Annotated in this window: 113 protein-coding genes, 1 tRNA gene, 1 pseudogene and 1 riboswitch (1 of these 116 only partly in view); of the genes and pseudogenes, 71 read left to right on the forward strand and 44 right to left on the reverse strand. The window is 71.2% G+C overall.

The window, feature by feature from the left end; all coding sequences use genetic code 11:
* Positions 1-54: 54 nt before the first annotated feature.
* Both ACIQGQ_RS12850 and ACIQGQ_RS12855 read left to right on the forward strand, forming a co-directional pair.
* A complete protein-coding gene (locus tag ACIQGQ_RS12850; RefSeq protein WP_402394305.1) occupies positions 55-1,245 on the forward strand; it encodes a cytochrome P450 in 1,191 nt (396 codons plus the stop codon).
* A 5-nt stretch (positions 1,246-1,250) separates the two neighbouring features.
* Positions 1,251-1,469, forward strand: a complete 219-nt coding sequence (locus ACIQGQ_RS12855) for a ferredoxin (RefSeq protein WP_402394307.1) — start codon at positions 1,251-1,253, stop codon at positions 1,467-1,469.
* A 249-nt stretch (positions 1,470-1,718) separates the two neighbouring features.
* Here ACIQGQ_RS12855 and ACIQGQ_RS12860 read toward each other — a convergent pair whose 3' ends face one another.
* The gene (locus ACIQGQ_RS12860; RefSeq protein ID WP_402394310.1) at positions 1,719-3,986 is read right to left on the reverse strand and encodes an ABC transporter permease; all 2,268 of its coding nucleotides are present in this window, start codon (positions 3,984-3,986) and stop codon (positions 1,719-1,721) included.
* Complete coding sequence (locus ACIQGQ_RS12865; RefSeq protein ID WP_402394312.1) at positions 3,983-4,708, reverse strand: ABC transporter ATP-binding protein; 726 nt, start codon at positions 4,706-4,708, stop codon at positions 3,983-3,985. Before ACIQGQ_RS12865 ends, ACIQGQ_RS12860 begins: the two co-directional genes overlap by 4 nt.
* A 309-nt stretch (positions 4,709-5,017) precedes the next feature.
* On the opposite strand from ACIQGQ_RS12865, the gene ACIQGQ_RS12870 reads away from it, so the two are divergent.
* Complete coding sequence (locus ACIQGQ_RS12870) at positions 5,018-5,476, forward strand: MarR family winged helix-turn-helix transcriptional regulator (RefSeq protein ID WP_402394315.1); 459 nt, start codon at positions 5,018-5,020, stop codon at positions 5,474-5,476.
* Positions 5,477-5,623: 147 nt separating this feature from the next.
* Positions 5,624-6,865 (forward strand): esterase/lipase family protein, encoded by a 1,242-nt coding sequence (locus ACIQGQ_RS12875; protein WP_402394317.1) that lies wholly within the window; start codon positions 5,624-5,626, stop codon positions 6,863-6,865.
* Positions 6,866-6,985: 120 nt separating this feature from the next.
* Here ACIQGQ_RS12875 and groL read toward each other — a convergent pair whose 3' ends face one another.
* The 4 genes from groL to thrC form a co-directional block, all read right to left on the reverse strand.
* Positions 6,986-8,608, reverse strand: a complete 1,623-nt coding sequence (gene groL / locus ACIQGQ_RS12880; RefSeq protein WP_352280049.1) for a chaperonin GroEL — start codon at positions 8,606-8,608, stop codon at positions 6,986-6,988.
* 374 nt (positions 8,609-8,982) lie between these two features.
* Entirely contained in the window at positions 8,983-9,189 is a 207-nt protein-coding gene (locus tag ACIQGQ_RS12885; RefSeq protein WP_003967346.1) for a cold-shock protein, read from the reverse strand.
* Between the two features lie 472 nt (positions 9,190-9,661).
* On the reverse strand, positions 9,662-9,940 hold the full coding sequence (locus ACIQGQ_RS12890; RefSeq protein WP_402394321.1) for a ubiquitin-like small modifier protein 1: 279 nt from the start codon (positions 9,938-9,940) through the stop codon (positions 9,662-9,664).
* 30 nt (positions 9,941-9,970) lie between these two features.
* Positions 9,971-11,293 (reverse strand): threonine synthase, encoded by a 1,323-nt coding sequence (gene thrC, locus ACIQGQ_RS12895; RefSeq protein ID WP_402394324.1) that lies wholly within the window; start codon positions 11,291-11,293, stop codon positions 9,971-9,973.
* Between the two features lie 17 nt (positions 11,294-11,310).
* A riboswitch (SAM riboswitch) is annotated at positions 11,311-11,437 on the reverse strand.
* 154 nt (positions 11,438-11,591) lie between these two features.
* Between thrC and ACIQGQ_RS12900 the strand changes: the two genes are divergently transcribed.
* Together ACIQGQ_RS12900 and ACIQGQ_RS12905 are read left to right on the forward strand one after the other, a co-directional pair.
* Complete coding sequence (locus ACIQGQ_RS12900) at positions 11,592-12,548, forward strand: glucosyl-3-phosphoglycerate synthase (RefSeq protein ID WP_366298378.1); 957 nt, start codon at positions 11,592-11,594, stop codon at positions 12,546-12,548.
* 44 nt (positions 12,549-12,592) lie between these two features.
* A complete protein-coding gene (locus ACIQGQ_RS12905; RefSeq protein ID WP_402394327.1) occupies positions 12,593-14,026 on the forward strand; it encodes a trehalose-6-phosphate synthase in 1,434 nt (477 codons plus the stop codon).
* Here the strand turns inward: ACIQGQ_RS12905 and otsB are convergent.
* From otsB to ACIQGQ_RS12920, 3 genes are all read right to left on the reverse strand, one after another.
* Entirely contained in the window at positions 14,023-14,955 is a 933-nt protein-coding gene (otsB, locus tag ACIQGQ_RS12910) for a trehalose-phosphatase (RefSeq protein ID WP_402394329.1), read from the reverse strand. The two genes, ACIQGQ_RS12905 and otsB, sit on opposite strands and share 4 nt — an antisense overlap.
* A 185-nt stretch (positions 14,956-15,140) precedes the next feature.
* A complete protein-coding gene (locus ACIQGQ_RS12915) occupies positions 15,141-15,401 on the reverse strand; it encodes a DUF3263 domain-containing protein (RefSeq protein ID WP_402394332.1) in 261 nt (86 codons plus the stop codon).
* A gap of 51 nt (positions 15,402-15,452) precedes the next feature.
* On the reverse strand, positions 15,453-16,673 hold the full coding sequence (locus ACIQGQ_RS12920; RefSeq protein ID WP_402394827.1) for an extracellular solute-binding protein: 1,221 nt from the start codon (positions 16,671-16,673) through the stop codon (positions 15,453-15,455).
* Between the two features lie 306 nt (positions 16,674-16,979).
* Here ACIQGQ_RS12920 and ACIQGQ_RS12925 point away from each other — a divergent pair, with 306 nt between their 5' ends.
* The 4 genes from ACIQGQ_RS12925 (at position 16,980) to ACIQGQ_RS12940 (ending at position 21,106) form a co-directional block, all read left to right on the forward strand.
* The gene (locus tag ACIQGQ_RS12925; RefSeq protein ID WP_402394335.1) at positions 16,980-17,912 is read left to right on the forward strand and encodes an ROK family protein; all 933 of its coding nucleotides are present in this window, start codon (positions 16,980-16,982) and stop codon (positions 17,910-17,912) included.
* Positions 17,912-19,066, forward strand: coding sequence for an N-acetylglucosamine-6-phosphate deacetylase (gene nagA / locus ACIQGQ_RS12930; RefSeq protein WP_402394338.1), 1,155 nt, complete (start codon positions 17,912-17,914; stop codon positions 19,064-19,066). Before ACIQGQ_RS12925 ends, nagA begins: the two co-directional genes overlap by 1 nt.
* 182 nt (positions 19,067-19,248) lie before the next feature.
* Complete coding sequence (locus ACIQGQ_RS12935; protein WP_402394341.1) at positions 19,249-20,193, forward strand: 1-phosphofructokinase family hexose kinase; 945 nt, start codon at positions 19,249-19,251, stop codon at positions 20,191-20,193.
* A 61-nt stretch (positions 20,194-20,254) separates the two neighbouring features.
* Positions 20,255-21,106 (forward strand): ketose-bisphosphate aldolase, encoded by an 852-nt coding sequence (locus ACIQGQ_RS12940; RefSeq protein WP_402394342.1) that lies wholly within the window; start codon positions 20,255-20,257, stop codon positions 21,104-21,106.
* 80 nt (positions 21,107-21,186) lie between these two features.
* Here the strand turns inward: ACIQGQ_RS12940 and ACIQGQ_RS12945 are convergent, their stop codons facing one another.
* Together ACIQGQ_RS12945 and cdgB are read right to left on the reverse strand one after the other, a co-directional pair.
* Positions 21,187-22,116 (reverse strand): carbohydrate-binding protein, encoded by a 930-nt coding sequence (locus tag ACIQGQ_RS12945; protein ID WP_402394345.1) that lies wholly within the window; start codon positions 22,114-22,116, stop codon positions 21,187-21,189.
* 164 nt (positions 22,117-22,280) lie between these two features.
* Positions 22,281-23,906: a diguanylate cyclase CdgB gene (gene cdgB, locus ACIQGQ_RS12950; protein WP_402394348.1), complete on the reverse strand. Its 1,626-nt coding sequence runs from the start codon at positions 23,904-23,906 to the stop codon at positions 22,281-22,283.
* A 425-nt stretch (positions 23,907-24,331) separates the two neighbouring features.
* On the opposite strand from cdgB, the gene ACIQGQ_RS12955 reads away from it, so the two are divergent.
* On the forward strand, positions 24,332-24,841 hold the full coding sequence (locus ACIQGQ_RS12955; protein WP_402394350.1) for a flavin reductase family protein: 510 nt from the start codon (positions 24,332-24,334) through the stop codon (positions 24,839-24,841).
* 59 nt (positions 24,842-24,900) lie between these two features.
* Here ACIQGQ_RS12955 and arfB read toward each other — a convergent pair whose 3' ends face one another.
* The gene (arfB, locus tag ACIQGQ_RS12960) at positions 24,901-25,335 is read right to left on the reverse strand and encodes an alternative ribosome rescue aminoacyl-tRNA hydrolase ArfB (RefSeq protein WP_402394353.1); all 435 of its coding nucleotides are present in this window, start codon (positions 25,333-25,335) and stop codon (positions 24,901-24,903) included.
* A gap of 181 nt (positions 25,336-25,516) precedes the next feature.
* Between arfB and ACIQGQ_RS12965 the strand changes: the two genes are divergently transcribed.
* Both ACIQGQ_RS12965 and ACIQGQ_RS12970 read left to right on the forward strand, forming a co-directional pair.
* Positions 25,517-26,092: a TerD family protein gene (locus ACIQGQ_RS12965; RefSeq protein WP_352280034.1), complete on the forward strand. Its 576-nt coding sequence runs from the start codon at positions 25,517-25,519 to the stop codon at positions 26,090-26,092.
* 363 nt (positions 26,093-26,455) lie between these two features.
* Complete coding sequence (locus ACIQGQ_RS12970; protein ID WP_402394356.1) at positions 26,456-28,036, forward strand: M4 family metallopeptidase; 1,581 nt, start codon at positions 26,456-26,458, stop codon at positions 28,034-28,036.
* Positions 28,037-28,072: 36 nt separating this feature from the next.
* Here ACIQGQ_RS12970 and ACIQGQ_RS12975 read toward each other — a convergent pair whose 3' ends face one another.
* The 4 genes from ACIQGQ_RS12975 to ACIQGQ_RS12990 form a co-directional block, all read right to left on the reverse strand.
* A complete protein-coding gene (locus ACIQGQ_RS12975) occupies positions 28,073-29,485 on the reverse strand; it encodes a M1 family metallopeptidase (RefSeq protein WP_402394358.1) in 1,413 nt (470 codons plus the stop codon).
* A 64-nt stretch (positions 29,486-29,549) separates the two neighbouring features.
* Positions 29,550-30,683, reverse strand: a complete 1,134-nt coding sequence (locus ACIQGQ_RS12980) for a hypothetical protein (RefSeq protein WP_402394361.1) — start codon at positions 30,681-30,683, stop codon at positions 29,550-29,552.
* Positions 30,680-31,276, reverse strand: coding sequence for an ankyrin repeat domain-containing protein (locus ACIQGQ_RS12985; protein WP_402394363.1), 597 nt, complete (start codon positions 31,274-31,276; stop codon positions 30,680-30,682). Before ACIQGQ_RS12985 ends, ACIQGQ_RS12980 begins: the two co-directional genes overlap by 4 nt.
* 54 nt (positions 31,277-31,330) lie before the next feature.
* The gene (locus ACIQGQ_RS12990) at positions 31,331-31,879 is read right to left on the reverse strand and encodes a heme-binding protein (RefSeq protein WP_402394830.1); all 549 of its coding nucleotides are present in this window, start codon (positions 31,877-31,879) and stop codon (positions 31,331-31,333) included.
* A 163-nt stretch (positions 31,880-32,042) separates the two neighbouring features.
* Here ACIQGQ_RS12990 and ACIQGQ_RS12995 point away from each other — a divergent pair, with 163 nt between their 5' ends.
* Together ACIQGQ_RS12995 and ACIQGQ_RS13000 are read left to right on the forward strand one after the other, a co-directional pair.
* A complete protein-coding gene (locus ACIQGQ_RS12995) occupies positions 32,043-33,485 on the forward strand; it encodes a sensor histidine kinase (RefSeq protein WP_402394366.1) in 1,443 nt (480 codons plus the stop codon).
* A complete protein-coding gene (locus ACIQGQ_RS13000; protein WP_352280027.1) occupies positions 33,482-34,111 on the forward strand; it encodes a response regulator transcription factor in 630 nt (209 codons plus the stop codon). Before ACIQGQ_RS12995 ends, ACIQGQ_RS13000 begins: the two co-directional genes overlap by 4 nt.
* A gap of 9 nt (positions 34,112-34,120) precedes the next feature.
* Here the strand turns inward: ACIQGQ_RS13000 and ACIQGQ_RS13005 are convergent, their stop codons facing one another.
* Positions 34,121-35,029, reverse strand: coding sequence for a hypothetical protein (locus ACIQGQ_RS13005; RefSeq protein WP_402394370.1), 909 nt, complete (start codon positions 35,027-35,029; stop codon positions 34,121-34,123).
* 117 nt (positions 35,030-35,146) lie between these two features.
* On the opposite strand from ACIQGQ_RS13005, the gene ACIQGQ_RS13010 reads away from it, so the two are divergent.
* Positions 35,147-35,644 (forward strand): hypothetical protein, encoded by a 498-nt coding sequence (locus tag ACIQGQ_RS13010; protein WP_402394373.1) that lies wholly within the window; start codon positions 35,147-35,149, stop codon positions 35,642-35,644.
* 11 nt (positions 35,645-35,655) lie between these two features.
* Here the strand turns inward: ACIQGQ_RS13010 and ACIQGQ_RS13015 are convergent, their stop codons facing one another.
* The gene (locus ACIQGQ_RS13015) at positions 35,656-36,339 is read right to left on the reverse strand and encodes a pentapeptide repeat-containing protein (RefSeq protein ID WP_402394376.1); all 684 of its coding nucleotides are present in this window, start codon (positions 36,337-36,339) and stop codon (positions 35,656-35,658) included.
* Positions 36,340-36,378: 39 nt separating this feature from the next.
* Entirely contained in the window at positions 36,379-36,852 is a 474-nt protein-coding gene (locus ACIQGQ_RS13020; protein WP_402394378.1) for a GNAT family N-acetyltransferase, read from the reverse strand.
* Positions 36,853-36,951: 99 nt separating this feature from the next.
* On the opposite strand from ACIQGQ_RS13020, the gene ACIQGQ_RS13025 reads away from it, so the two are divergent.
* On the forward strand, positions 36,952-37,626 hold the full coding sequence (locus tag ACIQGQ_RS13025) for a rhomboid-like protein (RefSeq protein ID WP_402394381.1): 675 nt from the start codon (positions 36,952-36,954) through the stop codon (positions 37,624-37,626).
* Positions 37,627-37,677: 51 nt separating this feature from the next.
* The gene (locus ACIQGQ_RS13030; protein WP_402394384.1) at positions 37,678-39,078 is read left to right on the forward strand and encodes an NAD(P)/FAD-dependent oxidoreductase; all 1,401 of its coding nucleotides are present in this window, start codon (positions 37,678-37,680) and stop codon (positions 39,076-39,078) included.
* A gap of 57 nt (positions 39,079-39,135) precedes the next feature.
* On the opposite strand, the gene ACIQGQ_RS13035 is transcribed toward ACIQGQ_RS13030, so the two are convergent.
* Positions 39,136-41,727: a hypothetical protein gene (locus ACIQGQ_RS13035; protein WP_402394387.1), complete on the reverse strand. Its 2,592-nt coding sequence runs from the start codon at positions 41,725-41,727 to the stop codon at positions 39,136-39,138.
* 214 nt (positions 41,728-41,941) lie between these two features.
* A complete protein-coding gene (locus tag ACIQGQ_RS13040; protein ID WP_402394389.1) occupies positions 41,942-42,370 on the reverse strand; it encodes a hypothetical protein in 429 nt (142 codons plus the stop codon).
* 268 nt (positions 42,371-42,638) lie between these two features.
* On the opposite strand from ACIQGQ_RS13040, the gene ACIQGQ_RS13045 reads away from it, so the two are divergent.
* Both ACIQGQ_RS13045 and ACIQGQ_RS13050 read left to right on the forward strand, forming a co-directional pair.
* A complete protein-coding gene (locus ACIQGQ_RS13045; protein WP_402394392.1) occupies positions 42,639-44,270 on the forward strand; it encodes a 5-guanidino-2-oxopentanoate decarboxylase in 1,632 nt (543 codons plus the stop codon).
* Positions 44,267-45,460: a Glu/Leu/Phe/Val dehydrogenase dimerization domain-containing protein gene (locus tag ACIQGQ_RS13050; protein ID WP_402394394.1), complete on the forward strand. Its 1,194-nt coding sequence runs from the start codon at positions 44,267-44,269 to the stop codon at positions 45,458-45,460. Before ACIQGQ_RS13045 ends, ACIQGQ_RS13050 begins: the two co-directional genes overlap by 4 nt.
* Before the next feature lie 49 nt (positions 45,461-45,509).
* On the opposite strand, the gene ACIQGQ_RS13055 is transcribed toward ACIQGQ_RS13050, so the two are convergent.
* Complete coding sequence (locus ACIQGQ_RS13055) at positions 45,510-46,292, reverse strand: MerR family transcriptional regulator (protein ID WP_402394397.1); 783 nt, start codon at positions 46,290-46,292, stop codon at positions 45,510-45,512.
* A gap of 107 nt (positions 46,293-46,399) precedes the next feature.
* Positions 46,400-47,557 (reverse strand): serine hydrolase domain-containing protein, encoded by a 1,158-nt coding sequence (locus tag ACIQGQ_RS13060; protein WP_402394400.1) that lies wholly within the window; start codon positions 47,555-47,557, stop codon positions 46,400-46,402.
* Positions 47,558-47,736: 179 nt separating this feature from the next.
* Here ACIQGQ_RS13060 and ACIQGQ_RS13065 point away from each other — a divergent pair, with 179 nt between their 5' ends.
* Positions 47,737-48,333 (forward strand): hypothetical protein, encoded by a 597-nt coding sequence (locus ACIQGQ_RS13065; RefSeq protein ID WP_402394402.1) that lies wholly within the window; start codon positions 47,737-47,739, stop codon positions 48,331-48,333.
* A gap of 116 nt (positions 48,334-48,449) precedes the next feature.
* On the opposite strand, the gene ACIQGQ_RS13070 is transcribed toward ACIQGQ_RS13065, so the two are convergent.
* Entirely contained in the window at positions 48,450-49,238 is a 789-nt protein-coding gene (locus ACIQGQ_RS13070; protein WP_402394404.1) for a class I SAM-dependent methyltransferase, read from the reverse strand.
* 388 nt (positions 49,239-49,626) lie between these two features.
* Here ACIQGQ_RS13070 and ACIQGQ_RS13075 point away from each other — a divergent pair, with 388 nt between their 5' ends.
* A complete protein-coding gene (locus tag ACIQGQ_RS13075) occupies positions 49,627-51,795 on the forward strand; it encodes a DUF4157 domain-containing protein (RefSeq protein WP_402394406.1) in 2,169 nt (722 codons plus the stop codon).
* A gap of 45 nt (positions 51,796-51,840) precedes the next feature.
* Here the strand turns inward: ACIQGQ_RS13075 and ACIQGQ_RS13080 are convergent, their stop codons facing one another.
* The 3 genes from ACIQGQ_RS13080 to ACIQGQ_RS13090 form a co-directional block, all read right to left on the reverse strand.
* Positions 51,841-52,938, reverse strand: coding sequence for a serine hydrolase domain-containing protein (locus ACIQGQ_RS13080; protein ID WP_402394833.1), 1,098 nt, complete (start codon positions 52,936-52,938; stop codon positions 51,841-51,843).
* A 223-nt stretch (positions 52,939-53,161) separates the two neighbouring features.
* On the reverse strand, positions 53,162-54,337 hold the full coding sequence (locus ACIQGQ_RS13085; protein WP_402394408.1) for a serine hydrolase domain-containing protein: 1,176 nt from the start codon (positions 54,335-54,337) through the stop codon (positions 53,162-53,164).
* A 30-nt stretch (positions 54,338-54,367) separates the two neighbouring features.
* Positions 54,368-56,587 carry an MMPL family transporter gene (locus ACIQGQ_RS13090; protein WP_402394410.1) on the reverse strand — a complete coding sequence of 740 codons (2,220 nt, stop codon included), beginning with the start codon at positions 56,585-56,587 and terminating at the stop codon, positions 54,368-54,370.
* A 271-nt stretch (positions 56,588-56,858) separates the two neighbouring features.
* Here ACIQGQ_RS13090 and ACIQGQ_RS13095 point away from each other — a divergent pair, with 271 nt between their 5' ends.
* The 3 genes from ACIQGQ_RS13095 to ACIQGQ_RS13105 all read left to right on the forward strand — a co-directional run bounded on the left by ACIQGQ_RS13095 (position 56,859) and on the right by ACIQGQ_RS13105 (position 59,432).
* A complete protein-coding gene (locus tag ACIQGQ_RS13095; protein WP_402394413.1) occupies positions 56,859-58,049 on the forward strand; it encodes a sensor histidine kinase in 1,191 nt (396 codons plus the stop codon).
* On the forward strand, positions 58,046-58,738 hold the full coding sequence (locus ACIQGQ_RS13100; protein WP_402394416.1) for a response regulator: 693 nt from the start codon (positions 58,046-58,048) through the stop codon (positions 58,736-58,738). Before ACIQGQ_RS13095 ends, ACIQGQ_RS13100 begins: the two co-directional genes overlap by 4 nt.
* A 352-nt stretch (positions 58,739-59,090) precedes the next feature.
* Positions 59,091-59,432, forward strand: a complete 342-nt coding sequence (locus tag ACIQGQ_RS13105; RefSeq protein WP_402394419.1) for a hypothetical protein — start codon at positions 59,091-59,093, stop codon at positions 59,430-59,432.
* Positions 59,433-59,476: 44 nt separating this feature from the next.
* Here ACIQGQ_RS13105 and ACIQGQ_RS13110 read toward each other — a convergent pair whose 3' ends face one another.
* On the reverse strand, positions 59,477-59,959 hold the full coding sequence (locus ACIQGQ_RS13110; protein WP_402394421.1) for a MarR family winged helix-turn-helix transcriptional regulator: 483 nt from the start codon (positions 59,957-59,959) through the stop codon (positions 59,477-59,479).
* Between the two features lie 198 nt (positions 59,960-60,157).
* Between ACIQGQ_RS13110 and ACIQGQ_RS13115 the strand changes: the two genes are divergently transcribed.
* Genes ACIQGQ_RS13115 through ACIQGQ_RS13125 form a run of 3 tightly spaced genes read left to right on the forward strand, consistent with a single transcriptional unit; the run spans position 60,158 to position 62,799 of the window.
* A complete protein-coding gene (locus tag ACIQGQ_RS13115; RefSeq protein WP_402394424.1) occupies positions 60,158-61,381 on the forward strand; it encodes a cytochrome P450 in 1,224 nt (407 codons plus the stop codon).
* A gap of 12 nt (positions 61,382-61,393) precedes the next feature.
* Complete coding sequence (locus ACIQGQ_RS13120) at positions 61,394-61,591, forward strand: ferredoxin (RefSeq protein ID WP_352280003.1); 198 nt, start codon at positions 61,394-61,396, stop codon at positions 61,589-61,591.
* Positions 61,588-62,799, forward strand: coding sequence for an NAD(P)/FAD-dependent oxidoreductase (locus tag ACIQGQ_RS13125; protein WP_402394426.1), 1,212 nt, complete (start codon positions 61,588-61,590; stop codon positions 62,797-62,799). The genes ACIQGQ_RS13120 and ACIQGQ_RS13125 overlap by 4 nt, the downstream gene beginning before the upstream one ends.
* Before the next feature lie 447 nt (positions 62,800-63,246).
* On the opposite strand, the gene ACIQGQ_RS13130 is transcribed toward ACIQGQ_RS13125, so the two are convergent.
* A complete protein-coding gene (locus ACIQGQ_RS13130; protein ID WP_385203691.1) occupies positions 63,247-63,447 on the reverse strand; it encodes a hypothetical protein in 201 nt (66 codons plus the stop codon).
* Between the two features lie 104 nt (positions 63,448-63,551).
* Positions 63,552-63,980 (reverse strand): hypothetical protein, encoded by a 429-nt coding sequence (locus tag ACIQGQ_RS13135; protein WP_402394430.1) that lies wholly within the window; start codon positions 63,978-63,980, stop codon positions 63,552-63,554.
* Between the two features lie 119 nt (positions 63,981-64,099).
* Between ACIQGQ_RS13135 and ACIQGQ_RS13140 the strand changes: the two genes are divergently transcribed.
* The 6 genes from ACIQGQ_RS13140 to ACIQGQ_RS13165 all read left to right on the forward strand — a co-directional run bounded on the left by ACIQGQ_RS13140 (position 64,100) and on the right by ACIQGQ_RS13165 (position 67,796).
* On the forward strand, positions 64,100-64,456 hold the full coding sequence (locus ACIQGQ_RS13140) for a hypothetical protein (RefSeq protein ID WP_402394432.1): 357 nt from the start codon (positions 64,100-64,102) through the stop codon (positions 64,454-64,456).
* 209 nt (positions 64,457-64,665) lie between these two features.
* On the forward strand, positions 64,666-65,481 hold the full coding sequence (locus ACIQGQ_RS13145; RefSeq protein ID WP_402394434.1) for a hypothetical protein: 816 nt from the start codon (positions 64,666-64,668) through the stop codon (positions 65,479-65,481).
* A complete protein-coding gene (locus tag ACIQGQ_RS13150; RefSeq protein ID WP_402394437.1) occupies positions 65,478-66,296 on the forward strand; it encodes a hypothetical protein in 819 nt (272 codons plus the stop codon). Before ACIQGQ_RS13145 ends, ACIQGQ_RS13150 begins: the two co-directional genes overlap by 4 nt.
* On the forward strand, positions 66,293-66,535 hold the full coding sequence (locus ACIQGQ_RS13155; RefSeq protein WP_402394439.1) for a hypothetical protein: 243 nt from the start codon (positions 66,293-66,295) through the stop codon (positions 66,533-66,535). The genes ACIQGQ_RS13150 and ACIQGQ_RS13155 overlap by 4 nt, the downstream gene beginning before the upstream one ends.
* Positions 66,532-67,017 carry a hypothetical protein gene (locus ACIQGQ_RS13160; protein WP_402394442.1) on the forward strand — a complete coding sequence of 162 codons (486 nt, stop codon included), beginning with the start codon at positions 66,532-66,534 and terminating at the stop codon, positions 67,015-67,017. The genes ACIQGQ_RS13155 and ACIQGQ_RS13160 overlap by 4 nt, the downstream gene beginning before the upstream one ends.
* Before the next feature lie 17 nt (positions 67,018-67,034).
* Positions 67,035-67,796: a hypothetical protein gene (locus ACIQGQ_RS13165; RefSeq protein ID WP_402394444.1), complete on the forward strand. Its 762-nt coding sequence runs from the start codon at positions 67,035-67,037 to the stop codon at positions 67,794-67,796.
* Between the two features lie 747 nt (positions 67,797-68,543).
* Here ACIQGQ_RS13165 and ACIQGQ_RS13170 read toward each other — a convergent pair.
* Positions 68,544-69,128: a hypothetical protein gene (locus tag ACIQGQ_RS13170; RefSeq protein ID WP_402394446.1), complete on the reverse strand. Its 585-nt coding sequence runs from the start codon at positions 69,126-69,128 to the stop codon at positions 68,544-68,546.
* Positions 69,129-69,164: 36 nt separating this feature from the next.
* On the opposite strand from ACIQGQ_RS13170, the gene ACIQGQ_RS13175 reads away from it, so the two are divergent.
* From ACIQGQ_RS13175 to ACIQGQ_RS13190, 4 genes are all read left to right on the forward strand, one after another.
* Positions 69,165-69,581 carry a helix-turn-helix domain-containing protein gene (locus ACIQGQ_RS13175; RefSeq protein ID WP_402394448.1) on the forward strand — a complete coding sequence of 139 codons (417 nt, stop codon included), beginning with the start codon at positions 69,165-69,167 and terminating at the stop codon, positions 69,579-69,581.
* On the forward strand, positions 69,581-70,813 hold the full coding sequence (locus ACIQGQ_RS13180; RefSeq protein WP_402394835.1) for a PBSX family phage terminase large subunit: 1,233 nt from the start codon (positions 69,581-69,583) through the stop codon (positions 70,811-70,813). The genes ACIQGQ_RS13175 and ACIQGQ_RS13180 overlap by 1 nt, the downstream gene beginning before the upstream one ends.
* Positions 70,814-70,878: 65 nt before the next feature.
* Positions 70,879-71,316 carry an HNH endonuclease signature motif containing protein gene (locus ACIQGQ_RS13185; protein ID WP_402394451.1) on the forward strand — a complete coding sequence of 146 codons (438 nt, stop codon included), beginning with the start codon at positions 70,879-70,881 and terminating at the stop codon, positions 71,314-71,316.
* Entirely contained in the window at positions 71,300-72,781 is a 1,482-nt protein-coding gene (locus ACIQGQ_RS13190) for a phage portal protein (RefSeq protein ID WP_402394454.1), read from the forward strand. The genes ACIQGQ_RS13185 and ACIQGQ_RS13190 overlap by 17 nt, the downstream gene beginning before the upstream one ends.
* Here the strand turns inward: ACIQGQ_RS13190 and ACIQGQ_RS13195 are convergent.
* Positions 72,778-72,927: a hypothetical protein gene (locus ACIQGQ_RS13195; protein ID WP_385203654.1), complete on the reverse strand. Its 150-nt coding sequence runs from the start codon at positions 72,925-72,927 to the stop codon at positions 72,778-72,780. The genes ACIQGQ_RS13190 and ACIQGQ_RS13195 overlap by 4 nt on opposite strands.
* A gap of 210 nt (positions 72,928-73,137) precedes the next feature.
* Here ACIQGQ_RS13195 and ACIQGQ_RS13200 point away from each other — a divergent pair, with 210 nt between their 5' ends.
* From ACIQGQ_RS13200 to ACIQGQ_RS13240, 9 genes are all read left to right on the forward strand, one after another.
* On the forward strand, positions 73,138-75,393 hold the full coding sequence (locus ACIQGQ_RS13200; RefSeq protein WP_402394458.1) for a phage minor capsid protein: 2,256 nt from the start codon (positions 73,138-73,140) through the stop codon (positions 75,391-75,393).
* Between the two features lie 266 nt (positions 75,394-75,659).
* Positions 75,660-75,863: a hypothetical protein gene (locus tag ACIQGQ_RS13205; RefSeq protein ID WP_385203648.1), complete on the forward strand. Its 204-nt coding sequence runs from the start codon at positions 75,660-75,662 to the stop codon at positions 75,861-75,863.
* 41 nt (positions 75,864-75,904) lie between these two features.
* Positions 75,905-76,078, forward strand: coding sequence for an Rmf/CrpP fold protein (locus ACIQGQ_RS13210; protein WP_402394462.1), 174 nt, complete (start codon positions 75,905-75,907; stop codon positions 76,076-76,078).
* 85 nt (positions 76,079-76,163) lie between these two features.
* Positions 76,164-76,847, forward strand: coding sequence for a hypothetical protein (locus ACIQGQ_RS13215; protein ID WP_385203643.1), 684 nt, complete (start codon positions 76,164-76,166; stop codon positions 76,845-76,847).
* A gap of 19 nt (positions 76,848-76,866) precedes the next feature.
* Positions 76,867-77,874 carry a major capsid protein gene (locus ACIQGQ_RS13220; protein WP_402394465.1) on the forward strand — a complete coding sequence of 336 codons (1,008 nt, stop codon included), beginning with the start codon at positions 76,867-76,869 and terminating at the stop codon, positions 77,872-77,874.
* Positions 77,874-78,122 carry a hypothetical protein gene (locus tag ACIQGQ_RS13225; RefSeq protein WP_402394468.1) on the forward strand — a complete coding sequence of 83 codons (249 nt, stop codon included), beginning with the start codon at positions 77,874-77,876 and terminating at the stop codon, positions 78,120-78,122. Before ACIQGQ_RS13220 ends, ACIQGQ_RS13225 begins: the two co-directional genes overlap by 1 nt.
* A 2-nt stretch (positions 78,123-78,124) precedes the next feature.
* Positions 78,125-78,523: a hypothetical protein gene (locus ACIQGQ_RS13230; protein ID WP_385203635.1), complete on the forward strand. Its 399-nt coding sequence runs from the start codon at positions 78,125-78,127 to the stop codon at positions 78,521-78,523.
* Positions 78,517-78,837 carry a hypothetical protein gene (locus tag ACIQGQ_RS13235; protein ID WP_402394471.1) on the forward strand — a complete coding sequence of 107 codons (321 nt, stop codon included), beginning with the start codon at positions 78,517-78,519 and terminating at the stop codon, positions 78,835-78,837. Before ACIQGQ_RS13230 ends, ACIQGQ_RS13235 begins: the two co-directional genes overlap by 7 nt.
* Positions 78,834-79,181 carry a hypothetical protein gene (locus ACIQGQ_RS13240; RefSeq protein WP_402394473.1) on the forward strand — a complete coding sequence of 116 codons (348 nt, stop codon included), beginning with the start codon at positions 78,834-78,836 and terminating at the stop codon, positions 79,179-79,181. The genes ACIQGQ_RS13235 and ACIQGQ_RS13240 overlap by 4 nt, the downstream gene beginning before the upstream one ends.
* Here the strand turns inward: ACIQGQ_RS13240 and ACIQGQ_RS13245 are convergent.
* Together ACIQGQ_RS13245 and ACIQGQ_RS13250 are read right to left on the reverse strand one after the other, a co-directional pair.
* On the reverse strand, positions 79,178-79,531 hold the full coding sequence (locus tag ACIQGQ_RS13245) for a hypothetical protein (protein ID WP_402394858.1): 354 nt from the start codon (positions 79,529-79,531) through the stop codon (positions 79,178-79,180). The two genes, ACIQGQ_RS13240 and ACIQGQ_RS13245, sit on opposite strands and share 4 nt — an antisense overlap.
* 24 nt (positions 79,532-79,555) lie before the next feature.
* Positions 79,556-79,750 (reverse strand): annotated as a pseudogene (locus ACIQGQ_RS13250) (HNH endonuclease); the annotation flags it as partial.
* 36 nt (positions 79,751-79,786) lie between these two features.
* On the opposite strand from ACIQGQ_RS13250, the gene ACIQGQ_RS13255 reads away from it, so the two are divergent.
* From ACIQGQ_RS13255 to ACIQGQ_RS13300, 10 genes are all read left to right on the forward strand, one after another.
* On the forward strand, positions 79,787-80,218 hold the full coding sequence (locus ACIQGQ_RS13255) for a minor capsid protein (protein ID WP_385203626.1): 432 nt from the start codon (positions 79,787-79,789) through the stop codon (positions 80,216-80,218).
* An 11-nt stretch (positions 80,219-80,229) separates the two neighbouring features.
* Entirely contained in the window at positions 80,230-80,769 is a 540-nt protein-coding gene (locus ACIQGQ_RS13260; RefSeq protein ID WP_385203623.1) for a phage tail tube protein, read from the forward strand.
* Complete coding sequence (locus ACIQGQ_RS13265) at positions 80,769-81,257, forward strand: hypothetical protein (protein ID WP_385203620.1); 489 nt, start codon at positions 80,769-80,771, stop codon at positions 81,255-81,257. The genes ACIQGQ_RS13260 and ACIQGQ_RS13265 overlap by 1 nt, the downstream gene beginning before the upstream one ends.
* Before the next feature lie 224 nt (positions 81,258-81,481).
* Positions 81,482-83,893, forward strand: a complete 2,412-nt coding sequence (locus tag ACIQGQ_RS13270; protein ID WP_385203617.1) for a phage tail tape measure protein — start codon at positions 81,482-81,484, stop codon at positions 83,891-83,893.
* A 3-nt stretch (positions 83,894-83,896) separates the two neighbouring features.
* Entirely contained in the window at positions 83,897-84,802 is a 906-nt protein-coding gene (locus tag ACIQGQ_RS13275; RefSeq protein ID WP_402394478.1) for a phage distal tail protein, read from the forward strand.
* 12 nt (positions 84,803-84,814) lie between these two features.
* Entirely contained in the window at positions 84,815-85,798 is a 984-nt protein-coding gene (locus tag ACIQGQ_RS13280) for a hypothetical protein (RefSeq protein WP_402394481.1), read from the forward strand.
* Positions 85,799-85,807: 9 nt separating this feature from the next.
* Positions 85,808-86,914 (forward strand): hypothetical protein, encoded by a 1,107-nt coding sequence (locus ACIQGQ_RS13285; RefSeq protein ID WP_402394484.1) that lies wholly within the window; start codon positions 85,808-85,810, stop codon positions 86,912-86,914.
* Positions 86,914-87,771 (forward strand): hypothetical protein, encoded by an 858-nt coding sequence (locus ACIQGQ_RS13290; protein ID WP_402394487.1) that lies wholly within the window; start codon positions 86,914-86,916, stop codon positions 87,769-87,771. The genes ACIQGQ_RS13285 and ACIQGQ_RS13290 overlap by 1 nt, the downstream gene beginning before the upstream one ends.
* Before the next feature lie 34 nt (positions 87,772-87,805).
* Positions 87,806-89,587 carry a hypothetical protein gene (locus ACIQGQ_RS13295; RefSeq protein ID WP_402394490.1) on the forward strand — a complete coding sequence of 594 codons (1,782 nt, stop codon included), beginning with the start codon at positions 87,806-87,808 and terminating at the stop codon, positions 89,585-89,587.
* Between the two features lie 69 nt (positions 89,588-89,656).
* On the forward strand, positions 89,657-90,448 hold the full coding sequence (locus ACIQGQ_RS13300) for a peptidoglycan-binding protein (RefSeq protein WP_402394493.1): 792 nt from the start codon (positions 89,657-89,659) through the stop codon (positions 90,446-90,448).
* Positions 90,449-90,626: 178 nt separating this feature from the next.
* On the opposite strand, the gene ACIQGQ_RS13305 is transcribed toward ACIQGQ_RS13300, so the two are convergent.
* Positions 90,627-91,073, reverse strand: coding sequence for a hypothetical protein (locus ACIQGQ_RS13305; protein ID WP_402394496.1), 447 nt, complete (start codon positions 91,071-91,073; stop codon positions 90,627-90,629).
* 100 nt (positions 91,074-91,173) lie between these two features.
* On the opposite strand from ACIQGQ_RS13305, the gene ACIQGQ_RS13310 reads away from it, so the two are divergent.
* Together ACIQGQ_RS13310 and ACIQGQ_RS13315 are read left to right on the forward strand one after the other, a co-directional pair.
* Positions 91,174-91,431: a hypothetical protein gene (locus ACIQGQ_RS13310; protein ID WP_402394499.1), complete on the forward strand. Its 258-nt coding sequence runs from the start codon at positions 91,174-91,176 to the stop codon at positions 91,429-91,431.
* Positions 91,428-91,682 (forward strand): hypothetical protein, encoded by a 255-nt coding sequence (locus tag ACIQGQ_RS13315; RefSeq protein ID WP_402394502.1) that lies wholly within the window; start codon positions 91,428-91,430, stop codon positions 91,680-91,682. The genes ACIQGQ_RS13310 and ACIQGQ_RS13315 overlap by 4 nt, the downstream gene beginning before the upstream one ends.
* A 64-nt stretch (positions 91,683-91,746) precedes the next feature.
* On the opposite strand, the gene ACIQGQ_RS13320 is transcribed toward ACIQGQ_RS13315, so the two are convergent.
* Entirely contained in the window at positions 91,747-93,099 is a 1,353-nt protein-coding gene (locus ACIQGQ_RS13320) for a transcriptional regulator (RefSeq protein WP_385203589.1), read from the reverse strand.
* 252 nt (positions 93,100-93,351) lie between these two features.
* Between ACIQGQ_RS13320 and ACIQGQ_RS13325 the strand changes: the two genes are divergently transcribed.
* The 6 genes from ACIQGQ_RS13325 to tgmC are packed head-to-tail and all read left to right on the forward strand — an operon-like array spanning position 93,352 to position 97,103.
* Complete coding sequence (locus ACIQGQ_RS13325; RefSeq protein ID WP_402394838.1) at positions 93,352-93,858, forward strand: ATP-binding protein; 507 nt, start codon at positions 93,352-93,354, stop codon at positions 93,856-93,858.
* Positions 93,761-94,282: a hypothetical protein gene (locus ACIQGQ_RS13330; protein ID WP_385203586.1), complete on the forward strand. Its 522-nt coding sequence runs from the start codon at positions 93,761-93,763 to the stop codon at positions 94,280-94,282. Before ACIQGQ_RS13325 ends, ACIQGQ_RS13330 begins: the two co-directional genes overlap by 98 nt.
* Positions 94,279-94,659 (forward strand): hypothetical protein, encoded by a 381-nt coding sequence (locus ACIQGQ_RS13335; protein WP_402394506.1) that lies wholly within the window; start codon positions 94,279-94,281, stop codon positions 94,657-94,659. Before ACIQGQ_RS13330 ends, ACIQGQ_RS13335 begins: the two co-directional genes overlap by 4 nt.
* Positions 94,660-94,673: 14 nt before the next feature.
* Positions 94,674-94,967 (forward strand): putative ATP-grasp-modified RiPP, encoded by a 294-nt coding sequence (gene tgmA, locus ACIQGQ_RS13340; RefSeq protein WP_383771189.1) that lies wholly within the window; start codon positions 94,674-94,676, stop codon positions 94,965-94,967.
* Positions 94,964-95,929 carry an ATP-grasp ribosomal peptide maturase gene (gene tgmB, locus ACIQGQ_RS13345; protein ID WP_402394509.1) on the forward strand — a complete coding sequence of 322 codons (966 nt, stop codon included), beginning with the start codon at positions 94,964-94,966 and terminating at the stop codon, positions 95,927-95,929. The genes tgmA and tgmB overlap by 4 nt, the downstream gene beginning before the upstream one ends.
* 7 nt (positions 95,930-95,936) lie before the next feature.
* Positions 95,937-97,103 (forward strand): ATP-grasp peptide maturase system methyltransferase, encoded by a 1,167-nt coding sequence (tgmC, locus tag ACIQGQ_RS13350; protein WP_402394512.1) that lies wholly within the window; start codon positions 95,937-95,939, stop codon positions 97,101-97,103.
* 42 nt (positions 97,104-97,145) lie between these two features.
* Here the strand turns inward: tgmC and ACIQGQ_RS13355 are convergent, their stop codons facing one another.
* The gene (locus tag ACIQGQ_RS13355) at positions 97,146-97,400 is read right to left on the reverse strand and encodes a GntR family transcriptional regulator (RefSeq protein ID WP_383771405.1); all 255 of its coding nucleotides are present in this window, start codon (positions 97,398-97,400) and stop codon (positions 97,146-97,148) included.
* Positions 97,401-97,561: 161 nt separating this feature from the next.
* Here ACIQGQ_RS13355 and ACIQGQ_RS13360 point away from each other — a divergent pair, with 161 nt between their 5' ends.
* The 3 genes from ACIQGQ_RS13360 (at position 97,562) to ACIQGQ_RS13370 (ending at position 100,994) form a co-directional block, all read left to right on the forward strand.
* Positions 97,562-97,942, forward strand: coding sequence for a hypothetical protein (locus ACIQGQ_RS13360; RefSeq protein ID WP_402394515.1), 381 nt, complete (start codon positions 97,562-97,564; stop codon positions 97,940-97,942).
* 599 nt (positions 97,943-98,541) lie between these two features.
* A complete protein-coding gene (locus ACIQGQ_RS13365; protein ID WP_402394517.1) occupies positions 98,542-99,243 on the forward strand; it encodes a hypothetical protein in 702 nt (233 codons plus the stop codon).
* On the forward strand, positions 99,240-100,994 hold the full coding sequence (locus tag ACIQGQ_RS13370) for a tyrosine-type recombinase/integrase (protein WP_402394519.1): 1,755 nt from the start codon (positions 99,240-99,242) through the stop codon (positions 100,992-100,994). Before ACIQGQ_RS13365 ends, ACIQGQ_RS13370 begins: the two co-directional genes overlap by 4 nt.
* A 40-nt stretch (positions 100,995-101,034) precedes the next feature.
* Here the strand turns inward: ACIQGQ_RS13370 and ACIQGQ_RS13375 are convergent.
* Positions 101,035-101,111: transfer RNA gene (locus ACIQGQ_RS13375), tRNA-Thr, on the reverse strand.
* Between the two features lie 179 nt (positions 101,112-101,290).
* Here ACIQGQ_RS13375 and ACIQGQ_RS13380 point away from each other — a divergent pair.
* The 3 genes from ACIQGQ_RS13380 to ACIQGQ_RS13390 all read left to right on the forward strand — a co-directional run bounded on the left by ACIQGQ_RS13380 (position 101,291) and on the right by ACIQGQ_RS13390 (position 103,777).
* Complete coding sequence (locus ACIQGQ_RS13380; RefSeq protein WP_366298429.1) at positions 101,291-102,427, forward strand: sn-glycerol-3-phosphate ABC transporter ATP-binding protein UgpC; 1,137 nt, start codon at positions 101,291-101,293, stop codon at positions 102,425-102,427.
* Positions 102,428-102,603: 176 nt separating this feature from the next.
* Entirely contained in the window at positions 102,604-103,017 is a 414-nt protein-coding gene (locus ACIQGQ_RS13385) for a hypothetical protein (protein ID WP_402394522.1), read from the forward strand.
* Positions 103,018-103,066: 49 nt separating this feature from the next.
* Entirely contained in the window at positions 103,067-103,777 is a 711-nt protein-coding gene (locus tag ACIQGQ_RS13390) for a nucleotidyltransferase family protein (RefSeq protein ID WP_366298431.1), read from the forward strand.
* A gap of 124 nt (positions 103,778-103,901) precedes the next feature.
* Here ACIQGQ_RS13390 and ACIQGQ_RS13395 read toward each other — a convergent pair whose 3' ends face one another.
* The 6 genes from ACIQGQ_RS13395 to ACIQGQ_RS13420 form a co-directional block, all read right to left on the reverse strand.
* Positions 103,902-105,497 carry a DoxX family membrane protein gene (locus ACIQGQ_RS13395; protein WP_402394841.1) on the reverse strand — a complete coding sequence of 532 codons (1,596 nt, stop codon included), beginning with the start codon at positions 105,495-105,497 and terminating at the stop codon, positions 103,902-103,904.
* A gap of 167 nt (positions 105,498-105,664) precedes the next feature.
* Positions 105,665-106,621, reverse strand: a complete 957-nt coding sequence (gene rlmB, locus ACIQGQ_RS13400; protein ID WP_402394526.1) for a 23S rRNA (guanosine(2251)-2'-O)-methyltransferase RlmB — start codon at positions 106,619-106,621, stop codon at positions 105,665-105,667.
* 124 nt (positions 106,622-106,745) lie between these two features.
* Positions 106,746-108,146 (reverse strand): cysteine--tRNA ligase, encoded by a 1,401-nt coding sequence (cysS, locus tag ACIQGQ_RS13405; protein WP_402394529.1) that lies wholly within the window; start codon positions 108,144-108,146, stop codon positions 106,746-106,748.
* Between the two features lie 81 nt (positions 108,147-108,227).
* Complete coding sequence (locus ACIQGQ_RS13410; protein WP_402394532.1) at positions 108,228-108,635, reverse strand: PPOX class F420-dependent oxidoreductase; 408 nt, start codon at positions 108,633-108,635, stop codon at positions 108,228-108,230.
* A 54-nt stretch (positions 108,636-108,689) separates the two neighbouring features.
* A complete protein-coding gene (locus ACIQGQ_RS13415; RefSeq protein ID WP_402394844.1) occupies positions 108,690-109,928 on the reverse strand; it encodes an MDR family MFS transporter in 1,239 nt (412 codons plus the stop codon).
* Positions 109,928-111,547: the 3' portion of an ABC transporter permease subunit gene (locus tag ACIQGQ_RS13420; protein WP_402394535.1), read on the reverse strand. It continues 96 nt past the right edge of the window; the window shows 1,620 of its 1,716 coding nt (coding positions 97-1,716); its start codon lies beyond the right edge, outside the window — the gene reads right to left on this strand; the stop codon is at positions 109,928-109,930. The genes ACIQGQ_RS13415 and ACIQGQ_RS13420 overlap by 1 nt, the downstream gene beginning before the upstream one ends.

Consider the following 111,547-nt stretch of genomic DNA (forward strand, 5'->3'; position numbering starts at 1 on the left):
CGGAGACAGAGGCTCCTACCGTTGTAAGCAGCTGCTTACATCCGGGAGGACGCAGTGACCACCGCTGACATCTCACCCCTCGACTACCCCTTCAACACCCCCGACGGGCTCCAGCTCGCGGACGCCTACGAACGCGTACGCGAACAGCCCGGCCTGTTAAGGGTCCAGATGCCCTACGGCGAGCCGGCCTGGCTCGTCACCCGCTACGCCGACGCCCGGCTGGTCCTCGGCGACCAGCGCTTCAGCCGGGCCGCCGCCGCCTCGCACGACGAGCCCCGGCAGTCCGAAGGAAAGCGGGACGGCGGCATCCTCGGGATGGACCCGCCCGACCACACCCGGCTGCGCTCCCTCGTCGCCAAGGCGTTCACCGTCCGCCAGGTCGAGAAGCTGCGCCCCCAGGTCCGCGAGCTGACCGGCGAACTCCTGGACGCGATGGAAGCCACCGGGGCCCCCGCCGACCTGGTCGACCTCTTCGCCCTGCCGCTGCCGGTCGCCGTGATCTGCCGCATGCTGGGCGTGCCCACCGAGGACCGGCCGCTCTTCCGCAAGTGGAGCGACGACGCGCTGTCGACCAGCTCCCTCACGGCCGAGGAGTTCGAGGCGAGCCGCGAGGAACTGCGGTCCTACATGGCCGGGTTGATCGAGCAGCACCGCCAGGCCCCGCAGGACGACCTGATGACGGCGCTCATCGAGGCCCGCGACGGCGGCGACCGGCTCTCCGAACTCGAACTCGTCGATCTGTGCGTGGGCATCCTGGTCGCCGGGCACGAGACCACCGCGTCCCAGATCCCCAACTTCGTCCTCACCCTCCTGGACCACCCCGACCAGCTCACCCGCCTCAGGGCCGAGCCCTCGCTCGTCCCGAACGCGGTGGAGGAACTGCTCCGCTTCGTCCCCCTGGGTAGCGGAGCCGGGCAGGCCCGGTACGCCACCGAGGACATCGAGGTCGGTGGCACGCTCGTCCGCGCGGGCAGTCCGGTCCTGGTCGCTGTCGGCGCCGCCAACCGCGACGCCCTCCGGTTCTCCGCCCCGGGCGTCCTCGACATCGCCCGCGAGGGCAACCAGCACCTCGGGTTCGGCCACGGCGTCCACCACTGCCTGGGCGCCCCGCTGGCCCGGCTCGAGCTCCAGGAAGCGCTGTCCGCCCTCATCACCCGCTTCCCCGGACTGCGCCTGGCGGCCGACGTCACCTGGAAGTCCGAGATGCTGGTGCGCGGCCCACGCGTCATGCCGGTGGAATGGTGACCGCCATGACCTGGAACGTACGCGTCGATCCCCAGCTCTGCCAGGGCTCCGGCATGTGCGCCGGCACGGTCCCCGAGGTGTTCGAACTCGACGGCGAGCGCGCCCGCGCGCGGACCGGCGAGATCGAGCCGGACGAACGGGTGCTGGACGCCTCCGACATCTGCCCCGCCCTGGCCATCACGGTGCACGACGGAACCACCGTCATCGGCCCGCACCGCGACTAGAGCATCCCGCCCGAGCCTGGCCGGGCCGACCCCTGGACGAGCCGGGCCGGGCTCGGCGACCGGATCAGGGATTAGGACCCGGCACGCGAGCCGCGAGCCCGGCCCGTCCCGATCCGGCCTGCTCCGATCCGATCCATTCCATCCCGGTCCGTCCCGGTCCGGTCCGTCCCGCCCAGGCCTGAACGGGACACCCCGCCTCAGCCGACCCCGGTGTGCCGGAGCCCACCCCCCTCCAGCACACCGGGTCCGTCAGTCCCGCCCGATCAGCTCGGGGTTCACCCGTCTCCCCACCAGTGGCAGAGCACCGATCGCGGCGACCACGACGACGCCGGCGGCCGAGAACAGCAGCAGCGGAACCCCCGCCCCGTCCCAGAACACCGCACCGCCCCCGGTGATCAGGTATCCGGACTCGGTGAGCTTCCCCGCCACCAACGCGAGCAACAGCCCCACCGCCAACGGCGACACCACCTGGACACACTGCACCATGCGCAGCGTCCAGGGCCGCGCCCCCAGCAGGGACAACGCCGTCACCTGCGCTCTTCGTTCCACAGCCCGATCTGTCACCGACACCAGGTAGGCCGCGACACCGATCACCAGCCCCAGCACCATCCCCACCCCCAACAGCGCCTTGACGACAGCGATCTGCTGCATTCCCTCGACGTTCGTCCCCACCAGGTCGACGGCGGCGGTGGGTGCGACGGAACCGATCCCGTCCAGCACACCCCGCACGACCACCGGGTCCGGCCCGCTCGTCAGGAGGAGTGTGGCGTTGTCCGGCCGGGCCTTCTTCGGCACCATCGAAGGCGGGACCAGGATGTCCGAGTCCACCGCCGACAAGTCATGTGCGCGGAAGCGGACCTCCCCCTGCGGGACCGTTACGTTCATGGTCGTCGGGTGGGATCCCCTCCAGAACCGGAAGGGGAACACCTCACCGATCCGCTCCGGACCGGAGGGCACCCGCTCGTCGGTGAGCCGCATGACCTTCCCGTCCACGCACCCGGTGATGGCGGTCGCCATCCTGGCCAGCTGCGCGCAGGTCGCCACCGTGGCGGAGATCTCCGGGGGCGGCTCATCCAGGTTCCCGTCGAACCAGGACCGCTGCTCGGTGACGCTCCCCTTCACCCCTGGCAGAAACGTCAGCGCCGTCTCGTCGGCCGCGCCGACGCCGTCGAGCGGGATACGGTAGTCCTGCTGGACGGTGTTCGGGCGGGACACCTGGTCCAACTCGACCAGCACACCCTGCGCCAGGGACGCGGCGAAGACCAGCAGTACCAGTCCGGACGCGACCCTGAGCGCACTGCCCGGCTCGACCTCGTTCCGCCGCATGGCCAGCCCCAGCGGCAGGGACGACGTTGCCCCCGCCACCCGCCGCGACAGCCGGTGGCTGAGCACCGGCAGGGTGAGCACCAGGCCGACGCCGACCATCACCACCGCGACGGGCATCAGCAGCGAGGACAGCCCGGTGTCGCGCGGCGGCCGGTCCAGCACACCAAGCACGCAGTAGCCGACGACGATCCCCATACCTGCGACCAGCAGCGGCACACCCCAGGCCCGGGGCGTTCCGGCCACCCCGCTCCGCCGGACGGCCAAGGGGTTCGCCGCCGCCTTCGCGGCCCCGGCCCTCTCAGCGAACCAGGCCAGCACCGGAGCTCCGACCAGGCATACGGCCACGGTGGCCGCCGTGAGATCACCGTCGTCCACGTACCACTTCAGGCCGGGCAGCCCGATACGGGCGATGACCTGGTTGACCACCCAGTACTCGGCAAGCCCGAGAACCGCGCCGAACAGTGCGGCGACGACCGTTTCGGCCGCATTGACCCGCCCAACGCCCTGGACGCTCAGGCCGAGCAGTCTCAGTGCCGCGAGCCGGCGGAGCCGGGTGGCCGCGGAGAGCCGGGCGCACACCGAGAGGAAGACGGCCAGGGGCAGGAGCACCACGCCGGCCAGCGTGAACCGGAGGATGTCGAGTGTGGACGGCTCCACGGCCGGGCTGGGTGCCCATCGCACCCCGAACCCCGCCACCGGCGAGCCGCCGTGGAGCTGGTCGGGGCGCATACCGATGTACGCGTAGAGCTCGTCGGGGTGGGCGAGTCCGGCGGGGCCGATCAGCCCACGCTCCCGGCCCGGCAGCAGCTTTCCCACCCCGGGCTCCGCACCCAGGAGATCATGGAGCCGGGGCGACACGAACACCTCGCCCGGATTCGGCAGCCCGGGAATCCCCGGCGGCGGGTCGGGCACCTTCTCGCCCCGCGCGACGAAGACCCGGCCCAGGGGCCGTGAACCATAGGCATCGGCCGTGGCCAGCAGACGGGTGGCACCAGCCACGGAGGAGTGCGGGCTTCGCGGCTCCCGCGCCGCGACCCGTCCGTCCCGTGCGTCGAGAACGGCGGGAATGGTGAGGACCGCGGCAAGACAGCACACCCCGATCGAGCCGCCCACCACCATCAACAGGAACCGCACCCGGTTCCCACGCTCGGACCCGAGCAACAGCCTGAACCCCAGAAGGATTTCCGTCATACCGGCATCTGCGCGCCGAGCACACCGTCCGTCATCGTGTACTGGCTGTCGGCCCGTGCCGCCACCGCCGGATCATGGGTGACAAGCACCACCGCCGTACCCTGCGACCGGGCCAGCGTCAGAAACTCCTCCAGCACCGCCGCCGCATTGACACTGTCCAGCGACCCGGTCGGCTCATCTGCGAAGACGACAGCCGGGCGATGGACCAACGCTCTCGCCACTGCCACCCGTTGGCTCTGCCCACCGGACACCTGCGAGGGCCTGCGCTGCTTCAGGTCACCCAGCCCCAGCCGCCCGAGCACCTCACCGGCCGCCGCATGCGCCCACGCCTTGCGCTGCCCCGCGAGGCGCAGTGGAAGCGCGGTGTTCTCCTCGATGGTCAACTCCGGCAACAACTCGCCGTACTGGAAGACGAACCCGAAGCGGTCCCGCCGGAGCGCGCTCAGTTCCGCGTCCTCGAACTCGCCCAGCGACCGCCCCTCGAAACGCACGACTCCCCGACCGACCGGCAGAACCCCGGCGAGGCAGTACAACAAGGACGACTTCCCCGAGCCACTCTGCCCGGTGACGGCCACGACCTCCCCCCGCCCGACAGAAATCCGAGCACCCCTGACCGCCACCGTGCTCCCGTACGAGAGCTCGACACCCCTGGCCGACAGGACCTCGGCCTCACTGACCCGGCTCACGGGAACCTCCTCGAAGAGCGGACCCGAGGCACTCACACCGGGCCCTGTCGACATCCACCCGCTACCGCCGAAGGACACACGCACGAGGCCGCCCGACCGCCCCACGGGAACGATTGACTACAGAGAGTAGTCACGACGGCACGGCTGAAGCCATCACGCTCGGTGACGTTCACTGCATCGGGCGACTTCCGGGCGCACGTGGAACGCACGCACACACCCGAACCCACCGAACACCCTTGACCTCAAGTCCGGTTGAGTTTCTACGGTTGGCCTCACCGACCACGTCGCCATGTCGAACCTGTCGACCACGTCGTACCAACCCGAGCAACGGTGGAGGAAGCAGTCATGGACTACTCGCACAACGACGCCGAACTGATCAAACAGCCTATCGGCTACTGGAGTTGGGCCGCCTACAACGCCGTCGTCTCCCGGACCCGGGCCGCGCTCGCGGAGATCGGTACCAACCAGCCGCAGTGGTGGGTTCTCGCACAGGTCGCGCAAACCGAGGGCGGCAGGGAGCGGGGCGAGGTGTCCCGGCTCCTGCGGAACTACCTCGACACCGGCCCGGAGGCCATGGAGGCGGAGATCGACCGGACCATCTCCCAGGGCTGGATCACCGAGGACGCCGAAGGGCTCCTCGTCATCACCGCCGAGGGCCGGGCGTTGCACGAGAAGGCCGCCGCCCTCCAGGCGGAGCTGTGGGCGGAGCGGCACGCCGGCATCTCCGACGAGGAGTACCTGACCACGCTGAAGGTGCTCCAGCGGTTCATCCACAACACGGGCGGGACCGCCTGGCACCACTGAGGCGGGTGGCGGGCGGGGCAGTGGGACGTGTCCGAAAGCGGCTCCCACCTGGGGGTGGTTTGGCCGGGCATCTCCCGCTGGGGAGCTTCGGCGCGTGCTCCCCTTGGCGCGCATCGATATCAACCGTCCCAAAGGGGAACGCCACCCATGTCCGAGCCGTCCCGCGAGCAGATCGTCTCCGCGCTCCACGAAAGGCCCGCCATCGCGCTGGCGCCCGGCACCCGGCTGGACGCCGAGCGGCCCGGTTCGCTTCCGGTGTCGCCCAGCGCCGTATGGGATCTGCCGGGCGGCACCGCCTGGGTGTACCGGGGTGAGGGGAACCCCGGTCTCGTACGGCCCGTGATCCTGGCCGACGGTTTCGGGACGGGCCCCAGTGAGCTGGAGTCCTCCTGGCAGGTCCTGGAGTTCGGCGACTATCCCCTCATCAGCGAGCTGCGCCGCCGTGGCCGTGACGTCATCCTGCTCGGCCACCACGAGCGCGGTGCGTCGATTCTGGACAACTCGCGCACCGCGCGCGCCGCGATCACCCGGGCCCTGGTGGAACGGCAGGGCGGCACCCCGCTGGTCGTCGGCGGGTTCAGCACGGGCGGGCTGGTCACCCGGCACGCGCTGGCCCGGATGGAATTCGAGGGCCTCGACCACGGGACGGGGCTGTACTTCTCCTACGACAGCCCGCACCGGGGCGCCTGGATCCCGGTCGCGCTCCAGGCGTTCGCGCACTATGTCAGGGACCTCGACGGCCGGTTCTCCGACCAGATCAACAGCCCGGCCACCCGGGAACTGCTGTGGCGGCACATCGGTACGTGGAACGGCACCCCGGACCGGGACGGGGCGCGCGCCACGTTCCTCGCCGAGATGGCGGCCGTCGGTGAGTGGCCGCGCCGTCCCCGGCTGATCGGTGTCGCCAACGGCACGGCCGACGGGGTCGGCACCGACGTGCGGGCGGGCGAACTGGCCCTGGAGGGCACGGGCGGATCGGTCGTCGGCACCCGTCTCCACACCCAGGCGCCCGGCCCCGACGAACCAGTGGCCAAGCTCCGGGTGGTGGCCGCGAAGACTCACGAGGTACGGACCACGGGGCTTCCCTCGATCGACGGCGCCCCCGGCGGCTCGCTGGAGGGCTTCGGCATCCTCGCCGACGGGCTCAACGCCCTGCACCCCGATCTCGGTCTCACGACCGCCGTGCGCATCCGGTCGCACTGCTTCGTACCGTCCGTCAGCGCGGTGGACATCGGCGAGCTGGACACGGACGACGAGTTGTACAAGGACATCTCCGCGCTTCCGGCCGGGACCGGCGGGCTGGACGCCTACCGGCTCGCCTCCCGGAACGAACCGCACGCGCTCGTGACCGGAGAGCTCTGCACCTGGCTCCTCAGCCATCTTCCGTAGCGAGAGCCGTCGTCCGCAACAGGGCACGGAACGCCGTTGGCCCCCGGGACCAGAGGGTCCCGGGGGCCAACGCCCGCAGAGCTCACAAGCCGTGCGGAAAGAACTGCCGATCCGTCAGGATCAGAAGTCCATGTCACCGCCCGGCATGCCGCCCGGAGCGGCCGCGGCGGCCTTCTCCGGCTTGTCGGCGATGACGGCCTCGGTGGTGAGGAACAGCGCGGCGATGGACGCGGCGTTCTGCAGGGCGGAGCGCGTGACCTTCGCCGGGTCGAGGATGCCCTCGGCGATCATGTCGACGTACTCGCCGGTGGCGGCGTTCAGACCGTGGCCGACGGCCAGGTTGCGCACCTTCTCGACGACGACGCCGCCCTCAAGGCCACCGTTGACGGCGATCTGCTTGAGCGGGGCCTCCAGGGCGAGCTTCACGGCGTTGGCGCCGGTCGCCTCGTCACCCGAGAGCTCCAGCTTCTCGAAGACGGCCGAGGCCTGGAGCAGAGCCACGCCACCACCGGCGACGATGCCCTCCTCGACGGCGGCCTTGGCGTTGCGCACCGCGTCCTCGATGCGGTGCTTGCGCTCCTTGAGCTCGACCTCGGTCGCGGCACCGGCCTTGATGACGGCCACGCCGCCGGCCAGCTTCGCGAGGCGCTCCTGGAGCTTCTCGCGGTCGTAGTCCGAGTCGGAGTTCTCGATCTCGGCGCGGATCTGGTTGACGCGACCCTGGACCTGGTCGCTGTCACCGGCACCGTCGACGATCGTCGTCTCGTCCTTGGTGATGACGACCTTGCGGGCGCGGCCGAGCAGGTCGAGACCGGCATTCTCCAGCTTGAGGCCGACCTCCTCGGAGATGACCTGGCCACCGGTGAGGATGGCGATGTCGCCGAGCATGGCCTTGCGGCGGTCGCCGAAGCCCGGGGCCTTGACGGCGACGGACTTGAAGGTGCCGCGGATCTTGTTGACGACCAGGGTCGACAGGGCCTCGCCCTCGACGTCCTCGGCGATGATCAGCAGCGGCTTGCCGGACTGCATGACCTTCTCCAGCAGCGGAAGGAGGTCCTTCACGTTGCTGATCTTCGAGTTGACGATCAGGATGTACGGGTCGTCGAGCGACGCCTCCATACGCTCCATGTCGGTGGCGAAGTACGCCGAGATGTAGCCCTTGTCGAAGCGCATACCCTCGGTGAGCTCCAGCTCCAGACCGAAGGTCTGGGACTCCTCGACGGTGATGACGCCTTCCTTGCCGACCTTGTCCATGGCCTCGGCAATGAGCTCGCCGATCTGGGTGTCGGCGGCGGAGATGGAGGCCGTCGAAGCGATCTGCTCCTTGGTCTCCACGTCCTTGGCCTGCTCCAGGAGGGCGGCGGAGACGGCCTCGACGGCCTTCTCGATGCCCCGCTTGAGCGCCATCGGGTTGGCACCCGCGGCGACGTTGCGCAGACCCTCGCGGACGAGCGCCTGGGCGAGAACGGTGGCGGTGGTCGTACCGTCGCCGGCGACGTCGTCCGTCTTCTTGGCGACCTCCTTGACCAGCTCCGCACCGATCTTCTCGTACGGGTCCTCCAGCTCGATCTCCTTGGCGATGGAAACACCATCGTTGGTGATCGTGGGGGCGCCCCACTTCTTCTCAAGGACGACGTTGCGACCCTTGGGGCCAAGGGTGACCTTGACGGCGTCGGCGAGCTGGTTCATGCCGCGCTCGAGACCGCGCCGGGCCTCCTCGTCGAACGCGATGATCTTGGCCATGTGAAGTGGTCCTCCCGGACAGGGGTGGATTTCTCCGGACCGGATGGCGCCCGCGACGGACGGCCTGCGTACCCGGTGGTTCCTTGCCCCACCGGGCTGCGGGCCTCACCGGCCCGGTCCAAGTTCTGTCACTCTCACCTGGAGAGTGCTAACGCCAATGATTAGCACTCGACCCCCGAGAGTGCAAGCGTCCCCCTCGGGATGTGGACAGTGCGCCGGGCGCGTAGCAGACGGTGCGCGGGGCGCGCCGGGGGGCCGGGCGGGGCGCGGGACGGGGTCCGCGCGCCGGGCGCGTCCGGGGCGCACTGAGGGCCCGTACCTCATGGGTACGGGCCCTCAGTGCGTGAGTGGCGTCGTTGGCCGACCGCTCGAACTCAGCCGACGGCGAGCTTGACCATGTCTGCCTGCGGCCCCTTCTGGCCCTGCGAGATCTCGAACTCGACTCGCTGACCCTCTTCAAGGGTGCGGTATCCGTCCATCTGGATCGCGCTGTAGTGGACGAAAACATCCGCACCACCGTCGACCGCGATGAAGCCGTACCCCTTCTCCGCGTTGAACCACTTGACGGTGCCCTGAGCCATGCCTAACTCCCCTATTACTGGCCCTTGCGCAGGACCGCACTTCGCGGACCCGGGTCAGAACTCCCCCTCCGACAGGTAGAGGGCGTGTGCGCCGGAACGCGTCGACCGCGGCTGAATGTATCTGTCCAACTGCCCTCTGCAACAGGTCAATCGGACGAGAATTCTGGGCAGCGTCGAACACCCGGATATGCGTGATTCGGAGGATTCCCGGGCAACTCGGGCCGGGCAAAAGTGACTTATGCCGCAAGCGGAACACGCACTTTGGCTGCATCTTGTCGTGGCCGGGCGCATTCTCATACGCGGTTGGCGCGAGCAGCTGGGGGGACTTCCCCTACTCTACCGCGCTCAACCATGCAGAATTGCCCCCTCCGTTTGAATCCGGAGAGGGCAATTCGACAACGCGGGCGACAGCGGCGGCCGATCGGCACGGCATCGCGGTGTCAGGGCGTCAGGACATCAGGGCACCGGAGTGTCAGCAGCCGCCGGCCACGGCCGGGATGATCGAAATGCCGGCACCGTCCGGCGTCGCGGTGTTCAGGCCGTCCTCGAAGCGGACGTCGTCGTCGTTGACGTACACGTTCACGAAGCGGCGCAGCTTGCCCTGGTCGTCCAGGACGCGGGCGGCGATGCCCGGGTGGTTCTGCTCCAGGGACTCGATGACCTGGGAGAGGGTCGAGCCCTCGGCCGGAACCTCGGCCTGGCCGCCGGTGTAGGTGCGGAGGATGGTGGGGATACGGACCTTGACGCTCATGGGTGGTGTCCTTCCTGGAGGCTCGGTTGATCAGCTGGTGGCGAGGCCGGCGGCGCGGAACGCCTCCAGGCTGGGACGGATCGTCGCGGTCGCCTGTGAGGTCTCGGCCACCGCGTCGAGGGTCTTGAGGCCGTCGCCCGTGTTGAGGACGACGGTGGTCAGCGAGGGATCGATCAGACCGGCCTCGATGAGCTTCTTCGTCACGCCGACCGTCACCCCGCCCGCCGTCTCCGCGAAGATCCCCTCGGTGCGGGCCAGCAGCTTGATCGCGTCGACGACCTGCTCGTCGTTCACGTCCTCGACCGCACCGCCGGTGCGGCGGGCGATGTCCAGGACGTACGGGCCGTCGGCCGGGTTGCCGATCGCGAGCGACTTGGCGATCGTGTTCGGCTTCTGCGGCCGGACGACGTCGTGACCGCCCTTGTACGCCACCGAGACCGGCGAGCACCCCTCGGCCTGGGCGCCGAAGAGCTTGTACGGCTTGTCCTCGACCAGGCCGAGCTTGATCAGCTCCTGGAGCCCCTTGTCGATCTTGGTGAACTGGGAGCCGGAGGCGATCGGGATGACCAGCTGGTCCGGGAGCCGCCAGCCGAGCTGCTCGCAGATCTCGTACGCCAGGGTCTTGGAGCCCTCGCCGTAGTACGGGCGCAGGTTGACGTTGACGAAGCCCCAGCCCTCGCCGAGCGGGTCGCCGATCAGCTCGGAGCAGAAGCGGTTGACGTCGTCGTACGTGCCCTCGATGCCGACCAGCTCGCCGCCGTACACCGCGGCCATGACGACCTTGCCCTGCTCCAGGTCGTGCGGGATGAAGACGCAGGAGCGGAAGCCGGCGCGGGCGGCGGCGGCGCCCACCGCACCGGCGAGGTTGCCGGTGGAGGAGCAGGACAGGGTGGTGAAGCCGAAGGCGCGGGCGGCCTCGATGGCCTGGGCTACGACGCGGTCCTTGAAGGAGTGCGTGGGGTTGCCGGAGTCGTCCTTGACGAACAGCTTGCCGGGCTCGACGCCCAGCTCACGGGCGAGGTTGTCGGCCTGGACGAGCTTGGTCCAGCCGGGGTTCAGGTTGGGCTTCTCGGCGACGTCGGCGGGGACCGGCAGCAGCGGGGCGTAGCGCCAGATGTTCGCCGGTCCGGCCTCGATGCGCTTCCTCAGCTCCTCGGGGGAACCGGTCGGCAGTTCGTACGCGACTTCGAGCGGGCCGAAACAGGAGGCACAGGCGAAAATGGGGCCGAGCTCGAAACGCTCGCCGCACTCGCGACAGGAAAGGCCGGAAGCGGGTCCGAGATCGACGGACGCGGCGGATTCGGTGGTGTCGACGGAAGCGTCGGTGCTTACTGCAGCGGTCTGCGCAGCCATGATGGCGAGGCCCTTTCTCCTCATCTTCCCCGCGGCGCGTTTCGCCACGAGACGGAATTGGCACCTTCCTCACCGGACCGCACGGTCGGTGAGGGGGTTGCCGGGACTTCAACGGGCCGTTCCCTCAGTCCCTCTGGATGAGCGCTGTGGCACCGGATCTTCGATCCGGGCATTTGTCGGCGGACGGACCCCGGCATGCGATGGTCGTCCGCGTTGTTCAAGACTGTAACCGAAGCCGCGGGCTGTTGAGATAGTCGTCCGACCCGCGAGATGGATCACACAACAGGGAGTACCGACCGTGCTGGAAGAGGTCGAGCATTGGCTGACCAGGCGCTCCTGGTCGGCCGCCGACCGCCCGCTGGACCACCTCCTGGCCGCCCGGGCCGCGGCCGGGGAGGCGGGGCGCGGGAGCGTCAGCGTCGTGCTGCCCGCGCTGAACGAGGAGGCGACGGTCGGCGAGATCGTCGCGACGATCCGGCGCGAGCTGATGGAGAAGGTCCGGCTGGTCGACGAGCTGGTGGTGATCGATTCCGGTTCCACGGACGCCACCGCCCGGGTGGCCCGGGAGGCCGGCGCACGGGTGGTGCACCGCGACGCGATACTCCCCCGGATACCGGCCGTGCCCGGCAAGGGCGAGGTGCTGTGGCGGTCGCTCCTGGTGACCGGCGGGGACATCGTGTGCTTCGTCGACGCCGACCTGAAGGACTTCTCGGCGGACTTCGTCTCCGGCATCGTCGGCCCGTTGCTGACCGATCCGGACGTGCAGTTCGTCAAGGCGATGTACGACCGCCCGCTCGGTGACACCGCGGGGCAGGGCGGCCGGGTGACCGAGCTGGTGGCGCGCCCGCTGCTCAATCTGCACTGGCCCCGGCTGGCCGGTTTCGTACAGCCGTTGGGGGGCGAGTACGCCGTGCGCCGCTCGCTGCTCGAACGACTGCCGTTCCCGGTCGGCTACGGGGTGGAGCTCGGGCTGCTGGTCGACGCGCTGCACACGGTGGGGCTGGACGCGCTGGCCCAGGTCGACGTGGGGGTGCGCAAGCACCGGCACCAGGACGGTCAGGCGCTCGGCCGGATGGCCGCGGCCATCTACCGCACGGCCCAGCTCCGGCTCTCCCGCGGGCACCTGGTGCGTCCGGCGCTCACCCAGTTCGAGCGCGGGGCGAACGGCTTCGTGCCCCGCACCCATGCGGTGGACACCGAGGAGCGGCCTCCGATGTGCGAGATCGAGGAGTATCTGGCCCGCCGCGCGGCCTGATTTCGCACGTTTGGGCGGTTCGCGATCGGGCTAGATTCCGCAACATGGTCTCCGCGCGCGATTCCCGCCCCACCGCCCGGCCCGACGACGCCCCGGCCGGCGGTCCTCCGGGCGGTGCCCGGGTGCTCGTCGCGTCCAACCGCGGCCCGGTCTCGTACACCCGGGAGCACGACGGCTCGCTCGCCGCGAGACGGGGCGGCGGCGGGCTGGTCTCCGGGCTGAGCGCCGTCGACGACAAGCTGTGGGTGTGCGCGGCGCTGGGCGACGGGGACCGGGAGGCGGTCCGGCGCGGGGTCGGCGAGCCGGGTGTGCGGATGCTCGACATCGACGCGGTCACGTACGCCGACGCGTACAACGGCATCGCGAACTCGGTGCTCTGGTTCGTCCACCACCTGCTGTACCAGACCCCGACGGAACCGGTCTTCGACCGGGAGTTCCGGCACCAGTGGGCGTCGTTCGAGCGGTACAACCGGGCCTTCGCCGAGGCACTCGCCGAGGAGGCCGGGCAGGGCGCCGACGTGCTGGTGCAGGACTACCACCTGGCGCTGGTGCCGGGCATGCTCCGCGCGCTCCGCCCCGATCTGCGCATCGGCCACTTCTCGCACACGCCGTGGGCGCCGGTCGACTACTTCCGGCTGCTCCCCGACGACATCGCCGAGCAGCTGCTGCGCGGCATCCTGGGCGCGGACCGGGCGGCGTTCCTGACCCGGCGCTGGGCGGACGCGTTCACCGACTGCTGCAACCGGATCCTGGGCGGCACCGGGGAGACCCGGATCGGGGTCCACGGGCTCGGCGCGGACGGGGACTTCCTGCGCCGCCGGGCCCACGAGGCGGACGTGGACGAGCGGATGGCCGCGTTGCGCGAGCAGATCGGCCCGGACCGGAGGACGATCGTGCGGGTGGACCGGACCGAGCTGTCCAAGAACATCGTGCGCGGCCTGCTCGCGTACCGGGAACTCCTGGCCGAGCGGCCCCAGTGGCGCGAACGCGTCGTCCACATCGCCTTCGCCTACCCCTCCCGGCAGGACCTGCTGGTGTACCAGGACTACACGGCCGAGGTACGACGGGTCGCCGACGACATCAACATGAAGTTCGGCACGGCCGGCTGGACGCCGGTGGTGCTGCACGTCGAGGACGACTTCGCCCGCTCGCTGGCCGCGTACCGGCTGGCGGACGTGGCGCTCGTGAACCCGATCCGCGACGGCATGAACCTGGTGGCCAAGGAGATCCCGGTCGTCTCCGACCACGGCTGCGCGCTGGTGCTGTCCCGGGAGGCGGGGGCCTACGAGGAGCTGGGCGACGATGCGGTCGTGGTGAATCCGTACGACGTGTCGGCGACGGCGGCGGCGCTGCACGAGGCGCTGACGATGGCCGAGGACGAGCGGGCGGCGCGCACCGAGCGCCTCGCCGCTGCGGCGGTCGCGCTGCCGCCGCAGCAGTGGTTCCTCGACCAGTTGGACGCGCTGCGGCGGGATTAGGGCGTGTCTTGGAGGTTGCCGGTCGTTCCGATGGTTTCGGCCAGTCGGGCGAGGAAGGCGACGACGCCTTCGGGGCCGTCGAGGCGCAGGTCGGCGCGGTCGGACAGTTCGGTGACCTCCGCGCTGCCGCTGCAGATCAGGAGTCCGGGGACGGCGTCGGGGCCGTCGGCGCGGAGCTTCTCCACCGCGGCGTAGGCGGCGAGGTCGCCGAGGTCGTCGCCCGCGAAGAGCACGGACCGGGCGCCGGTCTCCCGTAGGTACGCGGTGAGGGCCACGCCCTTGTCCACGCCGGGCGGGCGCAGTTCCAGGACCAGGCGGCCGGGCTCGACGACCAGCCCGTGCCGGGCGGCCAGCTCGCCCAGGGGTCCGCGCAGGGCTTCGAACGCGCTCTGCGGGTCGGTGGCACGGCGGGTGTGGACGGCGATGGCCCGGCCCTTCTCCTCGGTCCAGGTGCCGTGCCAGGAGCCGGAGCGGTCCAGGACGCCGGGGAGTTCGGCGCGGACGGCGGCGATGCCGGGGTGCGGGGCGGGGGCGTGGACGGTGCCGGTGACGGCGTCCCAGCGCTCGGCGCCGTAGTGGCCGAGGACGACGAGGTGGTCGAGGCCGGGGACCCCGGCGAAGCCACCGTGCCGCACCGCGACGCCGGCCGGGCGGCCGGTGATCACGGCGACGGAGGCCACCTTCGGGGCGAGCGCGGCGAGGGCCGGTACGGCGCCGGGGTGGGCGCGGGCCTGCTCCGGGTCCGGGACGATGTCGGCGAGGGTGCCGTCGAAGTCGAGCGCGATCACGGCACGGTCGGGGCGGGCGAGGATCGCGGCGAGGGCCTCTCGGCCGGCCCCGGTGGTCGGGACCGGGAGCCCGGCGGGCGTCCCGTCCGGGGCGGGGGTGGGTGCGGATGCGGGGGTGGGTGCTTCCGGGTTGCTGCCCATGGGGCGAGCCTATAGCCGGGGAACGGGGCGGGGGCGGCCGTCGGCCAAGGACGGTCCCGGGCGGGATCCGGCACCCGGCGGGGTCCGGTCCGGGGCCGGGGCGCGTTGCCCGGTCCGTTCCCGGGCCGGGCGCGTTCCCCGGCGGACCCGCCGCGTTCCCTCTCCGCGAAGACCGTGCCCGGTCGTCAGCGGCGGGCGCGGCGGGCGTCGCGTATCCGGCGCAGGCGGTTGACGGTGACCGGGTCCTCCGCCAGGGCGCGGTGGTCGTCGAGGAGGGCGTTGAGCAGCTGGTAGTAGCGGGTGGGCGAGATGCCGAGCTGCTCGCGGATCGCCCGCTCCTTCGCCCCGGGGCCGGACCACGACTGCCGTTCGACGGCCAGCACGGCGCGGTCGCGCTCGGACAGGGCGTCTTCGGGGGTGTCGGGCCCGGGGTCGGAGGTGGTCATATCAGCCAACCTATCCCCCGCCCGGCGGGCCGCCACCCGTGCCGGTCCCCGCTACTTCCCGCGCTCCGCCGCGGCCGCGTCGCGGGCGACCAGGCCCAGTGTCCTCTCCGGGCTGCCGCCCGGCTCGACGGCCCGGCCCATGTTCTCCTTGAGCGAGGCGCTGGTCCGGGCCCAGGAGGTCTTGCCGTACGGGTAGAACTGCGAGTCCGGCAGCGCGGCCAGGAACTTCCGCAGCGACGCGTACTTCGGGTCGGCCTCCATGGCCGCCGAGGCGCTGTCGGTGACCGGGAGCATGTCGTACTCGTCGGCGAAGGCGATGACGTTCTTGTCGGTGAACAGGTAGTCGAAGAACTTGCCCAGCTGCACGCGGTGGCCGTTCTGCTTGAAGCCCATGATCCAGTCGGCCACGCCCAGCGAGCTCCGCCCGGGGCCGTCCCGTCCGGGCATCGGCACCATGCCGACCGACACGCCCTTGCGCGCGGCCTCCTGCATCAGCGTCGGGTGCCCGTTCAGCATGCCGACCCGGCCCTCGGTGAAGGCGGCGAACGCCTTGCGCCGGTCGAGTTTCCCGGGGGCCTGCGGGCCGACGAGCCCGGGGTCGACGAGGTTGGTCTTCAGCCATCCGAACGTCGCCGCGTTCTCGGTGGAGTCGATGTCGTACGAGCCGCTGTCGTCGGTGTAGCCGCCGTCCCCGCCGAGCAGCCACATCATGGTCTCGGCCTGGGCCTCCTCCTGGCCGAGCGGCAGGGCGAAGGGGTACGCCACGCCGCGCTGCTTGAGCGCCGCCGCGTCGGCGCGGATGTCGGCCCAGGTCCGGGGGGCGGCGAGGCCCGCCTGGGCGAAGAGCTTCTTGTTGTAGAAGAGCAGCCGGGTGCTGGCGACGAACGGCAGTCCGTACTGGGTGCGGTTGACGCTGCCCGCGTCGGCGAGGGGCGGCAGGAAGTTGGCCTGGGTACGTATGGACAGCATCTGGTCGGCCCGGTAGAGCTTGTCGGCCGCGGCGTAGTCGGCGTAGGAGGCGACCTGGGCGATGTCGGGGGCCTGCCCCTTCTTCACCATCTCGGCGACCTCGCGGTCGATGTCGTCCCAGGAGCGGATGCTGACGTCGACCTTGATGCCGGGGTGGGAGGACTCGAAGCCCGCGACGACCTTGTCCCAGTACTTCTGGGAGCTGTTGGCCGGGCCGGTTCCGTAGTCGGCCGCGACGAGTTTGAGGGTGACGTCGCCCGAGTCCCCGTCACCGCCCCCGCAGCCGGCCAGCGCCGCCGTCATGCCCAGTGCGGTGACGACCGCCGTCAGTACCCGGTAGCGCAGTTGCACAGCCCCGACCGTCCTCGTCCATCGCGTTGTCGGCACCGGCCGTGCCGGTGCCGGGGTCCTTGGATGAGGAGCGATCCTGCACCAGTCGATCATGAAGGTCTACACCTTCGGCGGTCTCGCTTTCGCAACGCGACCGGTACGTCACCAGGTGCTGCCGCCGGAAGCGGGCGCCCACCTTGACCGTGATTTTGTATGCATCCGCAACAAAACGGGTTAGTGGACTAGACCTTTTTCGATCCTCGGGCGAAACTGTTTCCCGTGAAACACGTCATCGCCCTCGATGTGGGCGGCACCGGAATGAAGGCCGCACTGGTCGGGGCCGACGGCGCGCTGCTGCACGAAGCGCGACGGGCGACCGGCCGCGAGCGCGGCGCCGACGCGGTCGTGGAGTCGATTCTCGGCTTCGCCGCCGACCTTCGGGCGTACGGCGAGGAGCAGTTCGGCGAGGGCGCCGTGGCGGCCGGGGTGGCCGTTCCCGGCATCGTCGACGCCGCGAACGGGATCGCGGTCTACGCCGCCAACCTGGGCTGGCGCGACGTCCCCCTGCGCGGCCTGCTCGGCGAGCGGCTCGGCGGCGTACCCGTGGCGCTCGGCCACGACGTACGCACCGGAGGGCTGGCCGAGGGCCGGATCGGCGCGGGCAGGGGTGCCGACCGCTTCCTCTTCGTCCCGCTCGGCACCGGCATCGCCGGGGCCATCGGCATCGCCGGGACGATCGAGGCGGGCGCACACGGATACGCGGGCGAGATCGGGCACATCGTGGTCCGCCCGGACGGCCCCGACTGCGGCTGCGGCCAGCGCGGCTGCCTGGAGACCCTGGCCTCGGCCGCCGCCGTGAGCCGCGCCTGGGCCGCCGTCTCCGGCGACCCCGAGGCGGACGCGGCGGACTGCGCGAAGGCCGTCGAGTCCGGCGACCCGGCGGCGGTGGAGGTCTGGCGGAACGCGGTGGACGCGCTCGCCGCCGGGCTGGTCACCGCGCTGACCCTGCTCGACCCGCGCACGCTCATCATCGGTGGCGGTCTCGCCGAGGCCGGGGAAACCTTGTTCACACCACTCCGTGCGGCCGTCGAGGAACGCGTCACGTTCCAGAAGCTGCCCCACATCGTCCCGGCAGCCCTCGGGGACACCGCCGGATGCCTGGGCGCGGGGCTGCTCGCCTGGGATCTTCTCTCCACGGAGGTATCCGCCTGATGGCCGGACGCGCAGACAGCACGGTTCTCGCAGGTGCCCGGGTGGTCCTTCCCACCGGGACCGTCGAGAACGGCCGGGTGATCGTCGAAGGCACCCGGATCGCGGGCAGCGCGGCGCAGGACGCCCGGACCCTCGACCTGAGCGGCCACTGGCTGGTGCCCGGCTTCGTCGACATGCACAACCACGGCGGTGGCGGCGCGTCCTTCACCTCCGGCACCGTGGACGAGGTCCTCACCGGCATCCGCACCCACCGGGAGCACGGCACCACCACCCTGGTCGCCTCCACGGTCACCGGCGAGATGGACTTCCTCGCCCACCGGGCCGGGGTCCTCTCCGAGCTGGTGGAACAGGGCGACCTGGCCGGCATCCACTTCGAGGGACCGTTCATCTCGCCCTGCCGCAAGGGCGCGCACAGCGAGAACCTGCTGCGCCACCCGGACCCGGCCGAGGTCCGCAAGCTGATGGACGCGGCGCGCGGGACCGCGAAAATGTTCACCCTCGCCACCGAACTGCCGGGCGGCATCGACTCGGTGCGGCTGCTCGCCGAGCACGGCGTGATCGCCGCGATCGGCCACACCGACGCCACGTACGAGCAGACCGTCGAGGCGATCGACGCGGGCGCCACCGTCGCCACCCACCTCTACAACGCGATGCCGCCGCTCGCCCACCGCGAGCCCGGCCCGATCGCGGCGCTGCTGGAGGACGAGCGGATCACCGTCGAGCTGATCAACGACGGTACGCATCTGCACCCCGCCGCCCTGGAGCTGGCCTACCACCACGCGGGCGCCCACCGGGTCGCGCTGATCACCGACGCGATGGACGCGGCCGGCTTCGGCGACGGCCAGTACCAGCTCGGCCCGCTCGCGGTCGAGGTCAAGGACGGCGTCGCCCGGCTGGTCGAGGGCAACTCGATCGCGGGCTCCACGCTCACCCTGGACACCGCGTTCCACCGGGCCGTCACCATCGACCGGATCCCGGTCGAGGACGTCGTCCAGTCCATCTCCGCCAACCCGGCCCGGCTGCTCGGCCTGTACGACCGGGTCGGCTCGCTGGAGCCGGGCAAGGACGCCGACCTGGTGGTGCTGGACGAGGACTTCGTCCTCCGGGGCGTCATGCGCAAGGGCGAATGGATCAAAGAGCCCGAAATTGCCTGATACCGCGCATTATTGACGGCGCGTCGAATACGTAACAAAGAGGCGGCGGTTGGTCCCGAGGTCTGGGCCGACCGCCGCCTCTTTGACATGATCGCCTGGAAAACAGCCGGTGAATCGGTCGACGAAGGCGCGCTCCACCCCGGTTCCGCGCTTCGGAGCAGGGTGGGAGGAAGGCGGTCGCGGTGATCCTCACGGTCACACTGAACACGGCGCTCGATCTGACGTACAGCGTGCCCGCGCTCGTCCCGCACACCAGCCACCGCGTCCGCGAGACGTCCGAGCGGCCCGGCGGCAAGGGGCTCAACGTGGCCCGGGTCCTCTCCGCACTCGGCCACGACACCGTGGTCACCGGCTTCGCCGGCGGCCCCACCGGCGCCCTCCTGCGCGAACTGCTCGCCACCGCGGCCCCCTCGGCCGCCGCTCCGGTCACCGACGCCCTGGTCACCGTCGCCGGGAACACCCGCCGCACCATCGCCGTGGCCGACCGGACCACCGGCGACACCACCCAGCTCAACGAGCCCGGCCCGCAGATAGCCGCCGGCGAATGGGCCGCCCTGCTGAGCCGGTACGAGGAACTGCTCACCGGGGCCGACGCCGTCGCGCTCTGCGGCAGCCTGCCGCCCGGCATCCACGTCAGCGCGTACGCCGAACTCGTCCGGGCCGCCCGCGCCGCGAAGGTCCCCGTCCTCCTCGACACCAGCGGCGAACCGCTGCGCCGCGGCATCGCCGCCCGCCCCGACCTGATCAAGCCGAACACCGAGGAGCTGGCCCAGCTCACCGGCGCCCGGGAACCGGCCCGCGCCACCCGCGACGCCCGGCGGCGCGGCGCGCACGGCGTCATCGCCTCACTGGGCCCGGACGGGCTGCTCGCACTCGTCCGCGAGGGCGGCTGGCGGGCCCGGCCGCCCGCCTCCGTCCAGGGCAATCCGACCGGCGCGGGCGACTCCGCGGTGGCCGGGCTGCTGTCCGGGCTCGTCGAGGGGCTGAGCTGGCCGGACCGGCTGCGGCGGGCGGTGGCACTGTCGACGGCGACCGTGCTCTCCCCCACGGCCGGTGATTTCGACCGCGCGGCGTACGAGGAGCTGCTGCCGCGCGTCGTCATCGAGGAACACGCACCGGCGGCCTGAGGGGCCGCGCCGTACCGGACCCCGCCCGCTCGCGGTCCGGAGGAAGCAACAAGAGGTCCGCATGCCGCTCGTCAGCACCGGTGAACTCGTCTCCGCCGCCCAGGCCCGGGGACACGGAATCGCCGCCTTCAACGTCATCACCCTGGAGCACGCGGAGGCCATCGCCGCCGGGGCGGAGCGCGCCGGGGCGCCCGCGATCCTCCAGATATCCGAGAACGCCGTGAAGTTCCACGGCGGACGGCTCTCCGGCATCGCCGCCGCGGCCGCCGCCGTCGCCCGCACGTCGAGCGCCCCCCTCGCCCTCCACCTCGACCACGTCGAGTCCGTGGAGCTGCTCCACCAGGCGCACGCGGAGGGCTTCGGCTCCGTCATGTTCGACGCGTCCCGGCTGCCGTACGAGGAGAACGTGCGGGCCACGGCCGAGGCGGTGGCCTGGGGCCACGAGCGCGGCATCTGGATCGAGGCCGAGCTGGGCAAGGTCGGCGGCAAGGAGGGCGAGGCCCCGCTCGACGCCCACGCCCCCGGTGTCCGCACGGACCCGGACGAGGCCGCCGCGTACGTGCGCGAGACCGGGGTGGACGCGCTGGCCGTGGCGGTCGGCTCCTCGCACGCCATGACCGAGCGCACCGCCGCCCTGGACCACGAGCTGATCGGGCGGCTGCGCGCGGCCGTCCCGGTGCCGCTGGTGCTGCACGGCTCCAGCGGCGTCCCGGACCCGGAGATCCGCCGGGCGGTCACCTCGTCCGGCATGGTCAAGATCAATGTGGGCACCGCCCTGAACACCGCGTTCACCGGAGCGGTCCGCGCGTACCTGGCCGAGCACACCACCGGCGTCGACCCGCGCAAGTACCTCGCCCCGGGCCGCGAGGCGATGACCGGCACGGTGGCCGGGTTCCTGGCCCTGATGGGCTGATCGCCCCCGGTACGCGAGAACGGTCCGGTACTCCGCGCCCGAAGGCGTGGGGTACCGGACCGTTCTGCGTACGGATCGGATCAGCGCTTCACATGACCGGCCTTGAGCGACAGCTGGTCGAGGTTGGCGTCGCACTGGTCGCCGTCGTTGCAGGAGATCATCAGGGTGTTCGGGCCCTTCTTGAGCTCGACCCACGCGAAGGTGGTCGTCCAGCCCTTCTCCAGGTCCCCCTCGGACGCCTTGGCGTAGTTGTTCATGTTGATGCCGCGCGGGGCCTCGGAGTTGACCGTCAGGGACGTCTTGGCGTCCTTGCCCGGCACCCCGTACGTCACGAAGAGCGTGTACGGGCCGTCCTCCGGGATGTCGACCGCCCAGGTCGCGGACCGGCCGACCTCGTTGAGGTTGATGTACTGGCCGTTGGCGCTCTTGGCACCCTTGGTGCTGTTGTCCAGCGTCGCCGAACCGCCGAGCTTCAGCGAGGCCGCGTCCTGCTTGGGCAGCTCGACCGGGGCATCGGGGCTGGCGGACTCCTCGGGCTTCGAGGACTCCTCGACCTGGCCGCCGGGGGCGGCGGAGGAGTTCGCCTCGCTCTTCTTGTCGTCCTTCTTGTTCTTCTCCGAGATCAGCGCGGCGCCGATCCCGATGAGAACGACCAGGACCACCGCGACCGCGCCGATCAGCAGGCCCTTGGTGTTCGGCCCGCCCCTGCCCGGGGTCTCGGGACCGCCGGGACGGCCCTGGCCGCCCTGCGGCGGGGCCCCGGGGTACGTCTCGGGGGCCGCGTACTGGGCGCTCGGCTGGCCGTACTGCTGCTGGCCGTACTGGCGCTCACCGACGGCACGCACCTGGTTGTACGACGTCCGGGGCACTCCGCGCTGCGGTGCCACCGGCGGGTAGCCGTAGCCGCCCTGTCCCGGCGGCTGGGCGCCCGCTGCCTGTCCGTCCTCGTACAGGTAGCCGAACGGATCGTCGTCCTCGGGCGTGTTTGCGCCGTTGTTCCCGGCCGTCATCCCTGGGTCACTCCTCACCATCTCGCCAGCCGTCGCCGAATAGTGCCAGCCGTGGCCGACCGGCCGAGCCTACCCCGAACGGCCCAGGCCAAGAATCGCCGTCCACCGCGGCCGCGTCCCGGCCGGGGCGGCGGCGCGGCCCGGGAGCGGCGGTCCCGTTAACCTCAGCCGGCTCTGCGGTGAACCTTTGAGCGGGACCGCTTCTCCACGTACATCCGCTGGTCGGCGGAGCGCAGCACTTCCTCGGCGGTCATCCCGCAGGCGGCCCAGCCGATGCCGAAGCTCGCCCCGACCCGGACCGCCCGGCCGTCCACCCTGATGGGCGGGATGATGGCGTTCCGCAGCCGGACGGCGAGGTCAGCGGCGTCCGCCTCGCCCAGCCCGTCGGCGAGGACCACGAACTCGTCACCGCCGAGCCGGGCCACGGTGTCGCCGTCGCGGACGCCGGTGGTGAGCCGGCGGGCGACCTCGATCAGCACGGCGTCGCCGGTGTGGTGGCCGAAGCGGTCGTTGATCGACTTGAAGCCGTCGAGGTCGCAGAAGAGGACCGCCAGCCCCTTCGCCCCGTCGTCGTGCCCGGTGTCGGGCGCCACGACGTGCACATGGTGGTCGTACGGGCCGCCGGGGGCCTGGTCCACCTCGTAGCCGCGCCCCGGCTGGTCGTCGGGGTCGCGGTGGGCCGCGTCCGGCGACTCCAGGGCCGCGCCCGGGCGCTCGCAGAGCCGGGCGCTCAGCCGGGAACGCAGCTCGGCGCTGTTGGGCAGACCGGTGAGGGCGTCGTGCGAGGCGCGGTGCGCGAGATGCAGCTCGTGGCGCTTGCGCTCCTCTATGTCCTCGACATGGGTGAGCAGGAAGCGGGGGCCGTCCGCCGTGTCGGCGACCACGGAGTTGCGCAGCGAGACCCAGAGATACGTACCGTCCCGCCGCCCGAGCCGCAGCTCGGCCCGGCCGCCCTCGGCGGAGGTCCGCAGCAGGGTGCCGATGTCCTCCGGGTGGACCAGGTCGGCGAAGGAGTAGCGGCGCAGCACCGAGGCGGGGCGGCCGAGCAGCCGGCACAGCGCGTCGTTGGTGCGCAGCAGCCGGCCGTGCTGGTCGCCGCCCATCTCGGCGATGGCCATGCCGCTGGGCGCGTACTCGAAGGCCTGGCGGAAGGACTCCTCGCTGGCCCGCAGCGCCTGCTGCTCCCGTTCGAGGCGGACCAGTGCCCGCTGCATGTTTGCTCTGAGCCGGGCGTTGCCTATCGCAATGGAGGCCTGCGAGGCGTACATCTGGAGGGCTTCGCGGCCCCAGGCGCCGGGGCGGCGGCCGTTGCGCGGCCGGTCCACGGATATGACCCCCAGCAGATCGGCGTCGCCGCCGGTCGCGTACATCGGGGCGTAGAGGCGGTCCTGGGGGTGCCACTCGTCCTCGAAGCGGGGGTCGGGCCCGTCGGTGTGCCACTGGGGCACGTCGTCGTCGAGGAGGACCCAGCCGTCGGTGTGCGGTATGAAGCGGAGCTCGTCCCAGGCCTGCCCCATCATCAGCCGACGCTCCCAGGAGGAGCGCGAGCCGACCCGGCCGGTGATCAGGGCCTCGGCCGCGCTGTTCCCGGCGAAGGCGGCGACGACGAGGTCACCGTCGGCGCGGACCAGATTCACACAGGCCAGCTCGTAGCCGAGACCGGTGACGATTCCGTCGGCCACGGTCTGCAGCGTGTCGGCCAGGCTCCGCGCCGTGTTGAGATCGGCCACGGCCTGGTGCAGCTGCCGCATCGTCGCAAGGCGGACGTACGGCTCCGACTCGGCCTCCATCGTTCGCACTCCCCGAGACCTCGACAGCACTCCAGGTTTCATATCGACGTACTAACCGCAGTGTCATCGCAACTGAATCACAGTGAGCTGTGCCACCGGTACACAGGGTCAACGAAAAACGCACTCTGTGACTCAAGTCACAAGAGATGGTAAAGAATCGGGGGTGGTGGGTGAATTCGCCCCGTTCTTTTGCCGAACGCAAATCCGGGCGCCCCAGGGGCGGCACGGGAGCGGTACGGGGGACGGGGCGGGGACGTCCGCGACGGCCGGCGGGCGACGGTCCGGCCGTACGGGGACGGCTGGTCCTAGGACCAGGCTGGTCCCATGGCCCGATGCGGAGGCTCTCGCTCCACGGCTAGCGTGCCGGTGTGTCCCAGACGATGACCTCAGCCCCGCGCCCCCGGCCCGTCCCCCATGCTGAGGGGGTGAGCAACGATGAGTTCCGCGCCGCCCTCGCCCGGCTGGCCGCCGGCGTCGTGCTGGTCACCGCCCAGGAGCCGCCGCTGGACGAGGACGGACGCGGCGAGGACGCCGGGATGACGGCGACCGCCTTCATGTCGGTCTCGCTGGACCCGCCGCTGGTGATGGTCAGCCTGCGCAACGGTTCCCGGATGGACGACCTGCTGGACGAGCAGCCGCTGTGGGCGGTCTCCGTGCTCGCCGAGGACCAGCGGCACATCGCCGGACGGTTCTCGATGAAGGGCCGGATCAGCGACCGGCTGCTGTTCGAGGAGCTCGACTGCGCCCGGGGGCCGATCACCTCGGCACCGCTGGTCGACGGTGCGCTGGCCACGCTGGAGTGCCGTACCGAGCAGCGGGTGGTGGCCGGTGATCACACGCTGGTCATCGGCCGGGTGCTGGGCGCGAAGCTGCCCTCCGGGGGCGGCACGGCGCCGCTGATGTACTTCCGGGGGCAGTACCGGCACCTGAAGTAGGGGTCGCCCCGGTCACGCGGCGGCGGACCGCCCCGGCCGCGGAGGAGAGGGGTGTCCCGTCACCAGTCGCGGCCGGAGCGGCCGCGCTTGGTCTCGCCGCGCTGCTTCTTCTCGCGCAGCCGACGTTCGTTGATCCCCCGGGGAATGCGGGTCTTGCGGCGCGGTCGGGGCGGCGGGGCCGTCGCCTCGGCGAGCAGGGAGGCCAGCCGGACGAGCGCCGTCTCGCGGTTGCGCCACTGGGAGCGGTGCTCGGAGGCGCGGACCGCGATCACGCCGCCCACCATCCGGCCCTCCAGCCGCTGGAGCGCCCGCTCCTTCCACACCTCGGGGAGCGCTTCGGTCGCCGCGAGGTCGAAGCGGAGCTCGACCTGGGAATCGCTGGTGTTGACGTGCTGGCCACCGGGCCCCGAGGACCTGGAGAAACGCCACATGAGCTCGGCCTCCGGCAGGGAGACCGAACCGCGGATGACATAGGGCCCGGACATGACACCCATGGTCCCCGCTCAACGGGGGGTACGTCACCTTCTTTTCCCCAGGGGGTGGCACGTCCGGCCGGGGATTTCGGTAAAGAAAGCAAAGGGATCAGGAACCTCCTGGTCCCTTGCCCACGTTATGGCCTGTGACGGTAGCTTCGTGACGGCACGAAGCCCGCGAGTGACGATGAAAGGGACTCCCATGGCTGTAAGCCTGTCCAAGGGCGGCAACGTCTCCCTCACCAAGGAGGCCCCCGGCCTGACGGCCGTCACGGTCGGCCTCGGCTGGGACGTCCGCACCACCACCGGTACCGACTTCGACCTCGACGCCTCGGCCATCGCGGTCGACGCCTCCGGGAAGGTCGTCTCCGACGGCCACTTCGTCTTCTTCAACAACAAGTCGACGCCGGACCAGACCATCGTCCACACCGGTGACAACGTCACGGGCCAGGGCGAGGGCGACGACGAGCAGATCAACGTCAACCTGGCGGGCCTGCCGGCCGAGGTCGACAAGATCGTGTTCCCGGTCTCGATCTACGACGCCGAGAACCGCAGCCAGAACTTCGGCCAGGTGCGCAACGCGTTCATCCGCATCATCAACCAGGCCGGCGGCGTCGAGATCGCCCGCTACGACCTGAGCGAGGACGCCGCCACCGAGACCGCCATGGTCTTCGGCGAGCTGTACCGCAACGGTGCGGAGTGGAAGTTCCGCGCCGTCGGCCAGGGTTACGCCTCCGGCCTGCGCGGCATCGCGCAGGACTTCGGCGTCAACATCTGAGCCCGACAGCCTGAGCTCCGGCGCACGACGCCCTGATCCGGGCGCGTCCGCTCCACGGGCCCCCGGCCGCAGCCTGCGGCCGGGGGCCCGCGCGTGTCCGGGCCCGCCCGCAGATGTCCGCGCTCGTCCGGGGCCGTCCGTGTTCGCTCGTGCTCGCCCGTGCTCGATCGGGCTCAGCCTGGTCCGCCGCTATTCCTGGCCGAATATGGCCAACTCCCGCCGATTAACGAACACATGTGTATTCCATTCGGACAAGAAGTAGTCAAATAAATGTGAGGTATTTGTTGGCACACGGTCAATGTCGCTCATTCGGTGGCACGCTCTCGGCTCGTAACCCCCCACGGAACGAGCATCGGAGAGCGCATGACCCTCCACAAGCACACCCGTCGCGCCGCAGCCCTGGCCGCCGTGGCCGCGATGGTCGTCGTCGGCGTACAGACCGGCGCGGCAACCGCCGCCCCCGTCACGTCCGGTGACGGTCCCTCGGTCACCCGCAGCGCCGTCCCGTTCAGCGCGAACACGGCCGCGAAGCGCACCGCCGCCATCATGTCCGCGCAGAGCGACGCCGCCTCGACCGCCGACTCGCTCGGGCTCGGCGGCAAGGAGAAGCTGGTCGCCCGCGATGTGATCAAGGACGCGGACGGCACCGTCCACACCCGCTACGAGCGCACCTACGACGGTCTGCCGGTGCTCGGCGGCGACCTCGTCACCCACACCGCCGCCAATGGCAAGCTCAAGGGCGTCACCAAGGCGACCAAGGCCCGGATATCGGTGGCCTCCACCACCCCGAAGATCAAGACCGCGGCCGCCGCCCGCACGGTGATCTGGGCCAACTCCGGCAAGCCGGTCCTCGCCCTGGAGACCGTGAAGACCGGCGTGCAGAAGGACGGCACGCCGAGCCGGGTGCACACCATCACCGACGCCACCACCGGCAAGGTCCTCCGCAGCTACGAGGCGGTCGAGACCGGGGTCGGCCACAGCCAGTACAGCGGCGACGTGGAGCTGTCGACCACCCAGAACGGCTCCGGCTACGAGCTGACCGACAACGACCGCGGCGGCCACAAGACGTACGACCTGAACCAGGGCGAGAACGGCACCGGCTCCCTGGTCACCAACACCACCGACACCTGGGGCGACGGCACCGGCAACGACCGCCGGACCGCCGCCGCCGACGCCGCCTACGGCGCCGCGCAGACCTGGGACTTCTACAAGTCGGCGTTCGGCCGCGACGGCATCGCCGGTGACGGCAAGGCCGCCTACTCCCGGGTCCACTACGGCGACTCCTACGTCAACGCCTTCTGGGACGACAGCTGCTTCTGCATGACGTACGGCGACGGCGCCGACAACAAGAGCGCGCTGACCGCCCTCGACGTCGCGGGCCACGAGATGAGCCACGGCCTGACCTCGTCCACCGCCAACCTGGACTACTACGGCGAGTCCGGCGGCCTCAACGAGGCGACCAGCGACATCTTCGGCACCTCCGTCGAGTTCGCCGCCGACAACAGCACCGACGTCGGCGACTACCTCATCGGCGAGAAGATCGACATCAACGGCGACGGCACCCCGCTGCGCTACATGGACGAGCCGAGCAAGGACGGCGGCTCGGCCGACTACTGGGACAGCAACGTCGGCGACCTCGACGTGCACTACTCCTCCGGCGTCGCCAACCACTTCTTCTACCTGCTGTCCGAGGGCAGCGGCGCGAAGACCATCAACGGCGTCGACTACGACTCGCCGACCGCCGACGGCTCCACGGTCACCGGCATCGGCCGGGACAAGGCCGTCCAGATCTGGTACAAGGCGCTCTCCGAGTACATGACCTCCTCCACCGACTACGCGGGCGCCCGTGAGGCGACCAAGGAGGCGGCGACCGACCTGTACGGGGCGGGCAGCGAGGAGCTGTCGGCCGTGGAGGCGGCCTGGGACGGCGTCAACGTGAAGTAGCACCGCGGCACCAACCAGCGCGGTACCGGGAGCCGGTCAGCCCTGCGGGGCGGGCCGGCTCCTGCCGTACAGCCAGGTCTTCCACAGCTGGCTCAGGTCGCGTCCGGTCGCCTTCTCCACGTAGGCGGTGAAGTCGGCGGTGGACGCGTTGCCGTGCCGGTGGGCGCGGGTCCAGCCCTTGAGCAGGGCGAAGAACCGGGTGTCGTCGCCCACCGCCTTGCGGATCTCGTGGACGACCATCGCCCCGCGCCCGTACACCGGGGGCTGCAGGATGTCCGCGGCGGTCGGCGGGTCGGCGGGCGGGAAGGCCCAGTTGGCGTCCTTCCGGAACGCGGCGTCGAAGCTGTCCCCGACCGGCACGCCCTCCTTGTCGGCCGCCCACAGCCATTCCGCGTAGGTGGCGAAGCCCTCGTTGAGCCAGGTGTCCCGCCAGCTCGCGGGGGTGACGGAGTCGCCGAACCACTGGTGGGCCATCTCGTGGACCAGCAGCCGGGGCCCCGGCGGACCCGGGAAGAAGGGCCGGTTCTGGGTCTCCAGCGCGTAACCGGCGTCCTCGGGGCGGCCGACGATCGCACCGGTGGAGGCGAACGGGTACGGGCCGAAACGCCGCGCCTCCCACGCCACGACCTCCGGGACCCGGGCGAGGACCGGCGCGCTGTCCGCCGCCACCGCCCGGTCCGCCGCGGTGAACACCTCGATGCCGCCCGCCTCCTTCGACCTCTTCGTGTCCTTCGTCTCGAAGTGGCCGACGGCGACGGTCGCGAGATAGGTCGCCATCGGCTCGCCGACGTGCCAGCGGTAGGTGGTCCGGCCCGCCGAGGCGGCGGCGGGGGGCGCCGGTTCGCCGTTGGAGACCGCCGTCAGCCCCTTCGGGACGGTGACCGCGATGTCGTACGACGCCTTGTCGCTCGGGTGGTCGTTGCCGGGGAACCAGGTCATCGACCCGGCCGGTTCGCCGAGCGCGACCGCGCCGTCCGCCGTCCACAGCCAGCCCTCCTGCGAGCCGTCGGGGTCGGTGAGGGGGCGCGGGGAGCCCGAGTAGCGGAGCACCGTGCGGAAGGTGTGCCCCTCGCTCAGCCGGACCCCGGCGTCCGGCCGCAGCGTCAGTTTCTGGCCCGCCCGGCTGACGGCGGCGGGCCGGCCGTCGACCGTCGCGGACTCCACGGTGAGCCCGAGGAGGTCGAGGTGGAAGGCGCTGAGGTCCTGGGTGGCGCGGGCCGTGAGGGTGGCCGTGCCGCGCAGCCGGTGGGCGGCCGGGTCGACGTCGAGCGCGAGGTCGTAGTGGGTGACGTCGTAGCCGCCGTTGCCGAGCCTCGGGAAGTACGGATCGCCCACCCCGGCGGCGCCCGGCCGGCCCTCGACACCTCCGGAGCAGCCGGTGCACGTCACCAGCACCAGCAGGGCGAGAGCGGCGGGCAGAGTGCGACGTACCGGTGTTCGGTGGTTCACCCCCGCGATCCTAGGTGCCGGTTACGGCTTTTCAGCGGTAATGACCGGTGAACGGTCCGGCGGTTCAGAGGATCGCGATCCCGAGCGGGCGTGCGCCGGCGGCGATCTCGAACGGCCGCTCGCGGCCCGTGAGGTCGACGACGGTGATGCTGTCGCGGTAGCCGTCGCGGGTGAAACCGCCGGTGACGTACGCCGTGCGGCTGTCGTCGGTGACCGTGACGTCCTCGTGCGGTCCGGGCAGCGGTACGACGCGTTCGGTGCCGTCGGGGGCGCGGACGGTCAGCGAGGGGTCCTTGTCGTCGGAGGCGATCGGGCCGGTGCCGACGACGAGCAGGGTGCCGTCCGGGGCGAGCGTCGCGCCGTGCTGGTGGGTGTTGGCGGTCATCCGCTGGATGGCGGAACGCCCGGTGCGCGGGTCCAGGACGACGAGCCGTTCGCCCTCGAAGGGCAGCAGCAGCCTGCCGTCCGAGGGGCGCACGACGGCGTAGTGCGGCTTCAGCCAGGAGCCGAGACCGCCCTCGGTGCCGTACGGGGCGACCTCGAAGCGCCGGGTCCGGCGGGTGTCCGGGTCGACCGCGGTGACGTCGAAGGAGTCGTGGCCGGTGGCGTACACCTCGGTGCCGTCGGGCGAGACGTCCACGTCGAAGGGGCGGCGGCCGACCGGGACGGTGCCGGTGACCTCGCGGGTGGCGGTGTCGATGATCTCCAGCACGCCCGTACGGCCGGGCACGTTGACGCCGACGTAGACCCGCGAACCGTCGGGGGCGAGCGCGATGCCCATGCCGCCGCCCCGGTACTCGCCGGTGGTGACGGGCCCGGTCCGCGTCCGGTACGGGATCCGGGCCAGGCGGGTGCGCTTCTCGGTGTCGACGACCGCGACGCCCTCGGCCGTCGCCACCCAGGCCAGCCCGTCCTCGCCGACGACCAGCCCGTACGGGGCGGTGCCGACCTCGACGGAGCCGAGGGTGTGGCGGCGGTGCGCCGGGTCCGGGTCGACGAAGGTCACGGTGGTGGAGCCGAAGTCCGCGACGAGCAGGGTGCCGTGCGGGGTGGCCTCCCGCGCCGGAAGCCCCGGAGCGCTCCCCGGCGCACTTTCCGGCGCGCTCACCGGCGTACGGGACGTCTCCGGCGTACCGCCCGCGCAGCCCGCCAGGGCCGCCGCCGCGAGGAGCGCGACCACGGCGTGGCGCGCCTTCACCGGGCACCCCGCAGCCGGGCGGCGATCTCCGCGAAGCCGCGGCGCTCCGCGTGCTCCAGGGCGCTCGTCCCGTCGGCGTCCGGCAGACCGGCGTCGGCCCCGGCGGCCAGCAGCAGCTCGACGATCTCCTGGTGGGCCCGGCCGCCGTCGCCGAGGATCACCGCTTCCAGCAGGGCCGTCCAGCCCAGCCGGTTGACGTGGTCGACGTCGATGTCGGTGAGCCGCAGCAGCTCCCGCACGTACGCGGCGTGGCCCCGCTCGCTCGCCGGGATGAGCGCGATGCCGCCGAACCGGTTGCGGAGCGTCAGATCGGGACCGGCCGGCAGGAGGACGTGCAGCATCCGGACGCTGCCGGTCACGCCGGTCGCCAGCCAGGGGCTCTCCTCGCGCGTGTCCTGCGCGTCGGGGTCCGCGCCCGCCGCGACCAGCAGCCGGGCCGCCTCGACGTGGTCGCCGTGGACCGCGAGGAGCAGCGGGGTGCGCAGCTCCTCGTCGCGGCAGTCGACACGGGCGCCGCCCCCGATCGCGGCCCGCACCCGGTCGGGGTGACCGGTGCGCGCGGCGTCGAGCAGTTCCTGATCGAGGGCGTTCATCTCCGTGTCTCTCCTGTCGGTCCCGTCGGACCTGTCGCTCCGTCTGTCCGGCGGTTACTGGCCGAGGGCGGCGACGCCGGCCTGGGCGAACTTCTCGTCGAGGTCGCCGGAGGGGGCTCCGGCGACGCCGATGGCGGCGATCGGGGCGCCCTCGGCGGTGACGGGGGCGCCGCCGGCGAGGAAGAGGGTGCCGGGGATGTCCTTGAGGGTGGGGGCGTTGGCCAGGCGCTTGGCGAGTTCGGAGGTCGGGGCGTTCCAGGAGACGGCGGTGTACGCCTTCTTCACGGCCGATTCGTAGGCCTGCGGGCCGGCGCCGTCGCCGCGCAGGGTGAGGATCGTGTTCCCGTTGCGGTCCACGACCGCGACCGAGACCCGCTGGTTCTCCTTCTCCGCCGCGTCCAGCGTCGCCTGCGCCGCCCTCGTCGCGGCCGCCAGGGTCAGGTGCGTGCTCTCCTGGAGGTTGCGGTTCTTGGTGTCGGTCTTGACGGCGGGGGCGGCGGCCGGGGCGGAGGCACTGGCGGAGGCGGCCCCGACCGTACCGGCGACGACGGCAGCGGCGGCGACACCGGTCAGGACACGGGCGCGCAGCGACAGCTTCTTCATGGTGAACGACTCCTCGGATTCGGCCAGCGGGTCCGGCTCTTCCTCCATGCTCCGGCCGCCCCCGGCCCCGTACGGTCGACGGACCGGCTCGACGCCGCGCCCGGGACGGCCGACGTCCCCATCGGCCGAACGGTTGATGCGGGGGCGCCGGACCGGAGTGACCATGGCTGTATCCGTGCAGATCATGACCGTACCCATGCGGGTCGGCCGGAGCCCTGACCCGGGGAGCGAGAGGTACGAGGTGAAGCACCGGTCCACCCCTTCGGCATCCGGCACCGGCGCGGGACGGGCCGCGGACGGCGCCCGCTCCGCGACCGGTGCGGGGCGGGGAACGGCCGCCGGGGCGGGGCGGGGAACGGCCGCCGGGGCAGCACAGGGCTACGACCCGGACGCCCGGTGGCTCACGCTCCTCATGCACGCCGCGTTCTTCCTGCTGCTCGGCGCCTCCCTCACCCGCTTCCTGCTGCGCCACCCCGGCGAGGCCCGCACCCCGTGGATCATCGCGCTCTCCCTCGCGCTCGCCGTCCTGTACGTGCTCGGGCCGGTGCTCGGAACGCGTCCGACGCCGCGATCGCTGGTGTGGCTGGGCGTGCTGGTCGCCGTGTGGATGGTGGTGGTGGTCCTCGCGCCGAGCTTCGCGTGGTGCGCGGTGCCGCTCTTCTTCACCGGGCTGCGCATCCTTCCGCCGCGCGCCGCGCTCGCGCTCGTCGTGCTGCTCACCCTGTTCGTCGTCGCGGCGCAGCTGCGCCTGGCCCAGGGGTTCGACCCGAACCTGATCCTGGCCCCGCCCGCCGTGGCGGTGATCGCGACGGCGGTCTTCGTCCACATGCGGCGCCAGGCCGAGTACCAGCGCGAACTCTCCGAACGGCAGCGGGAGCTCATCGACGACCTGCTGCGCACCCGCCGCGAGCTGGCCGCCACCGAGCGCCGCGAGGGCACCCTCGCGGAGCGGCAGCGGCTCTCGATGGAGATCCACGACACCCTGGCCCAGGGGCTGTCCAGCCAGCAGATGCTGCTCCAGGCCGCCGACCGCACCTGGGACGCCGACCCGGCAACCGCCCGCCGCCACGTCCGTACGGCCACCGGCATCGCGGAGCGCAATCTCGCCGAGGCCCGCCGCTTCGTCCACGACCTGGCCCCCGCCGATCTCGCGGAGGGCGGCGGGCTGGAGGCGGCCCTGCACGCGCTGGCCGCCCGGGAGACGGCCCAGGCGCAGGGTCGGCTCACCATCCGCTGCCATGTGGAGGGCGAGCGGCACTCCCCGCTGCCCGACCGGACGCAGTCCGCCCTGCTCCGGATCGCGCAGGGGGCGCTCGCCAACGTGAAGGAGCACGCCCACGCCACGGAGGCCGCGCTGACCCTGACCCACCTCGACGACCGGGTCGTCCTGGACATCGCCGACAACGGACGGGGCTTCACCCCCACCGGGGCCACCCGGACCACCGGCAGCGTGCGCGGCCACGGGCTGCCCGCGATCCGGGCCCGGCTGAGCCAGCTCGGCGGCACGCTGACCGTCGAGTCGGTGCCGGGCGAGGGTACGGTGCTCTCCGCCGCCGTTCCGCTCGCCCCCGTCACCCCGCCCACCGCCGCGAAGGACCCCCGATGACCGCGACGCCGCCCGTACGCATCCTGCTCTGCGACGACCACGTCGTCGTCCGCGCCGGACTGCTCGCCCTCCTCGGCAGCGAACCGGACATCGAGGTCGTCGGCGAGGCCGGCAGCGGCGAGGAGGCCGTCGCCCTGGCCGCCAAGCTCACCCCGGACGTCGTCCTGATGGACCTCCAGCTCGGCGCGGGCATCGACGGCGTCGAGGCCACCCGCCGGATCTCCTCCACCGGCGTCCACGTCCTGGTCCTCACCACGTACGACACCGACGCCGACATCACCCGGGCCATCGAGGCGGGCGCCACCGGCTATCTGCTGAAGGCCGAGCGCCCCGAGGAGCTCTTCGCCGCGATCCGCTCGGCCGCCCAGGGCCGTACGACGCTGTCCCCGCCGGTGGCGAGCCGCGTCATGGCCCGGATGCGCAAGCCGCTGCCCACCCTCACCGACCGCGAACTCGACATCCTGGCCCAGCTCTCCCAGGGCCTGGGCAACCGCGAGATCGCCCGCGCCCTGTTCATCAGCGAGGCCACGGTCAAGACCCACCTGGGCCGGATCTACGACAAGCTCGGCGTCGACACCCGCGCGGGCGCCGTCGCCGTCGCCAAGGAGCAGCGCCTGCTGCCGTGACCCCCGCCGTCAGCCCTGGCCGAAGAGGTCGTCGGTCGTCTTCACCGTGAACGCCCGGTCGACCCAGAGGTCGAGCGTGGCCAGGTCCCGGCACGAACCGATGCGCTCCCGGTCGACGTCGCTCACGGCCACGCCCCGACGGTCCAGCATCCGCAGCACGCTCCGGGAACGCTCCTTCGCGATGCCCTCTTCGCGCCCTTCTTCACGCCCCTCTTCACGCCCTTCGTCGCGGAAACTCTCGGCGACGATGCCGCGGAAGTGGCTGAGGCTCGTGCTCATCAAGTTCCTCCAGATCTCGCGGGCCGGGGTGTCACCCAACCCCGCCTCGGTGAATTCGGCGAAGATCGCCGCGGCATCGGCGTCCGTGGCTCTGAGCGCCACGGCGAGGGCTTCCAGTATGGCAGCGATGTCCTGATCGTTACCATGTGTGATCGCGGAGAACACCGCCATGGGGATGTCCGCGGCGGCGCGCGCCGCGTCCGTCACGACGGGAACGTTGTGCGGCCCCAGGACCAGGGGAAACACGGCGAGGCTCGGATGCTTCTCCAGTCCGATACGGATCGGCTCGGCCGCCCATTCGGCGGTCGCCTTGTCCCGACAGACGACCAGCAGCACCGGCGGGTAGCGGAACTTCGCGTACAGGTGGGCGAGGTAGTACGCCCAGCTGCTCCGCTTCTCCGGGTCTTTTCTGCCCTGTGCCTCGATCGCCAGCAAGTAGCATCCGCCACCCACGACATCGATCCGCAGCAGTGTGTCGACATGCCGTTCGACGGGACGCATCTCGGTCAGGTCCGTGTCCATGAGGGACACGGCGACCGGTTCCGGGAACGGCACGCCCAGCGCCTCGAAGGCACTGGTGAACAGCGTCGGATTCTCCTGGAAGATCCGATGCTGTGCTTCATGGGGTGAGCTGACCATGCGCAAAAAACTATGTGTCCGGCATATGCCAAAACAGGAATTCCCCGGCCCTTCACCGGATCGAGCGCATCGACCGCCCCGGCGTTGACGGTGCTCCCGGCATGACACCATCGAGACGTGCTCGACATCGGCTACTCCCTCTCCCGGCGCTTCCCCGACCCGCCGCAGACCGACTACCGCCGCGCGGACGTCCACGCGCTGCGGCACGACTTGTTCTGCGGGGACGTGTACCTCGCGGACACCAAGGAGGACCGGGAGCTGTCCACAGCCTGGGGCTGGGTGCCGGTGCTCGACTTCGCGTGGGCGCTGTGCGACATCGTCGAGCGGATCGACCAGGACCCGCGGGGCAACCGCTCGCACCGGCGGCAGTACGCCGAGCTGGACTTCACCGAGTCGTCCGACCTGATGTTCTTCGAGCGCCGCTTCGGCTGGGTCGACATCGAGGCGGACTGGATGCCCGGCGACGAACCCCCGCTCACCTTCGGCCACTCGGTGCTGCGCCGCGAGGCCCGCGACTTCCTGCACGACCTGATCGCCGACCTCTCCGACCTGCACGAAGGGCTCGCCGACAACCCCGCCGTCTGGGACCTCCAGGCCCGGTTCCCCCGTATCTGATCCGAGCGCGCCTACGCCTCCACCCGCACCCCGATCTGCGCCGCGAACGCGGGGGCCAGGTCCATCAGCTGCACCGGGCTGATCACCGCGCCCGCCAGCCGCTCCACACCGCGGGCGATGTCCAGCTCCGCGGCCGCCCGCAGATCCACCGACTCCATCCGCGCGGAGCTGAAGTCGGCCCGTCTCAGCACACAGTCGCGGAACTCCACCCGGGCCAGCCGCGCGCCCCCGAAATCCGGCTCGGAGAGCACACAGCCCTCGAACACGACGTCCGTGAGCCGGGCCTCGCGCAGATTCAGGTAGTCGATCTTCCCGCCGCGCACCAGCACCCGCTCCAGCACCGCACCGTGCAGCTGCACCCCGCCCAGCCGGGCGTCCACCACCTCCACGTCGCGCAGCGAGGCCTCCGCGAGATCAGTGCCCACGCCCCGTACCCCGGTCAGCACCGAGTCCATGAACCGGGCCCTTCCCAGCCCCGCACGGTCCAGCGTGCAGCCGTCCAGGGCGCAGTCCATGAACCGGGCTCCCCGGCCCGACCCGTCCGACAGATCCGTCGCCGCGAACCGCACCCCGTCGTAGTCACCGTCCGGCTCCAGCCCCGCGCCGTCGTACGGAACGAGCGGCGGCAGCCGCACCTCCGGCCGCCGTGCCGCCGCGATGGTCTGCTTCGCCGTCTTCCCGCTGCTCCGTGCCATGCCCCCATCCTGGCGCACCCCACCGACAACGCCCCGGAGCTACCGCCCGCCCAGCTCGGCCAGCGCCGCGTCCGTCATCCGGTACACCGTCCATCCGTCCTGCGGCCGTGCGCCCAGCGACTCGTAGAAAGCGATGGACGGGGCGTTCCAGTCCAGCACCGACCACTCCAGGCGCTGGTAGCCGCGCTCCACGCAGATCCGGGCCAGCTCGGTCAGCAGCGCCTTCCCGTGCCCGCCGCCGCGCCGCTCGGGGCGTACGTACAGGTCCTCCAGGTAGATGCCGTGCACCCCGCGCCAGGTGGAGAAGTTCAGGAACCACAGCGCGAAGCCGACCGGCTCGCCGTCCTCCGCCTCGGCGATGTGCGCGTACGCGGCGGGCCGCTCGCCGAACAGCGCCTCGTGCAGCTGCTCCTCGGTGGCCCGCGCCTCGTGCGGGGCCTTCTCGTACGCGGCCAGCTCACGGATCATCATGTGGATGGCGGGGACATCTGCGGGAACAGCGGTACGGATCATGGGGGCAGGGTAAGCAGACGGCCGGCCTCCGCTTCCTCCGCGTCCGCCCTTCGGGATGTCGGTCACGCCGCCGGTCCCGGGGCCGTGCGTCAATCGGATATGACCCCGAGCAGCCCCGCAACGCCCACCCGGCGCCGCTCCGCCGCCGGCCGGTGGCTCCGCTCCACCGGCTCCTGGATCCGCAGCGCGCCCGGCACCTACGTCTGGCTGGCCGCGCTCTTCGTCACCACGGTCCTCGTCCACTTCATGTCACCGGACTTCGAGGAGGACTTCCTGCGGCAGCGCTCCACCAACATCCACGAGCTCAGCCACGACCCGGTCCGCGTCCTGATCACCAGCGCCCTCTGGATCGACGGCGGCCACTGGCTGCCGTACGCCTTCCTCTACACCGTCTTCCACGCGACCGCCGAACGCTGGCTCGGCACCCTGCGCTGGCTCGCCGTCGCCGTCCTCGCGCACGTACTCGCCACACTCGCCAGCGAGGGGGTCCTGGCCTGGGGGATCCGGCACGGGCAGGTGGTGCCGTCCGCCGCCGACACCCTGGACGTCGGGGTCAGCTACGCGCTCGCGGGGGTGGTCGCCGTGCTCACGTACCGCGTCCCGGCGCCCTGGCGGTACGTGTACGCCTTCGCCGTCCTCGTCTTCTACGGCGTCCCGCTCATCACCGGCCGGACCTTCACCGACCTCGGCCATTTCTGCGCCGCGCTCATCGGCCTCGCCTGCTACCCGCTCACCCGCTCCCGGCAGGGGACGAAACCCCTCCGCGCGCAGTAACGTCCCGCCCGAGAGCCACGAGGGCTCCACACCGGACAGAGCAGGGTCAACATGAGCACCGTCAGCACCGTAAACGGCGGCATATCGTTCTGGTACGCGGACCAGGGCGTCCCCCTCGGCCGGGAACCCCTGCCCGGCGACACCACCGCGGACGTCTGCATCGTCGGCGGCGGATACACCGGGCTGTGGACGGCCTACTACCTCAAGAAGGCCGTCCCCTTCCTCAACATCACCGTCCTCGAAGCCAAGTTCTGCGGCTACGGCGCCTCCGGGCGCAACGGCGGCTGGCTGTACAACGGCATCGCGGGCCGCGACCGCTACGCGAAGCTGCACGGCCACGAGGCCGCCGTCCGCCTCCAGCAGGCGATGAACGAGACGGTCGACGAGGTCGTACGGGTCGCCGCCGAGGAGGGCATCGACGCCGACATCCACCAGGGCGGCGTCCTGGAGGTCGCCTACACCCCGGCCCAGCTGGCCCGGCTCAAGGACTTCCACTCCGTGGAGATCGCCTTCGGCGAGACGGACCGGGTGCTGCGCGGTGCCCGGGAGACCTGCGAACGTGTCAACGTAGCCGGGGCCGTCGGCTCCACCTGGACCCCGCACGGCGCGCGGCTGCACCCGGTCAAGCTGGTCCAGGGGCTCGCCGCCACCGTCGAGGCGCTCGGCGTCACCGTCCACGAGTCGACCCCGGTCACCGAGATCACGCCCAAGCACGCCCGCACCCCGTACGGCACCGTCCGCGCCCCGTACATCCTGCGCTGCACCGAGGGGTTCACCGCGAACCTCAAGGGCCAGCGGCGCACCTGGCTGCCCATGAACTCCTCGATGATCGCCACCGAGCCGCTGCCCCGATCGGTCTGGGACACCATCGGCTGGGAGGGCCGCGAGACCCTCGGCGACATGGCGCACGCCTACATGTACGCCCAGCGCACCGCCGACGACCGGATCGCGCTCGGCGGCCGGGGCGTGCCCTACCGCTACGGCTCCGGCACCGACAACGACGGCCGCACCCAGCCCGCCACCATCGAGGCGCTCCGCGACATCCTGGTCCGCTTCTTCCCCGCCGCCGCGGGCGCCCGGATCGACCACGCCTGGTCGGGGGTGCTCGGCGTCCCGCGCGACTGGTGCGCCACCGTCACCCTGGACCGCTCCACCGGGCTCGGCTGGGCGGGCGGTTACGTCGGCTCCGGAGTCGCCACCACCAACCTCGCCGCCCGCACCCTGCGCGACCTGGTCCAGCAGGACTCCGGCCAGTCCGGCCCCACCGAGCTGACCTCCCTCCCCTGGGTGGGCCACAAGGTCCGCCGCTGGGAGCCGGAGCCCTTCCGGTGGATCGGCGTGCACGGCATGTACGCCGCCTACCGCGCCGCCGACCGCCGCGAACTGGCCTCGCCGAAGGCCGGTACGGACCCGGTCGCGAAGTTCGCGGACCGGCTGGCCGGCCGGCACTGACCGCACACGCACGGGCACCCGCCACCTGTGCGGTGGCGGGTGCCGTGGTTCAACCGGTCAGGCCTGGCAGGAGCTCTTCTGGTGACAGGGCTTCGGCTCCGGCTTGGGCTTGGGCTTGCACTGCTTGTCGTGCTTGTCGTGGCAGGGCTTCGGCTTGGGCTCCGGCTTCGGCTTCGGCTTGCACGCGCACGGCTTCTTCTTCTGGACGGTGATGCGGGCCTGGTCCGTGTTGGACACCACGGTGCCGTTCCGGGCGGAGGCCACCGCGGTGTTGAGGACCTCGCCGCGTTCCGCGTCCGCCCGGGTGACGGTGTACGTGCCGGTGCAGGTGGTGGAGGCGCCGGGGGCGAGCGTGGTCGCCCGGCAGGTCACCCCGGTCACCCGGTCGTCACTGACCGAGACCCCCGTCAGCTCCTGGTTGCCGGTGTTGGTGACGGTGTACGTGTACGTCACCTCGTCGCCCACCTTGTAGGTGCGCGAGGTGTCCACCTTCTTCGTCAGGTGCAGCGAGAGCACGGCCTCCCGCTCGGTGCGCACGGTGGCGTCGTCGGGCTCCGACTGCACCTCGGTGCGGCCGAACTGCCCGTGCGCGGCGGCCACGTTGACGACCTGGCCGCGGTCCGCGTCCGCCTGGGTGACGGTGTACGTGCCGGTGCAGGTGGTGGAGGCGCCGGGGGCGAGCGTCGTCGCCCGGCAGGTCACGTCCGGCACGAGGTCGTCGGTGACCGCGATGTTGGTCAGCGGAACGTTGCTGGTGTTGGTGACGGTGTACGTGTACGTCACCTCGTCGCCGGGCCGGTAGACCCGGCTGTCGTCGACCGACTTGGTGAGCCCCAGGGTCAGTTCGGAGGCGACCAGCACGGTGGCCTGGTCCGGCTCCGACTCCACGGCGGTGCCGTCGGAACGGCCGTGCGCGGTGGCGGTGTTGGTGACCGACTCGTCGGCCGCGTCGGCGGCGGTGATCCGGTAGGTGCCGGTGCAGGTGGTGCTGTCACCGGGCCGCCCGGCCGGGGCGAGCGTGGTCGCCCCGCAGGTCACCCCGGTCACCCGGTCGTCGCTGACGGAGACGCCGGTCAGCTCGGTCGGGCCGGTGTTGGTGACGGTGTACGTGTAGGTCACCTCGTCGCCGACCTCGTACACCCGGGTGTCGTCGACCGACTTCTCCAGCCGGATGCCGGGGCCCCGCTGCACCGGCAGGGTGACCTCGTCCGGGGGTGACTCGACGGGGGTGTCGTCGGCCCGGCCGTGCGCGGTCGCCCGGTTGGTGACCTCTCCGGCCGCGGCGTCCGCCCCGGTGACGGTGTACGTGCCGGTGCAGGTCATCGACGCGCCCACGGCGAGCGTGGTCCGCGGACAGCTGACCCCGGTGACCCGGTCGTCGGCCACGGTCACATCGGTCAGCGGCACCCCGCCGCTGTTGGTGACCACGTACTCGTACGGCACCTTCGTACCGGGGGTCAGCGGCAGTTCCAGCGGCGGTTCCTTGGAGACCTGCTTGACCAGGTTGAGCTGGGGCAGCGGCGCGGCCGAGTGGACACTGACGTTCCGGATCAGGTGGACGTCGGTGAAGTCGCCGGTCGACGCGGCGAAGCCGAACTTGTAGGTGCTGGGCACCGGCTGGGGCGCCGGGGTGGAGAGCACCTGGCGGCTGCCGTTGCCGTCGTGGAAGTCGATCGCGACGGTGACGACCGGGTTCGGCGCCGGGGAGATCTCGACGGTCACCGTGCGGCGGGACGGCTCCAGCAGGGTCTCGGCCTCCTGCGGGGTGACGCCCGCCGGGAGCGAGGTCGTCGGGCCCTGGAGGCGGCCCGGCAGGGTGGAGGGCCAGGGGCCGGTGGTGGAGAAGTTGCTGGTCGTGGCGTCCAGGAAGCAGTAGCCCTCGGTGCCGTTGCCCGGCCCGCGCAGGGTCACCATGTTCTCGCCGGGCGCCGGGATGTAGAAGGCGGTGCCGGACGGGGAGCGGTTGGCGCAGCCGGTGCCCCGGCGCTCCCAGTCGCCGAAGTAGTTGCCGAGCACGTCGAGGCCGACCCCGAGGTAGCCGTGGTTGACGCCCGGCAGGAAGGGCTGGGACGGGTCGTCGCTGGGCAGCTTCTGCGCGTAGCCGAGGCTGCCGCCGAAGGCCCCGGGAGCCGTCAGCGAGGCGGCGCCGTCGATGAGGAAGAACGAGATGCCGTCGGCCGGGGGGTTGGTCGTGGCGCCGTACTGCCACTGGTCGAAACTGGTGACCAGGCCCTGGTTGGCGGGGAGCGCGTGGTTGTAGAGCACCGCGGCGGACTGGTCGTGGGCGGCGTCGGTCAGCCGCAGGTAGCCGTGCGGGGCGCCGTTGTCCGGCGGTACGGGGCCGGTGGCACCGGCCGGGCAGCCGGTGAGCGGGTGGGTGCCGGGGCCGGGCGCCGGGGCCTCGGGGGCGCCGGTCAGACAGGCGGGCCCGAAGCCCTCGAACTCCGGGTCCGCGGTGGCCCCGGTGAACGTCTCGTTCACCAGGGGTACGCCCGAGGGCTGGGCCGCGACCGCCTGCGCGGGCAGCCCCAGACCGGCCGCCACCATCCCGAGCACACCGAGCCCGCCCGCGGCCCAGCGTCCCAGCCTGCTCTGCCCCCGACCACGGCCACGGCCTCTGGTCCGGGCTCCGAAATGTCTCAACCTCATGCCGGGCAACGTAGGGATTCGCCCCGGCCGCCGGAGATGGCTCGCCCCACGGACGCCGCCGACCATTCCACCGGCGTACGCAACCGGGTGGCGGCCGGCCACACCGAGCGCCCGCCGGAGCGAACGCCCGGCAGCGGCCGGTGCTACCACTCCGGCGGGATGGTGCCATCGGCGTCAGCGCCACCGGGAACTCATGGAGCCGCGCCGTGACGTGTCAGCAGCGGGGCAGGTCCACGTTGTTGCTGGCATCGGTGAGGTAGACCTTGCTCACCCAGACGTCTTCGTTGCCGCTGTCGTCGGCGAAGATCCTCAGCCAGACGCTGCTGGTGCGACCCATGGCGGTGTGGTTCGCACCGTTGATGTAGCAGTAGAAGTCGTGCCTTCCCTTGCGCACGATGCCCGCGTGGGAGGAGTCCCGGGAGTCCGGAATCCAGTAGGACCACGTGTCGTAGGCGATGTCCATGGAGGTCCTGGCCCCCTGTACCGCGGGCCGCGCCGCCGTGGACGACGACGCGTTCGCCGACACGGCCGGGTTCTGGGCCGCATGGGCCGGTGCGGCAGTGGCCGTGGTGCCGGTTCCGCAGAGTGCGGCGACGGCGAGTGCCGCGGCCGCGGCCAGGGTGCACAAGGGGCTCCTGCTCATGGGTACGTCCTCCTCGGTCGTTCGCGTCCCGGCCCTCGAAACAGGGCCGGTGACGGGGTCGACCTGAGTCTTCGCGGCCCCGGCGATGTCCGGCAGGCCCTTCCATCACTCCAGACAAAGTCGTCGGGCGCCCCCCGGTACGTCTTACTCAGCACCGCACCCCGGCCGGATGATCCGACAACTGAACACACGTTCAATATTCGCGCGCATTGACAGAGGCGGCACAGACTCCGAATACTGACTCTTCATTCAGTAAGGAGTCCGTGCCGTGCCCATACCCGCCCCGTCCGGTCCCCCCGCCCCCACCACCCCGATCACCGGCGGGGAAGCCCTGGTCAGAGCGCTCGCCGCACACGGCGTGACCCACATCTTCGGCATCCCCGGCACGCACAACCTGGAGATCTACCGGCATCTGGACACCCACCGGATCGAGCACGTCAACCCCCGCCACGAACAGGGCGCGGGGTACGCGGCCGACGCGTACGCCCGGACCAGCGGCCGACCCGGGGTGGCGCTCACCACCACCGGCCCGGCCCTGCTGAACATCGCGGCCGCCGTCGGTCAGGCGTACTCCGACAGCGTCCCGCTGCTCGTGGTCTCCCCCGGCATGCCGCTGCGCCACCCCCGGCAGTCCACCGGGCTGCTGCACGAGACCCGCAGCCAGACCGAGGCGCTGCGGGGCGTCGCCGCCGTCAGCCACCGGGTCTCCTCCGTCGAGGAGATCGGCGTGGCCGTCGCCCGCGCCTTCACCCTCTTCCGTACGGAACGCCCCCGGCCCGTGCACATCGAGGTCCCGCTGGACCTGCTCACCGCCGCCGAACCGGCCGGGCCGGTACGCACCGCCCCGCCGGTGGAGCCCGTCGCGGCGGACCCCCGCGCGGTCGCGGAGGCCGCCGGGGCGCTGTGGGCGGCCGACCGGCCCGGGATCGTGCTGGGCGGCGGGGCGCGCGGGGCCGCCGCCGAGTGCCTGCGCCTGGCCGAGCTGCTGGACGCCCCCGTGGTGACCTCGGCCAACGGCAAGGGCATCGTCCCCGAGAGCCATCCGCTCGCGCTCGGCGTCTCGCTGCACAGCCCGGCCGTCCAGCGCTGGCTCGCGGAGCGGGACGTGGTGCTCGCGGTGGGCACGGAGCTCGCCGAGTCCGACCTGTGGGCGTCGCCGCCCGCACTCGGCGGCACGCTGGTACGGGCCGACCTCGACCCGGCGCAGATGTACGCGGGGCTGCCCGCCGACATCCCGCTGGTGGGCGACGCCCGCCCCACCCTGCACGCCCTCCTCGCCGCCCTGCCCGCCCTCCACGGACGGTCGGGGGCACACCGCGCCGTCACCGCACTGCGCGCCGAACGGGACGCCGCAACCAGGGAGTTGGACGGCCACCTGCTGCCGTACCTGGCCGCGATGCGGTCCGCGCTCCCCGCCGACACGGTCCTGACCTCCGACAGCGCCCAGTGCTGCTACAACGGCGCGCTCCCGCACCTGCCGGTCGGCCCGGAGGGCCGCTACCTCCACCCGACGGGCTTCGGCACGCTCGGCTACGCGCTGCCCGCCGCGATCGGCGCGAAGGTGGCCGCCCCGGACCGTCCGGTGGTCGCGCTCAGCGGCGACGGCGGCCTCCAGTTCTCCGTGCAGGAGCTGGCCACCGCCGTACAGCTGGGCCTCCCGCTGCCCGTCGTGGTCTTCGACAACGGCGGCTACGGCGAGATCCGCGACGAGATGGCGGCCCGCGGCGACCGACCCACCGCCGTCGACCTCCCGCCCGTCGACCTGCCCGCGCTGGCCCGCGCCTACGGCGGCCACGGCGTACGGGCCGACTCCCCCGAGGCGCTCGCCGAGGCGCTGCGCCACGCCCTGGCCACCCAGGGCCCCACCCTCATCACCGTCCCCGAGGAGCCCTCCCGATGACCCCGGCCACCGACAACGCCCCGCTGGTCTCCCTCACCTGGACCGACCAGGAGACCGGGCACCGGGGACACCTGGTCATCGACCGCCTGGTGCGCGGCGTCTCCAGCGGCGGCCTGCGGATGCGGGCCGGCTGCACCCTGGAGGAGGTCGCCGGACTGGCTCGCGGCATGACGATGAAGGAGCTGCTGCACTACGACCCGGCCGCCCGCTACATCCCGCTGGGCGGCGCCAAGGGCGGCATCGACTGCGACCCGCGCGACCCCGCCGCGTACGGCGTCCTGGTCCGCTACCTGCGCGCCGTCCGCCCGTACGTCGAGCACTTCTGGACCACCGGCGAGGACCTCGGCCTCACCCAGGACCTCGTCGACCGGGCCGCCGCCGAGGCGGGTCTGCTCTCCTCCGTCCAGGCGGTCTACCCGCTCCTGGACGACGAGGAGGCGGCCCGGCGGCGCCTCGCCGATGCCTTCACCATCGAGGTGGACGGCATCGGACTGGACGAACTGGTGGGCGGCTGCGGGGTAGCCGAGTCGGTGCTCACGGCGCTGGACCGGGCGGGCGTCCCGTACTCCGGCACCCGCGTCGCGGTGCAGGGCCTCGGCACCATGGGCGGCGCCACCGCCCGCTTCCTGGCCCGCGCCGGGCTGCGCATCGTCGCCGTCGCCGACATCAAGGGCACCGTCGCCAACCCGGACGGCCTGGACGTCGAGGCACTGCTCGCCGCCCGCGACGGGCACGGCACGGTGGACCGGGCCGCGCTCCGCCCCGAGGACCGCGAACTGCCGCCCGGTGCCTGGCTGACCGCCGACGCCGACGTCCTGGTCCCGGCCGCCGTCAGCTACGCCGTCGACACCGCCAACCAGGCGGGGGTCACCGCCCGCTGGATCGTGGAGGCGGCCAACATGCCGGTGCTGCCCGAGGCCGAGGCGCTGCTGGCCGCGCGCGGCATCACCGTCCTGCCGGACGTGGTCGTCAACTCCGGTACGAACGCCTGGTGGTGGTGGACGCTCTTCGGCGACATCGGCGCCGACGCCGACGAGGCGTTCGCGTACGTCCGCCGCTCGATGCGCACCCTGGTCGACCGGATGCTCACCCGCGCCGAGGCCGAGGGCACCACCCCCCGGGCCGCCGCCCACGCCCTGGCCGCCGACCGGCTGCCGGCCGTGACGGAACGCTTCGGCAGCTACCGCTGAGCCCTCAACGGCCTGGGGTGGCCGCATCGGGTGAGCGGAAGGGCCCAGGTCAGCGGGGGCGCGGTCCCGGGATGCGGACTCCGGCGGCGCGGAGCCTGGCCTCGACGAGCGCGGCCAGCCGGGCCGCCCCCGGGGCCTCCTCGCCGTACCGGGCGACCATCTCGTACCGGGTAGCGGCCTCGGTGCGGGCCTGGAGGCCGGTCACGATCTCCAGCTGCTCGGGGTGGGCGAGGTAGTGGTCGGCCAGTGCGACGGCCACCTCCTCGACCCGGGGATCGTCGGGCGCCCAGCCGACCGACTCGGCGGCCCGCTTGCTCAGCGCGACGAACTCGGCGTTCCCCAGCGCGCGTTCGACGCGGGCCAGATGTTCGTCGAACCCCTCGGGCACCAGCGCCCTCGCCAGCACCAGCCCCTCCCGGGCCGCCGCGGCCTCCCCCTCGTCGAAGCCTAGATCGGACATCCGTTCCAGCAGCGCCACGGCCCGCTCGGGCAGCAGTGCCCGGTCGCCGTCGGCGAGTCGGCCCAGCATGTCCCGCCGCGCCGCCAACTCCTCTATCTTCTCGGTCAGTTGGCGCTCCACATCGATGAGCGCGGCGGCGAACCGGTCGGCGTCGGCATCGAGCAGTTCCCCGACCTCGGCCAGCGGCACCCCGGCGGCGGCCAGGGTGCGGGCCTGCACCAGCCGCAGCAACTCGGCCGACCCGTAACGCCGGTAGCCGGAGCCGTCGCGCTCGGGCTCCTTCACCAGACCGAGCCTGTGGTAGTGCCGCACCGTCTTCACCGTGACGCCGACGAACTCCGCCGCCTGCCCGATCGTGACCCCGTTGTTCATCCGCCCAGCCTGCCTCGTACCCGGACCCGGCCACGCCGGGACCGGCGCGGCTCCGATCCGTTTTCTACGCGATGTCCGGGTCGAAGGGAACGCCCCCGCACCGGCGTTCACGCGCCCGGCCGCCCCGCTCCACCGGTCCGCCCGGCACCGAACACCGCGTCGACGAGCCGCTGCGTCGCCCGCTGGAAGGCCGGGGCCAGGGAGAGCGTCGCGTCGTCCACGTAGTTGAGCGTGCCGGTCAGGGTGGTGGCGCCGTCGGGCGTGGCGTACATCAGCGCCGCGTGTCCGGCGGCGCCGCCGTTGTGGGTGATGACGGTGGAGCCGTCGCCGACGTCCTGGACGAAGACCCCGAGTCCGTAGCCCATCCCGGGGGCGGGCGTGGGGCGCGGCGCGCACATCTCGGCCAGCAGTTCCGCGGGCAGGAGCCTGCCGGTCACCAGCGCGTGGAGGAACGTCTCCAGGTCCCGGGAGGTCGAGATCATGTCGCCGCCGCTGGAGATCCAGGAGGGGTTGAGGCGGGTGACGTCGACCGTGTGCTCCACGCCGTCCTCCTCGTACCGGTAGTAGGCGTGGGCATGCGGTTCGGCGATGTCCGGCCCGGTGCTGGGGGCCGTGGTGCCGGAGAGGCCGAGCGGTTCCGTGATCAGCCGCCGCATCTCCTCGGCGACCGGGCGGCCGGTGGCCTTCTCGATCAGCAGCCGGGCCAGCACGTAGTTGGTGTTGGAGTAGCTCCACCCCTCACCCGGCTCGAACCTCGCCGGCTTCGACAGGGCGAGGCGCACCAGGTCCTGCGGCGGGTACGTGGTGAAACGGTTGTCCACCCATTCCTTGCCGGCGGTGGTGGCGGGGATGCCGGGGACGACGGTGCCGTCCTCGTAGTACTCGCCGGTGAAGTTGAAGATCCCGCTGGTGTGCTGCAACAGCATCCGCACCGTGACCCTCGGGTCCACGTCGAACTCCGGCAGCAGCCCGGCGACCGCGTCGTCCAGCCCGATCCGGCCCTCCCCGACGAGCGCCAGCACCAGGGCGGCGGTGAACGTCTTGGTGTTGCTGCCGATCCGCACATGCCCGTCGACCGGCGGCTTCTCGTCCCCGCCCAGCCGCCCCGCTCCGGCACTGCCGACCCACTCGCCCCGCCGGTCACGCACCCGCAGCGTGATCCCGGTGATCCCGGACTCGACGATCTCGTCCAGGATCTCCTGAAGCTCCGGACGCCCCTGGTTGGAAAGGCTGCTCGAAAGGCTGTTGGAAAGGCTGTTGGACATGGCTACCACTCCCTCGTACGCATCCGCCGCGTCCCTCGCGGCTTCCGGTACGAGAAGCGTCCGCCCTGCCCTCGGGTCAACCTCAACAGTGACCCGGGCCACACTCCTTCCCGTCTCGCTGTCGGACCCCGCTGTTACGTTGGCGCCGGAAACCCGCCCCCGGCCCTCGGAGAAAGCGCATGTACGACGAACGGCTCACCGCTTTCTCCCGCGACCGACTGGACGGCCGCCCGGTCCCGGAAGACCTGCGCGTGCTGCTGATCGCACAGTGGGAAGGTCGCACGGACCTCGCCCGCCTTCTCGACCTCGACTTCTTCGAGCCGGGCGAGGTCCACCCGCTCCTGGACACCAGCTACCTGACCCCGCAGGAACTCGCGGACCCGGAGCTGCGGGCCGTCAACGCCGCCGCCGCGGAGATGGCCGGATACGTGAAGCTCGTGGCGAAGGGCGGAAAAGGCTGGCTCGGCTACTGGCTCCATCCCGACGAGCCCGCGGACCGCCCCTGGCGACTTGTGGAGCTGGACACCGAGTTCAGCTTCTGGAGACCGTCCGGCAGCACCCTGACCGAGGGAGCCGCCGCCGAGCGGGCCGCCTATCAGGGCGACCCCGACGAGCGCATCGGCTTCGCGCGACTGGCCGCCGACCTCGCCGCACTGGGCCTCCCCCTGAGCACTCGGGACTACGACGCCCTGGACGACACCGAGTACGAGGTCGACCCGGAACGCCTCATGGAGGAGCTGACCGAGGCCGCACGCGAGAAGCACGGCCTCGACTGAGCGGACCGCCCCTGCCCGCCGCCCGCTTGGCCCATTCGGTCCGGCACTCGCTGAGCTGCGCGGCAGCGGTCATCGGGGCCGGGCCAGATCCGGACCACGTCGGTTCGGGACAGTCCTTAGGCGGCGCGACGGAACAGTGCGGTCCACAGGAACGGCACGCCGAAGAGCGGTGACTCGGCCGACTGCTCGCGCATGCGGCGCAGTTCGAGCTCCTCCAGGCCGGAGAAGATCCGGCGCAGCGCTTCGGGCGGGTAGGCGAGGCCGCCGTGCAGTCGGCGTTCACGGTAGAAGTCGGCGTCGGGGAGTTCCGAGCCCATTCCCCCGGCGCCGGCGGCGAAGCAGCTGAGGACGAGGTGGCCGCCGGGGGCCAGGACGCGGTCGAGGAGTCGCAGGTAGCTGATGCGGCGGTGCGGGGGCAGGTGGTGGAAGCACCCCGAGTCGACGACCAGGTCGTACGGGCCGTCCAGCGTGTCGGAGGGGAGGGTGAAGGCGTTGCCGCAGAGGAAGCGGATGTCGGCCCCGGCCTCCCGGGCGCGGTCCTTCGCCCAGGCGACGGCCACCGGGGAGAGGTCGACCGCGTCCACCTCGAAGCCGTTCGAAGCGAGGTACAGGGCGTTGCGGCCCGGACCGCATCCCAGGTCGAGGGCGCGGCCGGGAGCGAGCGGGCCCCGCTCCACGTGGGCGGCCAGGTTCTCGTCCGGCTTCGGTACGAAGAACGGGACCGGTCCGGACCGGTCGGCGTAGAAGCGGTCCCAGAAGTCCTTGCCGTCACCGGTCGCCAGACGACCGGGCCCAGCCCCAGCCCCAGTCCCGGCTTCGGCTTCGGCTTCGGCTTCGGCTTCGGCTTCGAAGAGTCCGTCCAGGAGCGTGAGAACGTCCTCGACGGTGCGTACGGTCCGGTCCACCCGGCCCCCCTTTCGACCGAGGCCAATTCTACGGATGGCCGACCCGAAAACGCAGGTCACAGGGTGTTTCACCACTCCCCTCGGACCTGCCGCACGCCCCGGAGAAGCCCGCACCGGACAGCGGCGGCCCGGGGCTCCGGGACACTCCCCCAGTCGCGCCGGAGCACCTCACCAGGGCCGGGAAAGCCCCGTCCACGGCCGCGCCCGGCCGACTGTTCCGACGAGTTCTCCGTACCAGCCCGCCCCGCGCCGTTCATCGCGCCAACGTCCCCGTGAACGGCCGAGGTTGGCCCACGGCCTGCCCGTTCCGTCCTTCCCTCCCGCCGGCTCCTGCGGCAGAGTCGCGTTCCGAGGCGGTGCAAGCGATCTCGTTCGAATGGATTCCTCCATGCGGTACACCCCGAAGTCCCGTCGGAACGCCGGTCCCGGCCCCCAACCCGGCCCCCATCCCGGCGCCGGTCACGTCCGCGACCACGACCGCACCGGTCCGGAGGGCGCCGTTCACGCCCCCGCCGCGCTTCCGGCAGCCCCGGCCTCCGCCCCGCCCGGCTCCCTGGCGGCCCTGCAACGCACGTACGGCAACGCAGCCGTCACGCGGATGATCGAGAGCGGGCGGAACCAGACGGACGCCGACCAGGGCCACGATGCCGTGCGGGAGGCCGTGCGAACGGCCGGGCGTGGCGGCACCCGGCTGCCGGGCGGCATGCGGGCGACCATGGAGCGGGCCTTCGGCACCGATCTCGGCCACCTCAGGGTCTCGGTCGACGCCCGGACCACCGCGGACATCGACGCGAAGGCCTACACCGTCGGCAACAGCATCGTCGTGCAGAACGCGAGTGTCCTGCGCGACGTGGGGACGATGGCCCACGAGATCCACCACACCACGCAGCACGGCGCGCCCGCCGGTCTCAGCGATCCCGGCGACCGGTGGGAGCGCGAGGCCGCCGAGGTCGGCGACCGCGTCGCCCGCAGCGGCAGCGCCCGCCCCCACGCCGCGACCGGCGACGAGGACCACGGGAACGGCGCCGCCCACCGGGCCGCGATCCAGCGCCGCGTCGGCTTCGAGTTCGAGTCGCAGTGGCGCATGCGCGACCACAACGACCTGACCCCGGAGGACGAACAGAACCACCAGAACGAGATCGTGGAGCGCGAGGCCGTCCGGCACGCGCAGATCATGGTGACGCTCGCCGGGGGGTCGGCCGACGCCAAGCGCCTCCTGGACGAGGCCGAACAGGGCATGTCCGAAGCGGATCTGATGCGCAGGTGGCTCACCCCGGCACCCGCGGACCGCCCCTACGAACGCCGGCTCACCGACGAGGGCGCGGCGCGGCTCCGACGACTGCGGCAGGACGCCCCCGACACGTACGGGCAGCTCATGGCGAACGGTGAGACCGCGCTGCTCAGGAACAACGCGATCCGGGAGACCCCCATACCCGGCCGTGACGTCCCCAAGATGGGCGTGGTCGGCGGCGGCAGCAAGTACCAGCTCACCTCGGACGTCAGCCCCACGGGCGGCTCGGCCCTGGAATGGGTGACCGACCCGCTGGACAGCAAGGACGAGGTCGTCGAGGTGATGAACACGATCACCAAGGTCTCCAAGGCCCTGGACGCCAGGCAGGCGGAGACGTCCTTCCCGCTCGACGGCATCCAAGTGGCGGGCTTCGAAGGACAGCCCGGGATCATCGTGTTCCCGCTGCGCGGCCCCCTCCTCTACGAACCGCAGACGACCGGCGGCTTCAAGCTCGACCAGCTGCCCCGGTTCCTGGAGTACCTGGAGGTGCCGGAGAAACCCTCCAACCCCTTCAAGCTCCCGGCCCACCGACAGCGCAAGAAGGCCGGCGAGGACCTGCACCGGACCGCCCTCACCAAAGTCACCAAGATCCGCCTGGCGGCAGAGGAACTGGCCGAGGGGCTCCCCCGGGAGAGCATCGGGGACGCGTCGACGGACGGCCTGGTCGGCCTGGTCTCCCTGATCGGCAGCTACCTCCACTACGGCGCCAAGCTGGAGGAGAACCCCAACTCGAAGTCGATCGCGGGCGGCCTGATGTCCCGCACCTCCTTCGCCCACAACTTCGCGCTGCTGCCCGACCCGCTCCAGGCGTACTTCCGTGAGGACCCGAGCAGGTTCGCCACGTTCGCCCTCAGGGCGGTCGGATTCCCCGAGGACGGGAGCGCCGAGCTGTACGCCAAGCCCGTCGCGCGCGGGGACGCCGGCGACCGTGAGACGAAGCAGATCACGCTGACCCGGGCCGAATGGCTGAAGGGCATCCCGGCCGGCAAGGACCTGCTGCGGAACTTCGATTACCTGAACGACGAGGAGAAGGAGCAGGTCGGCGACCGCGAGGAGGAGTGGGACTACGTCCACCCGTCGCTCGGCAAGCTGGGAACGGTGGAGGACCGGGTGGGCAGGCCCGGCGAACAGGAACTCGCCCTGGTCGCCGAACTGCGCCGTATGAAGCAGGACATCCCCACCGCCGCCCTCAAGCCCTTCGCCCTCGCCGCCTTCAACCTGATCCAGCGGCTGAACGAGCAGAAGACCCTCAAGTACAAGAGGTAGGCCCGCGGCCGCGCGGGCCCGCCGTCCCGTCCGCCTCCGGCTGGATCAGCGGCACAGTGCCGTGTCGACGGCGGCCTCCACGCGCCGGGAGGCCGCACCCGTCGGGGTGGTGGTCACCGCGACGGTGGCGGCGCGTCCGTCCTCCGTGACGCCGCCTCGTGTCCGGTACCCGAGGGCGGTGCCGCCGTGGCCCCAGTAGACGCCGCCGCAGGACAGCGGCGTGCTGGTCAGGCCCAGTCCGTAGCGGACGCCGGGGCCGCGTTCCTCCGCGGGGACGGTGGTGCGCATCTGGGCGAGCTGGGCCGGGGGCAGGAGCTTGCCGCCGAGGAGGGCGGAGAAGAAGCGGTTGAGGTCGCTGTTGGTGGAGATCACCGCGCCTGCGGCCCAGGCCATGGACATGTCCATGGTGGTGTAGTCGACCAGGGGACCGCCGTCCACTTCCTGCTCGTAGCCCTTGGGGTGGGGCTCGCGGACGGTCGTCTCTCCGGGGGCGGGGAAGTAGGTGTGGCGCAGTCCGATGCGGTCGATGATGCGCCGGCCGATCTCCTCGCCCATGGGGCGGCCGGTGACCTTCTGGACGATCAGGCCCGCGACCAGGTAGTTCGTGTTGCTGTACTCCCACTTCTCCCCCGGGGCGAAGTGGGCCTTCTGCGCGAGGGCACCGTCGAGGAGCTCGCGCGGCTCGAAGTACCGGTACCGGACGGCGGGGAAGTCCTCGAAGACGGGGGCCGCCATGTATTCGGGGAGTCCGCTGGTGTGCTGGAGGAGTTGGCGGACGGTGATGTGGCGTCCGTCGATCCCGTCACCGCGCAGCAGGCCGGGCAGATAGGTGTCGACGGGGGCGTCCAGGCCGACCTTCTTCTCGGCCACCAACTGCAGCACCACCACCGCCGTGAACGCCTTGGTGTTGCTGCCCGCCCGCACCTGCCCGTCCTTCGGCACCTTCGCACCGGTCCCGAGATCACCGACACCCGCCGTATAGACGCGCGTCCGGCCCTCCCGGTCCACGACACTCGCCAGCGCGGCAGGCATCCGGTCGTCGCGCACCAGAGTGTCCAGGCTCTTCTGCACCGTGTCCGGCTTTGCGGCGGACGCGGCGGACGGGAACAGCGCACCGGCGGTCATGACCGCCCCGGTCAGCATCGCCACCGCCGGCAACACTCTGCGCCGACCACCTCGCGAAGGGGCGGGACGAAACCTCGGCGGGGCACATGCATCCATGGGGCAACTCCTGTTGTGACGGTGAAAAGCGGTCGAAGAGAGGGCCGGTGCACGGCCCGCCGGGGCACCGGTCGCCGCCCCGCTCCCGCTCCTACGAACGTGAACAGGAGCGGGAGCGGGAGCGGCGGTCGTCCCGGTGGAGCCGTCAGCGGCACAGGGCCGTTTCGACGGCGGTCTGCGCCTGCTGCATGGTGGCGTCGTCGGCCGGAATGGAGGTCAGTGCGATGTTGATCGCACGGCCGTCCTCCCTGACGCCGCCCAAGGTGAAGTAACCCGGGATGGTGCCGCCATGACCCCAGTAGACGCCGCCGCACGACAGCGGCGTGCTGGTCAGGCCCAGCCCGTAGCGGACGCCCTGACCGGCCCCCTCCGTGGGAACGGTGGTGCGCATCTCGGCGAGCTGGGCCGGGGGCAGGAGCTTGCCGCCGAGAAGGGCGGAGAAGAAGCGGTTGAGGTCGCTGTTGGTGGAGATCACCGCGCCTGCGGCCCAGCCCCAGGACGGGTCGAGTTCGGTGATTTCGCGCCAGGGCGAGTCGGCCGTGTCCCGGTGGTAGCCCTTGGGGTGGGACTCGTCGATGGCCATGTCCCCGGGGGTGGGGAAATAGGTGTGGCGCAGCCCGATGCGGTCGACGATGCGCCGGTTGATCTCCTCGCCCAGCGGGCGACCGGTGACCTTCTGGACGATCAGGCCCGCGACCAGGTAGTTCGTGTTGCTGTACTCCCACTTCTCGCCCGGGGCGAAGTGGGCCTTCTGCGCGAGGGCGGCGTCGAGGAGCTCGCGCGGCTCGAAGTACCTCTGCGGATCCTTGAGGATCGCCGGCTTGTCCACGTACTCGGGGAGTCCGCTGGTGTGCTGGAGGAGTTGGCGGACGGTGATGTGGCGTCCGTCGATCCCGTCACCGCGCAGCAGGCCGGGCAGATAGGTGTCGACGGGGGCGTCCAGGCCGACCTTCTTCTCGGCCACCAACTGCAGCACCACCACCGCCGTGAACGCCTTGGTGTTGCTGCCCGCCCGCACCTGCCCGTCCTTCGGCACCTTCGCCCCGGTCCGAAGATCACCGACACCCGCCGTATAGACGCGCGTCCGGCCCTCCCGGTCCACGACACTCGCCAGCGCGGCAGGCACCCGGTCCTCGCGCACCAGAGTGTCCAGGCTCTTCTGAACGGCGTCCGGCTTTGCGGCGGACGCGGCGGACGGGAACAGCGCACCGGCGGTCATGACCGCCCCGGTCAGCACCGTCGCGGCCATCAGGACCCTGCGCCGACCGCCCCGCGAGAGCGTGGGACGGAACTTCGGCGAGAGCGATACACGTGCGTACATGGAACTACTCCTGTCGGTAGGGGAACAGCGTCAGTGGGTCAGGGAGAGGTGGTCGTGGTGCGACGGGCCTGCCGGTGACCCGTCCTGGTGGCGGACCTTGGGGCGTCCCGGGCGGACGGGCCACCACGTGGCCCGGCCCAGGAGCGCGACGAGCGCGGGTACCAGCACGATGGAGACGACGAAGGCGGAGAGCACGATGCCGAGCGCCGTCGCGAAGCCGATCTGCTGGGTGCCGGGGTCGGAGTTGGCGCCGAGGCTCCCGAAGGACGCGGCGAGGACGACACCGGCCGTGGCGACGGCGGGAGCGGTGTGGCGCACGGCGCGGGCGACGGCGGCGCGGGCCGGGCCCGGCCGGTCCATCTCCTCGCGGATGCGGTCGCTGATCAGGATGTTGTAGTCGGTGCCGAGGGCGACGACGAAGAGGAACAGCACCAGCGGCAGGATGAAGCCGACACCCGGCCGGTCGAGAAGGTGCTGGAAGAACAGGGCCGAGGCGCCGAGGGTGGCGGCGAAGCCGAGGCCGACGGCGATCATGAGTACGGCCGGGGCGAGCAGGCTGCGCAGCAGGACGACCAGGATGAGGGCGATCAGCGCGGCGGCGACCGGGAACACGGTCCTCAGGTCGTGGCCGACGGCGGTGGAGATGTCCGCGAAGACCGCTGCCGTACCGCCGACATGGGCCTGCGCGCCAGGAGGTGTGTGGTCGGCGACGGTGGCACGGACGGGGCCGGACACGAGGTCCCGGGCCCGCTGGCTCCGGGTGTCGACGGTGAGGTAGACGTCGATACGGGCGGCGGTGCGGTCCTTGGTGAAGAGGGTTTCGCCGACCCGGCCGACGCCGTCGACCCCGGCCAGGGCCTTGGGCAGCGCGGCGAGACCCCGGGCGGTCAGCGCGGCGCCGTCCTTCGCGGTGACGTAGACCGTGGCCGGATCGGACACACCGGCGGGCAGGGAGCGGGCGATCTCGGCGGCGGTGACGGCCGCCGGGGTGTCCTGGCCGCCGGACGTCTGGCCGAAGTCCATCCGCATGCCGATGAGTCCGGTGGCCAGCGCGCCGAGCAGCGCGACGGAAGCGACGATCAGCGTGAGCGGGCGGCGGGCGACCAGATCACCGACACCCGCGGCCTTGCCGGTGCACGGCTCGTGCCCGAGCGAGCGGGACGGCCAGAACATCCCGCGTCCGGTGACCGCGAGCAGCGCGGGCATCAGGGTGAGGCCGGCGAGGAGCATGACGAGTACCGAGACGGCGATGGCGGGGCCGAGCACCCGGAACTGCCCGAAGGTCGCGATGCCGAGCGTGGCGAAGGCGGCGACGATGGTGAGCGCCGCGGAGGTGATCGCCGTGCCGACCCGGGCGCTCACCTCCGCGGAGACGGCACGTCCCGACAGGTCGGGGCGGGCCCGCAGCTGTTCGCGGAAGCGGAAGAGCAGGAACAGGAAGTAGTCGACGCCGATACCGATCAGGACGACGCCGATCATGCGCGGGGTGGAGGGGTCGAGGTCGATGCCGGCGAGCATCGAGGTGCCCACGACCACACCTCCCGCCGCACCCGCGACGACGGCGACCGCGATCAGGGGGACGAAGGCGGCCAGCGCGCTGCGGAACACCAGGATGTGGATCAGGACGATCAGACCGAGCATGAGGGCGCCGACGACCGTCGCGATGGTCTCCTCCGCCTCGGTCGTGTCGACGAGGTCGGCCAGGCCGCCGGTGAATCCGGTGCGCATCCCGGCATCGGCGAACTTGTCCTCCGCCCCGTCGCGGAAGGCCCGGTAGAGGTCGTGCATGCCGGGGTCCGTGCTGTTGCCGGTCAGCCGCACGGAGAGCAGTTCGAAGCCGCGGTCCGGTGCGACCATGACGGGCGCGACCTTCGGGGTCTGGGAGTAGTCCTCGTACATGAACGAGGGCGTGTCGTCCTCGGGCTCGGGCATCTCGACGTGCCGGCGGCCCAGCTCCTCGGCGACCACGCCGATGCGCCGCTGGTCGGCCCGGGTGAGGGGCTTGCCGTCCTGCCTGCCGACGAGCACGGTGACCGCGTTGGCGTCGGACTTCACCCCGAACTTCTCCTCAGCGACCTTCAGCGCGGCCGCCGAGTCGTACTGCGCGGGCAGGAAGTCCCCGGTCCCGGTCTGTGTGACCTTGAAGACCAGCGCCTGACCGAGCAGGGTGAGGAAGATGCCCACCACCGCCCAGAGGGCGATGACCTTCCACGGGTTGCGGGTGGAGAACCCGGTCAGGGCGCGGATCACGTTGTTCTCCAACGGTGGGTGGGATGCGGCGTTTTCGGCACAGGAGAAGCTCATCACCGCGGAACGCGCGGATCGTCCGAGTACGGGACGAGAAGCGGCCTGGGAGCATGGGCCGGGGGCGGCCGCCGACCGGGACCCTGGTCCCAGGCCGAGGGTCGGCCCGGGGGCCCGGGAGATGCCCGGATCCCGGTGCGAGACTGGATCGCGGGCGACAGGCGTACCGCACCGGTAGCGGCTGGTGAGTACGGCCCGGTCAGGAGAGAAGAGAACCGTGACGGTGACGAAGCGCCCCGGCCCCGGCGCCCCGGGGATCCGGGCGGGCGGCGAGGCGCTGCCGTGGACGCGCGACGACGCCCTGGTCATGACCGGTGTGGCGGCCGTGGACCTGATCGGCTTCACGATCAGCAGCCAGTCCGAGCAGGGCGAGGTCCCGGTGGCCGGCTGCTTCCTCGTGGTGCTGGCCGCGCTGCCGCTGCTCGTCCGGCGCCGGACGCCGGTCCTGTCGTTCGCGGCCGTTCTGCTGCTGGGGCTGGTCCTGCCCCTGGCCGTGCCGATGAGCCAGCACTTCAACGCCGCGATGGTCGTCGCGCTCTACACGGTCATCCGGTCCCGGCGCACGGCCGTGGCGGTCGCGGCCTCGCTGGCGGCCGTGACGATGTCGCTGGTGGGCACGGCGTCGTGGCCGGAGCCACCGGTCGTGGACATCGTGGGCACCGTCTCCGCCGCGGCGGTCGTGGCGATCGCCGCGACCGTGATGAACCACTGGCAGCGGGACATCGAGACCAGGCGCCGACTCCTCGCGGACCAGGCGGTGGCGGCCGAACGGCGGCGTATCGCACGGGAGTTGCACGACATCGTGGCGCACCACATCACCACCATGCAGCTGATGTCCGGGGGCGCCCGGGCCAACCTCGACCGTGACCCGGAGGTGGCCCGGGAGGCGCTGGTCACGCTGGAGGCGTCCGGGCGGGTGGCCCTGCGCGAGATGCGGCAGCTGCTGGACGTGCTCCGGGCCGGGGACGAGTTGGAGAACGAGCCGACCGCCCCGCAGCCGGGCGTCGGCGACCTGGAGCGGCTCGTCGCCGAATCGTGCCGGGCCGGGCTCCCCGCCTCGCTCGACGTACGGGGCGAGGAGCGTCCGCTGCCGCCGAGCGTGGGCCTGAGCGTGTTCCGGATCGTCCAGGAAGCGCTCACCAACGCCCGCAAGTACGCCGGTGACGCGCGGGCGCACGTACGGCTGGCGTACGCGCCGGACGGGGTGACCGTGGAGGTCTCCGACGACGGACCGGGCACGGGCCCGGCAGGACCGGGCGCCGGTCCGGGGACCGGCTACGGCCTGGTCGGGATGCGCGAACGGGCCGTGCTGCACGGCGGCACCCTGGAGGCCGGACCACTGGACGAGGGCGGGTTCCGGGTGTCGGCCCGGCTGCCCCTGCGAGCGGACGAGGGAGCACTGCGGTGACCGGGACGACGACGCACGAGCCGGTCATCAGGGTGCTGATCGCGGACGACCAACCGCTGGTGCGCCGCGGGCTGGCACTGATCCTCGGCCCCGACCCGGCCTTCGACGTGGTGGGCGAGGCCGCGGACGGCGCGGAAGCGGTCGCCCTCGCACACCGGCTGCGGCCCGACATCGTCGTGATGGACATCCGCATGCCGGTGCTCGACGGCGTCGCCGCCACCGACCGGCTCACGCGGGAACTGCCCGGCTGCCGCGTCCTGGCGCTGAGCACCTTCGACCTGGACGAACACGTGGTGGCCGCCCTGCGCGCGGGCGCCTGCGGATTCCTGCCGAAGGACACCTCGCCCGAGGAACTGGTGGCGGCGATCCACGTGGTCCACACGGGCGAGGCGGCCGTCGCCCCCCGGCTCCTGACCCGGCTGATCGCCACCTACGTCACGGCCCCGCACCGCCCCGCACCACCCGTCACCGCCGACACCGGCGACCTCACCCCGCGCGAGGCCGAGGTGTGGCGCCTGATGGCCACCGGCCTCGACAACGCGGAGATCGCACGGAGCATGCACGTCAGCACGTCGACCGTGAAGAACCACATCACCGCCGTCTTCGGAAAACTGGGCGTCCGCGACCGCGCCCAGGCCGTGATCGCCGCCTACGAGACCGGACTGATCGAGGCGGGCCGACAGGGCTGAGGGCTGTCCCGTAGGCCGTGTTTTGAAAGTCGGGTCTGTTCCTCGTCCCGCATCGGGCTGCACGATCCCGGAGCCTGCCGACCAGGCCGCCCACCGCAAGCGGCGGGGGAAAGCCGGCGGACGGCCTCCGGCCTTCGACCGCGAGGACTGCAAGGCCCGGCATGCGGTGGAGTGCGGGATCAATCGGCTCAAGCGCAACCGGGCGGTGGCCATCCGGTCCGGCAAACTCGCCGTCCGCTTCGAAGCCACCGTGCTGATCGCCGCGATCGGCGAATGGCTGTGACCGGCCGAGCTGTCGGTTCCTCATGCCATGCTGGCCGCGACCAGGTGAACGGGTGAGGGGAAGGCAACCATGGGGGCTCAGTACTACGGCGCCGACAGCGAGAACGGCGACCGCATCGACGACCCCTCCGAGGACGCGCTGTTCATGATGATCAGCGACCTAAACGACTCCGACAACACCTTCGTGGTCGTCCAGCCCGACGAGGACGATCCCGTCTGGTTCGCCTCCGTGGCCGTCCTGGACGGAGGCTGCTTCGAGGTCGTCCGCCGTGACACCACCTGCAACGAGCACGAGGTCACCGCGGCGGCCAGCATTAACAACATCGCCCGCGACCTCACGATCTGGTTGGCCGCCCGCGACTTTCCCGGACGGCCAAGCAGGCAGGTCAGCGAGTTCTGGAACATGGCCTAGGGCTAGAGCGGACCAGGGCCGGTTCCGGAGCGCGGTGTGAGCCGTCAGCCCGTCGCGTCCTGCTCCGAGCGGGCCAGAGCGAGCCCTTCGAGGCGTTCAATGCCCTGGTTGAGTTCACCGAGCAGCGTCACGAAATCGCGCGTCCGCCGCTCGGTCCACCCCGTCGCCCCGATGAGGCGCGAGACCCCTTCGAGGCCGATCTCCCGGTCGGCCCGGAGCCGTTCCAGCCCCAGGGCGGTGGGTCGATACTTGCGTGCCATTCCGCCGTCGGGGTCGGGGATGCGTTCCACCAGATCCTTGCGGAGCATCGCACTGACCTGGCGGTTGATGGTGGAGATGCCCACCTGGAACGTGTGGGCCAGCTGCTTGAGCGTGAGCGGCTCGCCGGCTTCCAGACGAGTGAGCAGCACGTAGGCGGAGCGGTCCAGGCTCTGGCCGGAGCGTGGCCCACGCGAGGCGACGAAGTGGCGGGACAGCAGCGTCAGCTCCCGCTCGAAGTCATTGAGCCGACGCTCTCGTTCGTTCATGCCACTGCCCCTCCTGCCAACGCGTCCCTCCATCATCCCGCACGTCGCCGCCCCACCCCCGACACCCCGATCTTGTGCACGATGCAATAGATGTGCATGATGAACTACCGTTGCACGATGCACATTTGGGTGAGGGCCGCTCCGTCCCCACGAGCGTGAGCACAGCTCTCGCCTCCCCCACGAGTAACGGAGTAACGCGTGAGCGCAGACCCTTCCGCAGGACCGTCCGCCATCACCTATCCGACCGAGCGATCGTGCCCGTTCAGCCCGCCCGCCGAGTTCGCCGAACTCCGCGCGGTTCCCGGGCTGCCGCGGGTCAAGGCGCTGGAGGGCGCCGAGCCCAGGCTGATCACCCGCTACGAGGACGCCAAGGAGGTCCTGTCGAGCCAGGGCATCTCCGCCAGGCTCGACAACCCGGCCTTCCCCCTCTTCAGCCCCGGCGACGTCCAGCAGCGCGACGACAGGTCGGAGAGCCTGATCCGCACCGACGACCCCGAGCACCTGATACAACGGCGCCGACTGGCACGGCACTTCACGGTCAAGCGGGTCAACGCCCTGCGCGCCGACATCCAGCGGATCGTCGATGACGCCGTTGACGATCTGCTGGCTTCCGGCTCTCCCGCCGACCTGATCGAGCTGGTGGCTCAGCCCATCCCTTCGCGGGTCATCTGCCTGCTGCTGGGCGTGCCGTACTCCGACCACGCCTTCTTCCGGAACGCCGCCTCCCGCGCACTCGCCGGCAACGCGGACCCGAGCGAGGTGCGCGTCGCCCTGGGCGAGCTGGCCCAGTACCTGGACACGCTGGTGGGCGAGCGGCTCCGTACCGGCGACGGCGACGACGTGCTGGCGCAGCTCGCCCGTGACCTGGTGGTGCCCGGCACCATCACCCGGGCCGAACTCGTCACCATCGGCATGACGTTGCTCGTCGCGGGCTTCGAGACCACCGGAAACATGATCGGCCTGGGCACCGCGCTGTTCCTGCGCCACCCCGACCAGCGGGACCTGTTCCTCGCCGGTGACGAGGCGGCCCAGGCCGAGGCGATCGAGGAAATGCTGCGCTACCTCTCGGTCGCGCAGCACCCCCGGCAGTTCGCCGTCACGCAGGACATGACGGTCGGCGGCTGTCCCGTCCGCGCCGGGGACGGGGTGCTGATCTCCCTGCCCTCGGCCAACCGGGACCCGGCGGCTTTCGACGACCCGGACGTGTTCGACGTGCGGCGTCCCGCCCGCGGGCACCTCGCGTTCAGTCACGGCACACACCAGTGCCTCGGTCAGGCCCTGGCCCGCCTGGAGCTGCTGCTGACCTTCCGCAGCCTGTTCACACGGGTGCCCACGCTGCGTGCGGCCGACGCGTCCCGGCCGTACGACGTCAAGCAGCACAGCCGCGTCCACGGCCTCAACTCGTTCCCCGTCGCCTGGTAGGAGACCCCGCACATGAAGATCACTGTTGACGAAGGCAAGTGCGTCGGAGCGGGCCAGTGCGTCCTGATCGCCCCGGATGTGTTCGACCAGCGCGACGAGGACGGTGTCGCCGTCCTCCTTTCCGAGGAGACGCCGGAGCGGGAACGCCCCCGTGTCGAGGAGGCGGCCCGGGTGTGCCCCGCCGCGGCGATTCTGTGGGACGGCCGGTGAGCCGGAACATCCTCGTCGTCGGAACCGGCGCCGCCGGCCTGACCGTGGCGGAGGAACTGCGCCGCCTGGGCTACGACGGCGCCCTCACCCTGGTCGGCGGGGAGGGCCACCCGCCGTACGACCGGCCGCCCTTGTCCAAGCGCTTCCTCAAGGGCGAGACGGGGGCCGAGCAACTGTGGTTGGCGGGCCCCGACGCACTGGAGCGGCTCGGTGCGTCCGAGTACCGGGGGCGGCGGGCCGTCGCCGCCGACCTAGCGGCACGCGTCGTCACCCTGGACGACGGGACGGCTCTGCCGTACACGGACCTGGTCGTCGCCACCGGGGTCGCTCCACGCACCCTGCCCGGGACCGCGGAACTCCCGGGCGCCGTGACCCTCAAGACCCTTGAGGACGCGAACACCCTGGCCGGGCGGCTGCGTTCGGGGCAGCGGCTGATCGTGGTGGGCGGCGGGTTCCTCGGGACCGAGACGGCGTGGACGGCACTGTCCCTGGGGTGCGAGGTCACCCTGGTGACCCCGTCCTCCACCGTTCTGCCGGGACTCGGCCCCCACGTGGGCGCCCTCGCGGGGGAGCGGCTCACCGCGGCGGGTGCCACCATCCTCACCGGGGCGACCGTCGAGAAGATCCACCAGAGCGGCCGACTCCCCCGCGACGAGGGCCTGGAGGTGCTTCTGGACGACGGCACCCGCCTCACCGCCGAGACCGTGCTCACCGCGATCGGCTCGGCCCCGGACGTGGACTGGCTCGCCCGGACAGAGCTCGACCTGTCCGACGGCGTCCGCTGCGACGCCGTCGGCCGGGCGGCACCGGGCGTCCACGCATGCGGCGACGTCGCGGCCTGGCGCCACCCGCAAACCGGCCGGCACCTCCGCCTGGAACACCGGATGCACGCCGGGGACCAGGCCCGCGTCGTCGCCGCAGACCTGCTGGGTCAGCGGCGGGACCTGGAACGGGTGCCCTTCTTCTGGACGGACCAGGGGCCCCACAAGATCGTCGTACACGGGCTGATCACGCCCGAGGCGGAGTACGAGACGCATGAGGCCGACACGGAGGACGACCGGTTCACCGGGGTCTACCGGACGGACGGACAGGTGTGCGCCGTCCTCGGCTGGAACGCCCCGCGTCAGGTCCTCCGCCTGCGCCGCGAGCTGCTCACCGCTCCGGGGCCGGCCGAGGTCCTCCCCGCAGCGGCCTCGGAACCCGCATGAGTGCCCGAACCCCCTACTGAGACCGAAGCTGAGACCACGGACACCCGCGCGGCCCGCCCCCGCCGACGCCGTCGCGTCCGCTGACATGGAAAACCCCAGCTCGGAAACGATCCGGGCTGGGGTTCGCGCGGAGCCCCCTGTCGGATTCGAACCGACGACCTACGCATTACAAGCCCCAGAGAAGTCCTGTCGGATAGGTCCACCGGATGCCGCGAGGTGACAGTTTCCGCAGGTCAGAGACCTGTCGAGGTGTCACTACGTGTCGGCCCGTGTCGGCCGGTTCAAGGCCGTTCGGGCACGCAATGGGCACGCATTGGGCACGCAGGAAAGTAGGGCCTGACCTGCGGCGTTCCCTCTTGATCGCACCTCGGTCCAGACCGTATACCCGACCCCCGACAAGCGGAAGGGGCCACACATCGTGTGGCCCCTTCCCGCTGTGCCGCCCGGTTAGGACTGAGGGCCCTCGGGCCCTCCACACTTGCTCTCGCCGGCGCCGTAGGGGGGCAAGGCGTTCAGGACGGCCTCAAGCGCGATGGCTCCGGTGTCGGTGATGTGGCGGTCGTCGAGCAGGATGTCGCGCCGGTTGACCGTGGCGCGGCCTGCTGCGGGTGCGGTGTCGTCGAGTCGGGTACGGCGGACGCGGTACAAGTTGCCCCCCTCGTGGCATGGCCGAGTGCTTGACTCGAACATATGCACGAGCCAAAAGCCATCCCACAGTAGCGCGACCATCACCGCAGGTCACGCGCTTACGGCTACTGGTTCGACTCCCCGAGCACCTGGATAGTTGCGTCTTCAAGATCAAGTTTCTTGAGGGCGTCTTTAACCAACGTGAGTTGATCAGGTCGGGTTCCGGGCGCGTACGCCACCACGACCGACACCTCGGGGGTGGACATCCCGAGGATGTCGTCGGCGGTCAGGCCGACCCACTCGGCCGCCGCCGCACGGCGCACCTCGGAGGGCGGTCGCCCCGTCGCCGCCGCGATGGCCCCGACGATCCATTTGTCGCGCCGGTACCCCTCGCCGTTGGCGATCTTCGCGAGGGTCGTGTGCTGGAGCTTCTTACCCGTCTCGGGATCGACCGCCCGATCGGCCACGCTTCGCAGGGTGGCGCCCTTGACGGCGAGCACCTCGCGAACCATGTCGGTGAAGGGCGTCGAGCTCTCGCCGCCTATGGATGACACGGGTTCTCATCTCCGTTCTTGTCGCAGAACGCGAACAGGCATATCTAAGCAGCCAGAGCCCCGGACCGCACAGCTATCAAGCCCGTTGACGTGCGGATTCGCTCACACCTACGTTGTTCTTGTTCGAGAACAGCAACAGGCGAACAGCCCATATCCGCTGCCTGCCGCCTACCGCTGTTCGTGTTCAGCAACACGTGGGGGATCTTGTGAGCGTTGATTTCTCGGGGCCGCCGCCCCGCAGCCGGAACACCAAGCACGCGCTGATCGCGATGGAGCTCGTTGCTCGCCCCGGTGAGTGGGGCATCGTGCAGCGGCCGACGTCGATCTCGCGGGCGTCGTCCGCAGCACAGGCGATCCGCACCGGCCGCCTGTCTGCCTACCCCGCCGGCGAGTTCGAGGCCAAGGCCCGGACGATCGTCAAGCAGGGAGGCGTCGAACACCGGGTTTACGCCCGGTACGTGGGCCCGAAGAAGTGACCGGCGGGCGAACCCTGCCCCTCGGCTGCACTTCTCTAGCGACCGCGGCATGATCTGCGATTTCTGGGACGGGGCCACGCGTGCCTACTGCCGTGCGGTCGGAACCCGCCGCTACACCGTCGGCCACCGCTGCCCCCTTCACACCCCTGCCGCCCTTGCCGGTCGGCCCGAACCGCCCGGCGATCCAAGTCCCGTGAGGAGACGTTCCGTTGAGCCTCGCCGCGACGGATTGGGTATGGACCCGGTCCCGCGCCCGAGGCGCCGCTCGTCTGGTCCTGCTCGCGATAGCTGACCGCGCCGGCGCCGACGGCGTCGCCTACGCCGGTACGGCCGCGCTGATCCAGCGGACCCGGGCCGCCCGGTCCACCGTCCGGCAGGCAGTCGACACCCTGCTCGCCTCGGGTGAGCTCGCCGTCGTCATCGGCCGGACCGGACCCGGGGGCGAGACGGTCTACCGCCTTCCGCTCCTCGATGAGCAGGGGGCCGAGGACCGGCCCGGACCGGATTTCGGCCCGGGTCGAGAATCGACCCCCGGGGGGCCGGTGAACGGCCCAGGGGAGGGCCGGACATCGACCCCGGGGGGAGCGGAGACCGGCCCGGGGGAGGGCCGAGGGTCGGCCCCCGGGGGGCCGGTGAGCGGCCCCCAGAACGTACCTACCTACTCACCACAACAACAACAGCAGCCGCGCGCGAGCTCGGCCGCACTGATCCCCGAACTGCGCCCGCTCGACGACGCCCTCGCCGCGGCCTCGATCAACGTCCGGTGGTCCCTCGGCCTCGGGGAGATGCGCGACGTCTACCGGCTGACGCAGCGGCACGGCGTCGAGGCCCTGGTCGGTCTCGCCGCCCGCCGCACCGTCCCGTGTGAGGCCCCGAAAGCGGCCCGCTACTGGCTCAAGGTCTGGTCCGACCTCGACCGCTCGTCGAGCCCATCGCCCCGGCCGCAGCCGCCGACCGCCGCGTTCACGGACCACTTGGCCGCCGGCCTCGCCCTGCTCAACGCACAGAAGGAGAGCACCCTATGAACGAGCAGCAGATCGCCGCCCTGTTGGCGTTCGCCGGAACGCTCGACTCGCGGGTGCGTCGTGCCCTCGCCGACCCGCAGCAGTCCGCCCGCACCATCTCGGAGTGGACGGCCGCCGTCGCCGACGTCCCGGCCACAATGCCCGCCATCGGATGGGACGCCGCCCGTGCGGCCCGCCGGTACTACGAACAACGCGGCGGCGACCGCTCCTCGCAGTACCGGCCGATCGAGCCGCACGACCTGCTCGCCGCATGGGGCCCGCACCGAACCGAGCTCATGAACCGGCACACCGACCCGGTGCCCTCGGCTGACCCGGACGACCCGGCGGCATGGCGGGCCGAGCTGCTCGGCACCCGGGCGGCGGTCGCGACCGGGCACGCCGAGCCCGCGCAGTACCGGGCCGAGATCGACCACGGCGGGCAGAAACGTCTCGCCGCCCTGATGTCGGGCGTCGGTACCGGCCCACGCCGATACATGCCCGCACACGCCGCCGCCGAGCTCGCCCGCTTCCGACCGGCCCGCGCCCATCGCGAGCAGCTCGTCGCCGAGGGCATCCCGGACCCGCTCTCGGCGCCGTGTCCCTACTGCCGCGCCGCCGTCGACGAGCAGTGCCGTTCGTCCTTCCGCAACCGAGGCAAGGGGCGGCGACCGCTCTCGGGCGTCCACCCCTCGCGCGTCGAGGCCGTGATCGCCGAGCTCAGCGGCGCGGCTGCCGACGACGAGCAGGTGCGCCTCGCACGGATCATGTGCCAGCCGCCGACGCCCCGCCGAGACTCCCGTGCCCGGCACACCAGCGGCGGGGGCGAGGCCCGATGATCCCGCTCGCCGCCCGCGCCGTGATCGCCGCGCACCTGACCGACGAGCTCGACGTGCAGCCGCACCTCGCGACCGCCGTCGTCGCCTCGCTCGCCGACCGCCTCGCCGCCGAGGGATGGCACGTGACCGACGACCCCGCGCGACCGGTCGCGCCTCGCGCGCGGGAGGCCCCGCGCGCTCGGCGCTCCCTCGACCGGCTGCTCGGCCGTGCCCGGACGGACGGAGGGAACACCCCGTGAACCCGTCCCTGCTCGGCCTCGCCGTCCCGCTCGGCGCGTCCCTGTCCCACGTGTTCCGGACCGACGGCCGCCTCGCCCGCACCCCCTGCTCGACCACCTGCTCGACGACGCGCCGAGCCGAGAACGGAGAAGACCGAATGAACCACACCAACCAGCCCCGGGCCCGTTCACGGCGCGGCCGGACCCTCGCCCGCGAGGCGGCCCGCGACCAGCGGCGCGAGGCACTGCTCGTGCTGCTCGGCCGAGCCGACAGAGGCGCTCTCACCCGAGCCGACGCCCGGCACCTGCGCGACCTGGCCGCGGCCGAGGTCGACGAGTGCGATGCCTTCCGCCGCGCGGCGGGCGGGCAGCAGGCGGCAGCGCTCGGGCTGCGTCACCGGATCGAGGCGGCCGAGCAGGCGATCCGCGAGGTCGAGGCCGAGCGCGACCGGTACGCCGCCGAGGCCGAGACCCGGCGCATGGCGGCGGGGCGGGGGGCCTGATGAGTTACGCACAGGCTGTGAACGAGACCGTGCGCGCCCTGCGCACGATCCGGAGACAGTGGGCGGCGCTACTGCTCGCGATCGAGACGCCGCCGGCGGACCACTGGCCGCCGAGGCAGCTCGCGCACACCATGCGCGAGGGCGACGACGAGCAACTCGTCGAGGACCGGGCACCGCTCGTGCTGCGCGAGCACCCCGCCCCGCTCAACCTCGCCGCGCTCGACACCGGGCAGGCCGTCGAGCGGCTGATCTTCGATCTCGCCGACACCCTCGCCGCCGTGGTCCAGCGCACCGAGCCGGGCGACCCCCGGGCATGGGTGTGCGCGGCCCCGGGCGCACCCGACGCCCACCTCGCGGCGGGCAGCAGGCGACACGGGCTGCACTGGGCCTGCGTGTGGGTCGAGGGCCGAGTGCTCGACGAGGACACCGCCCCCGAGCGCGAGCTCGACGGCGCGGTGAGCGCCCCGCCGTTCGAGGTGCTGCCGCTCCACCTGCTGCACGAAGCACGTCGTACGGCGCGGATTGCCGAGGCCCGGGTGCTGCGGGCGCTCGGCCTCGACCGGCGCGAGACTCCCCTGCCCGAGCCGTGCCCGTGGTGCGGGGGCGAGCTCACCCTGCACAGCGCCCCCGACGGGCCGCCGAGCATCACATGCTCGGGTGGCCGGACGTGCACCGCGCCCGTCCCCCTCGACAACAGGGAACGGGCGCGGGTGTGGGATTGGGACGACCTCCCCGAACTGATCGCCGCGCTCGGACTGGATGTCATGGCCGCTGTGTAGGCCGAGAGTCCTCGTTTGCGCTCGGCGGGGCTTCAACAGCCGCGGCCGAAGGGAGGCTGATTGCGGGACGGAGCGGCGTGCCGAGCTCGGAACTCGCCGCTACGCGCACCGGTACTGGCTCCCCCCGCCATTCGTTGCGCAGTCGACGCACTGAGGCGATGGCCTTAACGGCCTTCTCAGCGAGCGTTGGCACCTGATCAAGGACATAGCCGAGGACGAAAACAAATCCCCCGAGAACAGCGACCGCCGCAGTGGTCCACCCAACGCTTTCCATGGTCCAAATCACCCCTCAGGTCTGGTGATCGGGCCGAGCGCAGGCAGGCTCGGTCCGACCACTCGTTAGTGGTCAAGACCGAGACCGCCTGTCCCCGTGCCGCTCACGGCACGCGTCAAGTCTCGAACCTCGCCCCAACCACGGGGCGCGGCGCGCTGATACAGGCAAGGCCACAGGTCAGGATGAAGCCCAAACCTGGTCCTGCTGTGGCTCCACAGAAGGTTGGGACGTATGCGACAGCAACCCTTGGTCATCGTGAAGTGGAGCGTTCTCCAAGCCTGGCAGCCTCTCATCAGGTTAGGTCGCACCAGCAGTTGCATCGTGACCTATTCGTAACCTAAGGTTGGGGGTGCCCCCGGCGTACCCGGATATAGACCGCAAGCTTGACGCCCCACCGCACTATGCGCGGCGGGGCGTTCGTGTGCCTTCGCCCGCCGTAGGTCAGTCAGAATCGCTCAGGACTCCCGAGGCACTCAGGATCCGAGGTCCGACAGCGCCCCGTGTTCGTCTAGGTGCCATTCAACACCGCTCTCGTCCTTGAAGAGAGCCACAGGACGTACAGCAGTCTCGTCGTACTCGCCGTGAAACATCTCGGAGCGGAAGCGCCAGAGTCCGCCTATCTTGATGACCTCGACAGGCCCCTGCCGCGGGTCTCCAAGCGGACGCTGCCCGTCGGTCGGGAATGCAACGTCGTGCAGCTGCTCGCCGGTACGCACACGCACTTCATACAGCGGCGCATCGCTCGCGTTGTGCACGTCAGCAACCCAACGCCAGCCCAGCACTTCCACATCCCGTGGCGTGCTTTCCACCCGTTGCTCTATGGGAACGCGACGGACCTTCAGCGACACTTGTCGCGCTTGTCCCTGGCGGCGCTCCAATGCCGTGTCTTTCAGCTCCTGCTCCTGCAAGACCAACACCTTGCGTTGATCCGCAATGAATCTTCGCTGTTCGCCGATCTGGTCTTGCTGGCTCTTCATTGTTCTCAACGCACCGTATGCGGCAGCAGCCGCAAACACTGCGCCTGCCCAGGTAGGGGCGTCCCCCCAGTTGATTCCCATGAGTCGCACCCTATGACCGGGGTTGGAGGTGACCGCGTGGCTGCTCCCGTCACTCCAGACGATCGGAAACATGTCCGCCGTCTGCACGCCGAGGGCAAGTCCCGAAACCAGATCGCCCGGGAGACCGGCCGCAGCGCCGCCACCGTCTCGAAGATCGCCGCCGCGCTCGGCCTCGCATTCAGCGGCGGGGCGCGCGTCGCCGCCGCCACCGAGGCCGTACGCGCGGACGCCGCCGCTCGACGCGAGCAGCTCGCCGACGATGCCCTCGACGGCGCCCTCGCGCAGGTCGAGCGGGTCGGCGCGGCCGACTCCGCCCGCGCACTGACCGAGGTACACGCCAAGGTCGCCGAGCTCTCCCGTACGAGCGGGACCGGGAGCACCGGGGGCTCGATGCTCGACCGCCTCGCCGATGCGCTGCTCGGGTCGACGGGAGACGAGACCAACGGGGGGTGATCCCCTCGCCGCCGCCCCTGTCCGACAAACAGATCCGTTCCATCCGCGAGGCGACCGCCCGCATCTGCTGTTGGCACGGCAGCGTGCGGTCGGGGAAGACGATCGCGAGTCTGATCGCCTTTCTGCTGGCCGTACGGCGGGCGCCGGCGTCCGGTCTGATCTTGATCTGTGGGCGCAGTCTCCAGACGATCGAGAGGAACATTCTCGAACCGCTCGCCGACCCGGACCTGTTCGGACCGGTCGCCGCCGAGGTGCACCACACCCGGGGCGCGACGACGGCGGTCGTCCTCGGCCGCGTCGTCCACCTTGTGGGTGCGAGCGACGCTCGGGCCGAGGGCCGGCTGCGAGGTCTGACCGCCTCGCTCGCCTACTGCGACGAGATCACTCTCATGCCCGAGGGGTTCTTTGCGCAGTTGCTCGCGCGGCTCAGCGTCCCCGGGGCGCGGCTGCTGGGCACCACCAACCCGGACTCCCCGAGGCACTGGTTCAAGGTCAACTACCTTGACCGTGCCGCCGAGCTCGACCTCGCGGCGTGGCACTTCCGCCTCGCGGACAATCCGAGTCTGAGCGAGGCGTACGTCGCCGCCCTGTCGGCCGAGTATTCCGGTCTGTGGCGCCGGCGGATGATCGACGGCGCATGGGTGGTCGCCGAGGGCTCGATCTTCGACATGTACGACGAGCAGCGGCACGTCGTGACCGAGCTCCCCCCGATGCGCCGGTACTGGACCGGGGTCGACTACGGCACGGTGAACCCGTTCGCCGCCTTGACCCTCGGGCTCGGCGACGACGGGCGCCTCTACATCACGAGCGAGTGGCGGCACGACTCCCGTGCGAAGCACCGGCAGTTGACCGATGCGCAGTACAGCCGTGCCGTCCGCGACTGGCTCGACGAGCTCGACGTGTCCCCCGAGTGGACGTTCGTCGACCCCTCGGCGAGCAGCTTCTCGACGCAGCTATGGGCCGATGGCCACCAGGGCGTGACCAGGGCGAAGAACGACGTACTCGGCGGCATCCGCACCGTGGCGAGCGCGCTCGACGCCGGCCTTCTGCTCATACACGAGTCGTGCGAGGGGCTGCTCGCCGAGCTCCCCGAATACGTGTGGGACGACCGAGCCGCAGCGCGCGGCGAGGACCGGCCCGTGAAGTTCAACGACCACTCGATCGACGCCATGCGCTACGTGCTCCACAGCACCGCACACGAGTGGCGGCACCTGCTCACGACCGCCACCTGAATCCCTCTCCCCCGCCCGGGGCGCCTCGCTGCGCCCCGGGCCAGAGCAGCCGAGGGGGTGATCGCGTGCCCCCTCCTCTGACCGACCGGTTTCTCGCGAAAGTCGTCGATGGGCCCCTCGGGTGCTGGGACTGGACCGGGCACGTCAAGCCCAACGGATACGGGCAGTTCAAGGTCGGCGGACGGCCGCAGTACGCGCACCGGGTCGCCTACACCCTCGTGCGCGGGCCGATCCCCGAAGGGCTCGTGATCGACCACCTGTGCCGCCGTCGCCACTGCGTGAACCCGAGCCACCTTGAAGTGGTCACCACCCGGACCAACATCCTGCGGGGCGTGTCCCCCGCCGCGCGCCGCGCCCGACAGACGCACTGCGCCCGGGGCCACGAGTTCGACACTGCGACGACGTACGTCGCCCCGAACGGCACCCGGCACTGCCGCAGGTGCTCGGCGCTGTGCGCCCGGACGAGACGACGGCGGGGGGTGCACCGTGCCCCTACCCGATAACGGCGCCGCATGGCCGCCGCCGCAGCTCGCCCCGCACTACGCCGAGATCAGGGTCGACGACGCTTGGTACTCCGGGGATCACAAAAAACTGACCGCCGTCTACCGGGACAACCCCGTACGGTCCGACGGCCGCCGTCGGCTGTGGGGGCGAGACCGCCACCCGCGGCCCGCCGTCCGAGATCAGCGGCTGCACATCCCCCTCGCCGGCGACATCGCGAGCGCATCGGCTGACTTGCTCTTCTCCGAGCCGCCCATCCTCACCGTGAGCGACACCGCCACGCAGGACCGGCTCGACGAGCTCGCCGACTCCGACGGCATCGCGAACACGCTCCTCGAAGCGGCCGAGGTCGCCGCCGCGCTCGGCTCCGTCTACCTGCGGGTGACATGGGATCGGTCGCTCGCCAACCGGCCCCTGCTCACCAGCGTGCACCCCGACGCCGCCGTGCCGGAATTCCGATGGGGTCACCTCGCCGCCGTGACCTTCTGGCGCGAGCTCACCTCGACCTCGGCCACTGTGTGGCGGCACCTCGAACGCCACGAGCCCGGCCGCATCCTGCACGCCCTCTACGAGGGGTCGGCGGACGCCCTCGGCGTGCGGGTGCCCCTGACCGAGCACGCCGAGGTCGCCGACCTGGCCGCAAGCCTCGGCCCCGACGGCGACGCGATCGAAACCGGGATCGAGCAGCTCACCGCCGCCTACTGCCCCAACATCCGGCCCAATCGGAAGCACAGAGGATCGGCGTTCGGCCGCTCCGACTACGCCGCCCCGATCTACGACCTGCTCGACTCGCTCGACACGACATGGACGAGTTGGATTCGCGACCTGCGCCTCGCCCGTGCCCGGCTGCTCGTACCTGACGGGTACCTGCGCGACCACGGCCCCGGTCAAGGCGCGTCGTTCGACGACGACCGCGAGATCTTCCAGCTCTTGAACATCCCGCCCACCGAGGCCGGGGCGTCTCAGATCACCCTTTCGCAGTTCGCGATCAGGGTCGACGAGCACGAACGGACATCGACCGCGATCACCCGGCAAGCCGTGCAGAGCGCCGGCTACTCGGTCGCGAGTTTCGGTCTCGGCGACCAGGGCGCGGCCGTCACCGCGACCGAAGTCCGGGCCCGCGAGCGCCGGTCCATGACCACCCGGGACAAGAAGGTGAGGTACTGGTCGCCGCCGGTCGCCGCCATGCTGCACGTGCTGTTGCTGCTCGACCGACGGCTCTTCACTCCGCGCATCGTGCCCGAACGACCCAACATCGTGTTCGGGGACTCGATCACCGAGGACGCGTCCTCGCTCGCACAGACTCTGTCCCTGTTGCAGCAGGCACAGGCTGTGTCCGTGGTCACCAAGGTCCGGATGCTGCACCCTGATTGGGATTCGACGGCGGTTCAAGAAGAGAACGACCGCATTCTCAGGGAGACCGGGGCCGCAGTCCCTGACGCAATGCAGGCCGGATTCCTGGCCTAGCTTCCCGTCCGAAAGATCACCCCGAGAAGCCTTTCCGCTCGCACCCTCACGTGCGGTTCGGGGTGGGCCATGGCAACGGCGATCAGCACCGTGACCACGGCAAAGAAGGGGGAGGAGACCAAGGCGATCTGCGATTCAATTTCCATGGAGCGAGACAATACCGCTCGGGAGGAATTCGCTAATTTACTCCTATACGGGGCCCTTATCAAATCTTAATAGTCAACCCCAGAAAGACCCCTGATCAGGGGCTATCGAATCGCATCCGGGCGCCGAATTCGACTCCAGCATTCTTCATGTCATCTTCGCAATCGGAACAGCGCGTACCTCCACCAATGGGGATATTCCGGGGAGGTGCCGTGCCCATTCACCCCGCCATGGCCGAGGATCTCTCGGCCACTGTCCGCGACCTGTACGCGGACGCCGAGCAGCGGCTGCTCGCGCTCGTCGCGCGGCAGCTCGACGGAGGGTTCGAGGCCCCGGGGTGGGCGGTCGCCAAACTGGCGGACATCCAGCCCCTACGGCGGGCGACGCAGGGCGTCGTCGACGCCCTCGGCACGGCGATGCAGATCGAGGTGTTCTCGGCCGTGACCGAGGCGTACGACGTCGGGGCGCGGGCCGGTCTCGCCGAGCTCGGCGCGCTCTCCGACGTCGACGTGCGCCGGATCGCCGAGAGCACCCCGGGCACCCGGGCCGTGGACCGGATCGCCGCCGAGACGGTCCAGCTCGTCACCGAGACGCACCGGGGAGCGCTCCGGGGCATCGAGGACGGGTATCGGCAGGTGATCGCCGAGTCTGCGGCAACGCCGCTCCTCGGGGTCGACACCCGCCGGCAGGCCACGCAAGCGGCAATGTCCCGGTTCGCCGACCGGGGCCTGCGGTCGTTCGTCGACCGCCGCGGCCGGTCCTGGCAGATGACGAGCTACGCGGAGATGGCCGTACGGACGGCCGTCGGCCGCGCTGCGGTCGAGGCTCACGGCGACACGCTGCGCGCTGGCGGGGTCGAGCTCGTGATCGTCTCCAACGCGCCCCACAACTGCGATCTTTGCGCCCCGTTCGAGGGCGAGGTGCTCGCGCTCGACGGACCGGGCGGCGCCCGCACTGTCGAGATGGAGCACGCCACCGACGACGGCCGCACCGTGCGGGTGCACGTCGCCGGATCGCTCGACGAAGCGCGGCGGGCCGGCCTGCAACACCCCAACTGCCGCCACTCGACGACCGCTTATCTCCCCGGGGTGACCCGGGCACCGGTCGAGCACTCCGAGGACCCCGACGGGTACGCCGCCTCACAGCGGCAGCGGGCGATCGAGCGCGCCATACGGAAGTGGAAGAACAAGAGCGCCGCCGCCATGACGCCCGAGGCCAAGCGGGCGGCCGAGGCCCGGGTGCGCGCCTACCAGGGGAAGATGCGCGAGCACCTCGCGCAGCACCCCGAGCTCATCCGACGACGCGAACGCGAGCAGCCCGGGGCGAGCAACCTCCCGAGCACCGCGCCAGTGCCACCGCGCGACGTGGTCGAGGCCGCGCGCGTACGGGCGGGCGACGACCGCACCCTGCCCGAGATGACCGACGAGCAGCTCGGCGCCGCGATGCGGCCCGGTGTCCTCGACGGACGCGACCTCGACCGCATCCGAGGCGAGGGCGACCGCCGCGACCTGGCCGACCTGCTCGACCGCGTCCGCCCCGGCGGGCGCATGGTCGACGACCTGGCCCCGTTCAGCGACGACGAACTCGCCCGAATCGCGCCGCACCTCGACGACGAGCAGATGCTGCGCGTCATGGCCGAGGCCGACCGACGCGACCTCGACGCCGCCATGCCCGCGATCCGCCCGGATCTCGTCGGCATGTCCGACCGCGACCTCGCCGCCCGCGCCCGCCATGTCCCCGAGGACGGCCCGGCAATCGGCGCCGAGGCTCACCGCCGCCGCGCGCTCGCCGAGCTGTTCCCCGGCGGACGGCTCGCCGCCGACCTGTCCGGGCTCGACGACGAGCTGCTCGTGTGGGGCATCCGGTACGCCAACCCCGAGGACGGCGCCCGGATCGCCGCCGAGATCGACCGCCGACACCCGCCCGCACCACCCCCGCCGCCTGCTGGGGCGACGGTCGCCGACACCCTCGCCGCCCGGAACGCCCTCGACGATGCGATGCACCCGGTCGCCCTCGACGACCCGCCCCCGGCGGACCCCGACGAGTGGGGGGCGTACGGCGCGGACGTCGAGCGCGGCCCGGACGGCACCGAGCACATGTCCGCCGTCGAGCGCTGGGTGTACGAGCGGGAGCTCGAAGCACGGGCGCAGCGTGAGGCGTACAGCCGCGACGAGATTCGCGAGATGTACCAGGAGCACATCTACATGCAGTGGCTCGCCGCCGAGGACTACACCCGGGGCAACCTGCTGAACCGCCGGGCGCGGGCGGCCGACGTCGACCCTCGGTCGCTGTTCAGCGGCCCCTCGCACGTCGCCTACGCGCGAGCTTCCGAGGACTTGATCAGATTCTGGGAGGACGTCTCCCCCCGGATCACCCTTACCGAGTTCACCGAGCAGGTGACGGGCGTCCGCACCAGCGCGGGTGAGACCGCCCGTCACGCCCGCGAGGACCAACGCCGCAGGTTTTGAGAGTGGCGCTAACGCCCCTTCACCTGCGGGTTTTTGATGGGTCGCCATATTTTGCAAACCCTTTAACCTCCCTCTGGTGAGGCGCGGAGATCCAGGGTGGAAGGGGTTGTTACGGTGCTCGCACCGTAACAACCCCTTCCACCCTGGAAAAGTCTCCGCGAGGCGTGGTAAGCGTTTTGCGATCTTGTTTCCCCTGCCGTGATCCTGAGTTGGTGCCGAGGCGCCCGGCACTCACACCGCAGATCACAACTCACCGGGGGTAACCCTTGTTCGAGCTCGTCAGCCAGTCCATCCCGATCGCGCTGGGCACCATCTCGCTCGTCGCCATCGCGTCCGACCCGTTCGCGCCTTGTGGCACCGAGGCCAAGCATGAGGCCGAAACTATCCGCGAGCACCTGCGCGCAGTGGCCAACCACGCCCGCGCCGTAATGGTGCTGATCGCCCGCAAGACCGGCGCGACCGGCAACTAGACCGTGCGTCCCCCGGCGGGCGCCATCTGCCGGGGCACTCAGTGCGAGGGGGTGGTCGCTTGGGCTTCCGCGAGGACGCATTGCGGGCTCGGCAGGATGGGCTCGCCGCCGCGCGGGCCGGTCACCCGCCGACCGCTTGCCCGCGCTTCAACGACGCGCGGCTGACCGCCGCTTGGATACGCGGCTATGCCGCCGCCGAGCGGCCCGAGCAGTAGCCACGCCCCTTCCCACTCATAGGGCCGTCCCGTCGGGGCGGCCCTTTTCCATGCCCGCACCACGCTCTCGGAGGGCCGAGCACTCATGCCCGAGAACACCCTCGACACCCTGCCGCTGCACCCGCGCACCGGCGACCGCGCCCTCGGCCACCGCCGGGACGGCCGCCCGATCTGGCCCATCAAGGGCGGCTCGGGCGAAGGCGGCGACCCCGCCGCCCCGCCGGCGGGCGACCCGAACCCGGCGCCCGCCGCGCCCCCGGTCGCAAACCCGGCGGCCGAGCAGCAGCTCGCCGACGCCACCACCCGCGCCGAACAGGCCGCGGCCGAGCGCGACGAACTGCGCGCCGCGCTCGACGCCGTGACCCGAGCGCTCAACCCGAACGGCAGCGAGAACGAGCAGGACCCCGCCGCCCTGGCCGCCGCCGTCGCCGAACGCGACCGGCTGCTCTCCGACCACGCCGCCGAGCTGCGGACCGCCCGGGTCGAGCTCGCCGTCGCCCGGGTCGCCGCCGACGAAGGAGCGCGCGGCGACCGCCTGCTCAACTCCCGCTCGTTCCTCGCCTCGGTCGCCGACCTCGACCCGCTCGACAAGGGGTTCGCCGACAAGCTCACCGCCGCCATCAAGACCGCCGTGGACGCCGACCCCGAGCTCTACCGCGCCACCCCGACCCCGCCCCGAGGGGGCGGCGAGTTCAACGGGCCGCCCGTCGGCGAGCGGCGCGCGACCACCCTGCACGACGCCGTCGCCGCACGACTGAGCAACGGCTGAACCACCGAGGAGGATCGTTTTGCCTACTTCTCTCGCCGAGGCCCGGAACAACGCAACCGACGACGTCGACCTGAACGTGATCGACGAGTTCCGCAAGTCCTCGGACATCCTCGACCGGATGACGTTCGACGACTCCGCGAACCCGACCGGTGGAGACACCATCACCTACGGATACCGGCGCCTGATCACGCAGGCCAACGCCGAGTTCCGAGCCCTGAACACGGAGTACACCCCGGCCGAGGTCGAGACCAAGCGGTACACCGTCGATCTCGCCCCGCTCGGCGGTAGCTTCCGGATCGACCGCGTGATCTCGCGCATCGGCCCGGCGGCGTCGGGCGCCGTCGCGCTGAACATGTCGCAGAAGATCAAGTCTTCGAGGGCGAAGTTCGCCGACGCCGTGATCAACGGTGACCGGGGAGCGGACGCGAACGGGTTCAATGGCCTGTCCGTGATCCTCACGGGCACCGACACGGAATACCTGCCGCTCGCGAACGGAGCCGAGTCCGGCTACCTCGACTGGACCGCCATCGGCGACAAGGCGAGCGCGCTCGCGGCGCAGCGGCACATCGACGACTGGCTCGGCGCCATGGACGACACCCCCGACGTCATTTACGGGAACAAGAAGACGCTGACGCTCTTCAAGACCATCGCCGCGTGGACCGATCAGCTCGACAAGGGCACGGACGCGTTCGGCCGTCCGGTCGTGTCGTACAACGGCATCCCCCTGGTGGACCTCAAGACCAAGGCGGGCAGCAACGACCCCGTGATCGGGCTCGTCTCCCGTGACCCCGACGGCTCGGGCACCGGGGGCAACGTGACCGGGCTCGGCGACCTGTACGCGATCCGGTACGGGCTCGATGGCTTCCATGGGGCGTCGGTCGCCTCTACCCCGCTCGTGCAGACGTGGCTTCCGGACTTCAACAGCGCCGGCGCCGTCAAGCTCGGAGAGGTCGAGATGGGGCCGCTCGCCCCGGTCCTCAAGGCGACCCGGGCCGCGGCCGTCCTGCGCAACATCAAGAGCGCGTGATGCCCATGAACGTGCGCATCACCGCCCCGATCAGCGACTACACCGGCGACGGCCCCGGCGGTCTGCACTTCACCGACGGCACCGCCACCACGGACGACATCGCGATCATCGGCTACTGCCAGGGAGCCGGGTACACCGTCGAACCCCTCGACGACGACCCGCCGGGCAAGACACCCACCCCCGAACCGGACGGCCCGCCCGACGACAAGTCGGCGGGCCGTTCCGGTTCCCGGCGCGCGAGGGGGTGACCTTGGCCCGTCAGCCGTACGCCACCCCCGAGGCCCTCGCGACGTGGCTCGGCTCCCCCGCCCCGGCGGACGCCGAGCGGCTGATCGCGCGGGCGGGCGAGGACATCGACTCGGCCCTGCTGACCGCGATCTACCCCGTCGACGACGACGGCGACCCGACCGATCCCGAGATCGCCGCCGCGCTGAACTCGGCGACCTGCGCGCAGGTCGAATACTGGCTTGCCGCCGGGGACGACGGCACCGGAGCCGGGGGCAAGTGGGACTCGGTCTCGGTCGGTCCCGTCAGCCTGTCCGGCCGTGCCGCCTCGACGGCGGGTGCGTCCGGCGTCGAGCTCGCCCCCCGTGCCGCCCGCGCGCTGCTGCGTGCCGGTCTCACACCGGGTGTGGTGCAGCAGTGGTGACGCGCGTCCCGCCGTCCCTGCTCCGCCACCGGATTGGCGTCGAGCCCTACCTCGGCGACGGCGCGTACGGCCCGCTCTACGGGCCGCTCGTCGAGCACCCCGCGCTTGTCGGCCAGGCCGCGCGCATGGTGCGCGCCGCCGACGGCCGCGAAGTCGTGAGCTCCGCGCAGGTCATCGCCGCCCTCGACATGGACTGTCCGGCGGGGTCGCGCGTGACGCTGCCCGGCGGCCGGATCACGACCGCGATCAGCACGGCCGTGCACACCGCCCCGGGCCTGCCCGTCCCCGCGTCCACGGAGGTGATGTGCGAGTGAGCCATGCCCGACTGCGCTGGAACGGCGCCGCCGCCACGGGCGCGATCCGCGAGGCCGCGGCCCGGGGTCTGCTGCTCGGCGCCGAGCACGTACTCGCCGCCAGCAGGCAGCGGGTGCCGATCAACGAGGGCACCCTCGAACGGAGCGGGGCGACGTCGGTCGACGAGCAGCAGATGAGCGCCGCCGTCTCCTACGACACCCCTTACGCGCGCAGAGTTCACGAGGACATGACCGCCCGGCACGCACCCGGCCGGTCCGCGAAGTACCTCGAAAGCGCGCTGCCCGAAACGGCCGGCGAGGTGCAGGCGCTAATCGCCGGGCAGATCAGGCAGGCGCTTCGCTAGATGGGCCGAGCATCAATCATGCGTTCAATCATCTTCAGCCCCTTGATCGTCAACTGCACTACGCCAGCCGGTGGCGCGTCCACAACCCCCGGGTAGGACGGGCTGATTGCGACAATTCCATCGTCCAAGAGGTTGGACAAGAGCCACCACATGCTCTCGTGAATGGATATCTGACCCAATCCTACGGAACCCCCGCGCACATTCTTAATTAGGGCAGATAGAACCGATTCGCTTTCAGGTCCGGCGCTCTCGATAGCAGCCCATTCCTTGGCATACACCTTAAGCACTTGACGCTCAACATCCGTATAACGTCCATTAAGAACTTCCAAGTTCTCCTTGTACTGGAACATCGACTTGCGGTCAATTTCACCGCTGTCATATCGCGAGTGGCAAGTCGGACATAGGGCAACGAGGTTGTCGTATGTGTGAGCTCTTACTGTCGACCAAGGCTTAATGTGCGCAAGCTCAACCGGGGTCTGTCTGCACGTCGGGATAGCGCAACGGTGGCCAGCCTCCACAAGTACCGCACGTCTTAGAGCCGTTGGAATGTCAGGTCTGCCTTGAGCCATGTCATCGAGAATAAACACACGTAAGGACACCGCGCAGTGACCTACACCGTCGACCTGCTCGACGGGCTCGCTCGCCTGCTCGCCGCCGCCGGCCTCGGGGTCTACCGGCCCGACGGCGCGTACGTGGCGGGCGAGACCGCGATCACGATCGCTTCCCTTCCGCCCGCGCCCGAGCGCGTGATCTGCCTGTCCGCCTACCCGGTCACCGACTCCCCGGTGCTGACCGACACGACCACCGGGGTTCAGGTGCGCACCCGCGCGGGCCCGGACCCGCGCGAGGTCGACGCCCTCGACGACCAGGTGCACGAGCTGCTGCACGGCAGTGGCCCGCACCGGTTCGGGGCCGTCCCCGTGCAGCTCGTCTTTCGCGTCTCGGCCGCCCCGATCGGCACGGACGCCTCGGGCCGCTGGGAGCGGTCCGCGAACTACCAAGTCCGCGCCCATCGCGCGGCCCCGCATCTTGAATAAAGGAGGCGCCGTTGAGCACCCCGACGCCCCCAGTCGAGACGGTGACCGCGCTCGCGCGTCGTTACCGCCTCGATCTGGACATGAGTACGACGCCCGGAACCCCGGTGTGGGCATTGGTCCCCGGGGTCACCGAGTTCACTCCGAAGATCGAACCCACTCAGCAGGACGTCACGACCTACGACGCCGAGGGGTGGAGCGAGCAGGCCGTGACCATGCTCGCGTGGTCGATCGAGACCACCCTCGCGCACCGCGCGCACCCGACGACCGGCGTGTTCAACGCCGCGCAGGAGGCGCTCAGGAAGGCGGCCCGGTCGTTCGGCGCGGCGTCGTACGTGCGGGTCCGCTACTACGACCGCAACGGCGCCGACGATGCCCAGGAGGGCACGGCCCTGGTGAAGTGGGAGCCAGACGGCGGCGGCCCGGACGCCGTCGACACGGTCAAGGTCACGCTTACGGGATCGGGTCCGCTCGTCGAGATCGCGAACCCGGTCGCCGATGCCGGCGGCGCGTTCGCCGCCGGGGCGAAGAGCTCCAAGGCGGGTGACGCCTGATGGGCTTTCAGGCTCTCGACGAGCTGCTCGACGAGACCATCGAACTCCCCGTCGACGGGCGCCTCTACACGATTCTCGCGCCGTCGGCCGAGATCGGCCTGCGGGTGCAGGCCCTGATCAACGCCGCCGCCGTCGCCGCCGACGGCGGGAAGGTCGACGAGCAAGTGCTCGGCGACGCGGCCGAGCGCGACCTGTACCGAGACGTCCTCGGCCCCACCCAAGATCAGATGATCGCCGACGGGGTGAAGTGGCCGACGCTCAAGCACTGCGCGATCACCGCCATGGTGTGGATCGCTCAGGACAAGACCGCCGCCGAGCGCTTCTGGAACGCGGCCGGCGACCCTTCTCGGTTGGCCCCGAACCGGGCAGCGCGCCGGAGCCGATCGGATGCGGCGAGCTCGACCCGGTCTCGGGGCTCTACGAGTGGTACGAGTACCCGCCCGGCACCCGGCCGAGGCAAGAACAAGAAGGGCCGCAAGGCTCACTGACATGGGCTCAGATCCTCGCCGAGTGGCCGCTCGTCGAGGCTGACCTGCACGAGATCTACGGAATCGACCTCGGCGAGCCGGGCCTGCTGCGGGCCCGGTCGTGGCGATGGCTGCGCGTGCGCGTCCTCGCCCTGCTCTCCGCCGAGTCCCGCCTCGCGCGGGTGCTGACACCTCCACCCGACACCTCCCCGACGGGAGGTCGACCCGCCCGGAGGTGAGGCCCCATGGCGCTCATGGTGGGCGAGCTCGCCGCCACGGTCACGATCGACGACTCGGGCGCCGAGTCCGGGATGAACCGCGCCCGCGCCGCCGTACAGGCGGGCGGCGACCGCATCGCCGCAGCGGCCGACCGCGCGGGCGACGCTGCGGGCGACGCCCTCGGCGACGGTCTCGCCGAGGGCGCGGCCGACGGCGCCGAGGAGGCGTCCAACAAGATCGGGACCGCGCTGAAAGGTTTCGCCGCCGCAGCGGTCGGCGGCGCGATCGGCGCCGCCCTGATGGCCGGCGTCGGGAAGGCGCTCGAACAGGACAAAATCCCGGGGCAGTTGCAGGCGCAGCTCGGGGCGACCGGTCCGGTCGCCAAGCAGTACGGCCAGGTCGCGGGCGCGCTCTACGCGGGCGCGATCGTCGACTCGGTCGAGGACGGCGCCGAGATCATCCGGGGCATCGCGAAGAACGGACTTCTTCCGCCCGAGGCGACTCAAGGGCAGGTCAAGGGGCTCGCGACCGACGTCAACAGCGCGGCGTCGGCGATGGGCGAGGACGTCGGCCGGGTCACTCGTGCCGTCGGCACGATGATGAAAAACGGGCTCGCCGGGTCCGCAAAAGAGGCCCTCGACGTTCTAGTAAAGGGTGCACAAAACGGGGTCGATGTAGCCGAGGATCTCCTCGATACTTTCAGCGAGTACCCCACAGAATTTAGGCAGCTCGGCCTCGACGCTCAAACGTCTATGGGCCTTTTGCAACAGGGGCTCCAAGGCGGCGCGCGCGACGCCGATACGGTCGCCGATAGCTTGAAGGAATTCGTCCTTCAAGCGCAGGGAATGAGCGAGGCGACCGCCGCCGCATATACCGATCTCGGCTTTTCCGCCGAGCGGATGCAGCAGGTTTTCCGGGAAGGAGGACCGGAAGCAGCAAAGGCGCTCGACCAAGTCCTCGACAAGCTGCGCAACGTCAAGGACCCCGCGAAGCAGAGCGAACTCGCCCTCGGCCTTTTCAACACAAAAGCCGAGGACATGCAGAAGGCGATTTATTCGCTCGACCCGTCCAGCGCGGTCAACGCACTGGGGGAGTTCAAGGGTGCCACGGACGCCGCCGGAAATGCGCTGCACGACAATGCGGCGACCAAACTTGAAGCGTTCAAGCGTGGCGTAGAGCAGAAGGTCGTCGGGGCCCTCGGGACCTACCTCGTCCCCGCCCTCGGGACGGCGGCCGACTACCTCGGCACCCTCGGCGGGGCGTTCAGCGCGACCGCCGGGTTCGTCGCCGACCACTCGACGGCGTTCACGATCGCCGCCGGAGTGATCACGCTCCTGATGATGCCGACGCTTGTCGCGCTCGGTGTCACGGCATGGACGACGACAACCGCCGTCGTCACAGGTTGGGCCACGCAGACGACCGCCGGCGTCACCGCTGCGGCCCGGTTCGTAGCCCACAACGCCGTGATGTTGGCGGGGTGGCTCGCACAGGGTGCGGGCGCCGCAGGGGCCGCCGTGCGGGTAGTCGCCGCATGGGTGCTCATGGGTGCGCAGTCCCTCGCGCAGGGCGCGAGGATGGCCGCGGCCTGGCTTCTGGCCATGGGGCCGGTCGCGCTCGTGATCGCCGCCGTGGTCGGCATCGTCGCCCTGATCGTCTCGAACTGGGATGCGATCGTTGGCGCGACGTCGGCGGCTTGGGATTGGGTCTGGGGAAAGCTAAAGGCGATCGGAATTGCGATCCTTCAATTCTTCCTGAATTGGACTCTGGTCGGCCTGATCATCAAGCACTGGGACTCGATCAAGGCCGGGACGTCTCGCATCTGGAACGCCACGGTCGATTGGGTAAAAGGAATCCCGGGGCGGATCATCTCCTTTTTCCTCAACTGGACCTTGGTCGGCCTGATCATCAAGCATTGGGATTCCATCAAGTCAGGCACCGTCCGCAAGGCCGGAGAAATGATCAGTTGGGTGCGCGGACTTCCCCGAACAATCATTGGCTTTTTCGGTTCTTTCGGATCGATGCTCTACGACAAGGGCAAGGATTTGATCCGGGGCCTTTGGAACGGCATCAAGGCCATGGGGTCATGGCTCAAGTCGACCTTGATGTCTTGGGCCAAGGATTTGATTCCGGGACCGATCGCGAAGGCTCTCGGAATCAGATCGCCGTCGAGGCTCATGCGCGACAAGATCGGAAAGTTCATTCCGGCCGGAATCGTCGAGGGCATCAAGGCGGGCGCGCCCGCCGTCGACCGCACGATGCGCAGGCTCGTCTCGGTCCCGGCCGTCCCACAGCTCGCCACCGCCGGCGCCCCGGCCACCGGGCTTACGGGCGGGGGAGGTTGGGGCCCGACCGTCCACATCGAGAACTGGCACGCGGGGACGGCAACCGCCGATCAGACGGCCGCCGCGCTCGCGTGGCAGGCCAAGGCGAGGGGGTGACCGTTGGCCCCTGGTGATCTGGTCACCCTCCCCGGGCATGTGCAGTTCGACGAGCTGCTGCTCGGCCCCGGCTCCGCGTACGGGTGGCAGTCCCTGAGCGGATGGGAGGAGACACCGGAATACGAATCGGGGAGCGTGAACCGGGCCGATGGGCACGGCTCCTACCCGGGCCGACTGCTCGCCGGGCCGAGAACGATCACGCTCGAAGGGATCGTGATCCGCACCGACCCGGGCTGGATGGGGGGCGCCGTGCGCGCGCTGGCCGCAGCGACGGCGCTGCGGGACGACGAGCAGCCGCTCGTGATCAAGCTCGACGACTCCCCGCCGTTGTTGTCGTGGGCCCGCTGCATTCGGCGGGCCGTACCGGTCGCCACAGGCGGGTACGCGATCGGACTCGTTACCGAGGGCCGTGTGCAGTTCGAGGCAAGCGATCCGCGCCGCTACGGCTTGATCGAACAGCAGGACACCACGCCCCTGCCGGCACCCGAGCCCGGTCTCGACTGGCACCTCGACCCCGGGCCCGAGGCTCTGGCGTACCCGCTGGAGTTCGGCGCCCCGGGCAGCACCGGAACCCTGCTGGCCGTGAACGACGGCGACGCACCGAGCCACCCGCTCATCACGATCCGGGGGCCGGTCTCGCGCCCGTCCGTGACAAACCTGCGCACCGGCGAGGCGATCGAGTACGACCTCGACCTCGCCGCCGACGACGAGCTGCTCGTCGACACCCGGGCCGGAACGGTCACGCTCAACCAGACCGCGAGCCGCCTCTACACGGCGACCGCCCGCAGCGTGCCCGAACAGCTCTTCGCCCTCGCTCCCGGAACGACGTCATTCGTCTTCCGCGCCTCTCCCGGCTCCACCGACCCCCGCGCCTCGGCGTCGATCCGGTGGCGCTCCGCCTACTGGTAAGGAGACCACATCTTGACCGTGCGTTCCGGATGGCTGCTTTCGAACGGGCAGACGCGCGAGGACACCCGCCTTGTGCCGCTCGGCACCATGGCGCCCGAGACCGCCATGGTGAGCCGCGACGGCGTGATCGCCGGCGGAACCGCGCTCGCCGCTACCGGCGTCGGCCCGATGCAGGTGCAGATCGGCGTCGGCCGCGCCCTGGTGCAGGGCACCGAGGCGCAGGGCGCCTATCCGGTGGCGGTCACCGCCCCCGAGACCCTGTCCGTGGTGGACGGCAACGCCCAGCACCCGCGCATCGACGCCGTGGTACTGCGTGTTCTCGACTCGTTGTACGACACCGAAGAGCAGACCCTCGCCCGCGTGGAGATCGTCCAGGGTCCGCCGAGCGCTACACCGGCCCCGCCCTCACTCCCCCCGGCGACGTTGCGCCTGTGGGAGATCGCCGTTCCCGCTGGCGTGTCCGCCGGAACGGGCGGTATCGCGTGGTCGAGCGCGCTCGCCGACCGGCGCCGATACACCTCGGCGTACGGCGGGATCATCCCGCGCGGGTGGGGGACCAGCTTCGTCGGCGCCTACCCGGGCCAGTACCGCGACAACGGGGCAGGGCTCGATCGCTGGGACGGCGCGGCGTGGCAGACCCTCGACCCGGTGATCGGCTGGACGGCGGTCACCCTGGCGAGTGGCTACACCAACAACGGCAACGCCCAAGGGACCGTCCGGTACCGGCGGCTCATGGTCGGCGGCGTCCCCCATCTTCAACTGCGCGGCGGCGTCTCGTGGACGACCTCGGGCACCCTGCCGAACTCCGGGAACGTCCTCGCTACCGTCCTGCCCGCGAACTGTCGTCCGGCCGCCCTTACGTCCTTGCCGATCGCGGCCGGCGGCGCCGACATCAAACTCGACGCCCAGACCAGCGGGCAACTTCGCTTGATCTCCGTCGCGGGACTTACGACGTGGGCGGCGTTCAGCGGCGTGCAGTACCCGCTCGACTCGTGAGGGGGAAGTGTGCTCGCCTCGACGTACCGGGTCATCCTCTGCGACTTGCGCACCGACCAGGTGCTCGACGTCCTGCCGATCACCGACGTTCAACTCGACGACTACATAGGCAAGATCGGCTCTGCCTCGGCCACCGTCCCCTTGCCGAACCGGGCCGTCGCCGCTCGTACCCGAGCCGCCGTGGAGCCGGGGCGTACGGCCCTGTGGATCGAGCGCGGCTCGGAAATCTGGTGGGGCGGCGTGCTGTGGACCGCGAACCTGACCAGCAACGACAGGGGATTTCTTACGCTACAGGTGCAGGCCGGCGGGTGGGCTTCGTACCTCGACCACCGCGCGGTTCTCCACACGCAGCAGGCCGTGCAGGTCGACCAGTACGACATCGTGCGCGGGCTGATCGACTACACGGCGAGCCTGCCCGGCGGCGACATCGGGATCACGTACGACGTCGAGCAGCTCTCGGGCGTCAGGCGTGATCGAACGTACCGCCGCTACGACGTGCCCCGGGTCCGTGAGGTGATCGACCAACTCGGCGCCGTTGAGAATGGGTTCGAGTGGAGAATCGCGAGCTACCGCGATCCGGGCAGCGGCCGGAGGATCAAGGAACTCCAACTCGGGTCACCGGTGATCCGGACCGGTGCGAGCGAGGTCGTTCTCGATCACCCGGGGCCGATCCTGACCTACGAATGGCCGGTCGACGCCACCGCGCAGGCGAACGTCTGGCAGAGCCGCGGCGCGGCCGACAACAGGAACCAGACTCAAGAGTCCCTGCCGCTCATGTCCGAGCTGCTCGTCGACGACCAGCAGCTCGCCGCCGGTTGGCCCCGGCTCGACGGCACGTCGGACTACTCCACCGTGATCGAGCAGCCCACCCTCGACGCCCATGCGCGCGCCGACATGACCGCCGCCGTGTCCCCGCAGACGATCCCCGAGGTGACTGTCGCGCTCGACCGCACGCCGTTGTCGCCCGCCCTGCTCGGCGCCACCATCCGCGTGCGCATCCGGGACCTGTGGTGGGCCGAGGGCCTCGACCACCGGTACCGCGTCGTGGGGCTCGCGATCTCGCCGCCGGTTCGAGGCCGGCCGGAAACCGCAAAACTCACTCTGGAGGCCGCCTAGTGGCAGCGATCCCCCTCGACATCCTCGACCGCATCCGAGCCCTTGAGCGTGAGGTGCGCACCCTCACCGGGCGGGCCAACATCCGCCCCGCCCTCGACGAGATCACCGCCGGTCCCGTACGGATCGGCGAGGGCGGCTCACTGGAGGTCTCCGCCCCGGACGGGACTGGGATCTTCGGTGTCGGCAAGCTGTGGGACGGCGCTTACGGCGTGCAGGTGCAGCGGTCCGACGGAACACTCGCCGTCATGGTGGGCGGCTCGGGCGAGGGCTCGAACATGGTCAGGCAGTTCGACCGCACCGGCAACGTGATCGTGATGGACGACTATTACACCCGGCGGTTCCTGGGGCGTCCGTGGATGCCCGTTCCCTTGTTCCCGACCATGCAGCAAGGCACCACCTCGGCGACGTACCAAGCCGCTTGGGTGGGCGGCGCACCCGCACACAACGCGGTGATGGTCCTGTACATGGGGAGCATCGCGGGCACCGGCGGCGGTCAGGTCCGGGTCACGATGAACCTTCCCCAAGGGGCACCGGTGGTCGTCGCCGAGTACGACTTGCCCGCGAACACGTGGGTGAACAAGACGCACGTGAAGCCGCTCGACCGCGTGAACCATCTGGAATACGTGCACTGGGTCGTCGAGCACCGGGCGAAGACGGCGGGTACCGCCGTGGAGACACGGATCTTCTCCAGCTACACGAGGAACACGTTCACCGCTGCCGAGGCGCCTGCCGAGCCGCCCGCATCAGCGACCGTCGCAGCAACTGCGCGGGCCGCAGGCGCGTCGCCGCCCACCGAACCGCCCGCGCCCGCCGACCCCACCGGGCCCGTGCCAGGTATGCGCACCATCGACGACTAAGGAGGGGCCTCTGCTTCCCCTGTCCATTCCCACTGTGACCGTGCGCGGTCGCTTCCTTGCCCCGCACGGCGTGCCGTTGTCCGGGGCGATCGTCTTCCGCGCTCCATCTCAACTCACCTTCCCCGAGGCCGACGTGATCCTCGGCGGCCCGGTGACCGTGCAGCTCGACGCACAAGGGCAGTTCGAGGTGACCCTGCCGGCGACCGACGCCCCCGACATGGACCCGTCCGATTGGGCGTACACCGCGACCGAGCAGCTCTCGGGAATCCCCGTGGGCCGCTCGTACAGCGTCCTACTCCCCCAAGCGCAGGCCGAGGTCGACCTCGCCGACATCGCCCCGACCGACCCCTCGAAACCGAACTACGTCGGCGTACCAGGGCCACAGGGTGAGCGCGGCCCGGCTGGCGCTCCGGGTTCGCAGATCTCCGCCGGCGCCGCCGTGCCCGACGCCGGTCTCGGAGTCGACGGCGACCTGTACGTGCAGTACGAGACGACGACCGTTCTCGGGGTGCCGAGTACGACTGTCTCGACGTGGCGGAAGGCCGCAGGGGCATGGGCCATGCTCGGCGGCGACGTCCGGGGGGCCGCTTGGTACGTGAACAGCGGCAGCGTGCCGAGCAGCGGCACCCGGGCCGGCGACATGCTGCTGCGCACCGATACCGGCGACATCTACCAGAACACCGGCACGAGTTGGGGTTCCGCCCTTGGAAACCTGCGCGGCCCCAAGGGCGACCGGGGCGAGACCGGGTCGGTCGGGGCACCGGGGCAGGCGGGCGTCGTCCAGTCCGTCAACGGCAAGAGCGAGGCGGCGGTCGTACTGACTGCGGCGGACGTCGGCTCGATCTCGATCAGTGCGGCCGGAACGGCGAACGGTGTCGCGGCCCTCGGCCCCGACGGAAAGGTGCCGGCCGAGCAGCTGCCGCCACTATCGGGCGGCGACACGGTCGACTCGGTCAACGGCAACACCGGCACGGTCGTACTCGTCGCCGCCGACGTCGGCGCGCTCGACCTGGCCGCGGCCGACGCCCGGTACATTCAGCCCTCGGGCATCCCCGTGACCTCGGTCGCGGGCAAGACCGGCGCCGTTGCTCTCGCCGCTGGCGACGTCGGCGCCGAGGCGGCCGGAACCGCCGTCCTGCTCACCGGCACGCAGACGATCGCCGGCGCCAAGACGTTCAGCAGCGTGCCGTCGAGCTCGGCCGCGCCGACCGCCGAGAACCACCTCGCGCGCAAGTCCTACGTGGACGCGCTCGGCGGGGGTGAGTGGCGGGCATCCGATTTCGGGCTGCTGACGTGGGCGTTCGACCCTGCCCTCGGGCACTCCACTCCGCTGTACCCCGGGTCGGGCCCGATCCGGGTCACCGCCATCTACCTGCGGTCGCCAGCGTCCGTGACGGAGATCGCGTGGCACTTCGGCGGGTACGCCGGCGGACTGGCCACCGGCTCGTGGGCCGCGCTCTACAACGCGTCGGGCGCCCGGGTCGCTCAGACCGCCGACCTGTCGACCGCCGCCGCCGAACCGCCCGAGGTCCACACCGCCGGCGGCGCGACCGTCTCGGTCCCGCTCACCGCCGCCTACTCGGCCGCCGCCGGTCTGTACTACATCGCGTGGCGGTTCCAGTACAACACCACCGCTGGTGACGGTCCGATGATGCTCGTCGCCGAGAGTTCGTTCAGCGGGCCCCCGAACGTCTTCGGGCTGACCTCCGTCCGCCGGTTCGGCTCGTACGCGACCGGCGCCGCGACCGCCCCCGCCTCGCTCACCCTCGCCTCGATGGAGAACGGCAGTAACCGATTCTGGGCGGCGCTCGCCTGACCGCCCCGCCCCGCTTCACGACGCCCCGCGCCCGACGGCCCGGGGCTCTTTCTATGTCCGGAGGGCCCCTTGAAGTTCATCACCCGCGCCCAGTGGGGCGCTCGCCCGTCCCGGTACGCGCTCGCGTACATCAAGAACACCCGGGGCGTGAAGATCCATTACGAGGGCACCCGCGTGCCCGAGTCCCTCGGCCGCGCGAACGCCCATGACCAGTGCGCCCCGCGCGTCCGCGCGATACAGGCGAGCCACCTCGCCGACGCCAAAGAGAACTACAGCGACGTTGCGTACAACGCGCTCGTCTGCCCGCACGGCCACGTTTTCGAGGGCCGCGGCGCGCACCGCAAGACCGGCGCCAACGGTACGGCGACGCTGAACTCGCAGCACTACGCGGTGTGCGCGCTGCTCGGCAGCTCGGGACTGACCGAGCCGACCGACGCGCAGCTCGCCGGGCTCCGAGACGCCGTCGAGTGGCTGCGCGCCGACGGTGCCGCCGGGAGCGACATCAAGGGGCACCGCGACGGGTACGCGACCGCCTGCCCCGGCGGACCGCTCTACGCATGGGTGCAGCGCGGCGCCCCGCGCCCCGGTGGCACGGGCGGCACCCCGGCCCGACGGTTCGAGCCGTTCCCGGGAGCCGACTTCTTCCGGCGGTCGCCGCGCTCGCCGATCGTCACGGCCATGGGGCGCCGACTCGTCGCCGAGGGCGTCGCCGTCTACCGCGAGGGCCCCGGCCCGCAGTGGACCGAAGCGGACCGCCGCTCGTACGCCCGGTGGCAGCAGCACCTCGGGTACCAAGGGGCCGACGCCGACGGGTGGCCCGGCCGCAAGAGCTGGGACGCCCTCAACGTCCCCAAGGTCTGAACCGTCCCGTTCTCGCCCCGCCCGCCGCTCGCCATGCTGTTGGCTAATCCCGGGGGCTGGTGTGACGTCGGCTTTCAAGAACCGGTCGTGGTCTTGAAAGCCGACGTTGTCGCATAGGGGTCAAATGTCGATGCAGCCAAAGGGTTGCAATTCGTCAGCGCGCAGGTCCGCTGAAGGTCTAAGCCTTCCACTCCCAGGTGTTTATCGTCCGGCTCAACATCCCGAAGATCTCCTGGAGTTCCTGAAGGTCGTCTCTCGTGGCGGACTGCCGGTTCAAGCCCCCGCCCCGGACCGGACGCGTCGTGCTCCGGTTGCCGAACTCACCCGCCACCGGGTCGTACTCGGAAGTCCACAGCCCGTGTACGTACTGGTTGCGCCGTTCGAGCGCGGCCCGGCACTCATCGAGGACGCTTCTCCATTGCGCCACCCGCTCCGGCCTCTGGCTCTTGGCCGCTTCCTTAGCAGTGGCATCCATGATCTGGGACACAGGCTGTGCCATCACTTTCGAGCCCCAGCTCTCGCCTCTGAGCGTGGCCGCCATCATCCCCAGCGCGAACTCTAGTTCCCCGCCGGAGATGACCATCTTGCCCATGAGCCGGTACATCTCGCTCGTGTCTGCACTCATGGGGCGATGTTGACACGAACCCCTCGGTAGCCGCCGGGGATTTACCAACAGCGTCGCCGCTCGCGGGCGGGGCGCTCCGTTTTCAAGAGAGGAACTCCCCATGACCGACGCTTCCCGCCGGACCCTGCGCACCCTCGTACAGGCCACGCTCGCCCTGGCCGTCCTGCTCCCCGCCATCGTCGACGCGTCCGGCGTCCCGGCCACGCTGCCGTGGGTCGCCGCGGCGCTCGCCGTCGCCGGCGGCGCTGCCCGAGTGATGTCGCTCCCCGGCGTACAGTCCCTGCTTCCGTCGTGGCTGCGTACTGCTCCGGACCGCGACGACGAGCTGCTCGCTCTCCACCGGGACGGTCGCCCGTGACCGACCCGACCCCCAGCGACGTCGCCCTCGAACTCGAACGACTCCGTGCGACCGTCGAGACCGGATTCGCGAGACTCGACGGCTCCCTCGCCCTGCTCGTACAGCGCAGCGACCAGACCGACGCCCGCCTAGCCGACCACGAGCAGCGGCTCGACGCCCTCGAAGAGAACAGGTGGCCGCTGCCGAGCATCCTCGCCGTGGTCGCCGTGATCGGCCTCGCCGTCACCCTCTGGCAGGCTGCTGCCCGCTGATCAAGACGCCCCCGCAGACCGGCCCGAGGCTGGTCTGCGGGGGCGTCTTCTGCGTTCTCTGCCTCTAGGCGGCGGCCATGAACTCTCGCACCTGCTCGTTGAAGTCGGCGACAAGCCGATCCGATCCGAACGGCTGCATCCGCTGCTGCAAGTCGCGTACGGCCTCGACGCAGCGGGAGCTCTTCACCTGCTGTGAGAGGCGCAGCGTTCGCACCCCGGCTGCGTGGGCGGCTTCAAGTTCCTTCCGCTGTAGATGGGCAACCGCGAGGGCCGCCTGCGACATCGCACCTCGCCGTGCGCGCTTCTGCTTACGAGCATGAGCGATCGACACCCGTGCGTGCTCTTCCGCCGTGGTCGCCTGATTGAGGTCCCTGAACGTGTTGGCGTGCTCGCCGTGCAGGTACGCGGGGTCGATGAACGCCGCCCACTCAGGTTCCCGTTCAAGCCGCACACGGCTGTAGGCGCTCTCGGACTGGCGCACAGCCTTGATCGCGGCTTCCTTGTCTCCGAGCTTGGCCAGGGCTCGCGCTTCGAGAGCCCACAGATCCGCCAGACATGCCGGCGAGGTGTCCTTGCCGAGACCGGCTCGGCCTGCCTGCGCGAGTCGGCGACCTTCCTGCGGGTTGCCCAGCAGAGTCGCTTGATCGGCCATGCCGGCGAGCACGTGGGCGCCGAGTGCCGCGTTCTTCGACTCCTCGGCAAGCCGCAGAGACTGAATCAAGTAGCGCTGCGCCGTGCCGTGCTCGCCCGAGTCGTAGGCCATCCAGCCGAGAAGGTACGTCTGCTCTGCTGCTGCCTCGCAGAGCGATCGGCGAACGTCGTCCGTGTGGGTACGACGCAGCAGAGGGTAGACGTGCTGATTCATGTACCCGGCGAGAATGAGCCTGCCCGTGCCGCCCCCCTGGAGCACGTCCATCTTCTGAAACTCGCCGAACATGTTCTTGACGGCGACGACGTCCTCAAGGCGTACCCGGGGGCCGGGTTCCGGTTGCTGATCAATGACATTGAGCAGCCAGTCGCGCGACGGTCCAACGGCCGCGACCGCAGCGAACGGTGCCCCGGCCAGGAACTTCCTACGATCCACGTCGGCTCTCCCCAAGTCGGTGACAGCTTCCACGGTAACCGCGAACGACGCGTTGTAGATGAGGGAGCGTTCGGCGGTCTGCCCCTCACCGAACCCCAAATCATATGTTGTGACCCGAAAATTGAAGTGTGCCGAGAAGACATCCGCGACGATCTCGGGCACCGGGTGGCGTGGCTGCTGGCCGTCCAACCAACGTCGCACAGCCGTCGCATCAGGGGTGATATGCGGCTGCCCCCATGCTTGAGCTGCGGCGATGACTCGGCGGGCGAGTTCCTTCCGGCTCATGCCGGAGCGCTCCAACCACCCTCGAAGATCGCTGTTCGGATTCTCCATGGTGAACCCATACCCCTCACTCGCGGGTGGCAGCGAAGTGACACCCTTTGCCACCCCCAACGACGGTACCGCCGACCCGCTGATGGCTGTTGCCTATGCGACGAACCCGCAGTTCCGACACGGGAGTTCCGCAGTGGGATACGACGCCGTCGCCAAGACATCACGGGCCGCCGCCCGTCTGCGGCCCTGCTCGCTCTTACGCGGGTACGTCGCCCCCTGTCCCGAGGAAGAGGGGACCAGGTGCACGAGGTGATGCGTGCGTTCCTGCGCAAGGACAAAGCCATTCCTGAGGCTCGAACCTTCGTAGGGGACACACTCGATCAGTGGGGGCTTCCCCTCACCGCGCGTCGCGACGACATCCTGCTCTGCGTCTCAGAACTCGCGACGAACGCCGTGCGGCACGCGACCGCCGGTCAGCGCTTCCTCGTGCGGATACGTGAAGACGGCGAGCTGCTCCGGATCGAGGTTCTCGACAAGTCGCGCCGCCGCCCCCGGGTCCGGACTCCCAACAGCGACGAGAGTTCGGGCCGCGGCCTGCTCCTTGTCGACGCGTTCGCCGATCTGTGGGGGGGGTCGACGCGATCACCCCTCGCGGCAAGGCTGTGTGGTCCGAAATCAGCCTCACCGGCTCCCCGCCCATCGCGGTCCCGAGAGGGGGGTCGTGCTGATGATCACCGACCCCTTGCTGCCGGTTCCCGGGGCGGGATTGCTCGCCCTGATCAACGTCTCGACATGGCTCGATTCCACGTTGGGCGGTGACGTTGCCTTCTTGCTGATCACGCATCCCCCTGCGCGACGACACGGTGATTCGGCCGACTCGATCGAGCTGCGGATGCGCGGCCTCGGCTCGGCCCTCGGCCTCGCTCCACCGTCCGCCCCCTTGCCGGACATCGGCTCGTGCCTGCGTCTTCACCGGGGCACAACCGCGCTTCTGTCGATCGGCGGATGCCGCTACCTGCTCCGGGCGCCCGTTGGTGTCGGCCGGTGGAGTGAGTTCGTCGGCGCCGGCGGCCCCGTCGCCGTCGCCGTCATGTTCGACGCCGTGCCCCGAGGTACAGACCGCGCGGTACTCGACTCACTCATTACCGCAGCCGCAGAAGCCGACCGGATGGTGCTCGGGAAGACGTACGTACGCGACCTGGCCGCTCCCTGGATTCGGAAAGGGCACGGTGGTGTGGCATGACAACCCCGCTGCTCGGGCCGTTGCGTCCTTCCGAATCCGATGCCGTGTTCCGGCCCACGCGACGCGACGTCGACCCCGAGACCGGGGCACCGGACGTGTCGGCCCTGTCGGATCGGCACGACTGGCACCCCGGGGTCTGCTGGCTGTGGTGCGAGCCTGCCGAGACCGAGGTGACGTGGCTCGGCCCCGTCCAGTCCAGCGGTATGCACGCCGACCTCTTCGCCTGCCGAGCCTGCTTGTACCGCCTCGACCAACTCGTACTGACCTCCAATCTCCGGGAGGACAGTCCGGGTAACCAGACTCCCGCCCCCGTCGGCCGCCTGTTCACGGCGCCGACCGGGGCGGGGCGCCATCGCAAGGCACTATCCATCTCTTGATCGGAAGGACCGCGATGTTCAACCACAGCGAGCGAATCCCCACCGGTACCCCTCTGCCTCAGGGGCACCTCACCCCGGCCCCGTGGGGCCTGCGCCGCCTGGAGCCGTTCCCCAACACCGGAACGAGCGCGCACGTCCGCGTCGAGCTCGACGAGACCACCCAGACCGGCCGCTACTTCGACAACGCCGGCACCCTGGTCATGGCTCCCGGGCATGGCACCAGCAGCGGCACCAACCCGCCCACCGGCACCTCGCCCGACGGTCACGGCGGCGGCGACACGGACACCGGGAACGACACCGACCAGTGACACAAAAGCATCGACCGGTCGCCGTCGTCACCAACCTTGAGGACCCGACCGCCGATCTCGTGATTGACGAGCTGCACGACCGGGGTGTCCCGGTCGTGCGGTTCGACTCCGGAGACTTCCCGGCAACCCTGTCGTGTTCGGCCCGAATCGGCGGCGAACTGACACAGTGGCGCGGAAGCGTCGTGACCCCCTCTCGCGTTGCCGAACTCGGCGACGTCCGGTCGCTGTACTACAGGCGGCCGTCCGGGTTCGCGTTCCCTCACCTCGACGAGCAGGATGCGCGGTTCGCCGCCGCACAAGCCCGGTTCGGGCTCGGCGGCGTTCTGGTGTCCCTCCCTGACTGCCTGTACGTCAACCATCCGAACCGCATCGGCGACGCCGAGTACAAGCCGGCTGGTCTCGCTGCGGCTGCGTCGAGCGGATTCAGACTCCCGCCGACGCTCATCACGAACCGCCCCGACGACGCTCGGGCGTTCATCAAGGAGCACGGGCCGACGATCTTCAAGCCCCTGTCCGTCCCGCTCTACCTCCGAGACGGGGTCTCTCAGACTGTCGGCGTGGCCGAGGTCGCCGTCGAAGAGATCGACGACGGCGTAGCAGGCACGATGCACCTGTTCCAGTCCTTGATCGACAAGGACGCCGACGTACGGGTGACGGTGATCGGAGATCAGATCTTCGCCGTCCGCATTGACTGCGACCTGCTCGACTGGCGCACGGACTACACGACCCACACGTACAGCGTCATCCCGACACCACCCGACGTCGAGCGTGCGATCTTCGCCTACCTTCGGCACTTCGGTCTCGTCTTCGGCGCTTTCGACTTCGCCCTGACCCGCGACGAGTGGACATTCATCGAGTGCAACCCGTCGGGTCAGTGGGCGTGGATGGAACCCCCCACGGGCCTCCCCATGACTGCGGCCCTGGCTGATCTATTGGAACGAGGAACGAATGCCACCCGATGACCTCAGCATGGCCGCAGAACTGCGGCAGCGCCTCGCCGCCCAACTCGCCGCCGGTGACTGGTTGCGCTCCCCCGAGTGGCGCGCGGCCGTCGAGAGCGTTCCTCGACACGAGTTCCTGCCCCGGTTCTACGTGGAGCTGCTCGACCCGGGGGTAACTGCCTGGTCGCCGATCAGTCCCGAGATCGTTCAACCCGCCGAGTGGCTGGCCATCGCCTACAGCGACCAGACGCTCGTCACGCAGTTCGACGAGCGCCCCCTCGACTGGAGCAACCCCAAGCCGGTCAGCAACGCGAGCCCGACGTCGTCCTCGACCCTGCCCTCGCTCGTCGTGCGCATGTTGGAAGACCTCGACGTTCACGACGGCATGACCGTGCTGGAACTGGGCACCGGCACCGGCTACTCGACTGCTCTCCTCTGCCACCGCCTCGGCGACAGGCACGTGACGTCGGTCGAGACCGACGCCGACGTTGCGCGAAGGGCTCGAAACGCGCTCGCGGCCTGTGGCTACTACCCGCGGCTCGTGACCGAGGACGGTCGGCACGGTTACGTCGGTCCCGCGCCGTACGACCGGACGATCGCGACCTACGGCGTCCGCAACGTGCCCCCGGCGTGGATCGCGCAGACCCGTCCCGACGGGCTGATCGTGACCACCCTGCGCGGATGGATGCGCTCGCTCGGACTCGTCCGGCTGACCGCGTCAGGGGACGGTCGGGCGGAAGGCCCGTTCATCGCCGCTGACACGAGCTTCATGATCGCTCGGCAGCAGGCGGCGCCGTCGAACATGGGCGTGATCCCTGCGCCGGAAGAAGGAAAGGCCCGGGAGACTCCATACGGCCCCGAGCTGCTCACCTTGCCCGACAGCGGGTTCGTGGCGCAGGTCGTCATGCCGAACGCCCGGTACTTCACCATGCGGGACGACGACGGGACGGAACACACCTACGTCCTGGACACCGAGAACGACTCGTTCGCCGTTCTGACCGCACAGGCAGGCGGCGGGTCGACTGTCCGGCAAGGGGGCCCGCACGCTCTGTGGGACGACCTCGAAAAGGCCATGGCGTTGTGGCACGCCGCCGGCTCGCCGCCGGCGACCGGTTTCGGCGTCACCGTGACGCCTGACCGTCAGCAAGTGTGGCTCGGCTCTCCCGATGGGCCGAGTTGGGCCCTGCCCAAGTAGGGCCCCGTGTGGGCCACCCGCACGGGCGGGTGGCCCACACAGTTAGTCGTGCGCCGGACGCTCGATGACGAAGCTGCCGCGCTGCGGCACCGTGCGCACGTATCCCTTGTCGCGCAGATGACGAACGGCCGCTCTCGCGGTTTCACGGGCAACACCGTAGGTCTGCACGAGAGTCGACTCTGACGGGATACGCCGACCGACCGGGATCTCACCCTTTTCAATGTCATCCGCCACATACGCGGCGATCTGCACATAAACCGGGGTCTCGGCTTCATGATCAACCCTGCGATCGTCCATGCACGCAGCGTAGACAACCAGCCAAACAGAACCCACGTAGCCATACGTTGGTAGACGTAGGTAGACAAGTTGGCTACCGTCGACGCCTACAGAACGAAAGATGCCCCGGGGCCGTTGCGACCGGCCACCGGGGCGTCACCAGCTATCAAGGAGCTGACGACATGCGCGACCTTATCGCCACCTTGCCCGCCCTGCTGCTACTGCTGGGGGTTGCCGCCCTGCTGTGGCTCGGCGCCTGCACCAAGACCTCGGGGCGGCACTCCGCCGCTTACGTTGCCCCGGCCCGCGTGGCCGTGGATCTCTCCCCTTCGATCTGGCTCACGTCGTGGGAGACACCCGCACCGCCGCACGTCATCGAGCGCGACAGGCCGTTCGTCGACGAGTTGCCCGTCGTCCGGCCGTACGTCGCCGGGTTCCCCTCACCGCGCACCGAGCAAGAGTGGCAGGGTGAGCGCCGCCGCGCGGCAGCGTTCGCACAGGCAGGACGCGACTACCCGTACACCTACCCCGGGGCACTCCTCGCTGCGGGCTCCACCCAGTGAGCGCCATATGCTTCCGCTGCCATCGTGAGACAACGGCTCCCGTTCCCGCGTGGACCGTGGGCCGCCCGAGCGGCGGCGTGATCACCGTGGAAGCATGCCCCGACTGCGCCCCTCACTGCATCCCCGCCCCGACCCCGAACGAGCACGTACGACACCGGGGACTCTGAACAGCGGCAGGCCCCGCCCGGAAGCGTTCCGGGCGGGGCCTGCCGCTGCGTTCCCCTCAGGCGCCGTCGCCCGGCTCCGGGGGCACCTCGGCTCCGAGGTGTCGGTGCAGGTCGTACCGCGAAACCTTGTACGCCCGCCCGTGGCGCAGCACCCGCACCGGGTACCTACCGGTCCGGGCGAGGTGGTACCCGGTCGTCCGGCCAAGGTGCAGCGCGCGATTCGCCGTCTCCAACGGGACTGCGACGGGTAGCGACATCAATTCGTCGTGTGTCATCCCCTGCCCTGCGGTGCTCGTCTCCTGCTCTGCGGCGCTCATCTCCTACCCCTCGTGACATTGGTGTGCGCTACGGCCCGGCGGTACCGGTAGCGCCTAGATCAGCAACGTACGATCAAGGTTGACGCTTTGCAAGAAACAAAGCTAGCTTTGCGAAATGCACAGTCACCAGACAGTGAGCGACGTCGTCGCCGCGCAGATCCGCCGGCACCGAGAGCGCCTCGGCATGAACCGGAACGACCTCGCCGCCGAGTGCGCCCGCCTCGGGCGCCCCGACATCACGTACGCCGTGATCGTCAGCATCGAGACCGGGCGAGCGGACGGCGGGGGCAAACAGCGCCGCCGTCCGGTGACCGTCGACGACCTGCTCGTGCTCGGCCTCGCCCTCGCCACACCCCCCTTGCTCCTGATGCTCCCGCTCGGGAGCGAGGGCCAGGTGCCCACCGTCCCGGCCGCCGATCCGCGCGACCCCTACACGGTGTGGCAGTGGATGACCGGCGAGTCGATGCCGACGCTCGACGGGCCGATCGACGGGCGATACGTCGCCGACTCCCGGGAGTTCACCGGGACCGGCCAGACGTGGGCCTCTGCATGGGGCACGGCGGCCTATCCGGTCTCCCTGTACCCCGAACTCGCCCGGCGCCGTGAGGCGGCCCGTAAGACCCGCTTGCGGGCCGCGCTCGACCCGAGCGCACAAATCGAGTACGTCGACCGCCTCGACGAGCTCGCGCAGGTCGTGAACGACATGGTCCGCGCGTGCCTCACCGTCCCCGATCTGCCAACCGAGTTGGCCGAGGACTTGAAGCGGCTCGAACTGCTCGACGCCCCCACCCAACCCAACCGAAGGGACCACGAGTGACCGCGAAAGGCACCACGACACGGCGCTGCTACTGCCGTGGCAAGGACGGGAAACCTCTGGGTTCCCGCTGCTCCAAGCGCACACAGCGCAAGCACGGCGTATGGACGATCCGGCAGGAACTGCCGCCGACCGCCGACGGCGACCGCCGTCTCTTCCGCCGCGCCGGATACGAGACGCAGACCGACGCGCAGACCGACCTCGACAAGGTGCGCGCGCTGCTCAACATCGCCGACAAGGACGACGCCGAGGGCCGCGCCCGCCTCGGCGACCTGCTCGCCGGGATCTCGGCCACCACGGAAGCCATCCCCGACCACGACGAGGTGAAGCGGAAGTTCGGCACGGGGCAGTCGCTCACGCAGCACATGACCATCGCCGAGTGGCTTCGCCTGTGGCTCGCCGGTAAGAAGGCGCTGCGCGCGAGCGGCCTCGCGCGGTACGACGTCGACATCCGGTGCCACTTGATCCCCTACATCGGCACGATCCGGGTCGATCGGCTCACGGTGCCGCACCTCGACGAGATGTTCGAGGCCATCGCGCAGGCGAACGTCGAGATCATCGAGGCCAACGCCGCCCGCCGCGCGGCGGTGACCGAGCTCAAGTCGATTCCGTGGAAGGGCGGGGAGAACCGCGCCCGCCGGAAGGCCATGAAGGAAGCCATAGCCGCGATGCCGCCGTTCCGGCGCGTCACGGGGCCCTCGACTCAGCAGCACATCAGGGCGACGCTTCGGGCCGCCTTGAACGTCGCCATCGGCCGGGGCTCGATCACGTTCAACGCGGCACAGCATGTCGAACTCGCCGCCGCGAAGCGCCCCAAGGCGATGGTGTGGACCGATGAGCGGGTCGCCGAGTGGCTGCGCACCGGGCAGAAGCCGAGCCCGGTCATGGTCTGGACACCGGAACAGGCGGGTGCGTTCCTCGACTTCCTCGCCGACTTCCGGCACCGGCTGCTGCCGTTGTTCCACCTGATCACGTTCCGGGGCCTGCGGCGCGGCGAGGCGTGCGGGCTGAGGTGGTCCGACTTCAACACCGAGACCGGCGAACTCACCATCGCGACGCAGCTCGTGCAGGACGGTTGGGACGTCGTCGAGTCGGCTCCCAAGACGGACAGTGGCGAGCGGATCATCTCGCTCGACGAGTACACCGTCGAGGTGCTCGAAGCGCACCGGGCGGCGCAGGCTGCGGAGCGCCTCGAATGGGGTGACGCGTGGCAGGACACCGGACGCATCTTCACTCAGGAGAACGGGGAATGGATTCACCCCGGGACTCTGACGGACATGTTCGAGCGGTTCATAGAACTGTCCGGCCTGCCCGCGATCCGCCTGCACGACCTGCGGCACGTCGCTGCCTCGCTCATGCTCGCCGCCGGCGTCGACGTCAAGATCGTGTCCGAGACCCTCGGGCACAGCGATAGCCGGATCACCCGGGACATCTATCAGTCGGTCATGCCCAAGGCTGCGCGAGACGCCGCCGAAGCGACGGCCGCCATGGTTCCTCGCGGCGCGGCTCGTCAGCCCGTCGAGACTTCCGTCGACCCGCGTATCGAGCAGGCGGCGCAGTTGGGCATCGACCACCTGCTCGCGAAGATCGTCGAGGCCGCACAGCAGGACGGCCGGACGGCCGAAGAAGTCATGCAGTTGACCCTCGACCGTCTGTCCGGTCGGACACCGGTTTCTGACACCGATGGGCACGCAATGGGCACGCAAGAGGGTGCGAAGATCATCGAGTTCCGCCCCCGACTGACCCGGGTATAAGAAAAAGCCCTGGTCAGGGGCTATCTGACCAGGACCTCTCTGGAGCCCCCTGTCGGATTCGAACCGACGACCTACGCATTACAAGTGCGTTGCTCTGGCCAGCTGAGCTAAGGAGGCGTGCCGGAGCAGTGTAACCAACGTCGCACCCCTCGCGGTCCGGAAATTTCGCGGACCTCGAACTACTGACAGATTCCAAATGTCCAGGTAGCGTCGCTGAAGGTTCACTCAAGTGGACCAGACCACTCCCGTCACTCGGATCGTCCGGCACGTTCCTGCCGGTGGAGGAGAAGATCAGCATGGCCAGCGTTACGTTCGACAAGGCGTCCCGTATCTACCCCGGCTCCACGAAGCCGGCCGTGGACCAGCTGGAGATCGACATCGCGGACGGCGAGTTCCTCGTCCTCGTCGGTCCTTCCGGTTGTGGCAAGTCGACCTCCCTGCGCATGCTCGCGGGTCTTGAGGACGTCAACGGCGGCGCGATCCGCATCGGTGACCGCGACGTCACGCACCTGCCGCCGAAGGACCGGGACATCGCCATGGTGTTCCAGAACTACGCGCTGTACCCGCACATGACCGTCGCGGACAACATGGGCTTCGCGCTCAAGATCGCCGGTGTCAACAAGACCGAGATCCGGGCGAAGGTCGAAGAGGCCGCCAAGATGCTGGACCTCACCGAGTACCTCGACCGCAAGCCGAAGGCGCTCTCCGGTGGTCAGCGCCAGCGTGTGGCGATGGGCCGTGCCATCGTGCGTGAGCCGCAGGTCTTCCTCATGGACGAGCCGCTGTCGAACCTCGACGCCAAGCTCCGCGTCTCCACCCGTACGCAGATCGCCTCGCTCCAGCGCCGTCTGGGCATCACGACCGTGTACGTCACCCACGACCAGGTCGAGGCCCTCACCATGGGCGACCGGGTCGCGGTCCTCAAGGACGGTCTGCTCCAGCAGGTCGACTCGCCGCGCAACATGTACGACAAGCCCGCCAACCTCTTCGTGGCCGGCTTCATCGGCTCCCCGGCGATGAACCTGATCGAGGTCCCGATCACCGACGGTGGCGTGAAGTTCGGCAACAGCGTCGTCCCGGTCTCCCGCGAGGCGCTCTCCGCCGCCGCCGACAAGGGCGACACGACCGTCACGGTCGGCATCCGCCCCGAGCACTTCGACATCGTCGAGCACGGCGGCGCCGCCGCGAAGGCCCTGTCCAAGGACAGCTCGGACGCCCCGGCCGGCCTCGCCGTCTCGGTCAACGTCGTCGAGGAGCTCGGCGCCGACGGCTTCGTCTACGGCTCCGCGCGGGTCGGCGGCGAGGACAAGGACCTGGTCGTCCGCGTCGGCGGCCGCGCCGTCCCGGAGAAGGGCACCAAGCTGCACGTCGTGCCGCGCCCGGACGAGCTGCACGTCTTCTCGACCTCCACGGGTGCCCGTCTCACCGACTGACGCCCGCGCATCACGCGCTGAACGGTTCTGAACAACCGTGAACGGCCCTGAAACATCCGACATATCGGGTGTTTCGGGGCCGTTCGTCAATGCGTAATTCGAAAAGCTTCCTCGAACCATCCCTCGCAAGAGTGACGGAATGTCGCCATGGCATTACCGCCCGCTACGCTCGCTGCGTGACCCACACTGCGCGCCGCATCGGCCGATCCCTTGCCTTCGTACTGCCCGTCGTGATGGTCCTCTCCGGGACTCTCGCTGTCACCAGCGTGCCGTGGGCAGCCCACAACTCCGAGCCGCAGGTCCTCGCCGCGGCGACGCACGACATCTCCGAGCGCCCCGCCACGCGCACCCCGCAGGACGCCCTGCGCGACCGGCTGCTCGTGGAGCTCCGGGAGAAGGACCCGGGCGTCGCCCTCACCGACCTCCAGCGCTCCGTCGAGGGCCGCCCCTCCCTCGCCCGGCACTGCATGTCGATCGCCCGGGCGCTGGGCCGCGCGGCCGTCGAGAAGTACGGCCCGACCCACGCCCACCGCTTCTCCCGCCCCGTCTGCGACACGTCCTTCGCCTCGGGCGTCGCCCGGTTCAGCTGAACCGCCCGCGCCGGGCACCGCGTGCCGGGCACCGCATAGGGTGCCTGGCATGCATACGTATCCGACGCAGGCCGTGGTTCTGGCGGGTGGCCAGGGATCACGGCTGCGCCCGTACACCGATGACCGCCCCAAGCCGATGGTCGAGATCCCGGGAACCGGGACGCCGATCATCGGCCATCAGCTTTCCTGGCTGGCCGCCGAGGGCGTGACCGATGTCGTGGTGTCGTGCGGGCATCTGGCCGAGGTACTGCAGGAGTGGCTGGACTCGGCGGTGCTTCCGCTGCGCGTGACGACCGTCGTGGAGTCCGAGCCGCTGGGCCGCGGCGGCGGCCTGAAGTACGCGGCCGCCCGGCTCCCCGACCCCGAGCAGCCCTGGTACGCCACCAACGGCGACATCTGGACGCGCTTCTCCCTGCGCGAGATGGCCGCGTTCCACGCCGAACGCGATGCGACCGCCACCCTGGCCCTGGCCCGTCCCCGCATCCCCTGGGGTGCCGTCGAGACGGACGCGTTCGGGCACATCACCGACTTCATCGAGTCGCCGCCGTCCCCGTATCTGATCAACGCCGGGGTGTACGTCTTCTCCCCCGCCTTCACGGGGCTGCTGCCGGACAGGGGCGACCACGAGCGGACCACCTTCCCCCGGCTGGCCCGGGAGCGCCGGCTGGCCGGCTACCCGCTGCCGCACGGGGCGTACTGGCGGGCCATCGACACGGCGAAGGACCTCACCGAGGCCGCCAAGGAGCTCGACGGGCGGTAGGAGCAGGAGCGCAGGACGGGCACCCGCGACGGACGCCCGCAGCGAACGGAGGGGCGGTCACCGGTACGGAAACCGGTGACCGCCCCTCCGTCGCAGGAACCTCCGTCGCGCGGGCCCGCGTCGCTCAGCCGAGCAGGCCGCCGATCGGGTTCCGTCCGGCGCCGGACGAGGCGCCGTCGTCCGTACCGCCGCCGTTGTCGGAGCCGCCCGTGGAGCCGCCGCCCGTGCCGGTGGAGCCGGCGGACGTCGGGCCGGAGCTGCTGGCGGACGGGGGCTGCTGCGGGGTCGTCTGCTGCGGGGCCTGCTGCCCGGTGCCCTGGGTCGCGCTGGGCTGGCCGGCACCGGCCACCTGACCCGCCGTCCCCTGCGTGGTGCCCGCGGTCGGGGTGGGCGGTGCGGTGGGCGCCACGGCGGCGCCGCTGCGGGACGGGGCGGGGCTGCGGTGGTCCGGGCTCTGCGAGGTCCCGCCCGTACGGGACTCCTCCGGCAGCGGGACGCCGGGGAGCTGGTTGGTCGGGTCGCCGTTCGGGCCGGGGACCGTGACCACCCCGGAGGAGCGGACCGCGCCCCCGAGCACCGAACCCACCAGCAGCGTCAGGCCCACGACCAGCGCGGCGCACAGCGCGCCCCGGCGGAGCACCCGGCGGCGCAGGTCCCAGATGGCCGAGCGCGGACCGAGCCTGCGCCAGGCCTCACCGGCGAGCCGCCCGTCGATCGAGTAGACCGGCGCCCCCGCGATGATCAGCGGGCTCCACGCGGCGAGGTAGATGATGTCCGGCGCGTCGTAGGCGGCGACGGTGCGCCAGCTCACCGTGAGCAGCAGGGCGGCCGACAGCAGCGCGCCGACCGCCGCGGCGACCCGCTGCCAGAGGCCGAGAACGGTGAGGACGCCGACGACGACCTGGAGGAAGGCGACGCTGAGCCCGGCGCCGACGGGGTGCGCGAGCGCGAAGTCGCGCAGCGGCTCGGCCTGCGCCCAGGGGTGCAGCGCGGTCAGCCACTTGACCATGGAGCCGCGCTCGCCGCCGTCGAAGAAGACGGGGTCGCAGAGCTTGCCCATGCCCGCGTAGATCGAGATGAAGCCGAGGAAGACCCGCAGCGGCAGCAGGACGACGCCGAGGTTCATCCGGCGGCCGGGGAAGTACGCGTTCCGTACCGAGTCGGCGCTCTCGCGCCCGTCGCGGGCCTCTGCCGTCTCCTCCGCACCGTCCGCCCCGTCGTCGGGGAAGCCGTCGCCGTAGGCGTCGTAGCTGCCGGGCGGGAACGGGCCGTCGTCGGTGTCGTAGGCGCCGACCGCGCGGCGCATCGGCGGCAGCAGCGGCCCGCCACCGTAGCCGCCCGGCTGGTGCGGGGCGGTGACGACGGGAGTGGGCTGGGTCTCTTCGAGGAGGTCGATGAGGCGGGTGCCGGCCGTGGCGGGCCCGCCGTCGCGATCGGCGGGCGCGTAGGCGTCGTACCCGGTGGCGGGGCGGCCCACGGCGGTGTTCCGCACGGCCTGGAGGAGTCCGCTGGCCCCGGCGTCGCCGGGCTCGGACCTGCCGCTCCACACGACGGGCGCGCGCCGGCCGCGGGCCGCTCCTGCTCCGCTCATGGCGGGAATCCTGGCGGCGCCGGCCGGGGCCAGACCGCGCAGCCGCGGGCGCTGGCCGGGGGCGAGCCGCACCCGGAAGCTGGCGTGGTTGACGATGACCTGCGCAGGATCGCAGTCCACCTTGGCCATACTCAGGGCGGGTTGGTCGTCGAACCGAGGCGTTCTGGTGTCCACACTCATCTAACCGAGTGATGTGTGGTTAGGACACTGCCTTGACGGCCCCGATGTGTCCGAGGCCCGTCAATGGGGTCGGGTACGGGGGCGGACCTGCCGGGCCGCCCCCGTACCGCCGGGTCTCAGCCCCGGCGGCGGGCGACCTCGTACAGCACGATCCCGGCCGCGACACCGGCGTTCAGCGACTCGGCGCCGCCCGGCATCGAGATGCGGACCCGGTAGTCGCAGGTCTCGCCGACCAGGCGGCCCAGGCCCTTGCCCTCGCTGCCGATGACGATGACGACCGGGCCGTCCAGGGCCTCCAGGTCCTCCACCGTGTGCTCGCCGTCGGCGGCGAGGCCGACGACGGTGAGACCGGCCTTCTGGTAGCCCTCCAGGGCGCGGGTCAGGTTGGTCACCCGGGCGACCGGCGTACGGGCCGCCGTGCCGGCCGAGGACTTCCAGGCGCCCGCCGTCATCCCGGCCGCGCGCCGCTCGGGGACGACCACGCCGTGGCCGCCGAAGGCGGAGACGGAGCGGACGATCGCGCCGAGGTTGCGCGGGTCGGTGACGCCGTCGAGGGCGACGATCAGGGGGTCGTCGCCCTCGTCGTACGCGGCGGCGGTGAGGTCCTCGGGGTGCGCGTACTCGTACGGCGGGACCTGGAGGACGAGGCCCTGGTGGTTCAGGCCCTTGGTCATCCGGTCCAGCTCGGCGCGCGGGGCCTCCATCAGGTTGATGTTGCCGCGGTCGCCGGCGAGCTGGAGGGCCTCGCGGACCCGCTCGTCGTTGTCGATGTACTGCTGGACGTACAGGGTGGTGGCCGGGACGCCGTCGCGCAGGGCCTCGTAGACCGGGTTGCGGCCGACGACCATCTCGGAGGAGCCCTTGACGCCGCCGCGGCGCGGGGCGGGGCGGCGGGCCACGGCCTGCTTGGCCTGGGCGTTGGCGATGCGGTTCTTCTTGTGCCCCTTGCGGGCGGAGGCGGGCGGCGTGGGGCCCTTGCCCTCCAGGCCACGGCGTCGCTGGCCACCGCTGCCGACCTGCGCGCCCTTCTTGTTGGACGTGCGGCGGTTCCTGCGCTGGCTGTTCCCGGCCATGACCTACCTGTTTCGTTTGCTGCTCAGAGGTGCGCGTCGGACGTGGGTGCCGGACGCGCACGTGTCGGACGTGCGTACGTAAATGAAGTGTGCCGCCCGGGAGGCCGGACGGCACACGCGGGGCCTACGAGCGTGGGCCGAGGGTCCAGCGAGGTCCGGACGGGCTGTCCTCGATGACGAGCCCGGACTGGCCCAGCTGGTCGCGGATGGCGTCGGCCGCGGGCCAGTCCTTGCGCTCGCGGGCCGCCTGCCGCTGGTCCAGGACCAGGCGTACGAGCGTGTCGACGACCCCGTGCAGGTCGTCGCCGCGGTCGTCGCCGCCGGCCCAGTGGTCGTCGAGCGGGTCGAGGCCGAGGACGCCGAGCATCGCCCGGACCTCCCCGAGCCGGGCGACCGCGCTCTCCTTGTCGTCGGCGGCCAGCGCGGAGTTGCCCTGCCGGACCGTGGTGTGGACGATCGCGAGCGCCTGCGGGACGCCCAGGTCGTCGTCCATCGCCTCGGCGAAGGCGGGCGGCACCTCGGTGGCGGGGGCGACCTGCTCGCCCGCCTTCTCGGTGACGCGCTGGACGAAGCCCTCGATCCGCGCGAACGCGGACTCGGCCTCGCGCAGGGCCTCCTCGCTGTACTCGATCATCGACCGGTAGTGCGGGGTGCCGAGGTAGTAGCGCAGCACGATCGGGCGCCACGCCTTGACCATCTCGCTGACCAGGACCGAGTTGCCCAGCGACTTCGACATCTTCTCGCCGGACATGGTGACCCAGCCGTTGTGCACCCAGTACTTCGCGAACTCGTCGCCGAACGCCTTGGCCTGGGCGATCTCGTTCTCGTGGTGCGGGAAGATCAGGTCGATGCCGCCGCCGTGGATGTCGAAGGCGGTGCCGAGGTACTTGTGCGCCATGGCGGAGCACTCCAGGTGCCAGCCGGGGCGGCCGCGGCCCCACGGGGTCTCCCAGCTGGGCTCGCCCGGCTTGGCCGCCTTCCACATGGCGAAGTCGCGCTGGTCGCGCTTTCCGGTCTCGTCGCCGGAGGGCTGGCGCAGGTCGTCGAGATCCTGGTTGGAGAGCTCCAGGTAGCCGGGGAAGGAGCGCACGTCGAAGTAGACGTTGCCGTCCGCCTCGTAGGCGTGACCGCGCTCGATCAGGCCCCGCATCATCTCGATCATCTCGGGCACGTGGCCGGTCGCACGCGGTTCGTAGGTGGGCGGGAGGCAGCCGAGCGCGTCGTAGCCGGCGTTGAACGCCCGCTCGTTCTCGTAGCCGATGGCCCACCACGGGCGGCCCTGCTCGGCCGACTTCGTGATGATCTTGTCGTCGATGTCGGTGACGTTCCGGATGAACGTGACGTCGTAGCCGCGGTACTCGAACCAGCGGCGCATGATGTCGAAGTTCAGCCCGGACCGGATGTGCCCGATGTGCGGAGCGGCCTGGACGGTCGCGCCACAGAGGTAGATCGAGACACAGCCCGCGGTGAGCGGTACGAAGTCACGGATCTGCCGGGCGCTGGTGTCGTACAGGCGAAGAGTCACGCCTCAAGGGTAGTGGGCGCGCACCAGTGCCCCGCGACCTCTTGGCAAATCGCGGGGCGGACTTCGTGGCGCGGCGGCGGTTCAGACCCGGCCGACGACCTTCCTCGGCGTGATCCGGACGATCACCCGCTCCGCGTCGTCGTTCGCGGCCGAGGGGTTGAACTCCGCGAACTTCTTGCCGGTGTACTTCAGCGACAGCTCGTTCATGAGGTCCTCGGCGCCCTCGGTGGACAGCTCGGCGGTGCCGCGGATCTCGGCGTAGGTGTACGGGGCGGCGAACGGCTGCACGACCACGGAGACCCGCGGGTCCCGGCGCAGGTTCTGCTCCTTGCGGCGGCCCACCGACGTCGAGATCAGCAGGTCGTCGCCGTCCCGCTTGACCCAGACGGGGGAGAGCTGGGGGCTGCCGTCGGGCTGGATGGTGGCGACGGTGACGAAGACGGGGCTGTCGAGGAGTTCCTTGAGTCCTGCGGAGAGTGCGGCGGTCATGGCGTACGTCCTCCCGAGACGATCGGTGCTTCCTTCCGGTGGCGCAACCTCCGCTCAGCCGCTCAGATTCCCCTTTTCCCGGCCATTCACCGGAAGGGTGGAAGCCAGCACGGCGCCGGTCAGCGGTACGGCGGCGAGGACCGCCCAGCGGAGGGGGCCGGGCGCCTGGAGCAGCGCCCCGGTGGCGGCGCTGCCGACGAGCACGGCGATCCCGGAGACGGACGAGAGCGCCCCGGTGGCCAGCCCGAGCCGTCGGTCGTCGACCAGGTCCGGTACGAGCCCGCGCGCGGCCGGGACCAGCAGCATCTGGCCGAGGGTGAGCAGGACGACGAGGACGGCCCCGGGCAGCAGCCCGCCGGGCCCGGCCGGGGCGAGCGGGACGGCGGCGAACCCGGCGGCCACGACGAGCAGCCCCGTGACGAGCGCGGTGCGCGGGGCGGTCCGGCGGGCGGCGAAGCGGGTGAGCGGCAGCTGGGCGCAGACGACCAGCAGCGAGGAGAGCGCGAACAGCCAGCCGAGCGCGGACTGCGTCCCGGTGGCCTCCTCCACCTCGGCGGGCAGCGCGAGGTAGAGCTGGTTGTACGCGATCAGGTAGCTGCTGTACGCGAGGCAGAGCACCAGGAAGGGGCGGTTGCCGAACACCTCGCGCACGGAGTGCCGGGGGCGGGCCGTACGGGTGACGGGGGCGCGGCGGGGCATCAGCCGGGCATGTCCGGCGAGGACCGCGGCGAAGACCAGCGCGCCCGCGAGGCAGGTGGCCCGGAAGCCGTCGTCGAGGAGCAGGAGCAGGGAGCCGAGCAGCGGTCCGACGAAGGCCCCGGCCTGTCCGGCGGCGGAGAAGACGGCGAGGACCTGGGCGCGCGGGGTGCCGGTGGCCCGTTCGTGGCGGACGGCCTCGCGGGCGGTCTCGGACTCGACGGCGGGCGAGAACAGCGCGGCGGCGAAGCCGACCAGGACCACCGCGGCGATGACCGTCGCGGTCGATCCGGCGACGGCCAGCCAGCCGAATCCGGCGATCCGCAGGGCGCAGCCGGCGAGGACGACGGGCCGGGGCCCGTACCGGTCGGTGAGGGCGCCGCCGACGACGAAGAGGCCCTGCTGGCTGAAGGTGCGCAGGCCGAGGACGAGGCCGACGAGCCAGCCGGCCATGCCGAGACCGGTGCCGAGGTGTCCGGCGAGGTAGGGCAGTACGGCGTAGAAGCCGGTGTTGAAGGCGAACTGGGTGGTGGTGAGGAGGCGGAGGTAGGGGGTGGTGGTGGCCCGCCGTGCGGGTGCCTCGGCGACGGGGAGCATCACGGTGCCTTCGTACGGCCGCGGACCGCCGCCGCGGTGAGGACGGCCAGGGCGCCGAGGACGGCCAGGGCGGCGGCCGGGGCCAGTACGGGCCAGGGGGCGCGTTCGGCGTACGGGAGGTTCTCCGCGAGCATCCGGCCCCACTCCGGCGCCGGGGGCTGCGCGCCCAGGCCGAGGAAGCCGAGCGAGGCGAGGGCCAGGGCGATGGCCGGGACGCGCAGCACGGCGTGGCGCAGGACCGGGGGCAGCACGGCGGGCAGCAGGTGGCGCCGGGCCACGTGCCGGGGGCCGGCGCCCGTCGCGCGGGCCGCCGCGATGTGCGGGGCCGCCTTCTCCTGGGCGTACAGGGCGGAGGTGTGGGCGGCGAGCGGGGCCCAGGCGACGGCCGCGACGGCGACGGCGGCGCCCCACGGGCCGGGGCCCGCGATGCCCGCGACGACCAGGCCGGAGAGGATCGCGGGCAGGGCGTTGGCGCTCTCGGTGAGCGCGCCGGCCCGGACCGCGCCGAGGACCAGCCCGGCCAGCAGGGTCGCGGCGGAGACGGCGAGCGCGGTGAGGACGGTGCGGGCGGCGCCGTGGCCGAGGCGGGCCAGGACGTCGCGGCCGAGCTGGTCGGTGCCCAGGGGGTGGGCGGCGGACGGGGCGGCGAGCCGGGCGGCGGCGTCGACGTGCAGCGGGTCGCGCAGCAGCCCGGCGACGGTGGCCGCGACGAGGAGCACGGCGAGCAGCACGGCCCCGGCGGTGAGCAGCCGCCGGGCGGGCAGGACCGGGGGGACCAGCGCGGGGAGCGCCCCGTCGCGCAGTGCGGGGCCGAGCAGGGTGCGGGCGGCGAGCCGGGTGACGGCGCCGGCGAGGACGCCGAGGAGCAGCAGGACCAGGACGCAGGACTGGAGGACCGGCAGGTCCTGGGCGAGGGCCGCGGCCAGCGCCGTACCGCCGAGGCCGGGCACGGCGTACAGGGTCTCGACGGCGACGGCGCCGCCGGTGAGCCCGACGACGACCAGGCCGAGCTGGGGCAGCAGTCCGGGCAGGGTGCGGCGCAGGGCGTGCCGGGCGACGCGGCGGCCGGGCAGTCCGCCCGCGGCCGCCGCCCGCGCCCACGGTTCGGCGAAGGCGGCGGGCAGCGCGTCGTCGAGCAGCCGGCCGAGCAGCGCGCCCGCCGGTACGCCCATGGCCAGCGCGGGCAGCACCGCCTGGGCGGGGCTCCCCCAGCCGAGCGCGGGCAGCCAGCCGAGCCGTACGGCGACGACGGCGGCCAGCACGGCGGCGAGCAGGAACTCCGGCAGCGCGGCGAGGACGGCGGCGAGCGCCCCGGCCCGCGCGGTGACGATCCGCCGCCGCGCCCCGCGCCGCAGCGTGCCCGCGCAGAGGGCGGCGGCCAGCGCCAGGGCGACGGCGAGCGAGAGGCCCATCAGGGTGAGCGAGACGCCGAGCGCGGACCGGACGTCGGGGGCGACCGGCTGTCCGGAGACCCAGGAGGTGCCGAGGTCGCCGTGGAGCAGCCCGGCCAGCCAGCGGCCGAGGACGGTGAGCGGGCCGCCGTCGAGTCCGGTTCCGGCGCGGATCGCGTCGAGGGTCTCGGGGGTGGGCGGCCGGTCGGCGTACCGGGCGTGCAGGAT

It is taken from the genome of Streptomyces sp. NPDC092952 (genome assembly GCF_044754785.1).
Classification (GTDB): domain Bacteria; phylum Actinomycetota; class Actinomycetes; order Streptomycetales; family Streptomycetaceae; genus Streptomyces.

Excerpts from the sequence above, each read along its gene's own strand:
- ACIQGQ_RS12995 (WP_402394366.1), top strand. The coding sequence starts at position 32,043 with ATGGCTGTATCCGTGCAGATCATGACCGTACCCATGCGGGTCGGCCGG.
- ACIQGQ_RS12870 (WP_402394315.1), top strand. The coding sequence starts at position 5,018 with ATGGACTACTCGCACAACGACGCCGAACTGATCAAACAGCCTATCGGC.
- ACIQGQ_RS13355 (WP_383771405.1), bottom strand. The coding sequence starts at position 97,400 with ATGGACGATCGCAGGGTTGATCATGAAGCCGAGACCCCGGTTTATGTG.
- ACIQGQ_RS12945 (WP_402394345.1), bottom strand. The coding sequence starts at position 22,116 with ATGACGGCCGGGAACAACGGCGCAAACACGCCCGAGGACGACGATCCG.
- ACIQGQ_RS13365 (WP_402394517.1), top strand. The coding sequence starts at position 98,542 with ATGCACAGTCACCAGACAGTGAGCGACGTCGTCGCCGCGCAGATCCGC.
- ACIQGQ_RS13305 (WP_402394496.1), bottom strand. The coding sequence starts at position 91,073 with ATGAGTGCAGACACGAGCGAGATGTACCGGCTCATGGGCAAGATGGTC.
- ACIQGQ_RS12970 (WP_402394356.1), top strand. The coding sequence starts at position 26,456 with ATGACCCTCCACAAGCACACCCGTCGCGCCGCAGCCCTGGCCGCCGTG.
- ACIQGQ_RS12905 (WP_402394327.1), top strand. The coding sequence starts at position 12,593 with ATGGTCTCCGCGCGCGATTCCCGCCCCACCGCCCGGCCCGACGACGCC.
- ACIQGQ_RS13215 (WP_385203643.1), top strand. The coding sequence starts at position 76,164 with ATGCCCGAGAACACCCTCGACACCCTGCCGCTGCACCCGCGCACCGGC.
- ACIQGQ_RS13360 (WP_402394515.1), top strand. The coding sequence starts at position 97,562 with ATGCGCGACCTTATCGCCACCTTGCCCGCCCTGCTGCTACTGCTGGGG.
- ACIQGQ_RS13335 (WP_402394506.1), top strand. The coding sequence starts at position 94,279 with ATGACAACCCCGCTGCTCGGGCCGTTGCGTCCTTCCGAATCCGATGCC.
- groL (WP_352280049.1), bottom strand. The coding sequence starts at position 8,608 with ATGGCCAAGATCATCGCGTTCGACGAGGAGGCCCGGCGCGGTCTCGAG.
- ACIQGQ_RS12920 (WP_402394827.1), bottom strand. The coding sequence starts at position 16,673 with ATGACGGCGGCGCTGGCCGGCTGCGGGGGCGGTGACGGGGACTCGGGC.
- ACIQGQ_RS13030 (WP_402394384.1), top strand. The coding sequence starts at position 37,678 with ATGAGCACCGTCAGCACCGTAAACGGCGGCATATCGTTCTGGTACGCG.
- ACIQGQ_RS12940 (WP_402394342.1), top strand. The coding sequence starts at position 20,255 with ATGCCGCTCGTCAGCACCGGTGAACTCGTCTCCGCCGCCCAGGCCCGG.
- ACIQGQ_RS13015 (WP_402394376.1), bottom strand. The coding sequence starts at position 36,339 with ATGGCACGGAGCAGCGGGAAGACGGCGAAGCAGACCATCGCGGCGGCA.
- thrC (WP_402394324.1), bottom strand. The coding sequence starts at position 11,293 with ATGGCTGCGCAGACCGCTGCAGTAAGCACCGACGCTTCCGTCGACACC.
- ACIQGQ_RS13110 (WP_402394421.1), bottom strand. The coding sequence starts at position 59,959 with ATGAACGAACGAGAGCGTCGGCTCAATGACTTCGAGCGGGAGCTGACG.
- ACIQGQ_RS13325 (WP_402394838.1), top strand. The coding sequence starts at position 93,352 with ATGCGTGCGTTCCTGCGCAAGGACAAAGCCATTCCTGAGGCTCGAACC.
- ACIQGQ_RS13065 (WP_402394402.1), top strand. The coding sequence starts at position 47,737 with ATGTACGACGAACGGCTCACCGCTTTCTCCCGCGACCGACTGGACGGC.
- ACIQGQ_RS13395 (WP_402394841.1), bottom strand. The coding sequence starts at position 105,497 with ATGGCCAAGGTGGACTGCGATCCTGCGCAGGTCATCGTCAACCACGCC.
- nagA (WP_402394338.1), top strand. The coding sequence starts at position 17,912 with ATGGCCGGACGCGCAGACAGCACGGTTCTCGCAGGTGCCCGGGTGGTC.
- ACIQGQ_RS12855 (WP_402394307.1), top strand. The coding sequence starts at position 1,251 with ATGACCTGGAACGTACGCGTCGATCCCCAGCTCTGCCAGGGCTCCGGC.
- ACIQGQ_RS13225 (WP_402394468.1), top strand. The coding sequence starts at position 77,874 with ATGCCCATGAACGTGCGCATCACCGCCCCGATCAGCGACTACACCGGC.
- ACIQGQ_RS13060 (WP_402394400.1), bottom strand. The coding sequence starts at position 47,557 with ATGTCCAACAGCCTTTCCAACAGCCTTTCGAGCAGCCTTTCCAACCAG.
- ACIQGQ_RS12860 (WP_402394310.1), bottom strand. The coding sequence starts at position 3,986 with ATGACGGAAATCCTTCTGGGGTTCAGGCTGTTGCTCGGGTCCGAGCGT.
- arfB (WP_402394353.1), bottom strand. The coding sequence starts at position 25,335 with ATGGGTGTCATGTCCGGGCCCTATGTCATCCGCGGTTCGGTCTCCCTG.
- ACIQGQ_RS13310 (WP_402394499.1), top strand. The coding sequence starts at position 91,174 with ATGACCGACGCTTCCCGCCGGACCCTGCGCACCCTCGTACAGGCCACG.
- ACIQGQ_RS13085 (WP_402394408.1), bottom strand. The coding sequence starts at position 54,337 with ATGTACGCACGTGTATCGCTCTCGCCGAAGTTCCGTCCCACGCTCTCG.
- ACIQGQ_RS12985 (WP_402394363.1), bottom strand. The coding sequence starts at position 31,276 with ATGAACGCCCTCGATCAGGAACTGCTCGACGCCGCGCGCACCGGTCAC.
- ACIQGQ_RS13055 (WP_402394397.1), bottom strand. The coding sequence starts at position 46,292 with ATGAACAACGGGGTCACGATCGGGCAGGCGGCGGAGTTCGTCGGCGTC.
- ACIQGQ_RS13380 (WP_366298429.1), top strand. The coding sequence starts at position 101,291 with ATGGCCAGCGTTACGTTCGACAAGGCGTCCCGTATCTACCCCGGCTCC.
- tgmC (WP_402394512.1), top strand. The coding sequence starts at position 95,937 with ATGGCCGCAGAACTGCGGCAGCGCCTCGCCGCCCAACTCGCCGCCGGT.
- ACIQGQ_RS13415 (WP_402394844.1), bottom strand. The coding sequence starts at position 109,928 with ATGCTCCCCGTCGCCGAGGCACCCGCACGGCGGGCCACCACCACCCCC.
- ACIQGQ_RS13265 (WP_385203620.1), top strand. The coding sequence starts at position 80,769 with ATGGGCTTTCAGGCTCTCGACGAGCTGCTCGACGAGACCATCGAACTC.
- ACIQGQ_RS12875 (WP_402394317.1), top strand. The coding sequence starts at position 5,624 with ATGTCCGAGCCGTCCCGCGAGCAGATCGTCTCCGCGCTCCACGAAAGG.
- ACIQGQ_RS13195 (WP_385203654.1), bottom strand. The coding sequence starts at position 72,927 with ATGGAAATTGAATCGCAGATCGCCTTGGTCTCCTCCCCCTTCTTTGCC.
- ACIQGQ_RS13390 (WP_366298431.1), top strand. The coding sequence starts at position 103,067 with ATGCATACGTATCCGACGCAGGCCGTGGTTCTGGCGGGTGGCCAGGGA.
- ACIQGQ_RS12990 (WP_402394830.1), bottom strand. The coding sequence starts at position 31,879 with ATGAAGAAGCTGTCGCTGCGCGCCCGTGTCCTGACCGGTGTCGCCGCC.
- ACIQGQ_RS13025 (WP_402394381.1), top strand. The coding sequence starts at position 36,952 with ATGACCCCGAGCAGCCCCGCAACGCCCACCCGGCGCCGCTCCGCCGCC.
- ACIQGQ_RS13155 (WP_402394439.1), top strand. The coding sequence starts at position 66,293 with ATGATCCCGCTCGCCGCCCGCGCCGTGATCGCCGCGCACCTGACCGAC.
- ACIQGQ_RS12915 (WP_402394332.1), bottom strand. The coding sequence starts at position 15,401 with ATGACCACCTCCGACCCCGGGCCCGACACCCCCGAAGACGCCCTGTCC.
- ACIQGQ_RS13005 (WP_402394370.1), bottom strand. The coding sequence starts at position 35,029 with ATGGTCAGCTCACCCCATGAAGCACAGCATCGGATCTTCCAGGAGAAT.
- ACIQGQ_RS12890 (WP_402394321.1), bottom strand. The coding sequence starts at position 9,940 with ATGAGCGTCAAGGTCCGTATCCCCACCATCCTCCGCACCTACACCGGC.
- ACIQGQ_RS13020 (WP_402394378.1), bottom strand. The coding sequence starts at position 36,852 with ATGATCCGTACCGCTGTTCCCGCAGATGTCCCCGCCATCCACATGATG.
- ACIQGQ_RS13320 (WP_385203589.1), bottom strand. The coding sequence starts at position 93,099 with ATGGAGAATCCGAACAGCGATCTTCGAGGGTGGTTGGAGCGCTCCGGC.
- ACIQGQ_RS13410 (WP_402394532.1), bottom strand. The coding sequence starts at position 108,635 with ATGACCGCCGCACTCTCCGCAGGACTCAAGGAACTCCTCGACAGCCCC.
- ACIQGQ_RS13000 (WP_352280027.1), top strand. The coding sequence starts at position 33,482 with ATGACCGCGACGCCGCCCGTACGCATCCTGCTCTGCGACGACCACGTC.
- ACIQGQ_RS13075 (WP_402394406.1), top strand. The coding sequence starts at position 49,627 with ATGCGGTACACCCCGAAGTCCCGTCGGAACGCCGGTCCCGGCCCCCAA.
- ACIQGQ_RS13170 (WP_402394446.1), bottom strand. The coding sequence starts at position 69,128 with ATGGGAATCAACTGGGGGGACGCCCCTACCTGGGCAGGCGCAGTGTTT.
- ACIQGQ_RS13050 (WP_402394394.1), top strand. The coding sequence starts at position 44,267 with ATGACCCCGGCCACCGACAACGCCCCGCTGGTCTCCCTCACCTGGACC.
- ACIQGQ_RS13040 (WP_402394389.1), bottom strand. The coding sequence starts at position 42,370 with ATGAGCAGGAGCCCCTTGTGCACCCTGGCCGCGGCCGCGGCACTCGCC.
- ACIQGQ_RS13270 (WP_385203617.1), top strand. The coding sequence starts at position 81,482 with ATGGCGCTCATGGTGGGCGAGCTCGCCGCCACGGTCACGATCGACGAC.
- ACIQGQ_RS12885 (WP_003967346.1), bottom strand. The coding sequence starts at position 9,189 with ATGGCTCAGGGCACCGTCAAGTGGTTCAACGCGGAGAAGGGGTACGGC.
- tgmA (WP_383771189.1), top strand. The coding sequence starts at position 94,674 with ATGTTCAACCACAGCGAGCGAATCCCCACCGGTACCCCTCTGCCTCAG.
- ACIQGQ_RS13080 (WP_402394833.1), bottom strand. The coding sequence starts at position 52,938 with ATGCTGACCGGGGCGGTCATGACCGCCGGTGCGCTGTTCCCGTCCGCC.
- rlmB (WP_402394526.1), bottom strand. The coding sequence starts at position 106,621 with ATGGCCGGGAACAGCCAGCGCAGGAACCGCCGCACGTCCAACAAGAAG.
- otsB (WP_402394329.1), bottom strand. The coding sequence starts at position 14,955 with ATGGGCAGCAACCCGGAAGCACCCACCCCCGCATCCGCACCCACCCCC.
- ACIQGQ_RS13035 (WP_402394387.1), bottom strand. The coding sequence starts at position 41,727 with ATGAGGTTGAGACATTTCGGAGCCCGGACCAGAGGCCGTGGCCGTGGT.
- cdgB (WP_402394348.1), bottom strand. The coding sequence starts at position 23,906 with ATGGAGGCCGAGTCGGAGCCGTACGTCCGCCTTGCGACGATGCGGCAG.
- ACIQGQ_RS13105 (WP_402394419.1), top strand. The coding sequence starts at position 59,091 with ATGGGGGCTCAGTACTACGGCGCCGACAGCGAGAACGGCGACCGCATC.
- ACIQGQ_RS13150 (WP_402394437.1), top strand. The coding sequence starts at position 65,478 with ATGAACGAGCAGCAGATCGCCGCCCTGTTGGCGTTCGCCGGAACGCTC.
- ACIQGQ_RS13120 (WP_352280003.1), top strand. The coding sequence starts at position 61,394 with ATGAAGATCACTGTTGACGAAGGCAAGTGCGTCGGAGCGGGCCAGTGC.
- ACIQGQ_RS12965 (WP_352280034.1), top strand. The coding sequence starts at position 25,517 with ATGGCTGTAAGCCTGTCCAAGGGCGGCAACGTCTCCCTCACCAAGGAG.
- ACIQGQ_RS13245 (WP_402394858.1), bottom strand. The coding sequence starts at position 79,531 with ATGTTCCAGTACAAGGAGAACTTGGAAGTTCTTAATGGACGTTATACG.